The 91,374-nt window shown below is 43.1% G+C and carries 67 protein-coding genes, 6 tRNA genes, 1 other RNA gene and 3 pseudogenes; 44 read left to right on the top strand and 33 right to left on the bottom strand.

Annotated features, from left to right (window positions below; all coding sequences use genetic code 11):
* Positions 1 to 636, top strand: a pseudogene (locus tag CEX98_RS09145) (transposase); the annotation flags it as partial.
* A 417-nt stretch (positions 637 to 1,053) separates the two neighbouring features.
* Here the strand turns inward: CEX98_RS09145 and CEX98_RS09140 are convergent.
* The 4 genes from CEX98_RS09140 to CEX98_RS09125 all read right to left on the bottom strand — a co-directional run bounded on the left by CEX98_RS09140 (position 1,054) and on the right by CEX98_RS09125 (position 7,467).
* Complete coding sequence (locus tag CEX98_RS09140; RefSeq protein ID WP_099641763.1) at positions 1,054 to 1,998, bottom strand: diguanylate cyclase domain-containing protein; 945 nt, start codon at positions 1,996 to 1,998, stop codon at positions 1,054 to 1,056.
* Position 1,999: 1 nt separating this feature from the next.
* The gene (locus CEX98_RS09135; protein ID WP_099641762.1) at positions 2,000 to 5,704 is read right to left on the bottom strand and encodes a hybrid sensor histidine kinase/response regulator; all 3,705 of its coding nucleotides are present in this window, start codon (positions 5,702 to 5,704) and stop codon (positions 2,000 to 2,002) included.
* A gap of 68 nt (positions 5,705 to 5,772) precedes the next feature.
* The gene (locus tag CEX98_RS09130; RefSeq protein ID WP_099641761.1) at positions 5,773 to 7,173 is read right to left on the bottom strand and encodes a PhoH family protein; all 1,401 of its coding nucleotides are present in this window, start codon (positions 7,171 to 7,173) and stop codon (positions 5,773 to 5,775) included.
* Positions 7,174 to 7,314: 141 nt separating this feature from the next.
* Positions 7,315 to 7,467, bottom strand: a complete 153-nt coding sequence (locus CEX98_RS09125; protein WP_242441669.1) for a hypothetical protein — start codon at positions 7,465 to 7,467, stop codon at positions 7,315 to 7,317.
* On the opposite strand from CEX98_RS09125, the gene rapA reads away from it, so the two are divergent.
* The 5 genes from rapA (at position 7,466) to yacG (ending at position 13,829) form a co-directional block, all read left to right on the top strand.
* Positions 7,466 to 10,363 (top strand): RNA polymerase-associated protein RapA, encoded by a 2,898-nt coding sequence (gene rapA / locus CEX98_RS09120; protein ID WP_099641760.1) that lies wholly within the window; start codon positions 7,466 to 7,468, stop codon positions 10,361 to 10,363. The two genes, CEX98_RS09125 and rapA, sit on opposite strands and share 2 nt — an antisense overlap.
* Positions 10,364 to 10,469: 106 nt before the next feature.
* A complete protein-coding gene (rluA, locus tag CEX98_RS09115; RefSeq protein ID WP_172439743.1) occupies positions 10,470 to 11,123 on the top strand; it encodes a bifunctional tRNA pseudouridine(32) synthase/23S rRNA pseudouridine(746) synthase RluA in 654 nt (217 codons plus the stop codon).
* Between the two features lie 489 nt (positions 11,124 to 11,612).
* Positions 11,613 to 11,795: non-coding RNA, 6S RNA (gene ssrS / locus CEX98_RS09110), on the top strand.
* 270 nt (positions 11,796 to 12,065) lie between these two features.
* On the top strand, positions 12,066 to 13,424 hold the full coding sequence (locus CEX98_RS09105) for an L-cystine transporter (protein ID WP_099641758.1): 1,359 nt from the start codon (positions 12,066 to 12,068) through the stop codon (positions 13,422 to 13,424).
* 162 nt (positions 13,425 to 13,586) lie between these two features.
* Positions 13,587 to 13,829 (top strand): DNA gyrase inhibitor YacG, encoded by a 243-nt coding sequence (gene yacG, locus CEX98_RS09100; RefSeq protein ID WP_099641757.1) that lies wholly within the window; start codon positions 13,587 to 13,589, stop codon positions 13,827 to 13,829.
* Positions 13,830 to 14,140: 311 nt separating this feature from the next.
* Here yacG and CEX98_RS09095 read toward each other — a convergent pair whose 3' ends face one another.
* Together CEX98_RS09095 and CEX98_RS09090 are read right to left on the bottom strand one after the other, a co-directional pair.
* The gene (locus CEX98_RS09095) at positions 14,141 to 14,449 is read right to left on the bottom strand and encodes a helix-turn-helix domain-containing protein (RefSeq protein ID WP_099641756.1); all 309 of its coding nucleotides are present in this window, start codon (positions 14,447 to 14,449) and stop codon (positions 14,141 to 14,143) included.
* Between the two features lie 391 nt (positions 14,450 to 14,840).
* The gene (locus tag CEX98_RS09090) at positions 14,841 to 15,302 is read right to left on the bottom strand and encodes a Spy/CpxP family protein refolding chaperone (protein ID WP_099641755.1); all 462 of its coding nucleotides are present in this window, start codon (positions 15,300 to 15,302) and stop codon (positions 14,841 to 14,843) included.
* A gap of 370 nt (positions 15,303 to 15,672) precedes the next feature.
* Between CEX98_RS09090 and CEX98_RS09085 the strand changes: the two genes are divergently transcribed.
* Genes CEX98_RS09085 through CEX98_RS09075 form a run of 3 tightly spaced genes read left to right on the top strand, consistent with a single transcriptional unit; the run spans position 15,673 to position 18,692 of the window.
* On the top strand, positions 15,673 to 16,359 hold the full coding sequence (locus CEX98_RS09085) for a response regulator (RefSeq protein ID WP_099641754.1): 687 nt from the start codon (positions 15,673 to 15,675) through the stop codon (positions 16,357 to 16,359).
* A 3-nt stretch (positions 16,360 to 16,362) separates the two neighbouring features.
* Complete coding sequence (locus tag CEX98_RS09080) at positions 16,363 to 17,727, top strand: ATP-binding protein (protein ID WP_099641753.1); 1,365 nt, start codon at positions 16,363 to 16,365, stop codon at positions 17,725 to 17,727.
* A gap of 2 nt (positions 17,728 to 17,729) precedes the next feature.
* On the top strand, positions 17,730 to 18,692 hold the full coding sequence (locus tag CEX98_RS09075; RefSeq protein WP_099641752.1) for an alpha/beta fold hydrolase: 963 nt from the start codon (positions 17,730 to 17,732) through the stop codon (positions 18,690 to 18,692).
* Here CEX98_RS09075 and CEX98_RS09070 read toward each other — a convergent pair.
* Positions 18,644 to 19,495, bottom strand: coding sequence for a cation diffusion facilitator family transporter (locus CEX98_RS09070; protein WP_277948918.1), 852 nt, complete (start codon positions 19,493 to 19,495; stop codon positions 18,644 to 18,646). The two genes, CEX98_RS09075 and CEX98_RS09070, sit on opposite strands and share 49 nt — an antisense overlap.
* A gap of 366 nt (positions 19,496 to 19,861) precedes the next feature.
* Here CEX98_RS09070 and trmL point away from each other — a divergent pair, with 366 nt between their 5' ends.
* A complete protein-coding gene (trmL, locus tag CEX98_RS09065) occupies positions 19,862 to 20,326 on the top strand; it encodes a tRNA (uridine(34)/cytosine(34)/5-carboxymethylaminomethyluridine(34)-2'-O)-methyltransferase TrmL (protein ID WP_099641751.1) in 465 nt (154 codons plus the stop codon).
* Between the two features lie 298 nt (positions 20,327 to 20,624).
* Here trmL and CEX98_RS09055 read toward each other — a convergent pair whose 3' ends face one another.
* Entirely contained in the window at positions 20,625 to 21,218 is a 594-nt protein-coding gene (locus CEX98_RS09055) for a CBS domain-containing protein (protein WP_099641749.1), read from the bottom strand.
* Between the two features lie 46 nt (positions 21,219 to 21,264).
* Positions 21,265 to 21,540, bottom strand: a complete 276-nt coding sequence (locus tag CEX98_RS09050; RefSeq protein WP_099641748.1) for a hypothetical protein — start codon at positions 21,538 to 21,540, stop codon at positions 21,265 to 21,267.
* A 460-nt stretch (positions 21,541 to 22,000) separates the two neighbouring features.
* On the opposite strand from CEX98_RS09050, the gene cysZ reads away from it, so the two are divergent.
* Both cysZ and CEX98_RS09040 read left to right on the top strand, forming a co-directional pair.
* Positions 22,001 to 22,726 (top strand): sulfate transporter CysZ, encoded by a 726-nt coding sequence (gene cysZ / locus CEX98_RS09045; RefSeq protein ID WP_099641747.1) that lies wholly within the window; start codon positions 22,001 to 22,003, stop codon positions 22,724 to 22,726.
* Between the two features lie 81 nt (positions 22,727 to 22,807).
* The gene (locus CEX98_RS09040; RefSeq protein ID WP_099641746.1) at positions 22,808 to 24,031 is read left to right on the top strand and encodes a glycerophosphodiester phosphodiesterase family protein; all 1,224 of its coding nucleotides are present in this window, start codon (positions 22,808 to 22,810) and stop codon (positions 24,029 to 24,031) included.
* A 148-nt stretch (positions 24,032 to 24,179) separates the two neighbouring features.
* Here the strand turns inward: CEX98_RS09040 and CEX98_RS09035 are convergent.
* From CEX98_RS09035 to CEX98_RS09010, 6 genes are all read right to left on the bottom strand, one after another.
* A tRNA-Phe gene (locus CEX98_RS09035) sits at positions 24,180 to 24,255 on the bottom strand.
* Between the two features lie 72 nt (positions 24,256 to 24,327).
* Positions 24,328 to 24,403: transfer RNA gene (locus CEX98_RS09030), tRNA-Thr, on the bottom strand.
* A 12-nt stretch (positions 24,404 to 24,415) separates the two neighbouring features.
* Positions 24,416 to 24,491, bottom strand: a tRNA-Phe gene (locus tag CEX98_RS09025).
* A gap of 63 nt (positions 24,492 to 24,554) precedes the next feature.
* Positions 24,555 to 24,630 (bottom strand) — tRNA-Thr (locus CEX98_RS09020).
* Positions 24,631 to 24,694: 64 nt separating this feature from the next.
* Positions 24,695 to 24,770: transfer RNA gene (locus CEX98_RS09015), tRNA-Phe, on the bottom strand.
* 295 nt (positions 24,771 to 25,065) lie between these two features.
* On the bottom strand, positions 25,066 to 26,262 hold the full coding sequence (locus CEX98_RS09010) for a serine hydrolase domain-containing protein (RefSeq protein WP_099641745.1): 1,197 nt from the start codon (positions 26,260 to 26,262) through the stop codon (positions 25,066 to 25,068).
* Between the two features lie 267 nt (positions 26,263 to 26,529).
* On the opposite strand from CEX98_RS09010, the gene CEX98_RS09005 reads away from it, so the two are divergent.
* The 6 genes from CEX98_RS09005 to CEX98_RS08980 all read left to right on the top strand — a co-directional run bounded on the left by CEX98_RS09005 (position 26,530) and on the right by CEX98_RS08980 (position 35,978).
* Positions 26,530 to 29,397 carry a hybrid sensor histidine kinase/response regulator gene (locus CEX98_RS09005; protein WP_099641744.1) on the top strand — a complete coding sequence of 956 codons (2,868 nt, stop codon included), beginning with the start codon at positions 26,530 to 26,532 and terminating at the stop codon, positions 29,395 to 29,397.
* A gap of 582 nt (positions 29,398 to 29,979) precedes the next feature.
* Positions 29,980 to 31,416 (top strand): peptide MFS transporter, encoded by a 1,437-nt coding sequence (locus tag CEX98_RS09000; protein ID WP_099641743.1) that lies wholly within the window; start codon positions 29,980 to 29,982, stop codon positions 31,414 to 31,416.
* A 419-nt stretch (positions 31,417 to 31,835) separates the two neighbouring features.
* Positions 31,836 to 32,882: a 4-hydroxyphenylpyruvate dioxygenase gene (gene hppD / locus CEX98_RS08995; protein WP_099641742.1), complete on the top strand. Its 1,047-nt coding sequence runs from the start codon at positions 31,836 to 31,838 to the stop codon at positions 32,880 to 32,882.
* Positions 32,883 to 33,014: 132 nt separating this feature from the next.
* On the top strand, positions 33,015 to 34,328 hold the full coding sequence (gene fahA / locus CEX98_RS08990) for a fumarylacetoacetase (protein ID WP_099641741.1): 1,314 nt from the start codon (positions 33,015 to 33,017) through the stop codon (positions 34,326 to 34,328).
* 143 nt (positions 34,329 to 34,471) lie between these two features.
* The gene (locus CEX98_RS08985; protein ID WP_099641740.1) at positions 34,472 to 35,545 is read left to right on the top strand and encodes a peptidoglycan DD-metalloendopeptidase family protein; all 1,074 of its coding nucleotides are present in this window, start codon (positions 34,472 to 34,474) and stop codon (positions 35,543 to 35,545) included.
* 37 nt (positions 35,546 to 35,582) lie between these two features.
* Complete coding sequence (locus tag CEX98_RS08980) at positions 35,583 to 35,978, top strand: bactofilin family protein (RefSeq protein ID WP_099641739.1); 396 nt, start codon at positions 35,583 to 35,585, stop codon at positions 35,976 to 35,978.
* Here CEX98_RS08980 and CEX98_RS08975 read toward each other — a convergent pair.
* Positions 35,975 to 36,445, bottom strand: coding sequence for a hotdog fold domain-containing protein (locus CEX98_RS08975; RefSeq protein WP_099641767.1), 471 nt, complete (start codon positions 36,443 to 36,445; stop codon positions 35,975 to 35,977). The genes CEX98_RS08980 and CEX98_RS08975 overlap by 4 nt on opposite strands.
* 163 nt (positions 36,446 to 36,608) lie before the next feature.
* Here CEX98_RS08975 and CEX98_RS08970 point away from each other — a divergent pair, with 163 nt between their 5' ends.
* The 5 genes from CEX98_RS08970 (at position 36,609) to efpL (ending at position 43,359) form a co-directional block, all read left to right on the top strand.
* A complete protein-coding gene (locus CEX98_RS08970; RefSeq protein ID WP_099641738.1) occupies positions 36,609 to 37,787 on the top strand; it encodes a multidrug effflux MFS transporter in 1,179 nt (392 codons plus the stop codon).
* Positions 37,788 to 38,028: 241 nt separating this feature from the next.
* Positions 38,029 to 39,867 (top strand): S8 family serine peptidase, encoded by a 1,839-nt coding sequence (locus CEX98_RS08965; RefSeq protein WP_099641737.1) that lies wholly within the window; start codon positions 38,029 to 38,031, stop codon positions 39,865 to 39,867.
* Between the two features lie 168 nt (positions 39,868 to 40,035).
* Entirely contained in the window at positions 40,036 to 40,908 is an 873-nt protein-coding gene (yghU, locus tag CEX98_RS08960) for a glutathione-dependent disulfide-bond oxidoreductase (RefSeq protein WP_099641736.1), read from the top strand.
* A gap of 476 nt (positions 40,909 to 41,384) precedes the next feature.
* Positions 41,385 to 42,695: a tetratricopeptide repeat protein gene (locus CEX98_RS08950; RefSeq protein WP_242441668.1), complete on the top strand. Its 1,311-nt coding sequence runs from the start codon at positions 41,385 to 41,387 to the stop codon at positions 42,693 to 42,695.
* A 94-nt stretch (positions 42,696 to 42,789) separates the two neighbouring features.
* Positions 42,790 to 43,359: an elongation factor P-like protein EfpL gene (gene efpL, locus CEX98_RS08945; protein ID WP_099641735.1), complete on the top strand. Its 570-nt coding sequence runs from the start codon at positions 42,790 to 42,792 to the stop codon at positions 43,357 to 43,359.
* An 89-nt stretch (positions 43,360 to 43,448) separates the two neighbouring features.
* Here the strand turns inward: efpL and CEX98_RS08940 are convergent.
* The 5 genes and pseudogenes from CEX98_RS08940 to sixA form a co-directional block, all read right to left on the bottom strand.
* Positions 43,449 to 44,287: pseudogene (locus CEX98_RS08940) on the bottom strand (DNA ligase).
* A 153-nt stretch (positions 44,288 to 44,440) separates the two neighbouring features.
* A complete protein-coding gene (locus CEX98_RS08935; RefSeq protein ID WP_099641734.1) occupies positions 44,441 to 45,094 on the bottom strand; it encodes an HAD family hydrolase in 654 nt (217 codons plus the stop codon).
* Between the two features lie 18 nt (positions 45,095 to 45,112).
* A complete protein-coding gene (locus CEX98_RS08930) occupies positions 45,113 to 45,409 on the bottom strand; it encodes a hypothetical protein (protein ID WP_099641733.1) in 297 nt (98 codons plus the stop codon).
* A gap of 338 nt (positions 45,410 to 45,747) precedes the next feature.
* Positions 45,748 to 48,042, bottom strand: a complete 2,295-nt coding sequence (locus CEX98_RS08925) for a TonB-dependent receptor (RefSeq protein ID WP_099641766.1) — start codon at positions 48,040 to 48,042, stop codon at positions 45,748 to 45,750.
* Between the two features lie 545 nt (positions 48,043 to 48,587).
* Complete coding sequence (gene sixA / locus CEX98_RS08920) at positions 48,588 to 49,049, bottom strand: phosphohistidine phosphatase SixA (RefSeq protein ID WP_099641732.1); 462 nt, start codon at positions 49,047 to 49,049, stop codon at positions 48,588 to 48,590.
* A gap of 278 nt (positions 49,050 to 49,327) precedes the next feature.
* Between sixA and CEX98_RS08915 the strand changes: the two are divergent.
* Positions 49,328 to 51,996: pseudogene (locus tag CEX98_RS08915) on the top strand (insulinase family protein).
* Positions 51,997 to 52,233: 237 nt separating this feature from the next.
* Complete coding sequence (locus tag CEX98_RS08910; protein ID WP_099641765.1) at positions 52,234 to 54,471, top strand: putative bifunctional diguanylate cyclase/phosphodiesterase; 2,238 nt, start codon at positions 52,234 to 52,236, stop codon at positions 54,469 to 54,471.
* 22 nt (positions 54,472 to 54,493) lie between these two features.
* On the opposite strand, the gene CEX98_RS08905 is transcribed toward CEX98_RS08910, so the two are convergent.
* The gene (locus CEX98_RS08905; protein WP_099641731.1) at positions 54,494 to 54,685 is read right to left on the bottom strand and encodes a hypothetical protein; all 192 of its coding nucleotides are present in this window, start codon (positions 54,683 to 54,685) and stop codon (positions 54,494 to 54,496) included.
* Between the two features lie 604 nt (positions 54,686 to 55,289).
* Here CEX98_RS08905 and CEX98_RS08900 point away from each other — a divergent pair.
* Both CEX98_RS08900 and CEX98_RS08895 read left to right on the top strand, forming a co-directional pair.
* On the top strand, positions 55,290 to 55,685 hold the full coding sequence (locus tag CEX98_RS08900) for an MmcQ/YjbR family DNA-binding protein (RefSeq protein ID WP_099641730.1): 396 nt from the start codon (positions 55,290 to 55,292) through the stop codon (positions 55,683 to 55,685).
* Positions 55,686 to 55,819: 134 nt separating this feature from the next.
* Entirely contained in the window at positions 55,820 to 56,833 is a 1,014-nt protein-coding gene (locus tag CEX98_RS08895; RefSeq protein WP_099641729.1) for an ATP-dependent 6-phosphofructokinase, read from the top strand.
* A 65-nt stretch (positions 56,834 to 56,898) separates the two neighbouring features.
* Here CEX98_RS08895 and nhaD read toward each other — a convergent pair whose 3' ends face one another.
* A complete protein-coding gene (gene nhaD / locus CEX98_RS08890; RefSeq protein WP_172439744.1) occupies positions 56,899 to 58,299 on the bottom strand; it encodes a sodium:proton antiporter NhaD in 1,401 nt (466 codons plus the stop codon).
* A 196-nt stretch (positions 58,300 to 58,495) separates the two neighbouring features.
* Between nhaD and CEX98_RS08885 the strand changes: the two genes are divergently transcribed.
* Positions 58,496 to 59,182 (top strand): 2OG-Fe(II) oxygenase, encoded by a 687-nt coding sequence (locus CEX98_RS08885; protein WP_099641727.1) that lies wholly within the window; start codon positions 58,496 to 58,498, stop codon positions 59,180 to 59,182.
* A 27-nt stretch (positions 59,183 to 59,209) separates the two neighbouring features.
* On the opposite strand, the gene CEX98_RS08880 is transcribed toward CEX98_RS08885, so the two are convergent.
* Entirely contained in the window at positions 59,210 to 60,157 is a 948-nt protein-coding gene (locus CEX98_RS08880) for a DUF368 domain-containing protein (protein ID WP_099641726.1), read from the bottom strand.
* Positions 60,158 to 60,483: 326 nt separating this feature from the next.
* Here CEX98_RS08880 and CEX98_RS08875 point away from each other — a divergent pair, with 326 nt between their 5' ends.
* Positions 60,484 to 61,323 carry a DUF3530 family protein gene (locus CEX98_RS08875; RefSeq protein ID WP_099641725.1) on the top strand — a complete coding sequence of 280 codons (840 nt, stop codon included), beginning with the start codon at positions 60,484 to 60,486 and terminating at the stop codon, positions 61,321 to 61,323.
* On the opposite strand, the gene djlA is transcribed toward CEX98_RS08875, so the two are convergent.
* From djlA to CEX98_RS08860, 3 genes are read right to left on the bottom strand one after another with little or no spacing between them, the layout of a single operon-like run.
* Complete coding sequence (gene djlA / locus CEX98_RS08870) at positions 61,320 to 62,156, bottom strand: co-chaperone DjlA (RefSeq protein ID WP_099641724.1); 837 nt, start codon at positions 62,154 to 62,156, stop codon at positions 61,320 to 61,322. The genes CEX98_RS08875 and djlA overlap by 4 nt on opposite strands.
* Positions 62,146 to 62,838: an N-acetylmuramate alpha-1-phosphate uridylyltransferase MurU gene (gene murU / locus CEX98_RS08865; RefSeq protein ID WP_099641723.1), complete on the bottom strand. Its 693-nt coding sequence runs from the start codon at positions 62,836 to 62,838 to the stop codon at positions 62,146 to 62,148. The genes djlA and murU overlap by 11 nt, the downstream gene beginning before the upstream one ends.
* A 7-nt stretch (positions 62,839 to 62,845) precedes the next feature.
* On the bottom strand, positions 62,846 to 63,841 hold the full coding sequence (locus tag CEX98_RS08860) for an aminoglycoside phosphotransferase family protein (protein ID WP_099641722.1): 996 nt from the start codon (positions 63,839 to 63,841) through the stop codon (positions 62,846 to 62,848).
* Positions 63,842 to 63,953: 112 nt separating this feature from the next.
* Between CEX98_RS08860 and lptD the strand changes: the two genes are divergently transcribed.
* The 7 genes from lptD to CEX98_RS08825 all read left to right on the top strand — a co-directional run bounded on the left by lptD (position 63,954) and on the right by CEX98_RS08825 (position 73,068).
* Positions 63,954 to 66,200 (top strand): LPS assembly protein LptD, encoded by a 2,247-nt coding sequence (gene lptD, locus CEX98_RS08855; RefSeq protein WP_099641721.1) that lies wholly within the window; start codon positions 63,954 to 63,956, stop codon positions 66,198 to 66,200.
* Between the two features lie 15 nt (positions 66,201 to 66,215).
* Positions 66,216 to 67,508 (top strand): peptidylprolyl isomerase SurA, encoded by a 1,293-nt coding sequence (surA, locus tag CEX98_RS08850; RefSeq protein ID WP_099641720.1) that lies wholly within the window; start codon positions 66,216 to 66,218, stop codon positions 67,506 to 67,508.
* A gap of 5 nt (positions 67,509 to 67,513) precedes the next feature.
* Positions 67,514 to 68,506, top strand: coding sequence for a 4-hydroxythreonine-4-phosphate dehydrogenase PdxA (gene pdxA, locus CEX98_RS08845; RefSeq protein ID WP_099641719.1), 993 nt, complete (start codon positions 67,514 to 67,516; stop codon positions 68,504 to 68,506).
* Positions 68,503 to 69,309 carry a 16S rRNA (adenine(1518)-N(6)/adenine(1519)-N(6))-dimethyltransferase RsmA gene (rsmA, locus tag CEX98_RS08840; protein WP_099641718.1) on the top strand — a complete coding sequence of 269 codons (807 nt, stop codon included), beginning with the start codon at positions 68,503 to 68,505 and terminating at the stop codon, positions 69,307 to 69,309. The genes pdxA and rsmA overlap by 4 nt, the downstream gene beginning before the upstream one ends.
* The gene (gene apaG, locus CEX98_RS08835; protein ID WP_099641717.1) at positions 69,293 to 69,682 is read left to right on the top strand and encodes a Co2+/Mg2+ efflux protein ApaG; all 390 of its coding nucleotides are present in this window, start codon (positions 69,293 to 69,295) and stop codon (positions 69,680 to 69,682) included. Before rsmA ends, apaG begins: the two co-directional genes overlap by 17 nt.
* A 314-nt stretch (positions 69,683 to 69,996) precedes the next feature.
* Positions 69,997 to 70,800: a symmetrical bis(5'-nucleosyl)-tetraphosphatase gene (locus CEX98_RS08830; RefSeq protein ID WP_099641716.1), complete on the top strand. Its 804-nt coding sequence runs from the start codon at positions 69,997 to 69,999 to the stop codon at positions 70,798 to 70,800.
* A gap of 252 nt (positions 70,801 to 71,052) precedes the next feature.
* Positions 71,053 to 73,068, top strand: a complete 2,016-nt coding sequence (locus tag CEX98_RS08825) for a methyl-accepting chemotaxis protein (RefSeq protein WP_099641715.1) — start codon at positions 71,053 to 71,055, stop codon at positions 73,066 to 73,068.
* A gap of 240 nt (positions 73,069 to 73,308) precedes the next feature.
* On the opposite strand, the gene tkt is transcribed toward CEX98_RS08825, so the two are convergent.
* The gene (gene tkt / locus CEX98_RS08820) at positions 73,309 to 75,303 is read right to left on the bottom strand and encodes a transketolase (protein WP_099641714.1); all 1,995 of its coding nucleotides are present in this window, start codon (positions 75,301 to 75,303) and stop codon (positions 73,309 to 73,311) included.
* Between the two features lie 261 nt (positions 75,304 to 75,564).
* Between tkt and metK the strand changes: the two genes are divergently transcribed.
* The gene (gene metK, locus CEX98_RS08815; RefSeq protein WP_099641713.1) at positions 75,565 to 76,716 is read left to right on the top strand and encodes a methionine adenosyltransferase; all 1,152 of its coding nucleotides are present in this window, start codon (positions 75,565 to 75,567) and stop codon (positions 76,714 to 76,716) included.
* Between the two features lie 62 nt (positions 76,717 to 76,778).
* On the opposite strand, the gene CEX98_RS08810 is transcribed toward metK, so the two are convergent.
* Complete coding sequence (locus tag CEX98_RS08810; protein WP_099641712.1) at positions 76,779 to 77,624, bottom strand: HDOD domain-containing protein; 846 nt, start codon at positions 77,622 to 77,624, stop codon at positions 76,779 to 76,781.
* A gap of 148 nt (positions 77,625 to 77,772) precedes the next feature.
* Between CEX98_RS08810 and CEX98_RS08805 the strand changes: the two genes are divergently transcribed.
* Positions 77,773 to 78,432, top strand: coding sequence for a hypothetical protein (locus CEX98_RS08805; RefSeq protein WP_099641711.1), 660 nt, complete (start codon positions 77,773 to 77,775; stop codon positions 78,430 to 78,432).
* On the opposite strand, the gene CEX98_RS08800 is transcribed toward CEX98_RS08805, so the two are convergent.
* A complete protein-coding gene (locus CEX98_RS08800) occupies positions 78,415 to 79,146 on the bottom strand; it encodes an SIR2 family NAD-dependent protein deacylase (protein WP_099641710.1) in 732 nt (243 codons plus the stop codon). The genes CEX98_RS08805 and CEX98_RS08800 overlap by 18 nt on opposite strands.
* A gap of 19 nt (positions 79,147 to 79,165) precedes the next feature.
* Positions 79,166 to 79,660 carry a winged helix-turn-helix domain-containing protein gene (locus CEX98_RS08795; protein WP_099641709.1) on the bottom strand — a complete coding sequence of 165 codons (495 nt, stop codon included), beginning with the start codon at positions 79,658 to 79,660 and terminating at the stop codon, positions 79,166 to 79,168.
* A 759-nt stretch (positions 79,661 to 80,419) separates the two neighbouring features.
* Here CEX98_RS08795 and CEX98_RS08785 point away from each other — a divergent pair.
* On the top strand, positions 80,420 to 81,016 hold the full coding sequence (locus tag CEX98_RS08785; protein WP_242441667.1) for a porin family protein: 597 nt from the start codon (positions 80,420 to 80,422) through the stop codon (positions 81,014 to 81,016).
* 70 nt (positions 81,017 to 81,086) lie between these two features.
* On the opposite strand, the gene uvrB is transcribed toward CEX98_RS08785, so the two are convergent.
* Together uvrB and CEX98_RS08775 are read right to left on the bottom strand one after the other, a co-directional pair.
* On the bottom strand, positions 81,087 to 83,090 hold the full coding sequence (gene uvrB / locus CEX98_RS08780) for an excinuclease ABC subunit UvrB (RefSeq protein WP_099641707.1): 2,004 nt from the start codon (positions 83,088 to 83,090) through the stop codon (positions 81,087 to 81,089).
* Complete coding sequence (locus CEX98_RS08775; RefSeq protein ID WP_099641706.1) at positions 83,090 to 84,466, bottom strand: MATE family efflux transporter; 1,377 nt, start codon at positions 84,464 to 84,466, stop codon at positions 83,090 to 83,092. Before CEX98_RS08775 ends, uvrB begins: the two co-directional genes overlap by 1 nt.
* A 1,169-nt stretch (positions 84,467 to 85,635) precedes the next feature.
* Between CEX98_RS08775 and CEX98_RS08770 the strand changes: the two genes are divergently transcribed.
* The 5 genes from CEX98_RS08770 to rsxC form a co-directional block, all read left to right on the top strand.
* Positions 85,636 to 85,712: transfer RNA gene (locus CEX98_RS08770), tRNA-Asn, on the top strand.
* 185 nt (positions 85,713 to 85,897) lie between these two features.
* Entirely contained in the window at positions 85,898 to 87,841 is a 1,944-nt protein-coding gene (locus CEX98_RS08765; RefSeq protein WP_099641705.1) for an EAL domain-containing protein, read from the top strand.
* Between the two features lie 491 nt (positions 87,842 to 88,332).
* On the top strand, positions 88,333 to 88,914 hold the full coding sequence (gene rsxA, locus CEX98_RS08760; protein WP_099641704.1) for an electron transport complex subunit RsxA: 582 nt from the start codon (positions 88,333 to 88,335) through the stop codon (positions 88,912 to 88,914).
* A gap of 2 nt (positions 88,915 to 88,916) precedes the next feature.
* Complete coding sequence (gene rsxB, locus CEX98_RS08755) at positions 88,917 to 89,471, top strand: electron transport complex subunit RsxB (protein ID WP_099641703.1); 555 nt, start codon at positions 88,917 to 88,919, stop codon at positions 89,469 to 89,471.
* A 9-nt stretch (positions 89,472 to 89,480) separates the two neighbouring features.
* A partial coding sequence (rsxC, locus tag CEX98_RS08750) for an electron transport complex subunit RsxC (RefSeq protein ID WP_172439742.1) occupies positions 89,481 to 91,374 on the top strand: 1,894 nt, incomplete at its 3' end.

Genomic DNA, 91,374 nt, shown 5'->3' with positions numbered 1-91,374 from the left:
CTGATCGAGTCAGAGCATGTGATTTTAGCCGAGCAAGTTGCCAAGTACCGTGAAAGATTGGCTGATATTAGCTGGTTTATGCGGGTTCTCAATGAGGATATCGCCCGTAGAGCAAATAAAGAAGATGGCTGTACAGGTCGCTTTTGGGAAGGTCGATTCAAATCTCAAGCACTCCTTGATGAAGCAGCTCTGGCCGCCTGCCTTACCTATGTAGACCTAAACCCCATTCGAGCCAAAGTCGCTACAACACCAGCAACTTCAGACTACACCAGCATCAAAAAGCGGATCGACTATGCCAAACTCGGGCAGCAACCCAAGTCTCTACTATGCTTTGCTGGCAGCCCACAAAAAGATATGCCAAAAGGACTCCCCTTTGAACTCAGCTATTATATTGAACTTGTTGAGCTCACAGGCCGATGTATTCGTGCTGACAAGCCTGGGTATATTGACGACATGCAACCCATTCTTACTCGATTAAATATAGAGCCAGAGAACTGGTTCAAACTTACCACGCAGTTTTCACGGGTATTTCACGGCGCGGTGGGTAAGAAACGCGCTATCACCGTTCATTGTAAAACACTTAAAAAGCGCCGACGTACCAACCTAACCAACTGCGAACGTTTGCTAGGTTTATGATACTACCCAAAATAGTATTCAGATTTATAGAAACCACAGCACTGCGACCGTCGCAAAGGCATACTTTAGTGTAAAACCCCTAATAACAGAGGAATAGCATTCTTTTGGACACTTTTATCCTTGCAGTTTAAAGTGCTCGTACATACCAAAACGCTTTATTTTGACACTTTCAATGGTAAAAAAGGGATTAATACTATTTAGCATCAAATGACTGAGTTGGCTGTCCTTATAACACACATAACAACCCAACAAGACGTTAGTTACCCGCTATTTTATCAGTACATTCAAGTCACTGTTGTTGTGGGTGTTGTTGTGGGTGTCAATGTAAATTCACTCTGTTGTTGTGGATGTGGATGTGGATGTGGATGTGGATGTGGATGTAAATTCACCGTTGTGTATGTCAATGTAAATTCACCTTCATATTTCTTTAATATATATAGTACTCTGCTGCTTTTGTGCCAAAGCTAAGGCGTTATCTGCCATTTTTATCAGTTCACCCACTTCGCTTTTATGTTGGGTGTCTGCTTGAACATAAACATCATGAACACAGTGGGTGTCAATGTAAACATGAACAGCGCCCACACTTACGCTAACATGCGCACAAATAGGTGAGGCGATATGGGGGATTTTTAAGGTATTGACCTCATCGTGCAAGGTTTGTGCGATTTCTTTTACCATGTCGATATTGTATTGAGTAAGCACCAGAGCAAAGCGAGTGCCATCAAAGCGCCCAATAAATAACGAGTAACGTGCAGCGGCTTGTTCCAACGCTTTAGCAACCTTAAACAAGCAGTTATCTCCATGCATGTAACCATAATGCTCGTTGAAAGTTTTGAAGTAATCGACCTCGACTAACATTAGAGTAAACGCCTGCTGCTCCACGGTTGCCGAGTGCAGTGAAGATTTCATGACTTCATCTAATCGCCTGCGATTGGGCAATTCCGTCAGGCCATCGAGGGATACTAGCTTTTCGAGTAGGTCATTTTTCTTCTTAATTGCGAGGTGGTTTTTTATCCTCGCTTTTAATATCAGGGGGTTAAATGGCTTAGTGATGTAATCCACTGCGCCAAGTTCCAATCCTCTGGCTTCATCTTTAAAGCTCACACTACCCGAGATCACTACGACTGGGATGCCATAGGTATTTTCATCCTTTTTTAACTGCTCTAATACATAAAAACCGCTGCCCTCAGCCATCAGAACATCAATAATAATTAGGTCGACACTACCTGCTTTAATTTCATCGATGCTGCGCTCTGTATTTACGCAATGTGATAATCTGTGCTCGTCACTTAAGGTATTGATCAAGACCATTTTGTTTATTGGATCATCATCAATAATAAAAATGTGCTCAGCTTGCTGCATCCTATGACGCTACCTTTCTTAGCTCAATAAAAGACACGACTTGTAACAGTGTATTTTCTAGCCTACTTAAGTCCGTGCGATTAGTGATTGTTGTGATTGTTTTGCTTTGCGTTTCAAGATCCTTTGCAGCTTTTGCAAGCCGCTTAAAACCCAGTCCGGCAGCAGCACCCTTAATACCATGTGCTAGCTCAAATAGTTCCGAGCCTTGCTCAATACGAGAGACCTGTTCTAGGTAATCATGGCAAAGCTTAGCAAATTTATCTAACATTGTTTGCAAAAACGTTTCATTTTGCATCATTTGTGATAAAGCAAACTCATAATCGAAAAATGCATCTTCTATGCTATCCGACTTGCAGATATTTTCCGCGAGCGCCTTACATGCCTGAGCGCTATTAATAGGTTTTACCAAATAATCATTCATGCCAACGGCAGCCGCTTTCGCCCGTTCTTCTTTACTCGCATTTGCAGTCAGGGCGATAATAGGTAGCTGTGCTTCTGACCACATTTCTCTTATTTGAGCAGTAGCTTGATAGCCATCAATTATCGGCATATGAATATCCATTAAAATAATATCCGGTTGTAGCTGTGAGCAGATTTTTTGGATCTCTTCAGCACTTTGTAGCCCGACCGTAGAAATACCATTTTGCTTGAGCATGTTTTCGGTAATATCCAAATTCAAGCTATTATCATCCACCACCAAGCAAAGCGCTCCTGCTACTTGCATACAAACGCTATCAACCGTTTGTGTCATATGAGCAAACTCAGCAAGCCAAGTATAAGCAGATTGATAAAACACACTTTGATTCAGCGCAATGTGATTACTTTGCTCTGGAAACTCGCCCTCACAGTGCAACAGCAATGCGTCTTTACTTGGTAAAGAAAACCGCCCATTTACCGCTGCTTCAGGTGGGATCACGACGATGGACTTATCTAATTGCGTATTACTGTGTTGAAGTTGCTCAATAGATAACGGCTCTACGAGGCCTACGAAGTAATTAGGCAAACTATGTTCGTCACAAGCTAAGCAATACACCTCTTTATGACTGTCAACAACGGGACAGGCACCTTTATCAAGCATAAGCTCAAAGAAAAAACAGCTCCCTTGATTAGGCGTAGAGTCCACCGCAATATCCCCACCCAGTAAGGCAACTTCTTGCTTTACTATCGCTAAACCTAAACCAATACCTTCATGTCGACGCGTGAAGCTCTCATCCCCTTGCGTAAAGGCGTCAAAAAGGTGTTCAACTTCTTGTGGCTTAATCCCAACTCCGGTATCCCATACTGCAAATTTTAGCGTTTGCTTTGCTGCTCTATCGGCTTTGACACTAACCTTCAACCCGACTTTACCTTGATTAGTGTATTTCACCGCGTTTCCAAGCAAGTTAACCAGTATTTGCTTGATTTTGTCTTCGTCGCTATATAAATACGGCCATACCTGAGGATCGATAGATAATTCAAACTCGAGCTCCTTCTGTAGGCACAGAGGTCGAATAAGGGAGTCTATTGTGGTAAACACATGGCAAGTTTGAAAGGTCTCGTATTGAATGGTCCCTTGATGGCTTTCTACCTTGGCAAACTCCAAAATACTGTTCAACATGGTCAGTAATTCATTCGCGGCACCAGAAAGTTGCTGAAGCTTTTTGCTTTGCAATCGAGTGAGTGTCTCACTCTTTATCATATCAGCTAGGCCTAAAATAGCATTGATAGGAGTTCTGATCTCATGGCTAATATTGGCAATAAATCGGCTTTTAGCGAGAGTTGCCCGCTCAGCGTCTTGCTTAGCCAATAACAGACCAGTGATATTTTGAATATGGATCACATAGTATTTTGGTCGTTTGTCTTTATCCCATACCAAAGAAATACTGAGCTGTAACCAGCGGTGTTTACCAGATTGTGAAATCGTGTGTTCTACTACTTTCTTTTGCTGTTGCAGCAGCCCTGCAAGCACTTGCTCTAATTCTTGCCAGTTTTGTTCATCGAACAGCCGTGCTAATTGCTTTTCACCAGTATTTTTATCGAGTGATAGATAACGCTTAGCCGCTTTATTCATCTCTAAGATTTTACCACCAATCGCAGCTAAGATAACGCCATTAGGCGCAAACTCTGTGGCGGCTCTGAAATTTTCCTCTGAATCTCTTAAGGCATTATAAGCTTCTTGTGCGGCGGTAATATCACGGGCAACCCCTAAACAGCCAATCAGCTTTCCTGTTTCGGATTTTAGCGGTGTAATAGTCAAAAAATAGGTCTGTGCCCCAAGCACAAAGTTAGTCGCTACCTGCTCTTGCAAACTTTCCATTTGCGCTTCTTGCTCGAGCAATATCGTCAACCCAGATGTCACTTCTGGCTGTGTTTTTGCCACCAGCTCAGACTTATCAACGCCTAAAAATGTCTCAAAAGCGCGGTTGCAACCAATAAAAGAGCCATCTATATTTTTAAAATAAATGATGTCAGGCACCGAATCTAACACCGCATTCAGAAGGGCAGCTTGCCTTTCTTTTGCCTCAAAACTCTGTTTTAGCGCTTGTTGTTTACGCTTAATTTCATCGTCTAATTCGCGGTTATGCTGTTTCAGTGCATGCATTAAACGCGACTTTTGCTCTACAACTTGTTTGATTTGTATAAACCAAGGCTGCCACTCAGCCGGTATGGGATAGTCTAGCGTTGCTTGCGGCGTATGCTCTTGTAATGAAAGATAGTTTACAAAATGCTTTAACGGCTTAACGAATATCTGACCGCTCAACCACACAATGGTAGTAAAAGTGAAAAGGATAAAAAACAGCAACAAGGCGACTTCAAGAAGTACCTCTCGCTGCAGTGGTGCAGCAAATTGCTCATAGCTTTCATGATAATTTAAGCTGATCGGCTCTTTGGCGGGTTCAGCTATAAAGTGTAGGCCATATTGCCAAGGGGCTGCAGAATTAGCAACACCAGCACTATCATAGTCATAACGCTCACCGGCGATAATTTCATCGCTTTGGTTTTTAAATTCCATGGTGCCGTCTAGCGAACCAATGTTTTGCAGCCAGCGGTCAATAATGTTGCTATCATAGATCATCAAAATGTGTGTATTGTCTAGCGTCGATAACTTCTTACCCAGCGCAAACATACGCTTATCAAAAAACTCCACTGGTGGACCAACAACAATATTACCAAGGCTGAAGTCTGGCTCAAACTGCCCTTGCACAATCTGTGAGATGAAATGACTACTCGAAGCATCTCTACGTTTGATAAAAGCAAAACCATCATCCTCTATATAAGCCACTGCATATAATCCGCCTTGGAGTGCAAGTGCGGCATCAAAAGCGGTATTGAGTGATAACACGGTTTGCCAGCGCTTGGTTGCAAACAGAGCTTCATTAACTTGACCACGACCGACAATTTCGCCCCCATTATTCGGTAGCGCATGGTAATAATGCTCAGGATGCTGTTCGATGTCTTCCAACCATTCAGGCGGCTTTTGGAATGAAATAGGCTGCGCCAAATTAACAGCGATACTATCTAGTACAACGTGCGCGGCATAAAACTCTTGCTTTAGCTGTTGCGAAACGTATTTATACTGACCTTGGCGAACTTCGTACTGACGTTCAAGTTTAATTTGGTATAAGTGGTAGGCTAAAATAAGAACCAGTAGGATGGGGATGATCACCGCAACTAAAATGCCCTTTCGGTAACTTTTTAGTGGTAAGAATTCTTTTGTCGCATCCATCTACTGGCTCATTCCCATTTGCACACTGTGTAGGCAAAAGAGTAACGAGCCAGTCGGCTCAAGGCAAGTTATAAATTTTCTTCAGCAAAACTTGCCAAGCGGCTTCGTACCACACCGTTTAAGTTGATGGTTGCGCTTCCCTCAAAATCTTTGAAGCGCTCGACGATATAGGTCAACCCCGAAGTTACAGGGGTTAAGTAATTGCTATCTATCTGCGCCAGGTTTCCTGTGCAAATAAGTTTAGTTCCCTCGCCGCAACGAGTAATGATGGTTTTTAATTGAGAAGCCGTTAAGTTTTGACTTTCGTCCAAAATGACCACGGCATTTTGAATGCTACGACCACGCATAAAGTTCACTGACTTAAACTGAATATTTGCCTTCTCCATAATGTAATTTCGGCTTGTGACAGGGCTTTCGTCATGTTTATGGAGCACTTCTAAGGTATCTGTAATGGCGGCAAGCCAAGGGGCCATTTTCTCTTCTTCCGTGCCAGGTAAAAATCCTATACTTTCAGCTATTTCCGGGGTATTTCTAGTTACAATCACCTTATCATATATGCCTTTTTCAATGATCATTTCAAGGGCACTTGCAAGCGCTAATAGGGTTTTCCCGCAACCTGCCGGGCCGGTAAGGATCACCAGCTCAATGTCGGTATCAAGTAATGCATCCAGCGCCATGCCTTGATTAATGTTTTTCGGTTTAACTCCCCATGCCTGACGGTGCATCAAACGTTCCACACCCAAGTCTTTTAACCGTATATGCTCTGAGTCATAGCCTACCACTCGCGCTGCAAAGTGGTTGGTATCATCAATGAGATATTCATTACAAAAAACATCAGGGACGAGTGACTTTGGCACATCATGAACAGTATAGCGCCCCTCTTGTTGGGTTTGACACTCTCCAACATTTTGCCAGAAGTCACCTTCAACCTTTTTAAAACCACTGGTTAATAAGGCGATATCATCAATCAGCTGATCAGTGCGGTAATCTTCTACATATTTGAGCCCTGCCCCTTTGGCTTTGAGCCGCATGTTAATGTCTTTAGTAACCAGAACCACCTTTTTATCACTGTATTGCGTTTGCAGATGCACCGCACAATTGATAATACGATGGTCATTTTCATTGCCAGGTAGTCCTGAAATAGAATCTGGGAATAAGTGGTCATTGACAATGATCAGCTTACCGGAACTGGGTGTTCTATGACTTTCGATCTTTAGTGTTGGTAGCGCTACCCCCTCTAGCATTTGCTCTGGCGTTGCATCGCGGAGTACATCATCTAAACCACGGATTGCAATTCTCGCGTCTCGACTCACGTCACTCTTTCGATCTTTGATGTGGTCAAGTTCTTCAAGGACAGTCATGGGAACGACAACATCATGTTCTTGGAAGGAAAGGTAAGCGAGTGGTTCATGGAGAAGTACGTTGGTGTCGAGCACGTACACTTTATGGTCTTTATCTTGTTTTACCATAGCGCATTCCTGTTGTTTACAGATTATTATGCTATACCCAATACACAGCGAAGTGACAATTTGTGCTTTGGGTATAGTTCAAGTTTAGTCTATTTGTCACAAAAGTCGCTTTTATGACAAAAGAAAATACAACTTGCATATTCATAAAAAACAACTAGATGGCAATAGGCTTACCGAACCGTAGAACAGCGTCAGTGCTTGATAAATAAAGCCCTGCATCGCGGTTTCGTATTGAACAAACGAGCGCGAATAGGTAACATAGCCGCCTTTTTTCTGCATAGACGAGATAACCATGAATTTTTCCTTAGGTCAGCGCTGGATCAGCGATACGGAATCAGATTTAGGATTGGGTACAATAGTGGCACTTGAGGGGCGTCAGGTGACTATTTTATTTCCCGCTAGCGGAGAAAACCGTGTTTACTCAGTACAGGAAGCACCTGTAACTCGAGTCGTATTCAACCCAGGCGATGTGATCCGCCATGTTGAAGAATGGGAACTACGTGTTGACAGCGTGGAAGAGCAAAATGGACTATTTTGCTATCATGGTACTCGAGTTGATAATGAAGAAGAAACTTCATTTAAAGAGACCTTTCTTGATCACTTTCTCAAGTTTAATAAACCGCAAGACCGTCTATTTGCAGGCCAGATCGATCGTTTTGACCGCTACACACTGCGTTATCAAACTTGGCAGCACCAGTTTGATAAAGAACAGTCTCACTTAAAGGGCTTGATTGGTCAGCGTGCCAGTCTTATTCCTCACCAGCTTTACATTGCCGATGAGGTCGGTAAGCGTTTTGCTCCTCGCGTACTCCTATCCGATGAAGTGGGATTAGGTAAAACCATTGAAGCGGGCATGATCTTGCACCAGCAAATCTTGTCTGGCCGTGCGAATCGTGTACTCATAGTGGTTCCAGAAAACCTGCAGCACCAATGGCTTGTAGAGATGCTACGCCGCTTTAACCTGCACTTTTCGATTTTTGACGAAGAGCGTTGTAGCGAAGCTTATGCTGATGCACCTAATGTATTCGAAACCGAGCAATTGGTATTGGTAAGTCTAGAATTTATCACCAAAAAACGCCGTTGGTTTGAGCAAGCAACTTTGGCAGATTGGGATCTATTGATTGTTGATGAAGCGCATCATCTAACAGTAACTAAGGAAAAACCAAGTACAGAATACCAACGTATTGCTGAACTTTCTCAAGACATTCCTGGACTTATCTTGCTGACTGCAACACCTGACCAACTCGGGCATCGTAGTCACTTTGCTCGTCTGCAACTATTAGACCCAGACCGATTCTATGATTACGACGCATTTGTAGAAGAGGAAAGTCACTATAAAGAAGTCGCAGAAGCCGCAAACAACCTACTACAAGACAAAAAGCTGGACGAAAAAGAGCAGCAAACACTGTGTGAACTACTCAAAGAGACAGATATTTCTGCATTACTGAGCAAAGCACAAAATGGTGACGGCGATGCTAAAACAGAAATTCTGTCTATGCTACTAGACCGTCATGGTACAGGCCGTATTTTATTTAGAAATAGCCGTAGCGGTATTGACGGCTACCCAAGCCGTTTATTGCATCAATATCCGGTTCCACTTCCTAAGCAGTACAAAACCGCGATGTCGGTAATGGGAAATATTAGCGGTATCCAAAGTCCTGAGTTCAGTGCTATGCGTGCTCTATTCCCTGAAAAAATCTTCCAAGAGTTTGAAGGCGAAGGAAGCGGCTGGGCTCAGTTTGACCCACGCGTGGAATGGCTGATTGCCAAACTTAAAGAATTAAAGCACGAAAAAGTCCTGCTTATTTGCGCCAAAGCAGAAACTGCAATTAGCCTTGAACAAGTGTTACGTGAACGCGAGGCAATTAAAGCTGCAGTGTTCCACGAAGGCATGTCTATCATTGAGCGCGACCGTGCGGCTGCCTTCTTTGCCGATGAATATGATAGCGCTCAAGTTCTACTTTGCTCAGAAATTGGCTCTGAAGGTCGTAACTTCCAGTTTTCGCATCATTTGGTATTGTTTGATTTACCGCTTAACCCAGATCTGTTAGAGCAGCGTATTGGTCGTCTTGACCGCATTGGTCAAAAGCATGACATCAATATTCATGTTCCTTACTTTGAAAATACAGCGCAAGAAGTGCTACTTCGTTGGTATCACGAAGGCTTGGACGCATTCGAAACCACCAGCACCACAGGACAAATGCTGTATAAGTCGTTCTCTGACGAGTTATTAGCACTGATTGCAGAGCACAACTGCGACGAAGATGAGCTAGACCCTTTATTAGCGCAAGCGGCGAAAGAAAACGCACAACTACGCACAAAAATGGAGCAAGGTCGAGATCGTCTGCTAGAGCTGCACTCTAGCGGTCAAGGTAAAACAGACAATATCGTAGCGGACCTTGAAGCTATCGATAACGACGTTATTTTGCCTGGATTTATGATCAACGTATTCGATACATTTGGTGTTAATCAAGAGGACAAAGGCGAAAATACCATTATTTTGAAGCCGACTGAGCATATGCTCAATCCTTCTTTCCCGTGCCTAAAAGAAGATGGGATAACGGTAACCTTTGACCGCAATACCGCGTTGTCTCAGGAAGATGCTCATTTCATTAGCTGGGATCACCCAATGGTTAGCGGCGTGATGGATATGATCTGCAACGATGACTTTGGTTGTGCCTCTGTCGCACTGCTTAAAAACAATAAATTACCTGTGGGTACTTTCTTTGTTGAGTTAATCTTTGTGGCAGAGTCTTCCGCGCCTAAATCACTGCAGTTAGGCCGTTTTTTACCACCAACGCCTATTCGTGTGCTAATGGACAAAGCAGGCAATGACTTAGCGCAAAATGTCGCGTTTGATGCATTTAATCAACAACTTTCAGCTGTTGGCAGACAAACAGGTAGTAAACTAGTTAATGCACTGCAAAGCGCTATCCACCCACTTATTACGCAAGCCAGCGATATTGCCCAAACTCAGCTTGAAAGCATTCAAGCAAATGCTTTGGACAAAATGCAAAAGCAATTAGGTGATGAGCAGGGCCGTCTACAAGCACTGAAAACTATCAACCCGAATATTCGCGATGAAGAAATTCAGGTTTTTGATAAGCAAAGAGAAGCGCTAACTACGCACATTGAAAAAGCACAACTTAAGCTGGACGCTATCCGCCTGATCGTGGTGGCTAACCAGTAAAAAGTACAAGAGAGCTGCGGCTCTCTTCTTTTATCTGCTACCTCTCTGTTGGTAACTCAGATATAATACCCCGTTTCGTGAATAGATAGTCTTGCTGAGGCAATTAGTGTTACTAAATTACGCTCCCCCCCTTTCTCCCTACCTTGATATTTTATATCAAGATGAAGATATGTTGGTGATCAACAAGCCAAGCGGTTTGCTCACCGTGCCAGGTAAAGATCCGAAGCATTGGGACAGCGCCATTGCCCGCGTTAACTTTGTTTACCCCACAGCAAAAATAGTACACCGCCTAGATATGGCCACGTCGGGCGTACTTTGCTTGGCAATGCACAAGACAGCCCACCGCCACCTTAGCATCCAATTTCAAGACCGCTTAACACACAAGCATTACATCGCCAGAGTTTATGGCAAGTTACAGCAGCAAACTGGATCTGTTGACTTACCTTTAGTCTGTGATTGGCCTAATCGCCCAAAGCAAATGGTTTGCCACGAAACAGGAAAGCCTTCATTGACTCACTTCGAAGTGCTGGAATACGAAGCGAAGGCAACACGGGTTAAGCTGACACCCATCACAGGGCGCTCTCATCAACTTAGAGTACATATGCTCGCACTTGGGCACGTTATTCTTGGTGATAGGTTGTACGCAAACAAAGAGGCATTAGCGGCAGCATCACGCCTTCAATTACATGCTGAGATGCTACAAATTTCACACCCCACCACCGGTAAGATGATGACCTTTACCGCCCCCGTCCCTTTCTGAAAGACATAAACCCAGATCCACCAACGCATATCCAACCCTCAAGCTGGAGAGGCTAATTTAAGCTTTTAGCTGACACCCAGCAATTTATTTAGCTGACACAGCTTTTAGCTGACACCCATCACAATTTGTTTAGCTGACACCCACCACAATTTGTTTAGCTGACACCCACCGCAATTTGTTTAGCTGACACCCACCACAATTTATTTAGCTGACACCCACCACAAGCGTCACTTACCAACTCAGTATATTTGCTCTCATTTAGGCAGGTTTAATTGTGATGATAGGTTTTACTCAAGCTGGAGAGGCATACATAGGCTGCAACATGCCATCTGCAATTTCATATTGAAATACAGCAAATGCTGACTTGTTAATTAACGCTAAGATTAACGCTTGGTCAGTCACTAAACAAAGCGGGTAAAAACCATGCGGTTGATACAAAAATTGCAATACTATGGTTTCGTGATCGGCAGATGTTTTATATACTGTAATTGTTCCCTAGCTCGTAGGACAGCTGATTAAGTCCCTGAGCCGATAAATTTCGTTTAGGATGGCAGTTTGCTTACTATTGAGCATGCTCGGCATGTACCGAGAAGCCTACGGTAGGCTGTTGCTCTCCGCCTTGAACCTCAGGGTTCAAGGGCTGACATCGGCATCCGCGAAGCCGGGGAACAACCTTCCTCTATTTCATTTAGCCGTTACCTAAACTAAATTTTCTCTGATCCAATACGTCATGTTCTAATGCCTGTTCAGACAGTTCAGCCCGAGCAGAAGTCAGTTAGTGCACACTCACCACAAGATAGTAGCGTTTAAAAGAGCTAACCGAAAAACTTTCACCTGTTTTGATAACCTTTTGTTCTATTCCATAGTGAAAGAATATTTTAGCAAAAGCGCCAAAACCTCTATAGTAGCGCGTTATTTTTTAATGTTTCGAAAGGTATTCTGATGTCTTTTGCTGTTATCGCCGCATTGGTGGTTTTTGTTGCCATACTTTTCGGTCTATATCGCTTTCAACAGCGCGCTGAAACCCTATCAAGAACGGTATTACTCGGCCTAGTTGCCGGTAGTTTGTTTGGGCTCGCACTGCAATTTGTTTTCTCCGCTGATCAGGCCACCAAACAAACGGTGCTTGACTGGGTGTCCATCGTTGGTAGCGGCTACGTTAACCTCCTCAAAATGGTTATCATGCCTTTGGTATTAGTGTCGATGATTGCTGCAGTTGTTAAACTCGACAATCAGGGCTCTCTTGGCAAAATCTCCTTTGTCACCATCGCAATTTTGGTTTTTACCACCGCAATTGCCGCGCTTATTGGTATTTTTATCACTCAAGCATTTGGACTCAGCGCTGAAGGCTTGGTTGAAGGTGCTCGTGAAACAGCAAGAATTGCAATACTTGAGGAAAGAGCAACAACGGTTGCCGACTTAACTATCCCACAAATGCTATTGAGCTTTGTTCCAACTAATCCATTTGCAGATTTAACCGGTGAGCGCTCTACTTCTATTATTGCCGTTGTGATATTCGGCGTGCTTACCGGAATTGCTGCTCGCAGAGCCATTATGGAAGAGTCAGATCTTAGTGGCCCGATAAAGCATGCGGTAGAGGGTGCGCAAGCAGTGGTACTTCGACTTGTACGCATGATCATCGCACTTACACCATACGGGGTAGCTGGCTTGATGGCAAAAGTAATCGCCACATCAAGCATGGCTGATATCATCAGCTTACTCGGCTTTATTCTCGCCTCTTATATCGCGATTTTACTGATGTTCGTAGTGCATGGTTTGTTAGTGACGGTGGTTGGTGAGAATCCAAAGCATTTCTTCCAAAAAATTTGGCCGGTGTTAACCTTTGCCTTTACCTCTCGTAGCTCAGCGGCAACCATTCCACTTAATGTCGAAGCACAGATCCACAAGCTCAATGTGCCCCCTGCTATTGCAAACCTTTCCGCTTCGTTTGGTGCAACAATCGGACAAAATGGCTGTGCCGGTATTTATCCGGCAATGCTAGCCGTAATGGTTGCCCCAACAGTAGGGATCGACCCATTTGCCATCGACTTTATCATCTCTTTGGTTGCTATGGTTGCAATTAGCTCGTTTGGTATTGCTGGTGTGGGCGGTGGTGCCACCTTTGCAGCCCTCGTTGTGCTACCAGCAATGGGATTACCCGTGACAATTGCGGCGCTGCTGATCTCTATCGAGCCTTTAATCGATATGGCTAGAACAGCACTTAATGTATCTGGCTCAATGACCGCAGGCACAGTGACTAGCCGCTTGTTAAAGCAAAAGCATATGGATGGAGCGGCATAATCATGTCTGTTCAGAAGTAGTATAACTACTTCTGAACTACTCAGGCATAAGCTTAGCAGTTTCTTTCAGATTGCAACGCAAAGCGGTACTACACTTGGTTCACAAACTGGATAAATACCATTAGACTTACCCCCATCAAGAAGTAGTGAGTAGTAATACGTTATGACAACCATAGTGAAATGCCCAACTTGTCAGAAAAGCGTTGAATGGTCTGAGAAAAGTGAGTTTCGTCCGTTTTGTTCCAAACGCTGCCAGCTTATTGACTTGGGGGATTGGTCAGATGAATCTAATAAAATTTCCACGCCGATGAAAAGTGGCGAATTGACTCAGCAGGATACCGAAAGCTTGATTGAAGACATCGAGGCGATGTTGGCTAAAAACGACGATAGCTTTTTTAAAGAATAAACACATAAAAAGGCCTGTCAGCGGCCTTTTTGCTTCATATGCAGCACTTTATACCATTTAGCCTTAATACTTGCTCAATTTGAAGGAGTAAATTAGGCGCTAACTGGTTAAAAGCTTCTTAATTAAGAACAACTAAATAGCAAAAATTTTTGCCTTCCCCAAATGCATATAGGCACCTTGACAGTAGCAAGACGCAAGCGCGGTGCTTCTAACGCTATTTCTCTGCTTTAAAATTAATCATCTACTTAACAAGATTGGTATTATTTTATCTATTCCCGTTAAGACAGCCAACACAACACGGCCAAAATAAGCTAGTTATGCTCTTCGTTATCTGCTTTTTCAGGCAAAGGTTTTGAACGTTTGCTTCCTTGTTCATAAGTTTTGGCAATATGCCCTGCGCCATCCAAAATATCACTTAATTGGATTCGGCAAATTTCAGATAACTTAATTAACGTCCCTAACCGAAACGAACTGGTTCCGTTAAGGTAATCATCTAATGTGGTGAGACCTATTCCAAGCTTTTGGCTAATCGTTTTTTTGGTATAGCCTTTGCGTTTTTTGAGCTCTTTTAACAGCTCACGGATCCTAAGTGTCACCTCGTATTCTTCAGGTGTCTGCATGTCTCCCTCGGTGATACCTAGTAACAAACAGCCAATAACAAAGAATACGCATCGTTACTCTAAAAAAGGTAAAAGTCATTGGAAAGTTTGTGCGCAAAAATTAATGGTTACTTAAATTTAAACACGATTCAAAGAGTTGTCAGCAGACTTGCCAGATGTCCTCTTAATCGAAAAGTACCACAACCTAAACATGTTATCAACATGTAACTCAAATAGCGACAAATTATCAGCTTTGATTGCCGCTAACGAGGCGTGAAAAGTGACTTCTCAGAACTGAGTATGAGCTCTGTTGTGGACACTGGGAAAGAAAAACAGCAAAAAATAGCTCTCACCTATACAGGCAAGAGCTTGGTCTCAAAAGTGTGATACTTGGAAAGTTAACGGCGTACTGTTACTCGGCTTTTTTCGTACGTTTGTGCTTGCGGTGCGACTTCAGCGCTTTGAGCTTTTCACGTTGTTCCTCACTAAGTACATGGATCACCTTATGACGAGTTTCCATAGCTAACAGTGCCCAAGCTTGTTGTTTATCCTGTCCCTGCTCCAGTAGAAGCTGTGCTTGTGCTTTATCAAACACTTCCGCTTCCATCAGTGCTTTCATTTCCTGACGATAAGCAGTGCGTGTCTCTTTACTTTGTGCTTTTAGTGCTTGCTTTGCAGCTTTGTGATCCGCATAAATCGTTTTTAGCTGCACCTGCTGTGCGTCTGTCAGCTCCAGTAACTTTTGCCCCTTCTCTGACAGTAGCAATCTTGCCGAATGCTCTAGCTTCCCTCCCATAGAACCAGCACTTGCAGTAAAACTTAAAGTAGACACGCCAAGTACAGTAACTAACGCTAAGGTTGATAGTAATTTCATAATTTTGGCTCCTTGTTCGCCATTGCTTTGTCGTTATCAAATCTAGCAACCAGTAAGAAAAGGAACGTCAGACCGAGGTAAAGTTTTGTCAGGGCTTTGCAAAAAAAAGCAAAGGCAATTTACATAACACAATAAAGTAAGGTGTAATAAGCTTGAGACAACCTCTTTTAATACCAAATGTATTAAGTAAATGAGCGATTTGAAGCACAAAAATTGCGTTAGTAGCTAGGCAAAAATTTTGCTATTTAGTTGCTTTACATGAGAAGTTTTTAACGACGCTAATATGCTATTTCATCCTTCAAATTGATTAGAGAATTAATTCAATTGGTATAAGCTAAACTTCAATCACAGCGCTGGACCAAGTATGACTATGAAACACTCCATTTTACTGATCGATGACGATCAAGATTTATGTAGCCTATTAAATGAGTATTTTAGTGCTGAAGGCTTTGCTGTCGCGATGGAGCATTCAGGTCCAGAAGGCCTACAACGAGCGGTAAAACAGAATTTTGATCTGATCCTATTAGATGTCATGCTGCCAGACATGGATGGCTTTGAAGTACTTAAGGCATTACGCGTGCACAAAATGACGCCAGTTATCATGCTTACCGCCAAAGGAGATGACTTTGACCGAATTTTTGGCTTAGAGCTGGGCGCAGATGATTATATTCCCAAACCATTCAATCACAGAGAGCTCCTTGCACGCGTCAAAGCCATTACTCGCCGAGTAGATCACTACAAACAACATAGTCCAGACGATACCTATACCATCCACCACCTTAGCCTTGATGTGGGTGCTAGAAGTGCATCGGTTAATGGTGAAATACTGGCGTTAACCGGAACAGAATACGAAGTGCTCCATTTGCTAGTAAGATCGGCAGGTGAAGTGGTAGATAAGCAAACGATTTCACGCCAAGTACTTGGCAGAGCGCTCGTCCCTTATGATCGCTCCATCGATATGCACGTTTCTAACGTCAGGAAAAAGATTGCTGCTCTTAGTGAGCACACCTATATTAAGACCATACGTGGCTCAGGCTATATCTTTCTGAAGGCCTAAATAATGAAGCGGTACTTATTAGTTAAAGTCTTTGTCTGGTTTTGGGTAACCATTATCGCCACCATTTTATTGCTACTCGGGATTAGCATGCTTCAACCGGATGTGGTAGAAACTCACCGTATCTCTAAACCTATGCTACAAAATCTGCGGCATCTGGAGCTCGCCATCACTGAAGCGGGTAAACACCCAGACTTTACACTCAATGATGTAGCCAAGCTGCGAAAAAGAAAAGCCCGAAATATCTATTTAAGTCACCGCGATCCAGAAAGAAGCTTTGCCGCCAACCCAAGGATAACGGCACTAAACCTAGACTTACTGAGCTTTACCGAAGACACTAAACCGCTGGCGATTTTTACGCCTGAGTACAAAGCATTTGGACCACTAGAAGTGACGCTAGATAACGAGCGTTATCGACTGTACCTTATTTTTCAAAACCATACGCCCAGTGCACTTATCAAGCTGAGAACCTTGCCACTTTGGATAAAGATTGCGGTTGTGCTCGGTGCCAGCCTATTACTATGCTTTTGGTTTACTAGAGATTTACTCACCCCCATTAAAGCATTACAAAAAACGGCTGCACGCTTATCGAAAGGGGAACTGGCAAGCCGTGCAGAGATAAATGAAAAACGCCAAGACGAATTGGGCCAACTAGGCCATGATTTTAATTTAATGGCCGACAGGCTTGAGTCTTTGGTCAATAACCAAAAGCGCCTACTTGCTGATATCTCCCATGAACTACGCTCACCGCTCACGCGTTTACAAATGGCAACCGGTTTAGCCGCAGGGTATGCCACCAAAGAGAGCCAAAGTTACATTGAGCGAATTGAGCGTGAAGCACAGCTGGTAGAAAACATGCTCAGCGATATTTTGCATCTGTCTAAATTAGAGGCTGACCAAGTTCCGATAGAAAAGCAGTCTATCCAGCTAAGTGAACTGCTCGATCCAATAATAGAAGACGCCCATTTTGAAGCGGAACAATTGGGCAAACGCCTGACAGCATCACCGTTACCTGACGTAACCTTGTATGGCGATCCTATGCTGCTCAATCGTGCCTTCGAAAACATTATTCGTAATGCGATAAAATATGCCAAATGCAATATCAGTGTTGATGTTAGCCAAAGTGATGAACAGCTTGTTTGTACAATAAATGATGACGGAAAAGGTGTAAGTGCCGACATGTTAGACAAGCTCTGCATTCCCTTTTTTAGGGTTTCAAGCGCGCGAACCCCTGAGCAAAACCAAAAAGGGGGATTTGGTCTAGGGTTAGCGATTGCGCAGCACGCGTTAAAAGTACATGACGCCCATATCGAATTTAGTAATAATGTTGGCCTAGAAGTCAGTATTCGTATTCCATTACTCAATAGGTAGTCATGTTTTATAGCCAAAGCCAGCAATTAGAGTCTCACCTACATGCAATTGACGAGCACTGGCAAGCCTGCCAACGAGGTTTCTTTGACACCCCCCATGGCCGACTATTTTACACTTATCATATACCTGAACAGGCGAAGTTTAGCCTGGTATTGGTGAATGGTCGCATTGAGTCCGCGCATAAATACAGAGAGTTATTGTGGGAATTAGCACAAAACCACATCGCCGTATTTACCTATGATCACCCAGGGCAAGGATATTCTTCACGCCTTTTGCGCGACAAACAAATTGGCTATGTAAGACGCTTTGAAGATTACACCGTCACCTTGCATTGCTTTATGGAGCAAGTGGTCAACCGGCATAACTCCTTGCCATTATTTATGCTTGCCCACTCCATGGGTGGCGCCATTACCTGCGACTACTTAGCACTATTTAAACCCAGTCACATTAAAGGTGCTTATTTGTCTGCCCCTATGCTTGGGATCAACACAGCCCCCTACCCCGCGTGGTTTGCAGAAGCGCTCGCGGGACTGGCATGCTTAGTTGGGTTTGGTAAGCAGTATGCAATCGGTCAGCAGCACTATCAAAGTAAACCATTTTACGATAACGATCTGACTGATTGCCCAATTCGATATGCGCTGTTTAGAGGCTTATACGACCAATATCCTGAACTGCAACTTGGTGGGGTGAGTTTTGCCTGGCTTTATACAGCATTGCAAAAATGCCGAGCATTCAAAGGCCTCGAGCTTGATACGCCACTGCGTATTGCCACCGCCAGCCAAGACAGTATTGTAGATAATCAAGCGCAAAAGTTATTTACCAAGCAACAACCCAACGCAACTCGAGCTGAATTTTTAGGTAAGCATGAGTTGCTTTGCGAGCAAGATACTACGCGCAAAGCCGTCCTTGAGGACTTTTATACATTTACCGCCGAGCTACTGACAGCCAAAGAAACCGGATCTTGATGGATCAATACATCCATTTCACAATCAAATTCCGCTTTTATGCTAGCAACCACTTCATCGGCCACTTGGTGAGCGCGCATCAGTGGCATATCATCATCAAGTTCTAAGTGCAGCTGAATAAACTTGATTTTACCACCTTGTCTTGTACGTAAATCATGAACGCCATAAACGTCTTCATGACTCGATGCGATAAGAATGATCTGTGCCTTTTCTTCGTCTGGTAGCTCTTTGTCCATCAGGTGGGCGGCACTTTCTTTTGCAATATCCCAGCTGTTGTAAAGTAAATACATTGCCACGGCAATACCAAAGATAGGATCGGCATAGCCAACGCCATAAAAGTTAAGTAACACGGCAACAAGCACAGCCAAGTTTAGCAAGATGTCGCCTTTATAGTGCAAGGAGTCTGCTTTTATTGCTATCGACTGAGTGCGTTTAACCACTTGATATTGCACAGCAACCACCAAAAGTGTACACACAATCGCAAATAGACTAACCCAAACACCAAAAAGTGAGTGTGGGATTTGGGTGGGATTAATGATCCGCTCTACTCCATGAAAAGCCAGTAAACTCGCAGAGCCAGCAATAAACGCCGCCTGACCAAGCCCAGCGAGCGCTTCTGCTTTGCCGTGACCAAAACGGTGATCATCGTCAGCAGGGCGTAGCGCATAACTCAACACAAAAAAGTTCATTAATGAAGCACTGATGTCTAGCAGTGAGTCTGTTAACGAGCCAAGCATCGCGGCACTGCCTGAAGACAGCCAAGCCCAACACTTTGCCGCAATCATCAGCCCCACCATAACGATGGTAAATATACTCGAAAACCTAACCCAAAACTCGTAGCTACGATCCACTGGCACCCCTTACAAATTTAACTCTTTATTATACAACTCACGAACTGCCAAAGCATCGCGATATGGTTATATTACAGGGTAATGGTTTGAAATGAAAAACAGATTACGACTGTCTATTTTTTTGCAACAGTGCTCAATCCAAGTATTTTGTGCTTTCTTAATGCTCCCATCCTGATGTACGAGCAAAAGCGATGACTTATACCCTGTTGCTAGCACCAGCACACAACCACCTTATCTTCACGTTTATCAACCATGAACACGTGCAAATGTTGCTGAGGATGGGCTATACTGCCGTGCAAATTTTTATTGAGGCTTATCATGTTAGATATCGTTTTATACCAACCCGAGATCCCACCTAATACTGGTAATATTATTCGCCTGTGTGCCAATACTGGATATTCGCTACACCTAATTGAGCCGTTGGGATTTGAGTGGGACGATAAACGAGTCAGACGTGCAGGTCTAGATTATCACGAATTTAGTGAAGTAGAACGACACCCTAACTTTGAAGCTTATCTAGCTAAGCACAACCCCAAAAGAGTATTTGCCTGTACAACAAAAGGCACCAAATATCACCACGAAGTTGCCTACCAAGCAGGCGACTGTTTACTTTTTGGTCCTGAAACTCGAGGCTTGCCAGAAGACATTATTTTCTCGTTACCAGAGCCTCAGCGCGTCCGTATTCCAATGCGCCCTGACAGCCGTAGTATGAATCTATCTAATGCTGTCTCGGTATTTGTCTATGAGTCTTGGCGACAACTTGATTTTGCCGGCGCAAAATAACTAGCGAAAGCTCAAAAGTGTAATATCACGCTAGCCAGAAGTTATTTCTTACTACGGGTTAAATTTGTGCGTCAACCGCTGCACATTAAATGCTGTAGTAAGGGATAACAGCTGCAAGAGAACAGCTTGCTCTGCCGAGGTCAGGTTAAAATAAGACACTTTTAACGCAGTTAGTGCCTGATTTACTCCCGCAAAATGAGCAAACTTTAAGACAAAATGACATGAAATCAGGAGCATGAAAAAGGCGCCTTACGACGCCTTGGTAACTTTAATTTACATTAACTATAGGGATTCTTTTCTAAATTTCTGCGTGGTGCAAAATAGTACCAACAATATCGCTAAACTTGTTCGCAGGTTTAATTGAGTTGACTGCCCGTCCACAGGCTTTCATCATGTCAATCAGATCAAAGTAACCAACAGGATGTTGAGTCACTTCATCAATCACGAGTAAAAATTCAAAGCCACCCTCTTCCATGGTTTTTAATACGTTGCCGACGACGGTTTGGCTGGTTTGTTTTAGCGTAATTTGACGAAGCTCAGAAAGGGGGATCATCACATCATTAACGTTTAAATCGCGTCTGGTGCAACCGCGTTTTTCAGCGATGCTCAATACATAGCGACTACCAATTCTGGCATTTGAGATCATCCCCACCAGTTGCTCTTTACTATCTACTACAAAACTTGCTCTGCGATGCGTTTTATCTAATACCAGTACGGCCTCATCTATGCTGCTATTCTCATCAATATGTTGCATTGGTGCGAGATGCAAGTTGTGCATCAAGCAGTGCGCTGGCGCTTGTTCTAAATTATCTGTACTGCAAGCAGGAAAGTTATTTTCAGCGAGTTCATAAGTCGCAACAGGTTGAGTTTTCAAAACTGTATAAGTATTCATAGATCACCTCTATCTTCAAAATTAATTAAGCACGTAAATAACTAAATTAATTGTTTAAAGGTGGTGCTCTAATTGACTCACATAAGGTATTGGAATAAAAATAGGTTGGCTGTGATTGTTCAAAGGCAAAACAACTCGTAACCGTAAAACGGTGCGTTATTGAAACGACACAATCATCTAGATCTGGGGTTAAGTTAGAATTGTCGAGGTCGACAACAATTGGGGCGACCGCAAGCGTTGTATCACATTGAGCAGCATCGGCCGTTGACACTGTCAACAGACTCAACATACAAAATGTAATCATCCAACGTACTAGCCGCATAGTATTCTCAATTCTACTGCCTTACTTTGAGTGTATGGGCAGTTTCTTGCGTTTACAAGTATTATTTCTAGTCTACTTTCTAAGCCATTCAATCTATTAAGGTTAATTTTTGTTCTCCGGGCTTCCCACAAAACTGTTGAGATGAATTGTTACTATTATCTTGTGAGCTGTGTTTAGTTTAGCGTTATACTAGGGCTAACATTTTTGGTATGTGCTTTAAATTACAGAATTTAATCATACCAATTTGCTTAATTAAGTGGTCGATTTTGAGGTAAGAAAATCTTATCGATGGCACCGGGTTTGCAGGCTGTTTTAGCCAAAATCGCTTCATCTATAGGCGAGATAAGCACTTCGCTATTTGTTGTGCTAAGTATTGCGTTGTAAACACGGTTAAGATCAGGTTTCCCCTCAATGTTGAGCAAGTATTAAGTCAAATTAGTATTACAACACGAGGTGTACGGTGCAACTATCAAGCGGTATTGAGTACTTTATTGCAGGCTTTTCTTTGATCACTCAAAAAGGACTAAAACGCTTTGTCTTTATTCCACTTACGATCAATATCTTACTATTTGGTGCCTCCCTATTTTTTCTTTTTGATTGGCTTACTCAAGGTTTTAATTACCTCAATGAACTCTTACCGAGTTGGCTCAGCTGGCTTGAGTGGTTAATGTGGCCAATCGCTATCTTAGTGATTCTTTTCAGTTATAGTATGGTTTTTACCGTAATAACGAATTTTATTGCTGCGCCTTTCAATGGGTTGCTATCAGAAAAAGTGGAGCTTTACTTAACTAATCAGCCTATCAATAACGACAAACTGCTCGATACCCTAAAAGATGTGCCGCGCATGCTCGGGCGCGAATGGACAAAACTATGCTATTACCTGCCAAGAGCCATTGGATTTTTTATTTTACTATGGATACTTCCCATTGTTGGACAAGTGCTATGGGTGATGTTTACCTGCTGGATGTACAGCGTGCAATATAATGACTATCCGTTTGATAACCATAAAGTTCACTTTAAGCGAATGAAAGATGACTTAAAGAGCAAACAAGGCCTCTCCTATGGATTTGGCTTCGCGGTGTTTGTACTCACCTCCATTCCATTTATTAATCTAATTGTGATGCCTGTTGCGGTGTGTGGAGCAACCAAGCTGTGGGTAGAAAATTTCCGTCAACACTATCGTTAAACACATTGAGGTATGACATCGGACTGTAAAAAATGCATGCTTTACTTACGCCTTTTACGCTTAAGTTAGAATAAGGCCGGTATGCGCGAAATAATATGGATTACATGGTTGGCAGTTGTGTTAACAGGCTGCCAAACAACTCAACAGTTCGATGTAGGTACTAGACCTCAGTTTTTAGTTTCTCAGCTTTCAGCTGGTGAGCTTAAAACCAAGTTAGAAAGCTGCCTAGATAAACCAGTCAAGCGTACGCAATTCTCTATTGGTCATCGTGGTGCGCCACTGTTTTACCCTGAACATACCAAAGAGTCCTATCTTGCGGCTGCAAAAATGGGCGCAGGCACGCTAGAGTGCGATGTTACCTTTACCAAAGATAAAAAACTCGTTTGCCGCCATGCACAGTGCGACCTTCATGCAACAACCGATATCTTGTTACAGCCAAAGCTTGCAAGCAAGTGCCGACAACCCTTCACGCCAGCGGATCCAGACTCTGGCATACCTGCATCTGCCCAATGCTGTACCTCAGACATTACTTTAGCAGAGTTCAAGCAGTTAAAAGGAAAAATGGATGGTGTGAATAATCAAGCAACCACAGTGGCGGAATTTGTTAAAGGCACTCCCAATTGGCGTACAGACCTTTATGCCAGCTCCGGGACCTTGATGACCCACAGTGAAAGCATCGCTTTATTCAAACAGCTGGCTGTAAACATGACTCCTGAACTAAAAGCACCAGAGGTGCCTATGCCCTTTAATGGATTAAGCCAAAGTCAGCTAGCACAAAAAATGTTGGACGAATATTCCGAGCACAATGTTCTACCCTCTCAAGTTTTTCCACAGTCCTTTTCTTATCAAGATATTCAGTACTGGATAAAGCATGCGCCAGAGTTTGCGAACAATGCGGTATTTCTTGATGGTAGAGAAGCCAGTGAACGTTTTGATATTAACAGCCCCAGTACTTGGCAACCGTCAATGGACGATTTAGTACAGGATCAGGTAAAAATCATCGCGCCTCCTATTTGGATGCTGATCACATCCGACAAAAACGGCGATATCGTACCATCACAATACGCGCTGGCAGCAAAACGCGCGGGATTAAAGATCATTGCTTGGTCTTTAGAGCGTTCTGGTCCTTTAGCGAATGGTGGCGGTTGGTATTATCAATCTGTCAACAACGCGATTAAAAATGATGGCGATATTCTTAAGGTTTTAGACATACTTGCAAAACAAGTTGGCGTAGTTGCAGTGTTTAGCGATTGGCCTACCACCACCAGCTTTTACGCCAGCTGCATGGGAATTAACAGCAATTAGCTTAATTAAGCGAATTGCTGTTAAGACTAAATGGAAAAGTGAAAGACTCATCGGTGTTGTAGCTTAGTGCAGGTATAGACCGCATTAAGCTAACGTTTACAAATAGTAGAAAGCAAAAAGCCTCGCGATTGCGAGGCTTTTTAAATTATGGTGCCCAGAGGCGGAATCGAACCACCGACACGAGGATTTTCAATCCTCTGCTCTACCGACTGAGCTATCTGGGCAAATCTTTTTTATATCTAGAAAACGCTTTTTACTGAGCTAACTAGAAATTGTTGGCTTTCGCCTAAATAAAGTGGTGCCGACTATCCGAGTCGAACGGATGACCTACTGATTACAAGTCAGTTGCTCTACCAACTGAGCTAAGTCGGCACACTAAATTAGTGGTGCCCAGAGGCGGAATCGAACCACCGACACGAGGATTTTCAATCCTCTGCTCTACCGACTGAGCTATCTGGGCAAATCTTTTATTATCTAAATAAAATAAACTATCTAGAAAAAACAGGCTTACGCCTAAATTAAATGGTGCCGACTATCCGAGTCGAACGGATGACCTACTGATTACAAGTCAGTTGCTCTACCAACTGAGCTAAGTCGGCACACTTATTCGTGTACCATACAGTTACTGCATGCACCACATTGCAATTGCAATGATTTTAATTCTGGTGCCCAGAGGCGGAATCGAACCACCGACACGAGGATTTTCAATCCTCTGCTCTACCGACTGAGCTATCTGGGCGTGCGGCGTATTAAACGGGTTTTGCGGTTCTAAGTCAACCCTTTTTTTAAATACATTTATCGTTTGAACAGATTTCAGACAAAGCGGTTAAAATACCGCTTTTTCGATGAAAAAACGTGCTACACAGGATATTTTCCCGCTTTTACTCTACTTTACCTCAGCTTTACCCTGCCCGTTGCTAGATTCTCTTGGTAGGTAAATAGTAGATAAAAGGAGACGCTTTATCTAAAAGCACCAAAATATTTCACTACTCACCCTAAGTGTTATAGCAAGACACAATAGATACCTTATAAGGCTAACGCGCCTCAAATCGTTTTAACATGACCTCCATTGCCTTCTCCACTGCTAGCTTAGCGTTCTTTGTATCGCAGTTTGTTACCGCAAGCACCGCGAGGTTTTTCTCAGGGAGTATTAAGTTGTCTAGATAGAAGGTACCTGTAAACCCATTGTGATGAAAACGGCTGTGCTCAGGAGAGAGGATCCAACCAAGCCCGTATTTTGGCGTAACAGGAGTCAAAAGTTGCTGATATGAACTGGCGCTAATGAGGTTTGTTTCACCTCTTGCGCCAGCTAGGTAAGCACGTAAATAGCGTGATAGATCCCCCAACGTTGCGCTTACTAGGCCTGCGGGCCCAACCACCGCAGGTAAATCCACTTTATCGGCAGGCGAAATAGGATGCCACTTTCCCTGTCGCATTTGGTGTCCATTAGGTTGATTCTGAGCATTAACCTTATTTGCGGGGCCAAATAATGCCTTCCCCATTCCTAGCGGTGTAAATATCTCAGTTGCGACTAAAGTCTCCCACGACATCCCAGAGACACGCTCCAACATATGACCAGCAACTACAAAACCTGCATTACTATATAGATAAGTGCCGACGGGCACTTCGCGGTGAGTGCGGAGCAGCTCTTTAGTCCACGCATAACGCTGCGCTATAATACTTCGCCTATCTCGATGCCATTTTCCGGTATACATCGAGTCTAAATCTCGTGTTAGCCCTGCTGTCATAGAGAGCAGTTCACTTAACGTAGTCGACTCAAATTCTGGATTGATTTTCCCAGACAACTCTGAAAAGACGTCGATCACACGGCTATCAAAGCGAATAAGGCCTTGCTCTACCAATTTGGCTGCCAGCGTTGCTGTCATTGTTTTGGTGAATGACCCAATTGACCAGTAATCAAGTTTAGTTACAACAGTCGTGCCCGTACTTATTCTCAAACCCGACACATCAAGTTCAACAAGTTTATCACCCTGTACAATAAAACCACCGAGAGCGGGGACATTGAATTCACGACGGATAAATTCGAGCTGCTGATGTAACTGCAGATCGCCAGACTTTCCATAAGAAGTTGCGGTTTTAACCACCTTAGCTTGCTTGCTTTCTATAGCGCTAGCCACTTTAGAGCCGTTGCTGTTGCAAGCAGATCCCAACAACAAAACCAGCACCAACAACAACTTTGCGATCACGAGTACATAGTTACGCACAAACATAAGCAATCCTTGTAGATATTTGGCTTGTCTCATATTACTTTATTAAAACGTTACTTAATAATTAAATATTATTTAACCCATACAAATTCATCGCCTAACAACAAGAAGAGATAAAATGCATAATGCAATGATTATTCTAAAATTTTAAATAATCACTTGCGTTTTTACTGCTTTAGGCTCTTGGTTAAAAAACGAGAGGTAAAAACTTGCTTAAGGTGATAGGATTGCACCAAGTGATATGTATAAATAATTCTTGCGGGACGAAGCATGCCAAATAGCGCAAACACCAATGCAAATGGACAGGTACTTTTTTTATTTATAGCAATACTCATTGTTGGATTATGTAGCGCCGCAGGTACTTACCTGCTTCCAAAACAACCCTCAGCTCCTACTACGCCAACAGTTGACCTAAAACAACAAGCAAATACCATCGCATCACCGTTGGCCAAAGTGGTTACTCAGCATGGCTTTGATAGTGCCAAACAGCTGGTATCGGCATTACTTACTGCCAATCAACACTTAGGCGCATATCTATATATCAATACTGGTATGGGACAACCTAACTTAGTACTGCAACAAAGTTTAGGGGAACAGATAGGTGCTTTAAATCGCGAAGAAACTTACAACAAAGGTCAGATGCATGTGTATCACATGCCCCTTGCACTGGACGGACAAAATGTAGGTGAGCTTATTCTCACTTACACGCCACCAATAGAATCAACGGCAACCGGAAGCGCCTCCCTTGCCTATGGGTTACTGGCCATTGCCTTGTTCAGTGGCATAATCACACTGTTACTTGTTCAACGAAAGCTATCTGGCGCCTCGTCTAATGATACCCAAGCGCTTATTGATGAGATAAATCATGTTACGACAGATAAAAACTACAAGTCTACGCTAGGAACTTACTATGGCGGCGGGTTAGCCGAAGTTGCTCAAGCAATTAATGCGCTGTTACAGCAAGTACAGTCTTCGATTGAATCTGATCAAGCAACCCAAAATGAATTAAAGCAGCTACAAGAGAGCTTAGAGACTGAGGTTCAGGCTCGTACATTAGCACTAGAAAAAGCCATTCTAAATGCAGAGCGAGCTAGCGACGCCAAGACTACTTTCTTGGCCACCATGAGCCACGAAATTCGTACTCCCATGAACGGAGTCATCGGCACTATCGACTTATTGCGCCAAACTGAACTCGATGGCGCTCAGCACCGCCTAACAACCATTATCAGAGACTCCGCGTTTTCTTTACTGGGTATTCTCGATGATATTCTCGACTTTTCAAAAATTGAAGCCGGTAAATTACGCATAGACAACAGTCCATTCTCAGTTGCTGAAACGACCGAAGAAGTAGCTCGCGTACTGTCATCGGTGGCAAAAAAGCGCAAACTAGACCTACAACTGTTTATCGCCCCCGATATTCCAACCAACTTAGTTGGCGATACGGTCCGGGTTAGACAGGTTCTTTATAATTTATGTAGTAACGCCATAAAATTTACCACGACCGATGAATCTACCCAAGGCTATGTGAAAATCTCGGTGGAAGTGTCTCAAAACACCTCTGAGCACTACACCCTGCGCTTTACCGTCACTGATAACGGTAAAGGCATGACAAAAGCCCAATTACGAGAGATCTTTAATCCATTTATTCAGGCCGAAGGTTCCATCACTCGTGAGTTCGGTGGTACTGGTCTTGGTCTATCTATTTGTAAAAGTCTTATTGAGCTGATGCTTGGAAGTATCCATGTCAATTCAGATATTGGTATGGGAAGCGAGTTTGTTGTTGAGCTCCCCTTTAGTGTTGATGGCAAAGTCAATCACGCCAACAAACAGCAGCTACATGGTCGCAGTGTCGCCTTAATTACCGCTAATAAAGAAAGACAAAATATTCTCAACCGTTATCTCTCATTTATGGGAGCGAATGTGATGGTAATAGATGATGCTGAAATCACAGATCATCAACATGAGGATAAGCTCATTTGGGTGCTAGATGGCCTAGATGGCATGGACAAAGTGAACGAGGAGCTAAGAACGGTTGTTTATTCACTAGAAAAGAATGAGCAACAAGTGGTTGTATTAAGTAAAATGGACGAAGCAGCACTCAACCATAAACATATTTTCTACCTCAATGCCTCGCCACTTTGTAAGTCTAGCTTTATGACCTCCATTTTAGTTGCTGCGGGGCTGCATAAACCAAGAGAAATAAAACCAGCTCGTACCATCAATGACTTTTTAAGTGTCGATGAAGCAAGAGCAACGAATAAATTAGTGCTACTCGTAGAAGATAACGTCCTAAATCAGCAAGTGTTAACCGATCAACTTCACCTATTAGGGTATGGCGTTGAAGTTGCCGAAAATGGCGAAGAAGGCTTCGAACTTTGGAAGAAAGAGCATTTCCCCATTGTATTAACAGATCTACACATGCCGAAGATGTCAGGCTACGACATGGTAAAAAACATTAGAGATTATGTTGAAGCCGCAACAGACAATATTACACAGCCCTATATCATTGCAGTTACCGCCAATGCCCTAAAGGGAGAGCGAGAGCGCTGCGAAACCGCTGGGATGAATGATTATATCACCAAACCGGTAGAGCTAAATGTACTAGAAGCAACCCTTATTAAATGTATTGAGCAATTACCTAACTCAGAACAGCCAAAAATTAGTAGTGGCAAGCCTGCCACACAGGCCGATACCCAACAACTAGAAGTCACGTCGCCAGCGTCGGTTGACGTTGAACCAACGGCTGAAGAAACGGTGACAGCTGAAGCACCGCCTAATGCGGAGCCTAGCCCTGCAATTAATATGGAAATGCTCAACAAATATGTAAACCATGATGATGCTAAGCGTAATCGCTTCTTCAGAATGTATTTAGAACAAAGTAGTCAATTGACTCGCGATGTTAATGGCGCGGTGATCACCATGAGCCAAGAAGAAATCATCGAGGCCTGTCATCAACTTAAATCCATCTCTAAAACCATTGGTGCCGAGCAAGTTGCCGCGACAGCCACAGAGTTTGAAACCTTGTGTAAAGAGGGGTCGCTTACAAGTGATCAGCTCATCCACATGCGCGATAAACTGGAGCAAGACTTCTTAGCCGCTACAGAGTTTATTCAACAGTATTTAAGCCAAGAGGCATAGATAAACATGCTCCTATCTTGCAATACAAGATAGGAGCTACATCACACAATGACAACCTAGCGCCACACAGCAAGATTAAACTTGCGTTTTTGAACAACAACAGTAATACCCATTGAATTGCTCCCAGTCCGCATTAATACCTGCTCTATTTGAAAGGTGGAATTTATATACTCACCATACTCGGTAATGATCCTGACCTGAATCACTGACCGCATTTTATTCGCTTTCTGACTACAAACTCTTCCCCTATCAATTCTCACTGAGTATACTGACGCACTTTTTTAAATTAGTTAGTCGTTACATACAGCAAACGCTAATTGACATAGGTACTGGCCACCCGTTCAAAAAAAGTACAGGCAAGCCAAACTTAGTAAAGAACCATGAATTATTGCATGGTTGATTTGCTAGCAAGGCTGCAGCAATCTGCATTGAAAAGTGTTCTATTTTCTGTGAACTCGTTTTTATCAAGAGATCCACAGTGCATTGCTCATTATTCAGTGCTGATTGAAATCATCCGATGCCTATTGGCATCCAATATAAAAATGGCCAGACACAACACTTTGATTAGATTAGGAAGTACATATGAATTCAGTTCCGAAGGCCGGAGAATTTTTGGGTCACCCTAAAGGCCTCTTCTTATTATTTGGTACCGAAATGTGGGAGCGATTTGGCTACTACGGTATGCGTGCCATTTTAGTTCTTTATCTTGTTGCCCAAGTGCAAAATGGTGGCTTCGGTTGGAATAATGCCGACGCACTAAGCCTTTACGGTACATTTACGATGGCCGTATACCTTACACCACTGTTTGGTGGTTGGCTCGCTGATAACGTATTAGGTCAACGCAAGGCCATTATCATTGGTGGTATCTTAATGGCTGCGGGCCACTTTATTATGGGTATTCCCCATGGCATTGTTGCCGGACAAGAAGAAAACGTTTTTTATCTTGGCTTAACGCTTCTTTGCTTAGGTAACGGCTTATTCAAACCAAACATTTCAACGATGGTAGGTGACTTGTACCAAGAAGGCGATAAGCGTCGTGACGGTGCATTTACCATCTTCTACATGGGGATCAACTTAGGTGGTGCGTTAGGTCCATTAATCGCAGGTTATGTTGCGTCTGTGATCAACTGGCAAGCAGGCTTTATTGCAGCCGGTATTGGTATGGTGATCTCAGTTGTTATGCAGCTTATCCTTAGCCAAAAATACCTTGGTGATATCGGTAAAGTGCCAGCGGCAAAGCTTTCTCAGCAAATGTCTGATTCAGCAACCAAAGCGCCATTAACGAAACAAGAAAAAGATCGTATCCGTGTTATTTTCACGATGAGTGTATTCTCTATTATCTTCTGGATGGGCTTTGAGCAGGCTGGTGGCCTGATGAACCTTTTCGCTAACGACTATACCAATCGTATGCTGATGGGTTTTGAGATCCCAGCTTCTTGGTTCCAGTCTCTAAACTCTATTTTCATCATTGTATTTGCCCCCCTAGTTGCGATGATCTGGTTAAAACTAGACAACAAAGAACCTAACTCACCGGTTAAGTTTGCCATCGGTCTGGTATTTTTAGCCTTAGGTTTCTTGACCATGATGTTAGCACTTGCGACTGAAGGCGGAAAATCTGGCGACACGCTTCAGATCAGTATGATTTGGTTGGTGCTTTTCTATATGTTCCACACCTTAGGTGAACTTTGTCTTTCACCTATCGGTTTATCTATGGTGAGTAAACTTGCACCACTACGTCTAGCGTCACTGCTAATGGGTATTTGGTTCCTATGTACAGCGGTTGCGAATAAACTTGCTGGATTGGTAGGTTCGTTCATCGGTGAAGGCCAAGAAGCGATGGAAAATGCGATGAGCATCTTTATCGGCTTAGGTGGCGTTGCGCTGATATCTGCAGTACTTATGTACTTACTAAGCAATAAATTGGTTGACTGGATGCATGGTGCAGAAGGCAATCATGAGCCGCATACACAAGAGCATTACTTAGCTGAAGAGCTAGAAGTCTCTGCTGAGAAGCAATAATATTAACGGTAAACCACGCTGTTGCAGCGTGGTTTACCGCATTCAGTCGATACTTTTGTAAAGATTTTAATACACAAAAAGCAATTGGCAATCCAAATAGCACAATTTAACCTAGCCTCTCATTGCTACCTCAGTTTCAGTGCAAAAATAAAAAACCTATTATAAATCATAAAGATAAAGATGATTTAACCTGGTTTTTCGATAAAAACCCCCACGAGTATCAAGTCAAAATTTAGACAAAAATAAAATTCGTCACGCCTGTGTCAATTTTGTGTCTTTTCCATGGCAATTGTGCAACTAAATTTACAAAGCAGTACCTTGCTATTTACTGCCTTTGGCTTCCCCTTTAGTGCAATTTGATTAATCATCCAGTCATAAATTCTAACAAGTCACCCAGTGCTTAATACGGGAGTAAAACAATGAGTGAAGTAAATAATCCACTAGGCCTAGTCGGCATCGAGTTTACAGAATACGCAACGCCAGACGCTGATTACATGGACAAGGTTTTCACTGACTTTGGATTCTCAAAGCTAAAGAAATTTAAAGACAAAGATATCGTGTACTACAACCAACACGATATTCACTTTTTACTGAACAACGAACGTGATGGTTTCTCTGCCGAGTTTGCAAAGAGCCATGGGCCTGCAATTTGTTCTATGGGCTGGCGCGTAGAAAATGCGCAAAAGGCGTTTGAAACAGCAGTTGAGCGTGGTGCAAAGCCAGCTACTGACTCAACTCACAAAGATTTACCGTACCCAGCGATTTACGGTATTGGTGATAGCCTAATTTACTTTATCGAAAACTTCGGCGACAAAGGCTCAATCTACGAGCAAGACTTTGTTGACCTAGAAGAACAAAAAATTGTTGAAGACAAAGGCTTCAAGCGCATCGACCACCTTACCAACAACGTATACAAAGGCACGATGGAAACTTGGGCTAACTTCTATAAAGACGTATTCGGCTTTACTGAAGTTCGCTACTTTGACATCAAAGGCCAAAAGACTGCGTTGCTTTCATACGCGCTTAAGTCGCCTTGTGGCACCTTCTCAATTCCAATTAACGAAGGTAAAGACGACAACAACAACCAGATCGATGAGTACCTAGACGAGTACAATGGTCCAGGTGTACAGCATTTAGCTTTCTTAACTGACGACTTAGTTGGTTCTTTAGATAAGCTAGACAAGAGCACGATTGCAACGCTTGATATCGTAGATCACTACTATGACACTATTTTTGACCGTGTGCCTTGGGTTAAAGAAGACAAAGAAAAAATCAAGCAACACCAAATCCTAGTTGATAGCCAAAGCGAAGACTGCTACTTACTACAGATCTTCACTAAGAACCTATTTGGCCCAATCTTCATCGAGATGATCCAACGTGTTGATGATGGCGGTTTTGGTGAAGGTAACTTCCAAGCATTGTTCGAGTCGATTGAACGCGACCAAGAGCGTCGTGGTGTGATCTAAACACCAACATCGAGTTAATAAAAAAGCAGCTAGCGATAGCTGCTTTTTGTGGTTTATCAAATTGCTATTACGACTTGAGTTTTTCACTTTTGACCATAACTCAAGTTGAAAGCCAAAATTAAAGGAAAGGCAATGTCTCAAATAAATGAAACACACGACATTCAACTAACTAGTTGGGTAACTAGTGCAAACGCTGCTGAAACTGACTTCCCTATTCAAAACTTACCATTTGCGGTATTTCGTCGTAAAAACAGTAATGAAGAATTTCGAGGTGGTGTAGCTATTGGCGATCAAGTACTAGACCTTGGTGCCGTTGCAGATGCAAAACTATTCTCAGGCGAGGCACAAGAAGCGGTAGAAGCGGCCAATGCCCCTGCATTAAACGAATTTATGGGCATGGGTAAACCGTATTGGTCAGCACTTCGACTTGCTCTTTCTCGTGCTTTACGCTCAGGTTCTGAACTGCAATCGAGCCTCGAAGGTGCATTAGTGGCACAAGGCGATGTTGAATACGCTTTACCTTGTCACATTGGCGATTACACCGATTTTTATACTTCAATTTACCACGCGACTGCGGTAGGTAGCTTGTTCCGTCCTGATAATCCATTACTACCAAACTATAAGTGGGTTCCTATTGGTTATCATGGCCGTGCATCATCAATTGACGTGTCAGGACAAGCTTTCCCTCGTCCTAAAGGCCAAACAAAAGCCCCTGACGCGGATACGCCGTCATTTGGCCCTTGTAAACGCCTAGACTACGAGCTTGAACTCGGGATCTACCTAGGTAAAGGTAATGAGCTCGGTGACTCTATCGCGATTAAAGACGCAGAAGATCACGTATTTGGTTTTTGCTTATTCAATGACTGGTCAGCACGTGACCTACAAGCATGGGAGTATCAACCATTAGGCCCGTTCCTTGCGAAGAACTTTGCATCAACGGTTTCTCCTTGGGTAGTGACTACTGAGGCGCTTGCGCCATATCGCACCAACTGGCACCGTGATGAAAACGACCCGCAACCACTTGATTACCTAGAGTCGGCTCAGAACCGTGAATCAGGTGCCATTGATATCCGTATGGATGTATTACTAGAAACAGAGAAAATGCGTAGCGAAAATGCCAAGCCAAGCAAACTGTCTGAATCCAGCTTCAAACATAGCTACTGGACTGTTGCACAAATGGTTACACACCATACGGTAAACGGCTGTAACTTTGTACCTGGTGACATGTTAGGCTCAGGTACTCAGTCAGGTCCAGAGCACGAAGAAGCCGGTTCATTATTAGAGCTATCTCGCGGCGGTAAAGAAACCATCACTCTGGCAAACGGTGAAGAACGTAAGTTCTTAGAAGATGGCGATAAAGTGATTATGCGTGGCTGGTGTGAAGCACAAGGTTACAAGCGTATTGGATTTGGCTCTGTAGAAGGCACCGTACTTCCAGCCAAATAATCGCAATTATCTGTGCATTAATCGCAAATTTATTTACTTTTAAATCAAGGGCATGATGAATTCATGCCCTTTTTTTGGTTCTAAAAACTGGAAATTTGACTAAAAATTGTTAGAGTGTAGCGCTAGTTGAAGTCCGAGGTTAAATGTTGCAAGTTCTCAAGCGCCTATACGTAAAGCTGTTTAAGCCTACCCAATTAATTGTTCGCCAAGACGCGACCGTCAAGATGCTGAAATTACCATCTTGGGTGCAAGCGTGTGTGCTGTTAATTTTTGTGGCCGTTGCGCTATGGATTGCAAATGCAGTAATTCAACTGCAAGAAAACACCATTAAGCTTAATAAAGAGCAGCAAAATTTAGCTCAGTTGCAAGCAAAGTGGCAGAGCGAAAAGGCACAGCTAAAGGCTACCCTAGCCCAACAGCAAAGCACCCTTGAGCAGTTATCACAACAACACACGGTACTAGAGTCACTCATTGACTCAACTGAGTTGCAAGCGCAGCAAAGCGAAACTAACGAGCAAGCCGCAACAGCCAACAATAAAACCTCTCAGACAAACAATGGTGAATTTGCACCTCAAGCGAATCGGCTATTGATCCAACAGCGAACATTAAGTGAAACATTGGGCCAAACATACGAGTCTGAAATCGTGCAGATGAAAGCATCTATTGATAACGCCGGGTTGCAACTATCAGACTCAGCAGAGGCGCAAGGCGGTCCTTACTTTCAGGCCGACTTAGCCCTAGTAGAGGCTAGCTTTATCAAGGCTATCGACCAGTACACAACATATGCTCAATTATCAACTATGATTGGACAAGTACCAGACACCTTACCAGTTGCCCAAGAAAAGTATTATGTTTCAAGTGCATTTGGGTTTCGAAAAGACCCTATCACCGGTCGCAGAGCCTACCACAAAGGTATCGACTTGGCGGGTTGGCACAAAACGCAAATCATTGCCCCAGCAGCGGGGGTGGTAAAAAGAGCGGGGAAAAATGGTGGCTATGGCAACTTTATCGAAATAGCGCATGCCAATGATATCACGACGCGTTTTGGCCATCTTCATACTATTAAGGTAAAAAAAGGCCAGCAAATCAATAAAGGTGATGTGATTGCCTTAATGGGCAGCACAGGCAGAAGTACATCAACCCACTTGCACTATGAAGTGATTCAAGGTAAAAAACACCTAAACCCAATAAAAATCGCTCGCGCTTTCAATAAGTAACATTTCATTGCATTTGCGCTGCGGTAGCGAGGCACCCGTGTTTAACTCATTTAAAAGTCAGCGTAATAACATTCCTGCAATTATTGCACAAAGTACCAAAGTCAACGGAGACATAGAGTGTGAAGGCGAGCTTCAACTTGATGGTACAGTGCATGGTAACCTCAAAATAGAAAAGCTCATCATCGGCTCAACAGGCTTAGTAGTCGGTAATATTAAGGCGACTGACCTGACAGTACTTGGAAAGGTAGAGGGCGATATCGATGCAAGCCAAGTAACACTGCTACCAAACGCACAGGTCTTTGGCAACATAGAACATGAAACACTGACCATCGAAGCAGGTGCCCATGTTGATGGCAAACTTACTCACCGCAATGAAAGAGCCAATAACGTCACGTCAATTGACTCCTCAGCTGAGCAAACCAAAAGTAGTTAAGGTTTTTTTGCACTGATATACATATTAATATCGGCGTGAAATACCTTCTCACCTACATTATTAAACACCTCGACAGGAACGACTAGTTCCTCTTTGTCCTGCCAAGTTCGAGGGTATTCAATTTTAGCCACGGCATGTAAGTCTGTTTCGGCCTTTGCGAGATACTGCACTGACATGCCTTTAGGGATCCAGCGGTGGGTTTTATGATTGATGGTCGCATCCGTCATCACCCCAGCGCACAACTCCGCGAGATTACACTGCGCGATAGCATGGACAGTACCAATATGGTTATGAATTGCTTTGCGGTTTTTGATACTCGCTCTACATACTCCTGGCTGTAACTGAGTGATCTTAGGTTTAATGGTGCCAAAATATGGCGCCTTACGGCATACCGCTTTACTAAACATCCATTTGCCAAAGGGCAACCAACTCATCCTTTTATAAATTTTTAAAAGTGGTGCAGACATAGATTTCATCACTAATTATTTTGCTTAAAATTAACACATCTGACCAGTTAATCAACCTCCGAAGATCGAACCGAAATAAAATATCTTAAAAATTCGCTAAATCGGCGCTTTGTCCTGTCTTTTCAAATTCTCCGCAATACAATAGCGACCAAAAGGAGACACCATGACTGAACCAACCCCAAAAGCCTTGATTTTTATTCTCGCTTTACTCGTGATTTTTTGCCCTTTGGGTATCGACCTCTATTTGCCTGCTTTTGTGGAGATGCAAAATAGTCTGCAGGTGTCAGAAAGTCACATTCAACAAACCGTCAGTATTTATATGTTGGCTGTAGGTCTTGGACAGCTGATAGCAGGTCCGCTTGCGGATAAATACGGAAGAAAACCCATCGCACTTATTGGGATTGGTTTATTTGCGGTGGGTGCTGTCATGGCAAGCTTAGTATCAACATGGTCGTTAATGATGGTAGCGCGTGTTTTACAGGGCTTAGGGGCATGTGCCACATTTGTTAGTGCATTTGCCATTGTCAGAGACAGTTTTGGTCACAAAGGCAGTGGACAAATGATCACCTACCTCAATGGTATTGTGTGCTTTATTCCCGCACTGGCTCCCATACTTGGTGCTTGGTTAACGTTAGAATTTGGCTGGCAAAGTAACTTTAGCTTTTTATCTGGGTTTGCTTTGGTTGGATTGCTGCTCGTCACCTTACTGTATAAAGAAACTCGCCCAGAGGACACCCATTACAGTGGCCACATTCTCGACCTGAGACGTTTTACACCTATGCTAAGCAGTGGCACCTTTGTATATAATGCGATCCTCACCATGCTAGGTATGGCCGCCATGCTCGTATTCGTGATCTCAGCTCCAGGGTGGATCATGGCAAAAATGGGTGGCAGCGTGTCTGACTTTACCTTTTGGTTTACTGGCAATGCAATACTAAGCATTGCAGCAAGCTTTATTGCTCCGCATTTCATCAAGCGTAATAGTCAAAAGTCCCTCACCTTTGGCTTAAGCGTTTTCAGTGTGAGCGGTTTTCTTCTGTTGGCGCTGCCACAAACCGAAATAGCGCACTTTGTATTGCCTATGTATATGGCATCAATCGGCTTTGCATTTACGATAGGTGCAGCAGCGGGAAAAGCGCTTAGTGGATTTGCCAAGCAAGCAGGTACGGCTTCAGCATTGATAGGAGTATTACAAATGAGTGGCGCTGGGCTCCTTGCAACTATAAGCCAGCCATTGGCACTGGATGCGCCCATTCAACTTGCTTTACACCTTTTACTTGCGCTTCCTTTCCTATTGCTACTGGCGACTAAACACCGCCACCAGCTCCATAGCGCCACTTAATAGCAATTGATATAAAAGCTATTATCAGTACAGTTCCCCTTATAATAACTATAATGTATGGTTAGACGTCTCGTCATAACCATACATTATATCAAAGTAATTAAATATTCTTATCAATTCCATAAAACTGCATAATTTACCCTTTACGAGTTCCTGTTATTGGTTATATGCTAACCACCGTTAAGAAGTTGTTATAATTAATTAACAACAATATTCACGCAATGTAACCGAGAAAATAATAATGAAATTAAACAAGTTAACTGGGGCACTACTTATCGCTGGCGCTTGCGCTATGACACAGGCACAAGCATCTGACGATAGATACATTATTCAGGTCGATAATTCGAAAAAAGGCGTTGTAAAAGCACTCGCGAAAAAACTAGGTGCAGAGCTACACGTTGATGGAGAAGGTTTTTTTGCTGCAACTTTCAGTGGTAAAGATCTAAGCCAAGTAAAGGGACTATTAAATAACCCACACATCAAACTGATTGAAGCTGATCAAAAGCGTTATCCAATGAGTATCTACAATGATGATGCTGGTAACCCGATGCAGCAGCAACTAACGCCTTATGCTGTATACCAATCACAGGCTGATCAACTTACTTTTGATGCAAATGCGGGTATGAAAGTCTGTGTTATTGATTCGGGTCTCGACCAATCCAACCCTGACTTTATCTGGGGTAATATCACAGGTGACAATGACAGCGGCACAGGCAACTGGTATGAAAACGGCGGTCCACACGGCACCCACGTAGCTGGTACTATCGGTGCTGCTGACAACAATCTAGGCGTTATTGGTATGGCACCTGGCGTACCAATGCATATCATTAAAGTATTTAACGCAGAAGGTTGGGGTTACTCTTCTGATCTGGCCCACGCAGCAAACTTATGTTCGCAAGCGGGTGCAAACATTATCAATATGAGTTTGGGCGGCGGCGGCTCAAATAATACAGAATCAAATGCATTCGAAAACTTCCGTAATGCAGGTGGTCTTGTCGTTGCAGCCGCAGGTAACGATGGCAATGATGTCCGCTCATACCCTGCAGGATACCCATCGGTTATGATGATCGGTGCTAACGATGCCGACAATCAAATTGCAGACTTCTCTCAGTATCCAAGCTGTACTTCTGGTCGCGGTAAACGCGCTACTAACGACGAACACATTTGCGTAGAAGTCACTGCTGGTGGTGTTGATACCCTGTCGACTTATCCAGCCGATATGGCAACAGCGTCGAGTATGACTGCTGACGGTGTAGCGTTTGCAAGTTCAGCAATGGAAAACAGCGGCGATGCTTCTGGCTCACTTTACTTTATGGGCACAGCTGAAGCTACTGATGGCGCAGCAGGTGGTAAGGTATGTTTAATCGACCGTGGTAATATTTCATTCCACGACAAAGTAGCAAACTGTGAGGCGTCAGGCGGGATCGGCGCGATTATCATCAATAATGAAGCAGGTATGCTCTATGGCACGCTTGGCGATACTAACAGCACGTCAATTCCAGCTGTAGGTGCTGCATTTGAAGATCGCAGCGCACTGATGGCTGCAACAACAGCAAATATCAGCATTGGCACTAGCGACTACGGTTTAATGAGCGGTACATCTATGGCAACACCTGCAGTTGCTGGCCTTGCTGCACTCGTTTGGTCTAACCACCCAGAGTGTACTGGTGAAGAAATCCGTAGCGCTTTAAAAGCGACAGCGGCAGATGCTGGTGCGGCGGGTAAAGATGTGTATTTTGGTTACGGTATTGTAAAAGCAGCAGACGCAAGTGCTTACTTAACTGCTAACGGTTGTGCTGGCGGTGGTACAGGTTCAGGTGACGGTGATAACACGGCAAGCGTTGAGCTTTCAGCTTCAGGCTATAAGCAAAAAGGCAGCAGCTATGTAGACCTAAGCTGGAACGGTGCGAGTACGTCTCAGGTCGATATTTATCGCAATGGTAGTAAAATTGTCACAACTAGCAACGATAATAGCCACACAGACAGCATCAGTGTTAAAGGTGGCGGTACTTACGGCTATCAAGTATGTGAGCAAGGCAGTACAGCAGCCTGTTCAACGACTCAAACTGTGGTGTTTTAACTCCCAACCAATTCAATAATGCCGGTCTTTTGATCGGCATTTTTTTATCCCGCCAAACTTATCACATGTTGTATTTCATCAAAGCGGTTCACAAAATTGGCTTGTTCATTTCCATTTCACTTCAAGCCTCTATAATGAAATAGGACAGTCACAGAAGGAGTTAATGAAATGAGTACATCGGGTTATACCCCACCTAAAGTATGGCAATGGCCGTGGCAAAGTGGCGATGGCAGTAAATTCGCAAACATTAACCGCCCGACCGCAGGCGCAAGATTCGAAAAGTCCCTACCGCAAGGCAAACACCCCCTACAACTCTACTCCCTAGCCACCCCCAACGGTGTGAAAGTGACAGTTTTACTAGAAGAATTGCTTGCTGCTGGCATAAAAGATGCCGAATACGATGCTTTTTTAATTGATATTATGGAAGGCGAGCAATTTAGCTCTGGGTTTGTTGCACTAAACCCGAACTCAAAGATCCCAGCTCTACTCGATACCAGCACTAATGAGCCAACCAAAGTATTTGAGTCAGGCTCAATCTTGCTTTATTTGGCTGAAAAGTTCCAAAAATTCATTCCTCAGGATCCCACAAAACGCACGGAGTGCCTCAATTGGTTATTTTGGCAAATGGGTGCAGCTCCCTTGCTAGGGGGTGGGTTTGGCCATTTCTATGCCTATGCACCTGAACATTACGAATACCCCATTAACCGCTACACTATGGAAGTGAAACGTCAGTTAGACTTGCTCAATCAACACTTAGCCACCAGACAATATATCTGTGGTGATGAATACACCATCGCAGACATAGCTATCTGGCCTTGGTATGGAGTACTCGCGCAAGGCCACCTATATGATGCCGCTGAGTTCTTAGACGTTAACGGCTATGAACACGTGATCCGCTGGGCAGGACTCATCGCCTCAAGAGAGGCAGTAAAACGCGGAAAAATGGTTAATCGGACGTGGGGCGAACCTCATGAGCAGCTGCATGAAAGACACGATGCCAGCGACTTTGATACTAAAACCCAAGACAAACTAAATCAGTAACCTCGCCTTCTTTAAACAGGCCTAAGCGTTACCTTTCAGGTTTGACTAACCACCACTTGGTCAAACCTGACTACCTTGCCAACAAAAACACTGCCAACCAGTTATTGCTGTACTAAACCGAAATGAGCCAGCATTTTATTGCGACCTGCCGAAGTGTACGAAATGATGTTCGACAGATTAGAAGCTCTTGAACTTATAGCCGTTGTTAAAGGACGTGGATCTGAAGTAGGTATTCCGGTCAATATTGATGACCTATAAAATCCCCCCTACCTTGACTGGTGTAATATTCATTTTCACCATCAAAATTCAGCGCCATCAAAACAAAATCTTAACAATTCAGTGGTGTAGATTTCACCAGAACCCTGTATTATAAACCAGTTAGAAGTTGGGGACAGGTGTGACTGTATTCCAACCAAGTAAAGACCAACAAAAATCACTGTGCTTATGGAACTTTGTGCGCTGAATGGAATGACACTATGATCAAGAAAACTGCCATCATCATTGCAATACTGGCTGCTGTCAGTGGCTGTAAATCATTAGTTTATAAAGGCAATAAACTTTACGAAGCCGGCATGTACCGTCAAGCTGCGGAGTATTACTCACAAGCCCTTGCTGAGGACCCTGAAGATTTAGAGGCAAAACAAGGTTTAACGCTTGCGCGAGATAAACTAATAGATAAAGGCCTTATTGATGTTCGCATGTTACGCCTAGCGAATAACTACACGGCCGCCGCAACTCGACTTGAGGAAATTGTCAAAAACCAGGCTGAGTGGCAAATGAAACCCACAGGTGCAATGGCAAATACGCAAAGGGAAGAGTTAGACTATGCAAGGCGGTGGCTCCTAGATGAAGCCCAGTCACTCTCCAATACTCCCTACCCAGATAAGTTCAAGCTGTTTGAATATAACTATCGCCATTTGATTGGGAATGCCCAACTTGCCAGTGCCATGAGCACCCACTATGATGCTTTGCAAACACAAGCTCAGCAAAAATGTACAGAGCTCGCAAGTCAGGTAAAAGGCCAGCGCTTTTATCTCAAAAGCTTCACTGAAAAATATTGCTTGGCATGGCAAACCCCGAAGCGTCTGCGCGTAGATGCACAAGACAAAAGCCGCTATTACGCGATGAATATTCGTGATAGAGCAGATATTAGCTTACGCTATGGAAATTCGATTAGAGGGCAATATAGCGCATTTATTTCAGGCCTGAACGCGGCTTTTAATAACAGTCTATGGTTTGATAGCGAAGGGAGCAAGCAGCTTTCATTGGCACTATTCACTGATGCAGATTATTACCGTACCAGTAATCAATATATTCAACGTAAGCACTATCAACAAGAAGTTGAAAGGCCAGATCCCAGTGATGCTGATAAAACACATAGTGTTGAGGTAACAAGAGAATTTACTTACCCGGTAACCATTTACGACGAAAAATTTGATATTAACGTCAGTTACGAGGCAAGCTTAGCTCATCGCTACATAAAGGGGAATGCCAGTGATAGTAAGCATAACAAAACGCGCGCACACCAAGCTGATTTTGAACAGCTGGATATTGAACCGCTCTATCCTGAGTTTTTAAATCTCGCAGAGATCACAGAAAAGCAATTTACTGCGTTAACCGACAAGTTTGCGGACGACCTCACCTTAACATGGAAACAAAATTATTGTGGTCAAGCGCTTGGCACAGATAAAGGCGAGAACATTTTGCGCTGCGCAAGCTCGAGCCAAGTCATGATTATATTAACCGTTGGTTTGACCAGCACTTTGGGATTAAATACGCAGAGATGAAAGTGTTATATGGTATTTGAGGCACTTTGCAGCTCGCCAAAATGCCGAAAAATGATTATATTGTGCCAACTTTATTTGTATTAGGAATCAAGCTATGCCAAAGGCAAGTGAAATAAAAAAACATGCCGCGATCGAGTACAATGGTCGTGTAATGATTGTTCGTGATATTGAGCGTTCAGTACCACAAGGCCGCGCTGGTGGAAGCCTATATCGTATGCGTATGTACGATGTCGTGGATAACTCTAAAGTCGATGAAACCTTCAAAGCGGAAGAGATGCTAACTTTAGCAGACCTTAATCGCCGTCCTGCAATGCTCTCATACGTTGATGGTGATGAATACGTATTTATGGACGAAGAAGACTACACACCTTATCATCTAAATAAAGACTCGATTGCAGAGCAGCTGCTATTTATTGATGAATCAACTAAAGGCTTGTCTGTCGTTGTTGTACAGGGTATGCCCGTTTCTATCGACCTGCCTTCAAGTGTAGAGCTGGTGATTGAAGACACCTCACCTTCAATTAAAGGCGCGTCAGCAAGTGCTAGAACTAAGCCTGCAACATTAACAACAGGCTTGGTCGTTCAAGTTCCTGAGCACATTTCAAGCGGTGATAAAATTAAGATTAATACCGCTGAATCTAAGTTTATGGGCCGTGCAGAATAACCCTATACTTTTAAGATAGTGAGCACTGCTCGCTATCTTAAACCACTTTGCTCTACTCACTACATTGCTACCGCGCAGTCGCTTCATCTTTACAGTTTAGGTCTAACCCTTAAAAAGCGAGCAAAACGAGGTTTTCCATACTTGGTATATCCTTGATAGCGATAGGTAATTTGACTGCCAATCGGGGGGGAGAAAGTCTTTGTTCGTCACTAAAGCCGGAGCCAACCCTAAACTCATTGCCCTCCTCGTCTCTTACTAATAACGAGCCCATCATTCCTTGATACTTTCCTTTGCCGGGTAAATGCTTCACTACAATCGCTTCATCATCTAAATAGGGTTTGTATTTAAGAATATTCGTCGTTCGGCCACTTTCATGTTTGGCTTCTTTTGCATGCAGTATCACGCCCTCCCCTCCGCGCGCCAGCACGGATTGATAAAACTCATCTAGCTTATCGTAGGAAGTAAAAACATGCTGCTTAACTGGCTTTATGTGAGCCAAGCCATTGCCTGTTAGTAACCTAAGGTAAAACTCATAACGTTTAGCAAAGCTGATGGTGTCATTTGGAGCATCAAACACGTAGTAAGTCACTTGTCGCCAATGCTCGTCGTTAGGTGCATGGCGCCTGACAACACCGCTCACAAATGCAAAATTGTTATAACCGGCCCATAGCTCGCCATCTAGCCAGACATTTGGTAGTCGCTCGGTAAACCAAGCTGGCGCATTAATAACATGGCCGCCTCGTGTGATCAGTTGAGTACCGTCCCAAATAGCACGTACACCATCAAACTTCTCACTCACCAGATATTGGGTAATATCTTCTTGTCCTTCAAACACAGAGGCAAGTTGAACCTTGTGCTCGAATTGGCTGGCACATAAATGCGGGCAAAACAGAAAAGATAGCAGTAAAAAAATAGATAGATATCGCATAGCATGGTCCTTTGCATTGGATACTAAACCTAAGATTCGAACAAAGACTGGCTTACAGCAACCTTAGAGCATTTAACACTAAAACAAAATTAACATATTTAATACCTAAAGGTTACACAAAAATTGGCATTTGTAAAATCAAACAAAGGGCTATTAATTCTGCCCCAATAGCCAAGTATATGTGCTCTCTAGATCTGTAAAAGTTTGATCTGCAATGTTTAAATCTTGCTTTTTGGAGTGCGTATTGGGCACGGCAAGCGCTGTTAATCCAGCAGCTTTAGCCGACGTTAACCCTGTGAATGTATCTTCGATTGCTACTGCGTTGTGTGGTGCTACCTCAAGTGCATTTAGCGCCTGCAAATAAGGCTCTGGATGGGGCTTTGGCTTTGTCACATCATCTTTGCACACGATAACACTGAACAGTGCATATAGCTTATAGTGCTTCAACACAGGAATAGCTTCCGCTCTACTGCTACCAGTTACCAACGCGATTGGACATTGCTTAGCAGTTTGCTCAACCACCTCTGAAGCAAAGTGCATTAGGCGGGGAAATACAGAAGCAGCACTAGCAACAAAGATTTGATTTTTCTGCTCACATAAAGCACTTGGTGAGCTAGTTAGCTGATGCCGTTGTTTAAGGATCCGGGCAGCCTCAAGCGTCGGCACACCTGAAAACTCGTCACAAAATTCATGTTCGGTGTAATCAATATGGAAAGGAGCTAATACTTCCATCCAGCTTTGGTAGTGGAGTGCTTCTGAATCAACTAAAGTTCCATCAAAATCAAATAAAACTGCTTGAAAACGCATTCGCACCCCTTCATTTTGTTATTTTAGTCCAGCAGGCGGCTCTGCAGTGGCTTCTTCACCGGTCTCCACTTCTACAAGTGTATAACCACGAGGTTGTCTTAATACTTTTAAGACTGGTTTATCAAATGCCGATTTTAGTCTCTCTGCGTCCGCTTGTAGCTCTTCAATGGTGCGACCAAATGGTGCAGCCCCAGTTTCAGACCAATTTGTTACCTTGCCATTAAGGTTATACTCTACCTCATGGATTTGATATAAAGCTGCTTCTTCTTTCGTTGCTTCACAATATATCACTCGATAATTCCAAAAACCTGACATAACCACTCCTATCATAAAAATTTCATTAACTTGAAGCCAAAATAACCATGACTAAAAACACGATGTTATGCCAATTAGCTTAATTAAGTGCTCTCTGAGACGAGAAAACCTTATCGATAACTCTGCTGCCGCATCCTACTCACGCCAAGACGTCAAAACGGCAAAAACTTTGCTATTTAGATGCTCTAAATAAGAAATTTTTAACGCTGTTGGCGCCGATTTACTCTCTCAAATTGAGCAAGTATTAAGATAAAATGGTATTGCTTCAAGTCTAAGCTCATTAAAAAGCCCGCTTGATGCGGGCTTTCGTTACGCTATTATAGTCACTGTAGCGTGAATTAGAAGAATTTCACTTTAAATTCAGCACCAATGAAGCGTTCTTGATTTAACATACCAGTGTTGTTGTTGAAGTCTACACCACCAATCACAACTTGTTCATCGAATAAGTTACGAACAAATGCTGATACTTCATACTCGTTGTCACCAGAGAACCACATGTAGCCTGTGCGTAAACCGGTTTCGAATAATGCTTCACCTTCAAATTCTACCGACTTGTATAGGAAAAAGTCGATTTCACTACGGTAAGACATATCACCGTATACGAAGAATTCACCACCTTCTAACTCTTTGGTGTAACGAAGTGTCGCATTGGCAATCCACTCTGGAGCATGAGGCAAGCTATTGCCATCTAAGATTGCACGCGGTTCAGGGCCAAACGGGCCTTCAACCATATAAGTTGGGTCAGTAACAGTACACTGCGCACAAACAGCAACAGCTAGGTCATTATCGTCAAGCTCGGTGTTGTTATAGCTCAGATTGAATGTCGCATTCAGCTCATCTGTTAACACCCACTCAGTGTCTAGTTCAAATCCATAACCCGTAGTCTTATCGGCATTGATTAGACGGTTGAAGTTAGAACCACCACCAACAGCTGTCAGTTGCTGATCATCCATTTGATAATAGAACACAGTTGCATTTACACGGCCTTGGCCATCTAATACGTCTGACTTGATACCAGCTTCGATTGAGTTACTCGTTTCTGACTTAGCAACTGTCGCCTCATCGCCGAATAAAATACGGCCTTGAACACTTGGTGCACGGAAACCATTTGCAATGCGACCAAACAGGTTAACATCGTCAGTTAACTTGTAAGTTGCACTTAAGTCCCAGCTGACGTGACTATCGCTTGGATTTGCCCACACTTCTTTAAAGTCTGCTGCACCGTTAGGACTTTGCGTACGCTTAGCGTAAAAGTCTTTTTCATCATCAGAATAACGTAAGCCAGCTGTTACTTTTAAATCATCAGATACTGAGTAATCGAATGAACCAAAGATAGCCCATGCAGAAGTATCTTGATCTTGGAATGCGTAACCATTTTGCACGCCATACTGCGCATACGCAGAATCATAACCATTAGTATTGAAGCTATAGCTTTCAATATTTAGGTCTTCTTCAAATAAGAAAACACCTACTTGATAGTTGTAATCGCCAGAGAAGTTGCTTGATAAGCGCAACTCTTGTGTATACTGATTATGCTCAGGAATAACATCCGCAGTTTCTGAAGTGAATATGATCAAACCCGGGCCTGATACGCCATCATCATTTGGACCGTAACCGCCATCCACGTCTGCACGTGAATAAATTTCGGCACTTTCCCATGCGGTTATCGAGGTCACCGTATGCTCAGATAGATCCCACTCAAGTTTTAGACTCAAGCCCTGAGTTTCAACTTGTTGTGTCGAGCGAGATGCCGCGTCGTGGTAAACAACATCGTTATCGTATAGCGGATTGATGTTGTTTGAGCCTTGCTCGATTAAGTTTGCACGGAATGCAATAGGACGCCCATCTAAATCACGATAGTGATAGTTTAACAGGCCTGTGAAGTCGTCGCCTTCATATAAGAATTGTAAACGAACTGCTTGTTCGCTGTAACCACCTAAAGAATCTGCTTTTTCGAAACCTGGTGCTTTTACATCGATATAATCTTCTTGCTCTTGCCATAGTGCAGAAATACGTGTCGATAAACGATCAGTTACCGAGCCTCCTACAGCCCCTTCAAAGTCAGTAGCGCCGCGGCTTCCATAAGAGAGTGCAGCATAACCATCAAACTCTTGGCTTGGTTTTACGGTATCAAACTTAACTAGGCCGGCAGGTGTATTACGACCGAATAGTGTTCCCTGTGGACCACGTAGCACTTCGATACGTGAAATATCAAATACAGGGAAACCTTTTAGAATAGGGTTTTCTTGCACAACTTCGTCAACCACCAATGATACTGGTTGTGAAGCGTTTAGATCGAAATCTGTGTTACCTAAACCACGTACATAAAAACGTGGGAAAGTACGACCAAACGAAGACTCTACCGATAAACTTGGGATCTTCGCGTTCATAAAGCGAATGTCCATACCCGCAGAGCTATAAGCATTCAAGTTATCACCTTGTAGCGCTGAAACAGACACAGGCACTTCCTGAGCGTTTTCAACACGTTTACGTGCGGTGATTTGAATAACTTCTAGTTGATTCTTGTTGGCTTGCTCTTCCTCAGCAAGTGCAGAAAATGAAGTACCTGCCACAGCAGAGAACAACGTAGCATTGATAAGGGTAGCTAACGTAGATCTTTTCATTGCTTTCATGTTGGTTTTCGACCTTTTAGTGCACTCTTTGTTCAACGGTTTAATATTTGGGCGCCGTTTCACTTTGGCGTGAACGTTCAATTTTTCGCGATTAATAGACATATCGCGGACCTTACTGTCGAGAGTGCTAGACAACTTTGTAAGGCTGAACGAGACGGCGCTAATTATAGCAGGTAATTTATACTTTGCTTGTTAAACCGAACTAAAAAATCAATTTTTTTGCAACTTTCAGCGACGTTAGCTGACAGTTTACAACATTTAGCAACAAAAAAGATAAAAAAGCGGACAATTGTCCTTTAAACTTATATGCATATCAGTTCTAAAAAACCAATTTTACCCATAACAAATCCACGGTAGAGGGTCGAAACTCCACAGTGAAATAAACTCATGCATTTGCGCCCAAACAAATGCATCAGTTAAAAGGGTATTCATGATTGCAATGTCAAAGCTATGACATTGGCGTAATGATAAAGTTCAATGAAAATTAAAAAGAGGACATTAGACCGATTACTGTGAACTTTAATCGATCTAGTTAATTGAAAGGTTTACGGTAATTGCATTGCGGTGAGTTCAGCTCGCCCTGTTGCTTCATTATATTCAATAACCGCCACCGCAGCGGTTGAAAAAATAGGCATAGTGTCAGGGCATAAACGGTCAACCAAATAGCTGACAATTGGCATATGTGCAACCATTATCCACGTCTGATGTTCTGGATGCATGGAAATTAAGGTTTCAAGATAATCAATCGCAGTGCTTGCAGAGCCACTAGGCACGATATCGGGACACGTTTCTATAAACTGTGGAGATTGTAATGCGAGGACTTGCTCCGCCGTCTGCTGTGCTCTGACAAATGGGCTAACCAGGGCGGCATCGATGCGAAAGTATTGCTTCAACCACTCTCCCATCGCTTTGGCCTGATCCACACCTTGCTCTGTAAGCGCTCGACTTGCGTCATCAGCCTGAACAGGTTGAGCTTCACCATGGCGCATTATCAAGATAGTCTTCATACTGTTCAACACCTTATAATTTGTATCACTCTAAATGAGTTAGTCACCAAGCTCTAGTAATGGGCCTGTGGGTTATCTTTAATACCTTTTTGGTCCATGGTGTGCTTGATCCACTTTCGCGTTGATTACTTTAATTAAGCAGCTTGATATTATTTTCTTTCAAACCGGTAGCTATCTCACTGGTTTGTTCGCTATATTAAAACAAATGAAGGATTAACATGAAATGAAATTCTACTTACCTTCATCTATCTTTTAACTAACTTATCGGCAGCAGCATATTGAAACTGAGTAATAATGATAATCGGCAGTACCAATACTTAACACTGGACAATGGTCTTAGAGTCTTGTTGATCAATGATGAATCAACAGCAAAGTGCGCCGTATCATTAACCGTCAATGTCGGTCACTTTGACGATCCTGATGACCGTCAAGGAATGGCTCACTTTCTAGAACATATGTTGTTCTTGGGCACAGTTGAACATCCTGATTCAGGCGGCTTTTCTCAATTTATTAGTCAGTATGGCGGGCAAAGCAATGCCTGGACGGGTACTGAGCACTCAAGCTACTACTTTGATTGTGACGCTGAGAAGCTAGATGAAGCATTAGACCGATTTAGCCAGTTTTTTGTCTCACCACTACTCAGTGAGAGCGACACAGAAAAAGAACGCGAAGCCATTGATGCAGAATTCAAAATGAAAATAAAAGATGATGGCCGCCGCATTTATCAAGTGCATAAAGAGACCATCAATCCTCAGCATCCTTTTTCTAAGTTTTCAGTTGGTACTCGAGATACACTGGCAGATCGGGGGAAAAATATCGCGTCGGAATTACGCAGCTTTTTTAATACCCACTACCAAGCCCAGTGGATGACCTTAGTTATTGCTGCGCCACAACCACTGGCGACACTCCACAAGTATTGCTTACCCTTTGCCAATATCAAAGGCACACAAAAGAAAAAGGTCGCTATTCAAGCGCCTATGTATCGGGAAAACGATCTACAGCTGGAATTACAAATTAAGCCTCGAAAGCATATGCAAAAGCTTATCGTCAGCTTTGCTATGCCGAACCCCGAAGACTTGTATCGCCACAAAAGTGTGAGCTTTCTGGCACATCTTTTGGGATATGAGGGCAAAGGCTCACTGTATTCAATCCTTAAATCACAAGGATGGATAAACGCTCTTTCCGCAGGCGGCGGGATCACAGGCAGTAATTTTCGTGATTTTAATATTAGTTTTGCCCTAACCGATGAAGGCATTGAATATTACGAAGACATCGTCGAGATGTTATTTGAATACTTGGCCCTGATCAAACAAAACACAGCTGCACTTCCTCGGCTATATCAAGATAAAAGCACACTGCTAGACATCGCGTTTGATAACCAAGAAGTAGGACGTATACTGGATTGGGTTAACTCTATTAGCGTCAATATGCACCACTATGCACAAGAAGACTTTCTTTACGGTGACTACCGCATGGATGGTTTTTCGGTTGAGCAGCACGAAAAGCTATTAATGCACCTTTGCCCAACCAATATGCGCTTGGTGTTAATACACCCTAATGTAACGGTAGATAAAAAGGCCAAATGGTACAACACACCGTATAGTGTAGCGCCCATTGCGAAAGACTGGATAGAGTCTCTGTACAATGTGCATATGCCACTACCGCAGATGTCATTGCCTTCAATTAACCCTTATCTCAGTGCAAAGAATCCACTGCATGAAGTTGAATCAGAACAAGACACCCCGATCCGGTTGGCGGATCAGCCAGGATTCGAGTTTTGGTTTAAACAGGATCTAACGTTCCGGGTTACCAAAGGCCACTTTTATCTAGAAATAGACTCGGCTCCTTCGGTCACCTGCCATAAACATATGGCCCTATCACGATTATTTGCCGATCTCTTTATGGATGCGGTGGCCGAGCGCTTTTACAGTGCCGAACTGGCGGGGCTCAGCTACCATATTAACTCCCATCAAGGTGGGTTAACTCTGCATACGGCTGGCCTCACAGGGAACCAAATTACCTTGGTATTAGAGCTTGTGGAAGCACTGCTCAATCAACCTATTCATGCCGCACGTTTTGCCGAATATAAAAAGCAATTGATCCGACACTGGAAAAACCACAATAAAAATAAACCCGTTAGCGAACTGTTCAGCCGCCTCGTGCGCACCTTATGCCATGGAATCCAAGTCCCGAAGATTTAGCTGTGGCGCTGAAAAGCGCGAGCTTTAATGAGTTTCAGTTATTCCGAAAGCAATTTTTTTCAGCCATTCATGTTAAAGCATTTATGCACGGTAACTGGCAACGAAAGCACGCTGAAAAGTTAAAAACATCGGTGCATGGATTATTTTCAAGCAGTGAAATCTTGGATGATTTAAAACGCCCGCTTAATGAAATAACCACAGTTGAAACTCAGCAAGTTCAACGTGAAGGAAGCGATCATGCCTTTATAGAATATTTTCAATCACGAACGGATTCAGTAAAAGAAAAAGTCACCATGATGGCGGTCAACAACCTTATTAATCAAGACTATTTTGAGCAGCTGCGTACTAAAGAACAACTTGGCTATTTGGTGGGCGCAGGCTACGCACCATTTAATACCCGTGCAGGGATCGCTTTTTATATTCAGTCACCTAATTTTGACAGTGAACATCTACTGAAACGTCACTATGAGTTTTTAAGTGCCTTCTCCGCGCAATTGCACCAACTTGATGAGACTGACTGGCAGCGCTCGAAAGAGAGCCTGCTGTTACAGATCTCCGAACAAGACAAAAACCTAAGACTAAGAGCGCAGCGACTTTGGATCTCTATCACCAATGATTTTCATCAATTTGATATGCAACAACGACTAATTGATGCCTTAGCGAAATTAGAGCGTCAAGATATACTCCTCTATATCGATGAAATGCTTAAACCTGATGCACCAAGATTGCTCTTGCGGTGCAACTAACGGGGAAGTTAACTCCAACTGCAACTTTCCTCATTTAACCACTCAATAATAGGCGCTGCAAACACCGCAAAAAGCGCCTACTTTTTCTTTTTATCATAATGAATTTCATCCAAAACTTTGTTTCTCTATTGTTAAAAACCTGAATTAAGCTGAATTTTCCCTTAATCAACGTTTTCCTTTTGACTACGACACAGGCTTGATTTAGATTAGAGATCGCAGTTTTGAGTTATGCACTTTATGAGCCTAAAAATAAAAACAATAACTATTAATACACTTCTATTAGCACTAATGCCGCACTTAGCCTGTGCCGGTGATGCTGGTGTATTAACAAGTGCTCAGCTCGCTTGGCTAGTGCCTTGTATCATCGCATTGCTCAGTGTTCCCTATCTTATTTGGTCTAACCATCAACTCAAAAAGTCAACGCAGCAACTTAAGCACTCAGAACAACGCTTTAAAAGTACCATCGAAGGAAGCGGCGATACCCTGTGGGACTGGAATATTCAATCTGGCGATATCGTTCGTATCAATGATAAATATGGTATGAATTCGGCGAAGCCCGGGAATATTATTCCAAACCAGCATCGGATCCATCCTCAAGATTTATTAATTGTCGAAAAGTTAATGAAGCAACATTTCGCAGAAAAGACTCCTTTTTTTGAAGCGAGTTATCGGATCAAAGATGAGCTCGGTCAATATCACTGGGTGTTAGACCGTGGCAAGATTATTGAAAAAGATGCAAATCTCAACCCGTTAAGAATGACAGGAACGGTTCGTGATATTAGCCACTTTAAAAGCACAGAAGAAAGGTTGAACCTGTTTGCCAAGTGCGTCGAATCGCTGACAGATGCCATTGCGATTTATGACAAGAACTATAACTTAGTGGACCTAAACCCAAGCTATCTTAAGCTCTTTGGTGGTCAACGCGAGCATTATTTAAATAAACAATTTACCCTACCCGGCTATGACAATAAGTTTGTTGCGCAAGTAAAGTCTCAACTCAAACAAACAGAACATTGGCAAGAGGAACTCAAACTGCGTAATGCCGCAGATGTGCTGCTACCAATTGAAATTACTATTGATGAAATCAAGAACAACCATGGCCAAATTAGTAACTATGTGGTGGTTTATTCGGACCTAACTGAACGGAAAAAGGCAGAATCACAACTGCACAATTTATCCAATCGCGATCGCACGACAGGCTTACCTAACCGAAACCTATTTTTCACCAACTTGCAAAAGCTGTCACAACAAGGGGCACACCATGCTTTGCTGGTATTCGATTTGGATAACTTTAAAAAGATCAACGACTCGCTAGGGCACCAGCTTGGAGACACCTTGTTGGCAAAGCTAGCGATGCGTCTGAATAAACTGGCTCGACAGCAAGATACGTTTTATCGCTTAGGTGGAGATGAGTTTGCACTTGTTATTACTGGCACTAACGATATTCACACCATTACACGCACTGCAAAACAGTTTTTAGCCGCTATTGCGACTCCGTTTAAAATTGCTAATCATGAGTTAGTGATCACCTCTTCGGTGGGCATTGTATTGTGCCCAGAAGATGGTAAATCACCAGAAAGTTTGCTTAAAAATGCCGATACTGCCATGTATCACGCGAAGCAAAAAGGTAACCACTATTTATTCTTTAACGACTCAATGAATGAGCAGGCAGTAAAGCGACTACAAATTGAAAACCTGATGCGCTATGGTCTTAAAGAAGACCACTTCGTGGTTTACTACCAGCCGAAAATGAATATCAAAACGGGTGAGCTTGTGGGCATGGAAGCATTAGTTCGTTTTATTACGCCAAAGAAAGGCGTGATCAGCCCAGGTGTATTTATTCCCATTGCAGAAGAAACGGGTCAAATTATTGAGATCGGTGAAGTGGTACTCGACAAGGCTTGCCATGACGTCAAGCGCTGGATTGATAAGGGGCTGTTCAATGGTCGAGTCGCCGTTAACTTATCCGCAAAACAGTTCAGTTTGCCCGACCTGACGACACGTATCGACATTATCTTGCAAAAAAATCAACTTCCTTCGTATTTTCTTGAACTAGAAATCACTGAAGGCACGGTAATGGATGATCCAAAAGAAGCAATTTCAATAATGCGCTCGTTAAGTGCAAGAGGAATACACTTAGCCATGGATGACTTTGGCACCGGTTACTCGTCTTTGGCTTACCTTAAGCAATTTCCGCTTAACACCCTAAAAGTAGATAAAGCATTTATCGATGATATGGGCAATGAACGTGGTAAAAATATGGTCGATTCTATTGTTACGATCGCGCACAACTTGGATCTTCATGTGGTTGCTGAGGGCGTCGAAAATGAAGTACAGCTCAATATCTTAGAACAATTAAACTGCCAAACTGTGCAGGGTTACTACTATTCAAAACCGCTCTCAAGTACTGAGTTCGAGCAATTTTTAAAACAACATATTCCGAACGAAAAACCGAACTTACAGCTGGTTCAGTAACACCACCACATTCCCAAAACAGCTACGCACGCCACATCACTAAACTTGCACAACGACGCATCCACGCTCTTCGGTAATGCACGCGAAATAGAATAAGCGCTAAAGGCCCCATCACTAGGGCTAAACTTAACCAGCGCTTTCTTGGCATTCCAGTCCATAAAGTTTGCAGGTACAAAGCGACAACACTCACAACTGAAATAATAATAAAAGCCACTGATACTCCTAAAGTTTTTATCTAACAGGGAAAACCGTTGCGCACTGATTGGTGCAGAAACATGGCATTTCGATACTGTTTACTAAAGCGGTCAGGGAGTCTACACAACGTTTATAATTTAATCAATAACGAAATTATTGTTGCATATTTTTGTATTATTTAATTAAATAACGGACTGTTTAGAGGTATAGCATCACCTGAGTGATGCTATGTCATAGATTTTCCTAATTTAGGAAACAGCGGCAAGTGGGAAATTTTTAACGGTCAACTACCAATGATTTCCTAGCTTAGTCCATTTAGGTTATGAGTGTACTTTTAGCACAATTTGTAAGGCCAACTTAGTCCTTAGCTGGAATTTAAAAGTTAGCTTTTCTAATATTGTAGGCGATTGAAATTTTGGTGCTTTTAAACACTGTATTTATTTTAATCGTTGACTGTGAGTTAAACCGATATAAAACGCTCGGTTATTCAATAATTGTCTGCGTTATAACGCCATAGTATAGACTTTCTGATAGTTTTTACTGATAGACGATTACAGTATTATCACAAGAGCTGCTAAACTTACTCTCATGTAGTATTAACTGTTACTTCAAGGACACGGGCTATGGATCAGAAAAGCGTACATGAATATTTGCAGGCCAAGCCTGCAACCTTTATCACTAAACCTTTTGCACAAGACGTCGATGTGTACAAAGTTCAGCATAAAATGTTTGCCACTCTAACTGAGGGGAAAGAGGGGCAAGTTGATGAAAATGGTGAACCTGTTTGGTGGTTGAATGTAAAGTGCGACCCTGACGAAGCACTCTTGTTAAGAGACAAGTACTCGTCTGTTGTACCTGGTTATCATATGAATAAGCGCCTTTGGAACACTGTTATCTTGGATGGCACTATTCCAGAAGACGAAATAAAGAAGATGATCGATGATTCTTATCAAATCGTCGTTGATAACCTACCAACAGCACAACGTGAAGAGCTTGCAAAAAAGGTCTCACAGCAATAAAAAAAACGGCATTTGGATGTACTAAATGCCGTTTTCTTTTCGTTATTATCTGCCTTTTTAATCCCGATCAACTTGTCACAACGAAGCTCTGATAGTATACAAAAAGAAACGATACAAAAAATTAGAGTGGCAACATGACCAAAAGGATAGCTGTGCTGACCAGTGGCGGTGATGCGCCGGGGATGAACTCCGCAATTAGAGCCATCACGTTAAGCGCTATTAAATCGGGGTTTCAATGCTTTGGCTTTTTTCACGGCTACAATGGCCTAATAGAGCAAGAATATACCGAGCTAGATACGCACACAGTGACTGATATCACCCAACTAGGTGGGACGATATTAAAAAGTGCCCGTTGCCCTGCTATGCTAGAACCTGCTGGTGTATTACAAGCTGTCAATGCCCTCAGAAAGCTCCATATCGATGTGCTTATTGTTATTGGTGGAGATGGCTCATTTCGAGGTATGCAGGCCCTCTCTGAGCACTGGGAAGGTCAATTAATCGGCTTACCGGGGACAATTGACAATGATTTGGCGGGTTGCGACAACACCATTGGCTTTTCAACTGCGGTAAATACCGCGACATCTGCGATAGATAAAATTCGTGATACCGCCAATGCTTTCGAACGCGTTTTTATTACGGAAGTCATGGGGCGGCATAACGGCCACATTGCCTACCATGTCGGTATCGCAACAGGTGCAGAGGCCATTATTTCATTTGAAAATTGTAATCCTAAAAATGCCCCTGAGATACTACAACACCTAAAAAAAGCCATAGAGCAACAACAGCAAAAACATGGTAGCTTTTTAATTGTGTTGGCTGAAAACCTGTGGCCTGGTGGCGCACAAGCGCTTAAAGATAAGATCAACAAAACAAGCGCAACTAACTGTGCATTATGTGTATTAGGTCATATACAGCGAGGTGGCGCACCATCAGTTGAAGATAGAATATTAGCCACTGAGCTAGGTGTTGCCGCGGTTGAAGCGGTAAGACATGACAAAGAGCTAATCCACGCAGACCTTTGCCCAATTATGATTGGTAAAATAAACGGCATGCTGAGCCATACAGCCATCGAGCAGGTATTAGGCTTAGACAAACCAGTTTCACCCCAGTGGGTGCAGCGCTATCAGCATTTTCTTGCAGAGTCCTGAATACTCAAGCACCAATAGACCTATTGAGAATGAATAGTACAACCACTATTCATTCTCAATAAAGTTTATCCAAATACACTAAATGCCGACTTATTCAACCACAAATGACATAAAATGCTGGCGATGTAACCGAGTAAAATAACCGGTGCCCACTTTAAATGGCCCATAAAGGTGTAATAGCCTCGAGCTTGTCCCATTAAGGCTACACCGGCGGCCGAGCCAATCGATAACAAACTGCCACCAACACCCGCTGTTAGTGTTATCAACAACCAATGACCATGTGACATTTCAGGTTGCATCGATAAAACAGCAAACATGACGGGGATATTATCAATCACCGCAGAAATGATCCCTAAAAAGACGTTGGCATAGGTAGCTGACCAAGTACCATATAATAGCCCCGACATTAAGTTCAAGTAACCCAGAAAACCAAGTCCTCCAACACACATTACAATGCCATAGAAAAACAATAAGGTGTCCCACTCAGCTCGGGAAACCTTACTAAACACATCAAAAGGGACAACACTACCTAATTTTTCAAGACGTGCTTTATCTCCTTCCCTTTCAGCCATAGCCCGCTTTCTGGCCAATGACCCTGGTAGTGTCATACGAAGAAAGTAACCAAAGAATTGTAGATATCCAAGCCCCATCATCATCCCCAGAACCGGTGGCAGATGGAGTAAACTATGAGCAAGTACTGCCGTTGCCACCGTTAATAAAAACAGGGTTAAAATTCTCAGTGCGCCACGCTTTAGCTCCACACGCTCGTATACAGCACTGGGCTTTCTATTTGCGACAAAATAGCTCATCACCAAAGCAGGTACAATGTAGTTTACCAATGATGGAACAAACAGCGCCAAAAACTCGCTAAAGTGAACCATACCCGCCTGCCACACCATCAAAGTGGTAATATCCCCAAAAGGACTAAATGCGCCACCAGCATTTGCCGCAATAACAATATTGATACAACTTAAGTTAATAAATTCTTTATCACCATCGGCCACTTTCATCACCACAGCACACATTAAGAGCGCCGTTGTCAAATTATCTGCAATCGGTGAGATAAAAAAGGACAAGAATCCAGTGATCCAAAATAGATTCTTATAACTGAAACCTTTTTGGATCATCCATGCTCTTAGCGCATCAAATAAGCGTCGCTCTTCCAGCGCATTGATATACGTCATCGCGACCAGTAAAAACAGCATCAACTCTGCAAACTCAAGTAAATTATGTCTAAATGCATACTCAGTGATATCTGGCTGCCCTTGGTTCACATAGAATGCACCTATCATTAGCCAAATTAAGCCAGCAGCCACCAAGACAGGCTTTGACTTTCGCATATGGAGCTTTTCTTCAAGCATAACCAGAGTATATGCCAATACAAAAATGGCGATACACACAAAACCAAGCGTCGAGCTGGTAAGATCTAAGATGCCTTGTGCGGCCAAGGCTGGAGATGGAGTCATAGCAATGACCCATGCGCAACAGAATAGCAGTAATCCATTGATTTTCATTTTCTTGCCTATCGATGAGTGCAGAGGGATGGCTTTTCAGCCACACACACTTTAGCATAGACAAAAAACAATCAGCATTGGACAGAAGTCTAAGACAGTCCCCCCCATCATTTTTTCATGAGGGCCAACACATCAACGGTAGGTATTTATGCTTCAACTTTCGCAGCAGCAACAATCTGTTTTACAGCAAAAATTGAGCGAAACCGGTTTTGCGCGGATTGAAAATATTCTCGAAGATTCAACAGCACAAGCACTTCATCAATCTCTATGTGAACTAGACTATAAACTTGCTATTTTTCACAATAGCGTATCCAAGTCTGTCAAAGACAGTGATATCCTAGCCCTTACTCCACAAGAACAACAAGTGTTACTTGAAGATCTTCATAGCTATGCCTCTCGCGGAATAGGCTTTATGTATGGCCGTCATTCGGTTGATGCAGGCAGCCCTGAAATACTGCAATCTCTGTATAACAACCTAAATAGTGACGCTGTACAATCTTGCTTTAGCCATATTTCTGGACAACAAATTATTCACACCTCGGCCCAAGCTACTCGGTTTATCGGTGGTCAGTACCTTACGCGCCACAATGATGTGGTCGAGGCTGAAGGCAGGGTTTACGCATACGTGTTAAGTTTAAGCAAAAATTGGCATCCTGACTGGGGGGGATTGCTACAGTTTTTCGAGCGAGATGGTACGCCAACACAAAGTTATGCACCTAAGTTCAATTCTTTAGTCGTTTTTGATGTTAGGAAGATTCACTCAGTGACTTACGTTACACCGTTTGCAAAAGCACCACGCCTATCAGTAACCGGCTGGTTTAGAACGATTACGTAAGCATAGCCAGATAGGCTCACTTTGAGCCTATCTATGACGATTATATCGCTCGCTTATCTTTTCAATGGTTAAGATCAAGGCTAAACCAGCAAGCGCTAGTAATATACACACGAGTGTATTTGGGTCTTGTCCGTACAGGCTGCTGTATTGCTGAGGTAAAATATTAGCTTGAGTCAATGGTTTCTCAATACCACTGGAGTTAACGTAAGTAGTCAAAACCTGTTTCCAAGGCCATAGCAGGTTGAGCGATCCAAGTAAAAAACCCGCTAATAATGAAAACGTGAGTTGTTGATAATGTGTGAGCAACCAACTCAGTAAACGGGAAAAAGACATAAGACCCACAACGCAGCCCAGTAAAAATAACCCGACATAAGCAACGTTAAGTTGATTTACCGCAGTTAACACGTGCCCATACATTCCTAGCAGCAATAAAATAAAGCTCCCCGAGATCCCCGGTAAGATCATCGCACAAATCGCGATCGCGCCCGAAAAAAAGAACATCCAGTGAGAGGCTTGTGCTTCAGCGGGGGCAAGGGAAGTAATAGCAAAAGCAATCACAGCTCCAATCAAGCAGGCAAACACATTTTGACCTCGCCAATTGGCAACTTGCTTAGCCACATAAATGAAAGAAGCGACAATCAATCCAAAGAAAAACGACCACACTAATATCTGGTGCGTATCAAGTAAGTAAGTGATCACCTTAGCCAAAGAGGCTGCGCTAATTAATAGGCCAGAGAATACGGCGAGTAAAAAGCTACCATCAATGTAGTTCCACGTTGCTTTAACGCCACGATGACGTAGAGTGCTTAAGGCTTGTAGATTGACGCTTTTAATCGCATTTAAAAAACGCGCATAAATTCCAGTAATAAACGCGATAGTACCACCGGAAACACCTGGTACGACATCCGCCGCACCCATGCCCGCCCCTTTTAAAAACATCAAGAGATAGTCTCGTTTGCTATCTTTATACTGCACAAATTTCTCCTTTCATAGCAATTTGCTTAATTAAGTGGTCTATTTTGAGGCGAGAAAACCTTACCAATACTCCGCTACCACACCCTCACACTAGGGGACCGAAGTCCATATCGGCATGGCAACCCCCTCTAGTTTAGCTGTTATAAATTAACGATTTTTGGCGCAGTCAGCGTCTGATTTGCTCCCTCAAATTGAGCAAATATTAAGACAAAATGGTATCACTTTTTCGGCTTCGCAGTTTACCCTAAAACAACTAATAAACGCGACTGCTAAAGCTTTTGCTAAAGAAGCCGATACGTAACTATGAAAAGTAACCCGCTGATATCATGATAAGACAGACGCTTTTTTTATTCTTCATTGGTTTATCAATAACTTGTTTTGGTGCCGAACATATTAATCCAGCGCCCTTAACATCGCTTTATCAGCAAGATGCCAATCGCTTTTACGAGCCTTCAGCGCTCTTGAAGTTAGAGAGTGAAAATGAGCCTTTTTATGTTTTTTATCAAGAGTATATGGCATCTGCTCGCGAAGGCGTCGTCATATTACTGCCTGATATGCAAACCCCACCCCTCAATAACAGCGGTATTAGCTTTTTAGCCAAACGCTTAAGTGATGACGGTTACGACACCTACACCATTACACCGCCAGATCTATCTTATGCACCCAGTATACTCGAGCAAGACCTAGCGATACCCGGTCCAGAGCAGCAAAGACCCATTGAAGTGATACCGGGAACAAATCTTGATGAATATAAGATGGCATTGATCAGTCGTTTCGAAGTCTTATACAACACCTTATCTATGACCCAAACAGAAAAGTTAGTCGTCGTCGCATTCGGTAATAGTGCGGGCTTATTCGCAGAGCACTTGGCTACGTTACCCAATCTTCGTATTGACGCCTATACGGTGGTGAGCCCACAACTGCCAAGTGCAATCAGGCAAAAGCACTTAGCTTCCAACCTTTCTTTGATCAGTCCCGCGTTACTTGATATCTATTACAGCTATGACAATCCGCTTGTCGTCGACAATACAGCTGATAGAGCAAGGTGGGCAAGAAAAAATAGTAAACTGGATTACCGGCAGCGTGAATTGTTTGGAGAAAAAACCGACCCGCTCCAACATCAGCGTTTGCGAAAAGAGCTGCTCGGCTTTTTACGGATCCTTTAATTTTTCTTCAAGTATTCATAAGCTGACTGAATATCTTGGCTTTTACGCTTAGCCACTTCCATCATGTGTTTAGGTAAGCCTTGCGACACCAGCTTATCAGGATGATGTTGTGACATCAGCTTACGGTAGGCTTTTTTGATGTCTCGTTCATTGGCCCCTTCATTAAGCCCTAAAACAGCTAACGCCTTGGCACGATTTAACCCTGCTGGTTGAGGCGTTTGTTGATGTCCTTGGTGATGCTGCTGCGATCTCCCCGAGGCCTGAGAGCGACGAAACTCAAATTCAGCCTGATAACGCTTAAGCAAAAACAGAAAATGCGTTTCTGCAAACCCTAAATACTTACTTACTTGCTTCAGTAAAGTTTTTTCCGCATCCGATACGTGACCATCACAAAAAGCCATTTGAATCTGGATCTCTAAAAACAGTTGTCTCAGATCGTACCGTCTGGCAAAAGCCTCTTTAAAATCGGTCACCGCTTCTTTTATCGAAAATTCACTGCTTTTTCCTGCGGTGAACGCATGTTGGGCCTCTTTACGATCATCACCTTGTAGCCCCATCTCGTCCATAAAAGCCGATGCCGCTTGAATATGGATTTCACTAACACGACCGTTGGACTTAGCAATGTGCCCCATCACAGAAAAGCAACTTGAAAAGAATAATGCTTGTCGCTCGTGTAATTCTTCACCTTTCATAAAACCTTGGAAGCCACCGACTTTATCAAAATCCTGACGTAGGCTTTTATCGAATAGATGGCCGAGGTAAAACCCCAAAATAGCACCGAGCCAACGACCAAATAAAAAGCCAAACATAGTGCCTAAAAGTTTACCCCACATCGCTATATCCTAACTTTGTATTCATTGCTTCTAGCCGTTCAGGGGTGCCAATGTCATCCCATTGTCCAAGATAAAGTTCTGTAGACACCTTGTGCTTTGCTAAGCCGTTACGTAGTAAAGGCCCTAATTTAACAAATCCAGCGTCAAGCTCGGCAAAAAAGTGCTTATGGTAGAGTCCAATTCCTGAAAAGGTGTATTTTTCTTGATTGAGTGGCTGGTGTGCTAAATGAAAATCACCGTCTAGGTTATGGCTAGGATTTTCCACTAATACAATATGCGCTTCACAATGTCCTTCAGTTGCTTTTCCAAGCTGCAATTGCTGTAAACTAGTGACATCATAATCGGTAAAGATATCACCATTAACCACTACAAAACACTCTCCGTCTTGACACAGTAACGGTAGTGCCTGAATGATGCCACCAGCGGTTTCGAGCCCCCCTTCAGGTTCTTCACTGTAGGTGATCTGCACACCAAAACCGCTACCATCTCCAAAGTAGTCTTTAATAACCTGACCTTGCCAAGCTAGATTGATCACTATATCGGTGATCCCAGCAACCTTGAGGCGTTCGATATGATGTTCAATCAATGGCTTACCGGCCACTTTCAACATCGGCTTGGGCTGCTTTGCCGTTAGTGGCATCATACGCTTGCCACGCCCTGCTGATAAAATTATCGCTTTCATTTTACTTCTATTTTGCGCTAAGTTTTGCTTTTACTTGAGGCATTATGTCATTCTTTAGCCAGCTTGCAAGCCACTGAAATTCATCGTACTTGTCAGCTACTTCTACAATGTAAGTTAAGGTTGGCAGGATATTATTTACATATCCCCCTTTACCATCTCGTTGCAACAAGCGTGTAAATATACCCGCGGCCTTTAAGTGCCGTTGCAAGCCAGTAAAATCAAAAAGGCGTTGATAGGCACAGAAGTCTATGTTGGCTAATAGTCCCGCACTTTTCAAACTGTCAAAACTATATTCCAGCAAAGCATCAAACTCTGATTTTGCTAATCGCGTATAACAGTCCCTTAGCAATGACACCGCGTCGTATGTCACAGGGCCTTGCACTGCATCTTGATAATCAATTAAGTACCATTGAGACTGCTTTCGTATCACATTACGACTGTGAAAATCTCGGTGCATGGTGACTTGTGGCTGTGCAAGCATCGCATCAACGAGTCTGATTTTTACATTTTGCCATTGCACCTGCTGATATTCAGTCAGGTTCAGTCCCAGCCACTGCGTTACTAACCATTGGTAAAAAATATCCAATTCCATCTCAATGAACTCAGCATCATATGGCTTCATCCACTTACTGTTTGGCGTTTTAGCGATGAGAGGGATTAAGTCAATAAGTGCTCGGTAATCGGCTAATTTGGAGGGCAGCTCTACTCTATCAGCAAGATGTTCAGAGCCTAAGTCCTGCAATAGTACAAAACCCTGCTTTTTATCCTCGGCGATAATGTTAGGCACCTTTAACCCTTGGGCGGCAAAAACTTTATTCAATTCGATAAAAGGTGTGTTATCTAATTTATCAACCGGACTTTCCATTACAACCCAGGATGCTGTATTCATTTGCACACGGTAATAACGACGAAAGCTGGCATCCGAGGTAATTGCCTCACAGGTAAAGTCGTCATTTTGTAACGCTTGGCGGATAAATTCGACACGTTGGTTTTGGCTATGCATGGGATTACTGTTACACCTTCTACTTGTAAATAGTTAAATGCTACTGTATTTCAGACAGTTTTCATTTATTATGATGAGCTTATTACTAAATGCTCAGCTAATAGGTTATTAAATGCGCAAAATTTTGGGCTTAGCTGTATTGTCCGCTATTCACTCTACCGCTTTTGCTAATACGAACATTGTCGCTGCACAATGTAAAGACTATATGCAGCCAGAAAGCTGGAAGCCAATAGCCTCGCTGCCCAAACATGCCATTGATATAGTTGCTGATGACTTAGAGCTACAAGGCACAGATAGTGCGGAGTTCTCAGGCAATGTTGTCATCAATACCGAAACCATGAGCTTGGCGGCAAGACGCGCACTGATCGACAAAAAAGAAGGCCTGCTCAGTGCGTCAGGCCCACTAACCTACCGAGACCAATTTACCAAAGTTCACAGTAATGGGCTATTCGCAGACTTGAATGCTAACACCGTTAGCTTGCTTGGTGCTGAATATGAGCTTACCGAACAACTAGGCCGTGGTGGTGCGGAGAAGCTGCACGCCTCGGGTAATCAGATCTCACTCGATAACTCGAGTTTTACCACTTGCCCAAGTGATGATCCATTTTGGAAAATAGAAGCGAGTAGTATCGTACTATCTCGTGAAGATGGCTGGGGTGAAACTTATAATACAGTGTTCAAAATTATGGACACACCGATTATCTATCTGCCCTACTTCACTTTCCCAATCGATAATCGACGTAAATCTGGGTTATTGACCCCAACGGTTTCTAGTTCGAATAAATTCGGTTTGGAACTGATTACTCCTTATTACCTGAACCTTGCGCCAAACTATGACGCCACATTAACGCCACGTTATATGGCGAATAAAGGCTTTCAGCTGATCACTGAGTTTAGATATTTAACTGAGCAACACCAAGGCAAAGTCGGTATTGAATATCTGAATAAAGATGATTCGGAGCCTCAGCTTGACGATCGTTATTTAGTTCATTGGCAACAAAGAAGCTACCTCAGCGATAAATGGCGTGCCTTTGTCGATATTACCAATGTTAGTGATGATAATTATCTGACCGATTTGACCTCTGAATATGCCAACGAAACCGATACGCAACTATACCGTACTGGTAGCGTAAGCTATTTAGGCGAAGACTGGCTAGTTGACTTTAAACTGCAAGACTTTGAAGTCCTCGGTGACCACAGAGAATCATATACAACGCTCCCGCAAATTAGTTTCCGCACCCGTGATAGCTACGAGTTAGCGAGTGTCGATTGGGATTTTGAAGGTGAATTTGCGTACTTTCAAAACGATACCTTGGCGATTACAGAAGCCTCAAGATTACATTTAGAGCCTAGAGTCTCGTTTTCTCGCAGCGACTATGCTTGGTCATTTACCTCAGAAGCCCGCTTGCTGCATACTCGATATGAGCAAACCATCGAAGCTCCTGACACTGAATATGCTGAGTCAGTGACACGCACATTACCCAGCGTGCGCGTCCATGGGCAATTAAACTTTGAGCGTGGTACTGAGTTTTTCTTTGATCAAGGCGTACAAACCCTTGAACCGCAAATTCAATACCTCTATACACCACATAGAGAGCAAAGCCAAATCGGATGGTACGATACCGCAAAATTACAAGATGACTTTGTCGGTCTATTTAGAGCTCGTCGTTACTCAGGCTATGACCGTATTGCAGAAGCGAACCAGTTTACCATTGGTGCGACTACACGCATCTTTGACAGCAATAACGTTGAACGATTTAACTTCAGTGCAGGACAAATCATTTACTTAGAATCATCTGTAAAGCCTTCTGAACAGTTATTTACTGATGATACTAACTATAATTCACTGTTCGCAGCCGAATCCATGTTACATTGGCACAAGCGTTGGTATCTTTCTAGCGGTATTCAGTACGATGTCGACAGTAAAGAATTAGTACAGTCCCACTTTACCTTAGACTATAAAGGAGACGATAAGCAGTTGGTACAATTGAACCATCGTTATGTTAATGATGTCTCAGACTATGAAATTGACCAAGTCGGTTTATTCACAAGTTTACCAATTGACGATAACTGGCAGTTTGTAGCAAGCTACCACCGAGATATGACCGCTAACAGAAGTGTGGAATCCTTTGTTGGTATTCAATATCAGTCCTGTTGCTGGGCAATTCAGGTGACTGCAAACCGTCAAATTGAAACAAACTTAAACCAAACACTAACCCACGATGAAGCGGTGTTTGATTCTGGCTTTAGCCTGAAATTTGTTCTTTCAGGACTAGGAAGCCAAAGCAGTGGTGATGCAAGTAAACTCCTTCAACAGGGAATTTTTGGTTACCGTAGACCGTATTTTTTGAATAAATAGAATTTAGAAAGCCGTATGAATTTAAAAAAGTTGTTATTAGTCGCCTCGCTAAGCGCTGGCCTTTTCACCCAAGCTCATGCTGAGCGTGTAAAACTAGACACTGTGGTTGCCACAGTCAACGATGGCGTCATCTTACAAAGCGAAGTCGACCAAATTATTAACCGAGTAAAAGAGCAAGCTGAGCAACAAGGTACTGAGCTACCAAGTGATAGAACATTGCGTTTGCAAGCCATAGATAAGCTGATTGAACAGTCGCTGATGCTGCAATTGGGCGAGCGTATGGGTATGCAGATATCAGACGCTCAACTAGACCAAACCATTGCCAATATCGCACAAGATCAAGGTGGAACAATTGCAGACCTACGTCGTTCAGTAGAAGCGAGCGGCGAGAGCTTCCAAGCCTACCGCGAGGAAATCCGCAAAGAAATCACCACTAATCAAGTTCGCCGTGCCAACGTAGATCGCCGCATTTATATTAGCCCTCAAGAAGTCACTAACTTACAAAAAATTCTGAGCGAGCAAACTGGCAACTCTGAAGAGTACGATATTGGTCACATCCTCATTAAAATCCCAACGAAAGCTTCACCTGAAGAAATCGAAGACGCTCGTGAACGTGCCGATAACGTAATCAAATTCTTAAATGAAGGCAAAGAATTCAAACGTATCGCTATCGCCTCTTCGAGTGGCTCTAAGGCGCTTGATGGTGGTCAATTAGGATGGATGGGTATTAACGAAATGCCAACGCTTTTTGCCGAAGCGATAAAAGGCGCGAAAAAAGACGATATTGTCGGTCCACTACGTTCAGGTGCGGGTTTCCACATTCTTAAAGTACAAGATATCCGAGGCCGTGAAGTTGTAGAAACAGTTGAAGTACGTTCACGTCATATTTTGATCAAACCGTCTATCATTCTTAGCGAAGAAAAAGCACGCTCAATGCTTGCAGGTTTTGTCAAAGACTTACGAGCTGGTGAAGCCGACTTTGCAGCATTAGCCAAAGAACACTCTGAAGATCCTGGTTCAGCACTAAAAGGTGGTGAATACGATTGGACAGATCCAACAACGTATGTGCCTGCGTTTAGAGACAACTTGCTAGCACTCGAAAAAAATGAGATCAGTGAGCCATTTAGAAGTACCTTTGGCTGGCACATCGTACAACTGCTTGATAAGCGCGTGGCAGACAAAACAGAACAAGCAAAGTTAAACCGAGCTCACCGTCTGTTATTTAACCGTAAATTTAAAGAAGAAAGCTTTAAATGGATTAAAGAAATGCGCGATCAGGCGCACATTGAAATAATGGAAACGGAATAACGGTTATGACACTCAGAATCGCAATTACACCGGGTGAGCCGGCAGGTATTGGCCCAGATCTCGTGATCAAACTGGCTCAGCATGCTTGGCCTGCTCAGTTAGTTGCGGTGGCTGATAAGCACATAATAGAAAAACGGGCCAAAGAGCTTGGTGAACAGATAAAATTATTACCGTTTGATAGCAGTGCAGCGCCAGAAGCTGCACCTGCGGGCGCCATTTATTACTTACAAGTGGATAAAGGTGCAGAGGTTGTTGCAGGTCAATTAGATGAAGCCAATGGCCATTATGTGCTAGAAACACTGCGTATTGCCTCTGAGAAAAATATGGATGGCACTTTTGCGGCGGTGGTAACTGGCCCTGTTCATAAAGGTATAATCAACCAAGCCGGTATTTCATTCAGTGGTCATACGGAATACTTTGCTCAGCAGTCGGATACAGCAGATGTAGTCATGCTGTTGGCAACTGAAGGACTGCGTGTTGCATTAGTAACCACTCACATTCCTTTAGCCTATGTTGCAAAGGCAATTACGCCTGAGCGCTTAAGCAAAGTGATCCATATTCTACATCATGACCTACAAACCAAGTTTGGTATTGAACAGCCAAAAGTATTGGTTTGCGGATTAAACCCCCACGCAGGCGAAGGCGGACATCTTGGTCGTGAAGAGATAGAAACAATCGAACCTACATTAGCAATGCTTAACAAACAAGGCATGAATTTAGTTGGGCCATTACCTGCAGATACGCTTTTTCAGGCTAAATATTTAGATAATGCCGATGCTGTGCTCGCAATGTATCACGATCAGGGCTTACCTGTGTTAAAATATAAAGGTTTTGGAAACTCAGTGAACATTACCTTGGGATTACCTTTTGTTCGTACATCAGTTGATCACGGTACCGCGCTTGATTTAGCGGGCTCTGGTGATGTTGAAGTGGGTAGTTTTGAATTAGCGATCCGCGAAGCAATTAAGCTCGCAACCAAAAAAGCACAGAATGCATGACAGATAAAGTACATCTCGGACACAGAGCACGTAAACGCTTTGGTCAAAACTTCTTAAATGACAACAATATTATCGACAAGATAGTAACTGCAATTGACCCTAAACCTGGTGATAACCTTGTTGAGATTGGTCCTGGTTTAGGTGCTATTACAGAACCCGTTTGTGATTTAAGCGGCCACTTAACCGTAGTAGAGCTAGATAAAGATCTTGCCGAGCGCTTGATCCATCACCCTTTTTTAGGACCAAAGTTAACGGTTCATCAAGGCGATGCGATGAAGTTTGATTTTTCTTCTTTGATCAATGAAGGAGACAAACTGAAGATTTTTGGTAACTTGCCTTACAACGTTTCGACACCTTTGTTATTCCACCTGTTTGAATTTGCCGATCAGGTTGAGCACATGCACTTCATGTTGCAAAAAGAAGTTGTAAATCGCATGGTAGCGGGCCCAGGAAGCAAAGCTTTTGGTCGCCTTAGCGTCATGACTCAGTACTACTGTCACGCCATACCTGTGATTGAAGTGCCGCCACATTGCTTTAAGCCAGCACCAAAAGTGGACTCTGCAGTGGTGCGATTGATCCCGAAAGACTCATCACAACGTACAGCTAAAAGCACTAAACTGTTAAACACCGTCTGCCTAGAGGCGTTTAACCAACGCCGTAAAACGCTAAGAAACAGCTTATCTAACTTATTGAGCGAAGAGCAGCTGCGAGAATTAGGTATCGATCCGACACTACGAGCTGAAAACTTGTCGCTTAACCAGTTTATTGAAATTGCAAATTGGATATATGACAACTCAAACTAATATTGGCTCACCGATCAAAGTATCCGTAGAGACCTTTTACGTTGAAGCGCAATCACAGCCTGAAAAAGACAAATATGTGTTTGCCTACACCATCACCATTAAAAATCATAGTTTATGTAATGCCAAGCTAGAAAGTCGTTACTGGCTCATTACCGATGCCAACGGTAAAGAGACAGAGGTAGAAGGCGAAGGTGTTGTTGGCGAGCAGCCCACCATTCGTCCTGGTGAAAGCTACCAATATACCAGTGGTGCAGTGTTAGATACCCCTGTTGGCACCATGGAGGGATATTATCTCATGCGTAATGAGTTTGGGACCGAGTTTAAAACGCCTATCAATGTGTTTAGGCTATCTTGCCCAAATATCTTACATTGAGATAAGTGCTACCTCGTAGGTGCGGGTTTATCCCCCGCACGTTCGATACAGCCAAGCTATAACTCGTAACTACTCGCAGACGCGGGTTTACCCCGCGAGCTTGAAATAGCCAAAAGCTACGGCTATTTCAAAAATAACCAACCTACGAAAACCAATTCGTAGGAGCGGGTTTACCTCGCGATCTTGAAATAGCCAAAAGCTACGGCTATCTCAAAAATAACCAACCTACGATAACCTCTTCGTAGGAGCGGGTTTACCTCGCGATCTTGAAATAAAATTTGTAACACCCACAAAAAGCGCACATAAGGTTATAAATGGCTAAATACGCAATTGGAGACTTACAAGGTTGCTTCACCCCTCTCATGGGACTGTTAGATCAAGTCAATTTTAACCCTAGCCAAGACCATTTGTATTTTGTTGGAGACATTATTGCCAGAGGCCCTGATTCACTGGCTTGCCTAGCGTTTCTCTACCAACATGCAGACTCTGTCAGTGTCACTTTGGGTAATCATGACTTACATTTTTTAGCCTGTCTCGCATTGGGAAAAGCCCCCAATCCCAAGGATAAGCTCGACACCCTATTTGCCAGCCCTAAATGTCAAACATATGCAGATTTCCTCCAAGCCCAACCACTCGCTATCTGGCTCGAAACGCAAAAAACGTTTATCTCCCATGCCGGTATACATCCACATTGGGATGTTAAGCAAGCACTGCAATACGCACGCTTTGCCGAAACCATTTATCAGTCTGAAAACGCACCTGAATTTTACGCAAATATGTATGGCGCCCACCCTGGGCTTGAACTCAATAACCTCAGCGAAAAAGACAAATTTAAAGCCATTGTCAATGTCTTTACTCGCATGCGCTTTTTAGATCAAAACGCTGAGCTCGACCTTAATAACAAATCAGGCTTAAAAGACGCAGGCAACCTAATCCCTTGGTTCGAATTCATCCCCTCCAATAGTGATGCGACCTTCCTTTTTGGCCACTGGGCCGCATTAGAAGGGCAAACGAATAAAAACAACATCATTGCATTAGATACTGGCTGCGTATGGGGCGGCAGGATGACCATGATGAATATTGATACCGGTGAAAAATATCAGCAAAATCAAACCTAGGCTCCTTAAGAGGGAATTACTTCAAGTTCTTGGGAGCATCACGCGCCAGTAAGTACTTGCTTTAAATTTTATTATGCTGAGCTACACTAACAGAAAAGTTAGGTTGATAGTTTTATATCCATTTAGCTGCTATTTTTTGTAATCCGACCTTTTTTACTGAAATTTTTTGTCACATCTGCTATAAAATACTTAACTTATCCGCAATAAATCCGATAAGTATCCGTATTGCTTTGTAAATTTTGTAGGAAAGCTATGAATTTGACTGTTAGCCAACGTATTTGGGGTGGTTTTGTTACCATCACCTTGTTGCTTCTTCTTATCGGGGGCAATTCTCTTATGAGAATTGCAAACATTGACAACTCAACTCAACAGGTAAATAGCTTATCTTTACCTGCGCTCTCTAAAAGTTCTGAACTGAAGGTCGAGTTCACTTTGATGAGTAAAATGGCTCAAGGCAGCTTTTATGCTCGCACCGAAGCCGAACTTGCGACACTCAGAAAGCTATTTTCTGAACGTCAAAAGATCTTTGACAAAACCTACTCTGAATTACAGCAAGTTGTTGCTTCAAACAGCAAGCTTTCATCAAGCAGCGGTGATGTTGGTAAGAGCTATGATGCGTTTGTAAAAGCGATGAACAGCCTAGTCAACGAAAAATCATCAGAGCTTTCGCTGCGAGATAAACTCAAAGAGCAGCTCTCTGATCTCGACATGGCAGCAGAAGATGCCACTATGGTGACGGTTGATATCATTGACTTAGACGGCCTAGCCGACAACGATCAACGCGCTTTCCAAGCCGCAAACAACTTAGAGAATAACTTCTCTTCTGTCGTTACTAGTGCCAACGATATCGTGACTGTTGAAGACATAAATACGTTAGAAATTGTGCGCAATGAGCAGAACTATCTTGTTGAAGAGCTTGGTCGCAATATTGAGCTGATCCGCGGTCCCGTTTCAGCGCTTGATAGTGACTTATTTTCAGATCTTGAAGGCTATTACACCGATCTGAAAAATACAGTAACTGGCAATAACAGCATTGCTGAAAACCAAAAAAGATTGATCTTGGCGTTAGCAGAAACGCGTAAAGAGCTGTCTGAGGCCGAGAAAACCACACAAGCCGCACTATCTCAGCTTGATGATTTATTATCAGAAGCAAGTCAAGTCGCGTTCAACTTGCAACAAGGTGTGCGTACGGATGTTGGCACTGCTAACCTTTGGACTTGGATTGGTATGGTAGTTGCGACCTTGATGGCCGTTGGCGTTGCATACATTACGGTAAGCCGTATTACCAAACCGCTGGCTGAAGTTAACCGCGTTTTAAACATAGTTGCAAGCGGCGACATGACACAGCGTTTAGACGACAGTGCAAAAGACGAGTTTGGCGAGCTATCTAGAAGCTGTAATACGCTGATTTCTAGCTTACGTGAACTTATCACAGGGATTATTTCTCGCTCGACCCAGCTGGCTGCAGCATCTGAAGAAACATCGACTATTACCACAGAATCGAGCCAAGCGATTAAAAATCAACAAGCCCAAGTCGAACAGGCTGCAACTGCCACCACAGAGATGAGCAGCACTTCTCATGGAGTAAGCAATAGCGCACATCAAGCCTTGCAAGAAATCAAAAATGCAGACAAGGAAGCGGAACGCGTTAAAGGTATTTCACACGAAAACAAGCATACGATTGAGCAGCTTGCCAGAGAAGTAGAAGAAGCTTCTCGCGTGATCAATAAACTACACCAAGACAGCGCCTCGATTGGCGGTATACTTGATGTTATCCGTGGTATCGCCGAACAAACTAACCTTTTAGCTTTGAATGCAGCTATCGAAGCGGCTCGTGCGGGTGAACAAGGTCGTGGTTTTGCCGTGGTCGCTGATGAAGTTCGTTCACTAGCGAGTAAGACACAAGAATCAACGCAAGAAATTCAAGCAATGATTGAGTCTTTGCAAGCAGGTGCAGAAGAAGCGGTTGGTGCCATGTCAAAAGGTAAACAACAGGCCGAGTCTTGTGTGACTCAAAGTGACCTTGCTAATGAAGCGCTAAACTCTATTACCACTGCTGTTTCTCAAGCACATGATGTTAGTGAAGAAATAGCCAATGCCGCGAATGAGCAGCAGCAAGTGGCACAAGAGATAAGTGAGCGTCTTGAGTCAATCGTTACGATTGCCGAACAAACCGCTGAAGGGGCAACGCAAACCTCAATCTCGAGTTCAGAAGTTGCAAAACTTGCCGAAGAACTACGTCTATCGGTGGATCAATTTAAAGTTTAATATCACTTAGCTTAATTAAGTGATCAATTCTGAGGCGAGCAAACCTGGCCGATAACTAGGCAAAAGTTTTGCTCTTTAGAATTTGCTATTTAGTTGTTCTACATGAGAGATTTTTAACACAGTTTGCGTCTGGTTTACTCCCTCAAATTGAGCAAGTATTAAGACTGAATGGCATATCCAGCAAGAAATTTTGAACATAAAAAACCCATGCAGAGCATGGGTTTTTCTTTTCTTACTCGCTTACGCAAATAGTGCGTTAGCCTTTTCAACGATATTCTCTACCGTAAAACCAAACAACTTAAATAGCTCACCTGCTGGTGCTGACTCACCGAAGGTTGTCATGCCAACAATAGCGCCATTTAAGCCAACATACTTATACCAGAAGTCCTCAATGCCTGCTTCAATCGCAACACGACGTGTCACGGAGCTTGGTAGTACGCTTTCTTTGTACTGTTCAGACTGTGCATCAAAGATGTCTGTTGATGGCATAGAAACAACGCGAACTTTTTTCCCTTCTGAGCGTAGTTTATCTGCAGACTCAACCGCAAGTTGGACTTCAGAGCCCGTAGCAATCAGAATGATTTCAGGCTCACCGTCACAAGATAGTACATAACCCCCCTGCTTAATTGCAGCTACTTGCTGTGCAGTACGAGGCTGCTGTTCAAGGCCTTGACGTGTAAACACCAAAGCTGATGGGCCGTCAGTACGCTCCACGGCTTGTTGCCAAGCAACTGCTGACTCTACCTGGTCACATGGACGCCAGCTCGCAAGGTTAGGTGTCGTGCGTAGACTTGCCATTTGTTCTACTGGTTGGTGAGTTGGACCATCTTCACCAAGACCAATTGAGTCATGAGTATACACAAAGATGCTTCTTTGCTTCATTAACGCAGCCATACGTACCGCATTACGCGCGTATTCCATAAACATTAAGAATGTCGCACCATAAGGAATAAAGCCTTTGTGTAGTGCAATTCCGTTCATGATCGCAGACATGCCAAATTCGCGCACACCATAGAAGATATAGTTACCTGATGCATCTTCCGCTGTAAGTCCTTTAGACTGCTCCCAAAGCGTTAAGTTTGAACCCGCCAAGTCCGCAGAGCCACCCATAAATTCAGGTAGAATTGGGCCGTAGGCGTTCAGAGTATTTTGCGATGCTTTACGCGTAGCAGGGTTCGCAGGATTTGCCTGTAACTCAGCAATGTATGCTTCTGTTTTTTCCGACCAATCCGCAGGTAGTTCACCCTTCATTCGACGTTCAAACTCAGCCGCAAGCTCTGGGTAATGCATCTGATATTCAGTGAACTTAATTAGCCATTCACTTTGTTGGTTTTGACCACGTGATGTTGCATCCCATTTTGCATAGATGTCTTCAGGGATTTCAAATGCACCGTGCTCCCAACCAAGGAACTCACGAGCGGCTTTGATTTCGTCATCACCAAGCGGTGCACCGTGACAATCGTGGCTGCCAGATTTGTTTGGTGAGCCGTAGCCAATTACTGTTTTACAACAGATAAGCGTTGGCTTGTCAGATTCTGCTTGTGCCGCTTCAATAGCTGCCTTGATCGCATCACTATCATGTCCATCCACATTCGCAATTACATGCCAGCCATATGACTCAAAACGCTTTGGTGTATCGTCGCTAAACCACCCTTCCACTTCACCATCAATTGAGATGCCGTTGTCATCCCAAAATGCAATCAGTTTGCCAAGTCCTAGCGTACCCGCCAAAGAACATGCTTCGTGCGAAATACCTTCCATTAAACAACCATCACCTAAGAAGGCGTAAGTAAAGTGATTAACAATGTCATAGTCTTCACGGTTAAACTGTGCAGCTAATGCTTTTTCGGCAATCGCCATACCCACAGCATTAGTAATACCCTGACCTAACGGACCGGTAGTGGTTTCAATACCTGGTGCATAACCATACTCTGGGTGACCTGGTGTTTTTGAATGTAGCTGACGGAAATTTTTAATCTCATCGATTGATAAGTCATAGCCAGACAAATGCAACAGTGAATAAATCAGCATTGAACCATGACCGTTCGATAATACGAAGCGGTCTCTGTCAAACCACTCAGGGTTACTTGGGTTATGCTTTAAAAAATCGCGCCAAAGTACTTCTGCGATATCCGCCATGCCCATAGGGGCTCCTGGGTGGCCAGACTTGGCCTTTTGTACTGCGTCCATAGAAAGAACGCGAATTGCATTAGCAAGTTCTTTGCGAGATGGCATGAATTCTCCTACCTTTAAATGTGTTTCGCGGGGGATTGAAGCCCATTCTTACTTATTTATATGGCTAACTGCAACGGCAAAGGCTATAAAAAATTGGGTACAGACTGACTTTTTCTGACCATTAAAAAAGATTGAACAATTTTGGACGTCTAGGCGTAAAATAACTAGTCAATGGGTAGGTTTTTTGGTTAGAATACGCCCCTTAATTTTTCGCGCTGTTCCTGCTGTTTGTGAAGCGCAATATTTGTGAGCATAAATACAATGGCTAAACATTTATTTACTTCTGAATCTGTTTCTGAAGGTCATCCGGATAAAATCGCCGATCAGATCTCTGATGCGGTTCTAGATGCCATCCTTGAACAAGATCCAAAGGCACGTGTTGCGTGTGAAACTTACGTTAAGACCGGTATGGTAATGGTTGGTGGTGAAATCACGACTAGTGCTTGGGTTGATATCGAGGAATTGACTCGTAAAACCGTGCGTGAAATTGGTTACACGCATTCGGACATGGGTTTTGACGCAGATTCATGTGCAATTCTAAATACCATTGGTAAGCAATCACCAGATATCAACCAAGGTGTTGATCGCACTCGTCCAGAAGAGCAAGGTGCTGGTGACCAAGGTTTGATGTTTGGTTACGCATGTAACGAAACAGACGTACTTATGCCTGCACCTATCACTTATTCGCACCGTCTTGTTCAGCGTCAAGCGCAAGTTCGTAAAGACGGTACGTTACCTTGGTTACGCCCTGACGCTAAGTCTCAGGTAACATTTGCGTACGAAAATGGTAAAGCGGTAGGTATCGATGCAGTAGTATTATCTACTCAACACTGTGACTCTGTATCACAAGATGACCTTGTTGAAGCCGTGATGGAAACGATTATTAAGCCAACGCTACCTGCAGAGCTTATCACTGAAGCAACTAAGTTCTTCATCAACCCAACGGGTCGTTTCGTTATCGGTGGCCCTATGGGCGACTGTGGCCTTACAGGTCGTAAAATCATCGTTGATACATACGGCGGTATGGCTCGTCACGGTGGTGGTGCATTCTCTGGTAAAGATCCATCAAAAGTTGACCGTTCAGCAGCTTACGCAGCGCGTTATGTTGCAAAGAACATTGTTGCAGCAGGTCTTGCTGACAAGTGTGAAATTCAGGTTTCTTACGCTATCGGTGTTGCTGAGCCAACTTCTATCAGTGTAGAAACATTTGGCACAGGTAAGCTTGAAGAGTCACGTTTAATCGAACTGATCCGTGAACACTTCGACCTACGCCCTTACGGTTTAATCACTATGCTAGACCTAGAGCGTCCTATTTATCAGCCTACTGCTGCTTACGGTCACTTCGGCCGTGAAGAATTCCCTTGGGAAGCAACAGATAAAGCTGACGCACTTCGTGCAGCTGCAGGCTTATAATTTCCTGTAAAAGTAATAAAAAAGGCGCTTAAGCGCCTTTTTTATTCACTTCAAATAGTCTCCTAGCCAATAAATACCTCATCAACATCATCCTTTAGGTTTTGATATTCATCCTCATGAATATTTAATTCAATCATTACCTTATCCTTGAATAAATGCCAATCAGCAGCACTGCGAAAATGTTTTGCCTCGAAACATAGATTCTCTGCCAGTTTTAATGCTGCAAAGGTTTGTGCAAGTTGGGGATCTTTGACTTCCTCCAGATAACTGACATCATGATGACGCAATATAATCTGGCATATTTCTTTAGGTAAATGCCAAGAAGTCGCCAAAAAATAACCGACTACGGTATGGGGGACTGGGTACTTTTGCTGTTCATAATAGATTAGAGTTTGCTCAGGCCTTTCAACTGATAGCTTTATGACCTCAGCATAGTCTGAATATTTAACCGCCATAGCAGGGATCCCTGCATCATGAAACAACCCGAGTAACTGTAAATTTTCTATCGGTAACGATGACTTTAAGTAATGCCCCACTACCATGGCCGCTTTTGAAATATCAGCTGCATTATCCCAAAATTGTTCAAGGGGAATACAACATTTTGATTGTTCAAATGCGCTTTTTAATAGATACCCCGTCACTAATTGCGTGATACAAGTTACCCCTAAAAACATGACCGCTTGTTTGATGTCTGTAATGGTGCGAGCAAGGCCATAGGCTGGTGAATTAATCACTTTCAATACTGCAGCGGACGCACCGACATCGGCGGCAATGATAGCGGCTACTGTAAATAACTCAGGCTCTGGTTGTGATAACTCGTTTTGCAGTGCTTGTAGTATTTCAGGTTTGGCAGGTAAATTAAAACCACCGCGTAAATCGTTCAGCACTTTATCGTCTATATCGATCATTGGACTACCTCAAAATGGCTACTCCAAAGTTTAGTTCATCAAAAGATATTTGCAGTATTGAAGTGTAATCGTGATTGAAATGCGGATTGGGATTAGATGGGCTATGATATTGGATAAACATAAAACGAGAAATGATAGACTCATAACTATGTCCAAAAATAGCCTAACGTCTTTTCTACTGGCATTGAAAAGCGCCAATGTAGAGAAAATAAAAGCTGCCTATTCAAGTAGTAGCGAAGAAGAACAAATTGAAGCGCTAAAATTTCTGTTCCAAAGTGCAAAGAGTGCTGATCCGCTTTATGGGCACTATCAGGATATTACAACCCTCTGCCTGCAAGCTGGCAACTTTCCATCTGCAATGATTAGTGCCATCAATTCCATTGAAAAGTTCGCTTTCTTTTCGACCCCCCTGTTCCAGACAGCGCAAATCACCAATCAAAATTCTCAAGGGAATAATGTGCTACATGTTCTTTTAGCTACGCTATCAGCTGAAGAGCAAGGCCTAAATTACCTAAGAACTCTGCTTCATTTTGAGAGTAAGGCACAGTTACAAGAGGCATTTAGTCATCGAAATAACAAACAGCTAACGCCTATTGAGTGCTACCTTGCGTTCAACCCTCATACCGCCCCGCTCGCCTTACAAGAGCTGAGTGCATTATTAGGGTTAATTGAGGTAGAACGCCAACATATTGCTACCGAAGTCATGAATGCTAACACCATAGAATCACATTTAGCACAGCATCACCGATTAACTGACTACAAACAGTTTTTATTGGCGACTTACTATCAATCACAAGTTAGTGGCTAAGCTCGCGATATACTCACTGGCAGTGACCGGGTGATAAGTCACGTTATCATATAGAATATGCGCAGGGCTTGGGTCCACCACATCAATAGGAATGCCTTTATGCCTTGCAATTTCTAGCGCCATTTGGGTGATATTAACACTGAACGAAGTCCCCATGAATACCATGCGTTCGGCTTCATACATTCGTGATTGCGCTTCACTAATTCTATAGAGTTCGGTGTAATATTCATCAAATAACAACACGTAAGGCTTTAAAGATTGCCCTTTCTTAGGCCCGCTTTGTGGGATCTTAAATAGTGACAAAAGTGAGTCAGTCAAGTTCGCTTCATCAACATCATCCCATGGCGCCTCAAAACATCTCGTAGCCTCGCCTTGTGTATGAAACGGTGTTACCTGATCAACTCGACCATGGATCGCAATAAAGCGCTTATTGCCAGCCTTTCCATCTAGGCCGTCGATATTTTGGGTAATGACATTTTTGTCACTTAGCCACTGGTGCACTTGATTTGGTCCGTGATTACGGTAACTTACGAAGCGATGGTAGTACCACTTTAAGAACTCATCGGGACGAGATTTGTACATCGCGCGCGTCGCCATTTCCTGTGGCGTGTAATTCTTAGAGCCAATGGTCCAAAACCCATCCTCCCCACGAAATGTTGGGATCCCGCTTTCCGCGCTCACTCCCGCTCCGGTAATATATAAAACCTGCGTCATCGAAGCTATCGCCTGAATTTTACGTTAGTGTAAAATAGAGAACCAACCCTAGTAACAGCAGCGCACTCGCAACCCCGTAGAGGGGGAGCTTGGCTGTCCGCTCAGTTTCAGGCACCTCAGCCACCTTAGCAGATTCTGAACTTGACTCTACAGGTGATACTGGAGGTGAAGTGTCCGATGGCGCAGTAAGCGGTGCTGAACTCGGTTCAATGCTCGTATCCACTTCTGTACAGGGAATTTGCCATTGATATCCCTTGCGTGAAAAGGTCTTAATTGCATCATCTCCAAACAAGGCACGTAAATGACCAATATTCTGAAATACGACCTGATCTGTGACTTTCCTATCCGGCCATACTTTTTCTAATATGTCTTCTTTACTATGAATGGTTTGCGGCGCTGATAAAAACAGTGCCAAAATTTGAGCAGGTTTTTGTTTTAAATTTAGCTTTCTATCGTCTTTATAGAGCTTAAGCTCTTTGCTATCAAACAAAAAATCCTTAAAAGCGAATTTCATTTCCCTAGTTCCCAACTTGGTCTTAATAACAGTAATATTTATTGTTTTATTTGAATTTACTACAACATAGTATTGCATTTATAGCGGAACAGACGGCTAAAATATAGAGCAATGTTACATCGATTTACAATCTATTGATAAAATTGGCTTTTAGTATAAAGTGATCAAGTAAAAGATCACCACCTAATCCTTAGAATAAATCGAATAGACTCAAAACCTAAGCGTATAAAAGCTGCATACTTTTATTCTTTTGATCTTCGTTATGCTCAGTTTTTTTACTCTGTGCGGTGTTAATTAAAACTTCATTACTTAGTTATGGCGGCTGAAGTACCTTACTTGCTGTTCACCTTTATCATCGTGCTTGATGTTAGCTTACATAGCTTGAGCACAAGCACAAAAACTAGGTTCCTCAAGCTTTTCAAGGTTGCGCTTGTAGCTCATTTGCTTGGTTATATTATTCTTCTCAGCAAACAACTTTTGCTCGAAGGATGGTCCGATATCCTTCGTTTATTGCAAGTTACATTATCATTCATCATTTATGGTGCATGCTTGTTACTGCAATACTATCTATTATAACAATAATGAATGATCCACAACTTCTTGACTCGCAAAAGAGTGTCTGAAGCAAGCCGCATTGTTCATTTTTGTAAAACAAAAATAGGAAGTTCAGACGCCTTCTTACATTTTATCACAGCCCCCCAACAGACCTTCACAAGCCCCCTGAATATACTAAAACTAAGTTAACCACAACGGACATTAATGATGAAAATTAACGCGCTCTTATCTATTGCACTACTTACAACAAGTTTATCTTCGTTTGCTGAACAAAAAGATGAAACTCATCGCATCGGTTTAGACATTTCAGGCGGTGGTGCTTCGTACAAAAGCTCAAGTAAAGATGGTGACGGTGTTGGACAAGCTTATCTTTATTACAACTATCACTTCACCCCTATACTAGCGCTAGAAGTTGGCTACAACAGCGGCGAAGATCTTGATGACTGGAAATGTGAAGACGAAAACGACCGAAAGTTTACTTGTACTCAAAATAACAAAACACTCTTTGGCATGGGTGCCAATAACCTAGATTTTGATAACTTTGTTGTTGCTGCAAAAGGTTACTATCAAATTTCTGATAATAGCTATTTCTACGGTAAATTAGGCGCCAACTATTACGATTATGAAATCACACGCGGCAGTACTAAGTTGGTTACTGATGATGGCATTGGTTTCGTTGCCGAAGCGGGCTGGCAGTACGACTGGGATAACGGTATAGCCGTTAATCTTGGCTACAAATACCTTGATATGGGTGATTTAGATACTTCAAGCTTAGGACTTGGCATTAGCTACCGATTCTAAAGTAATCCTCCCAACCAATAAAAAAGCATGTGAGACCACATGCTTTTTTGTTCTCTACAACAGCGACTTACTACGCTTTAATCAAGCGCTTTTGTAGGATCTGAACTTGATCTCTTGCTTGTGCTGCTTTTTCAAACTCGAGTTCTTTGGCAAATTTCATCATCTCCGCTTCGAGTCGATCTATTTCTTTAGCGATCTCTTTCGCATCCATGGCTGGCATACCTGGTTTAAACTTAGCGTCAATATCAACAGCTTTATCATCAGCAACCTCCTCGCCAAGATCCATCACATCAGTGATCTTCTTATTCAATGCCGTCGGAGTAATGCCGTTAGCCTCATTGTAAGCTTCTTGCTTTTCTCTACGCCTTTGGGTTTCATCAATGGCTTGGCGCATTGAGTTTGTCACTCTGTCGCCATATAGAATAGCTTTACCGTGTAAATGACGTGCTGCTCGCCCTATGGTTTGGATCAATGAACGAGTTGAACGTAGAAAGCCTTCTTTGTCGGCATCTAGAATGGCCACTAGAGAAACTTCAGGCATATCGAGACCTTCTCTTAATAAGTTGATCCCAACCAGTACATCGAATACCCCTTTTCTAAGATCGCGAATAATCTCCATGCGCTCCACAGTGTCTATATCCGAATGCAGATAACGAACCTTCACGTTATGATCGTTAAGGTAATCCGTTAGATCTTCAGCCATTCTCTTGGTAAGCGTTGTCACCAGAACTCGCTCATTCACCTCAACTCGTTTGTAGATCTCAGATAGCAGATCGTCGACTTGAGTTGCAACAGGTCGTACTTCAACTTCAGGATCTAATAGCCCAGTTGGACGGATCACTTGTTCTGCAACATCACCAGAGGACTTATTTAGCTCATAATCACCCGGCGTTGCCGACACGTAGATTGTTTGCGGCGATATAGCTTCAAACTCTTCGAACTTTAATGGTCTATTGTCCAGTGCCGATGGCAACCTAAACCCGTATTCGACTAGGTTTTCTTTACGACTACGGTCGCCCTTATACATTGCCCCAACTTGCGAAACCGTCACATGGGATTCATCGATGATCATCAATGCATCATCAGGTAAGTAATCTAACAAGGTCGGAGGTGGCTCGCCAGGCGCTCTTCCAGATAAATAGCGACTGTAGTTTTCAATACCAGAGCAATAACCCAGCTCAGACATCATTTCAATATCATATTGTGTCCGCTGTGCGATCCGTTGCTCCTCAACCAAGCGGTTTTTATCTAGGAGCTGAGCACGGCGCTCTTTTAGTTCGACCTTAATGCGCTCGATGGCATCAAGGATTTTTTCTCTTGGCGTCACATAGTGCGTTTTTGGATAAATAGTGGCGCGTACTAAGTGCTTTTCAACCGCGCCAGTCAAAGGATCAAAAAGGCTGATCCGCTCGATTTCATCATCAAACATCTCTACACGAACCGCAATGGTCTCTGATTCCGCCGGAAAGATATCAATAACTTCGCCACGAACACGATAAGTACCACGACTAAAATCCATATCATTACGTGTATACTGTAGCTCGGCTAGCCGCCTTAACATATCCCGCTGATCAATGGTTTCACCCACTTTAAGTAACAGCATCATTTTCATGTAAGAATCAGGATCGCCAAGACCATAAATGGCTGACACAGAGGCTACAATGATGGTATCTCTGCGCTCAAGTAAAGCTTTGGTTGCCGAAAGTCGCATTTGCTCAATATGATCATTAATAGAAGCATCTTTCTCAATAAAAGTATCACTCGCGACGACATAAGCTTCTGGTTGGTAATAGTCATAGTAAGAAACAAAATACTCCACCGCATTGTGTGGGAAAAACTCCTTCATTTCTCCATATAACTGCGCTGCCAGCGTTTTGTTATGGGCCATGATTATCGTTGGGCGGTTAAGATTATTGATAATATTAGCCATAGTGAAGGTTTTACCCGTACCAGTAGCGCCCAGCAAGGTCTGATGCGCAAGACCTGATTCTAACCCCTCACAAAGCTGCGCAATGGCTGTTGGTTGATCACCATTGGGCTGAAACTCAGAAACTAACTGAAACTTGTCTTCCATTACGCCTCCTGTTGAACCTCGCTTTGTGCAATCTCTTCGATCGCTTTTTTAAACCAGTTGTAAGCGATAATCGCTGTAAATAGATTGCCCAACGCCGCGCCCGCAAATAAGCCCGGTAATCCGGCAAGTTTTGACCCTAAAAAGGCTATCGGCACATAAAAAACAAATAACCTAATAACACTCAGCATGAGTGCATTCATGGGCTTGTGCAAAGCATTAAACGATGAATTAGTTAAAATGATCACCCCTTGCAGGCCATATCCTAGAGGCATGATATAGATAAACAGTTGAATAGTTTCAACCACAGCGGGCTCTTTGCCAAAAGTGTGGCTGATATAATAAGCACTGAATACCAACAAGATATAAACGACAAATTGAAAACCGAGAACGAATTTAAGGGTTTGTGTATAAGCATCTCGGACCCGCTGGTAATGTTTCGCTCCAAAGTTTTGGCTGATAAAAGGAGGTAATGTCATAGAAAGCGCTAAAACAACAAGACTAGCAATCGACTCAATTCGACTTCCCACCCCAAAGGCAGCAACAGCTTCTGGTCCGTAGCTTGCGATCAATGCGGTCATCACCGCCATCGCCAGCGGTGTAAGCATATTTGCCCCAGCCGCAGGTAAACCAATTTTTAGGATCTTTTTCGCGGCAGTTGAAAAACTAGTATATCTTGCGGATAAAGATACAAGACGCTTTTTTACCACTAGGAGATATAAGATAACGCTTACCCCTAAACTCCATGACAATACACTCGCCACTGCAGCCCCTTTAACGCCCATCGCCTCAATCGGTCCAAAGCCAAAAATTAAAATAGGGTCTAATACCGCATTGACTAACCCGCCGAGCCCCATTACCAAACTCGGGGTTTTTGTATCACCGCTTGCACGAAGCACGGAATTACCAATCATCGGGGTGATCAATAATATTGAGCCAATAAACCATACCGACATATAGTCGTGAATAAATGGCATCACTACCTCACTTGCCCCCAGTAAGACGAAGATCTCATCGACAAATGTAAACCCCAATAAGGAAAGCAAAGAGACAAAGCACGCCGAAATAATAATCGCCACCGCGGCATCAAATTTAGCTTCATCGAGTAAATTACTACCAAGCGCTTTTGCTATCACCGCTGAGGTACCAATACCAAGGCCAATTGCCAGGCTAATCACTGTAAAGGTTACGGGGAAGGTAAAACTGATCGCCGCTAGCGGCTCAGTACCGAGCATACTGATGAAGAAAGTATCAACCAAATTAAACATCATCAACGTGATCATCCCAAATATCATGGGGATCGTCATTCGCTTTAAAGTCGCCCCAATATCACCATGTAGGATATCGTTACCATTGGAATTTGACTTAGCTTGAGTCATAACAACCTATTTCTGATACTTTAAGCGGCTCATTGTAAGCTATTCAGCGAGTTGACGCTACGCAGGAAACGTCAACAATACATTTTGAGCTTCAAACAGCTATAGTTAACCGCTAAAACCTAGAATTACACAACAGGAGCAAAGTTTATCCTTGAAAATAAAGATTCAGTAAGTTTTGACAAAAAAGTTACAATAGCACGAGCAAACTAGCATGTTTTTTGCACAACCATAATGGTGAAAAGTTCATAAAACCTTCACACTGAGCAACAAATAAACAAAAATACCATACTAAATCTAAGTTACTGATAATAAAGATATAAAATATTTTTCAAAATTTACTTGAAACGGCTGTAGCGCCCAGATTTCATAGTCTTGCAATACTTCTCAAATAATAATAAACAATGTTATCCACAGATTCCGTGGATAAGTCGCGCTAAGCCAATAGAATAAAGGTTTCCAGCTTAGCTAAAAATTGATCCATCACTGAATTTCAGCGATCATTATCAACAGCACCACTGGATCAATTTAGATCTCTATACTAACCTTGTTTCTACACAAACAAGCTAGGTTTAAAATAACAATAACAATAACAACGCAACCCCATGTTTTAAAACAAATTCTCACTAACCATTTGATTTTTACCACGTTGATTTAGTGCTACTAATAGCAATATTTCTATCTTCTGTTCTTATTTTCTATCCCGTCAACTTCAACGATAGTGATCTCGATTTAAAGCAAACTAAGCTAATGAAAAGATCTCGTCTAAACGTTAGAAAATGAGCAGTTAAGGGCATTATTCAAGCAAAACGTTCAAAAAATACATTAAAGTCAGAAAGGAACTGGATGGATAAACAGTAAATACTGTATATGTTAATTTTTTAAAACTTGTCTCAAAGTCTTCGTGCTCAAGATTCGGACTAAACGCTTTCTCATATTAAGCTTGTAGTGGCCACCACCTTCATTATTAACTATATGCTTTACGACATCGCGCACAAAAACGCAGGTGTTCACCGCAGCTATTTTGTACAAGTGATGAGCAACACAGTTAAAAATGACGTGAAATAGCGCATTAATTCATCGCTTAGCAGAGTTTTTTACGTTTCTGTGATTTTAGTGGTTGACACCTTGCAATGTCGTCATTAATATTTCGCCCCGTTGAGAGACACGCTTCCCCCTTAGCTCAGTTGGTTAGAGCGACGGACTGTTAATCCGCAGGTCCCCCGTTCGAGTCGGGGAGGGGGAGCCAATTCTAAGAAATTATTAGACTTTTTTAACCAATTACACTACGCTACATGCTACATTCTTAGTGCACTTGCTCATACAAACAAAATACTCTGCAAACCGTCGTATAACAAAATAAATCGATGAATTTGATAAAGAATTTGGCATTGCACCCGATACTATGGAATAACCCTCTTTAAGAAGCGTACTATGGCTGGTTTTAGAAAACTTATCATACTCCAAGTCACCTCTTGGCTATTATTCTCTTTGATTGGTAGCTTTTTTTTCGCAACAAGTTTTGACTCTGCTATAAATAAAGCACAACAAAGTGCACATACTATGGTGACAGAGTACATAAAAGACAAAAAACTAACCGAAGTTTCTCCTGAACATATTCGCCAAGCTTTAAATAGTGGCGATGTTTTCTCAACGTTTATCGTACGAGATTTTGATGGTAATACGGTTTTACAAGTTAATACCCCCACTAACCTCCCCTTTATCGCAGATTTAATTGAATCAAACATCAATGCTATCCGGCCACAGTTTGCGGTTAATGATACAAAAGACATCAAAATTGAGTTTTTAATCAATGCACAGAGCCAAGCACAGTTACTGCAACAAGCCCTACTGTTGCTTATCATCATTTCTGCTTTGGTCGCATTTATCCCCGTATTTTTCATGCAAGGTGTATATAAAAAACTTAACCGTAATGTCAGCATGACGGTAGCGAGCGCCGTTGACTCATATATCACACAAAATCAGGTAACAGATAACATTGAGTTTGACTTTAATGACGGAAAAGTAGCTGAGCTCGGCCAAGACTTGACCCCTTCATTCAAACGGTTAGCGAGTTTTTTAAAGTCAAAGCAAGAAGACATCAAGAACGCGGCTCACTCTATCAAGCAAGAAGCCTACAAAGATGTAGTAACTGACCTTGGTAACCGTAATATGTTCGTTGAATACTACGAACAATACATTGAATCTTCGGCTAAAAAATCATTTGGCTCGTTAGCCATGATCCGCTGCTCTGAACTCCAAGTGATTAACCAAACCCGTGGCTATCAAAAAGGCGATGAATACATTAAGTCGGTATCGGATATTATTAAGCATGTCACCGGCACGTATGCAGGCAGCCAAGTATTTAGGCTTAATAGCTCTGACTTTGCAGTGATCCTGCCAAATGTTCCAAGTAAAGAAGCTGAAGAGTTTGGTGAAACTCTGCAATCTCGTTTTACTCAGTTCCAACAAAATCAAGAATTATCCTCGGTGGCAAACACTGGCATAGTGCCTTACGAAAATGGCAAACCACTCGGTGAGCTACTATCAGTTGTTGATAATGCAATGAGTATGGCACAGAGCAAACAAGCGAATGCTTGGCACCTTCAGCGCGAGTCTGATTTAGTAAATAATGTCAGTGCCGGATTTGGCAATCAGAATTGGCGCCGTGTGATCAGAGACGTGATCAACAGCAAACGCGTCAGCTTGATGATGCAAAACATCATGCCAATTGGCAAAAATTCAAAAGCCTATGCGGAGATCCAGTCTCGTTTTAAAACCGAAGAAGGGCAAATGCTACCAACCGCTTCCTTCCTTGCGATGGCGGAAAAGCTGGAGATGGCAATCGAAATCGATCAGCTGATCATAGATACCTCACTGGAGCTGATCAAAACACGTAACTTCAATGAAAAGTACTTTGGTATTAACGTGACAGCCTCTAGTGCGCACAACGATCAATTTGTGATCTGGCTAGAGCGACGCCTGTTAAAAGAAACTAATTTAGCAGCAAAGCTCGTCTTTGAAGTCAGTGAGTTTGGTCTACAACAGAATATCAAAGCGAGTAAGCGCTTTATTGATATGATACATCGTGCAGGCGCTCGTATTACCGTTGAACGTTTTGGAGTCGGCCTAACCTCATTCAAATTCTTTAGAGATTTAAAGCCGGATTACATCAAAATGGACGCAAGCTATACGCGCGGCCTTGAAGAAGACAAAAACAACCAGTACTTTATGCGTCTTATGGTTGACTTGGCCCACCGAATTGGTGTCAATGTGTTCGCTGAAGGTATTGAGAGCCAAGAAGAAAAACATATTGTCGAGACCTTATGTCTAGATGGTGTTCAGGGCTATTACATCGAAAAACCAAAAGAAATTTAATTTTTACTCTTTAATATCGTCTTGAGGGCAATATTTGCCCTCTCCTTCCGCACTATCATTTGCCACAGCAGTTGCAATCTGTGTTACTATTAGCAAGAATTATCATTTAAGTTTGTCCGTGCATTCTGTTGAATAAAACGAGATGAGTTTATACCAATTCGTTTAATTAAGTGCTCTATTTGAGGCAAGGAAATTTTGTCGGTAACAAGGCAAAAATTTTGCTCTTTAGTTGTTCTAAATAAGAAATTTTTAACGACGCTGATAAGGTATTTTACCCTTCAAATTGATTGGACCATTAATTCAATTGATATTAGTTATATGTCAGCTTTAATTGATAAAATTCAGGCAGAACCGTGCCGTTGCTTAACTTCTACTAAACACTAAGTTTAGTAAGTCGTAACGCGCATCGAGTAAGTTCTTTTATACAATTAACTATCACACCAACTTACTTGGCAAAGCTAAAGTAAAGTGAATAAGTTATAGAGGCAAGAATGACCGAATACATTATGTTGCTCATTGGCACAGTGCTGGTGAATAACTTCGTTTTAGTACAGTTTTTAGGGTTATGTCCCTTTATGGGCGTGTCTGGAAAATTAGATACCGCTGTTGGGATGTCTTTGGCGACAACCTTTGTGCTGACCCTTGCCTCGGTCACTAGCTATTTAGTAAACCAGTATATTTTGCTGCCGCTTGATCTCACTTTTTTAAGAACCATGAGCTTTATTTTAGTGATAGCGGTAGTGGTGCAATTTACCGAGATGGTAGTGCGTAAAACCAGCCCCACCTTGTACCGGTTGCTTGGTATTTTCTTACCCTTGATCACAACCAACTGTGCAGTATTAGGGGTTGCACTGCTCAATATCAAAAAAGATCACACCTTCTTAGAGTCTGCGGTGTATGGCTTTGGCGCTGCAGTCGGTTTTTCTATGGTGTTAGTCCTATTTGCAGCACTACGAGAGCGATTAGCAGTAGCCGATGTACCGGGCCCCTTTAAAGGCGCATCGATTGCAATGATCACCGCAGGACTTATGTCACTGGCATTTATGGGATTCTCTGGATTAGTTAAGTTTTAAGTATGACGTTAATGTATGCATTACTTGCGCTGGGCGCACTCGCACTCGTATTTGGTGTTGTGCTGGGATATGCCGCAGTCAAATATCGGGTTGAAAGCAATCCGATTGTGGAACAGATTGATGCTATCTTGCCACAAACTCAATGTGGTCAGTGTGGCTACCCAGGCTGCCGTCCATACGCCGAGGCAATAGCCAACGGCGATGAAGTAAATAAGTGCCCTCCTGGTGGCGAAGCAACAGTGAAAAAGCTCGCAGACTTAATGGGCGTTGAAGCAAAACCTCTTGCAGGTGGTGAAGAAGCTGATCCAGTCAAAAAAGTGGCTTACATCCGTGAAGATGAATGTATTGGCTGTACCAAATGCATTCAAGCTTGTCCTGTTGATGCAATTGTTGGTGCAACAAGACAAATGCACACCGTGTTAATTGACGAGTGCACAGGCTGTGATCTGTGTGTAGAGCCCTGCCCGGTTGATTGTATTGATATGATCCCGGTTGCACAGACCAAGCAAACGTGGAAGTGGCAGCTAGACGCCATTCCTGTGACGCAGATTGATTAAGAGGTTTAAGTGGAAACATTACTTGAACAAATAGAAAGTGGAAAACTGTGGCAGTTCCCAGGTGGCATTCATCCACCAGAGCAAAAGACCCAATCAAACCAACAAGCCATTGCACGCTTACCGCTGCCAGATAAACTAATACTGCCGCTAAAGCAGCACATTGGTGCCAATGGTAGTCTGTTAGTTAACACTGGCGATCATGTCCTTAAAGGGCAAGCTTTAACCGCTCCTGGAACAAATTGGTCCTTACCTGTACATGCTCCAACGTCAGGGACTATTGAAGCCATAAAACCAATGCCATCTGCGCACCCGTCAGCGTTGCCAGAGCTAAGCATTGTGCTGCGCCCTGATGGCGAAGATAAGTGGACAAGCTTACATCCTGTTAGCGATATTTCAGCGCTAGATAACCAGCAGGTTATCGATATTATCCACCAAGCAGGTATTGCAGGAATGGGCGGTGCGGGATTCCCAACCTATGTCAAAGCTGACAGCCCAAAACCGATAGAGTTTTTGGTCGTTAATGGTATTGAATGCGAACCTTATATTACCGCTGATGATCGCTTGATGCGTGAACACGCCAAAGAAATCATCGCAGGCGTCGAGGTGCTACAAAGCATATTGAAGCCACAAAAAGTACTGTTTGGGATTGAAGATAATAAGCCTGAGGCCATTGCGGCAGTCACCGCTGCGGCTCAGCATAATCCAGATATCCTAGTCCGTAGTGTGCCAACTAAATACCCCTCTGGTGGTGAAAAGCAACTGGTCAAACTACTAACCTCTAAAGAAGTGCCAAGCACTGGGATCCCGGCGGATATCGGCGTATTGGTGCAAAATGTCGGAACACTATTCGCAATTTGGCAAGCCATTTTTGAAGGAAAGCCACTTATCGAACGTGTAGTAACTGTGACCGGTAACACGATCACTCAGCCGAGCAATGTTTGGGCCTTACTCGGCACGGAAATCAAACACCTGCTAGACTCGCAAGGGTTTTCACCGGTAGAGGCGCAGCGCGTAGTCATGGGCGGTCCAATGATGGGCTTTACCTTGCCATCGGTTAGGATCCCAGTGGTCAAAACCACCAACTGTATACTCGCGCCAGATAATCAAGAACTTGCCATACCGGGAGAAGAAAAGGCATGTATTCGCTGCAGTGCTTGTGCTGATGCCTGCCCGCAAAGCTTATTACCTCAGCAGTTACAATGGTTTGCTAAAGGCAAAGAATACCAAAAGCTAGAAGAATATAACCTCTTTGACTGTATAGAATGTGGTGCTTGCTCTTATGTTTGCCCAAGTGAAATCCCCTTGGTGCAATACTATCGAGTGGCCAAAGCCGACATTCGTGAACAAAAACTTGAACAAGTTAAAGCGGAGCGTGCTAAAGAGCGTTTTGAAGCCAGAAAAGCACGCTTAGAACGTGAACAAGAGGAACGTCAGAATAAGCACAAGCGTCGCTCTGCAGTTGCTGCACCTAAAGCCGCAGATAAAGACAAAGTACAAGAAGCACTCTCTCGCGTTAAAGACAAACAATCAGATAAATCGGCCGTTCAAGCCGCCATTGCTCGCGCCAAGGCCAAACGTGGTGAGAACGGCGAATTAGAGCCGGATAACAGTGCCATTGCTGAAGAGCGTGCTAAACGCAAAGCACAGGCGCGTAAATACAAAGAAGAGAAAACCGATCAAACAGCAAGCTCAGATAAAAAAGATGCCGTAGCCGCCGCCATTGCTCGCGCTAAGGCGAAAAAAGCTGCGGCCCAAGCTGCACCTGAATCTGAGCCAGCCGCAGCAGATGATAAAAAGGCAGCCGTAGCTGCTGCAATTGCCCGTGCTAAAGCCAAAAAAGCAGCAGCAGAGGACGTCCCTGAATCTGAAGCTAATGCATCGCCAAGCGATAAAAAAGCCGCCG

The sequence above is a fragment of the Pseudoalteromonas piscicida genome (assembly GCF_002744175.1).
Classification (GTDB): Bacteria; Pseudomonadota; Gammaproteobacteria; order Enterobacterales; family Alteromonadaceae; genus Pseudoalteromonas; species Pseudoalteromonas piscicida_B.
The sequence above is the reverse complement of the archived record's forward strand: the minus strand, read 5'-3'. Positions and strand labels throughout refer to the sequence as shown.

Bases quoted from the DNA above. Each gene is read 5' to 3' on its own strand.
- CEX98_RS09005 (WP_099641744.1), top strand. From the start codon at position 26,530: ATGCCAAATAGCGCAAACACCAATGCAAATGGACAGGTACTTTTTTTA.
- trmL (WP_099641751.1), top strand. From the start codon at position 19,862: ATGTTAGATATCGTTTTATACCAACCCGAGATCCCACCTAATACTGGT.
- CEX98_RS09000 (WP_099641743.1), top strand. From the start codon at position 29,980: ATGAATTCAGTTCCGAAGGCCGGAGAATTTTTGGGTCACCCTAAAGGC.
- CEX98_RS08935 (WP_099641734.1), bottom strand. From the start codon at position 45,094: ATGCGTTTTCAAGCAGTTTTATTTGATTTTGATGGAACTTTAGTTGAT.
- CEX98_RS08895 (WP_099641729.1), top strand. From the start codon at position 55,820: ATGACCAAAAGGATAGCTGTGCTGACCAGTGGCGGTGATGCGCCGGGG.
- hppD (WP_099641742.1), top strand. From the start codon at position 31,836: ATGAGTGAAGTAAATAATCCACTAGGCCTAGTCGGCATCGAGTTTACA.
- CEX98_RS08900 (WP_099641730.1), top strand. From the start codon at position 55,290: ATGGATCAGAAAAGCGTACATGAATATTTGCAGGCCAAGCCTGCAACC.
- CEX98_RS08800 (WP_099641710.1), bottom strand. From the start codon at position 79,146: ATGACGCAGGTTTTATATATTACCGGAGCGGGAGTGAGCGCGGAAAGC.
- rapA (WP_099641760.1), top strand. From the start codon at position 7,466: ATGAATTTTTCCTTAGGTCAGCGCTGGATCAGCGATACGGAATCAGAT.
- CEX98_RS08985 (WP_099641740.1), top strand. From the start codon at position 34,472: ATGTTGCAAGTTCTCAAGCGCCTATACGTAAAGCTGTTTAAGCCTACC.
- yacG (WP_099641757.1), top strand. From the start codon at position 13,587: ATGACAACCATAGTGAAATGCCCAACTTGTCAGAAAAGCGTTGAATGG.
- CEX98_RS09130 (WP_099641761.1), bottom strand. From the start codon at position 7,173: ATGGTAAAACAAGATAAAGACCATAAAGTGTACGTGCTCGACACCAAC.
- CEX98_RS08950 (WP_242441668.1), top strand. From the start codon at position 41,385: ATGATCAAGAAAACTGCCATCATCATTGCAATACTGGCTGCTGTCAGT.
- CEX98_RS09055 (WP_099641749.1), bottom strand. From the start codon at position 21,218: ATGAATACTTATACAGTTTTGAAAACTCAACCTGTTGCGACTTATGAA.
- surA (WP_099641720.1), top strand. From the start codon at position 66,216: ATGAATTTAAAAAAGTTGTTATTAGTCGCCTCGCTAAGCGCTGGCCTT.
- CEX98_RS09125 (WP_242441669.1), bottom strand. From the start codon at position 7,467: ATGGTTATCTCGTCTATGCAGAAAAAAGGCGGCTATGTTACCTATTCG.
- CEX98_RS08805 (WP_099641711.1), top strand. From the start codon at position 77,773: ATGTCCAAAAATAGCCTAACGTCTTTTCTACTGGCATTGAAAAGCGCC.
- uvrB (WP_099641707.1), bottom strand. From the start codon at position 83,090: ATGGAAGACAAGTTTCAGTTAGTTTCTGAGTTTCAGCCCAATGGTGAT.
- CEX98_RS08975 (WP_099641767.1), bottom strand. From the start codon at position 36,445: ATGTCTGCACCACTTTTAAAAATTTATAAAAGGATGAGTTGGTTGCCC.
- CEX98_RS09105 (WP_099641758.1), top strand. From the start codon at position 12,066: ATGTCTTTTGCTGTTATCGCCGCATTGGTGGTTTTTGTTGCCATACTT.
- pdxA (WP_099641719.1), top strand. From the start codon at position 67,514: ATGACACTCAGAATCGCAATTACACCGGGTGAGCCGGCAGGTATTGGC.
- rsxB (WP_099641703.1), top strand. From the start codon at position 88,917: ATGACGTTAATGTATGCATTACTTGCGCTGGGCGCACTCGCACTCGTA.
- CEX98_RS09140 (WP_099641763.1), bottom strand. From the start codon at position 1,998: ATGCAGCAAGCTGAGCACATTTTTATTATTGATGATGATCCAATAAAC.
- sixA (WP_099641732.1), bottom strand. From the start codon at position 49,049: ATGAAGACTATCTTGATAATGCGCCATGGTGAAGCTCAACCTGTTCAG.
- murU (WP_099641723.1), bottom strand. From the start codon at position 62,838: ATGAAAGCGATAATTTTATCAGCAGGGCGTGGCAAGCGTATGATGCCA.
- tkt (WP_099641714.1), bottom strand. From the start codon at position 75,303: ATGCCATCTCGCAAAGAACTTGCTAATGCAATTCGCGTTCTTTCTATG.
- CEX98_RS08810 (WP_099641712.1), bottom strand. From the start codon at position 77,624: ATGATCGATATAGACGATAAAGTGCTGAACGATTTACGCGGTGGTTTT.
- CEX98_RS08765 (WP_099641705.1), top strand. From the start codon at position 85,898: ATGGCTGGTTTTAGAAAACTTATCATACTCCAAGTCACCTCTTGGCTA.
- CEX98_RS09010 (WP_099641745.1), bottom strand. From the start codon at position 26,262: ATGTTTGTGCGTAACTATGTACTCGTGATCGCAAAGTTGTTGTTGGTG.
- CEX98_RS08925 (WP_099641766.1), bottom strand. From the start codon at position 48,042: ATGAAAGCAATGAAAAGATCTACGTTAGCTACCCTTATCAATGCTACG.
- CEX98_RS09095 (WP_099641756.1), bottom strand. From the start codon at position 14,449: ATGCAGACACCTGAAGAATACGAGGTGACACTTAGGATCCGTGAGCTG.
- metK (WP_099641713.1), top strand. From the start codon at position 75,565: ATGGCTAAACATTTATTTACTTCTGAATCTGTTTCTGAAGGTCATCCG.
- CEX98_RS08930 (WP_099641733.1), bottom strand. From the start codon at position 45,409: ATGTCAGGTTTTTGGAATTATCGAGTGATATATTGTGAAGCAACGAAA.
- rsxA (WP_099641704.1), top strand. From the start codon at position 88,333: ATGACCGAATACATTATGTTGCTCATTGGCACAGTGCTGGTGAATAAC.
- CEX98_RS09085 (WP_099641754.1), top strand. From the start codon at position 15,673: ATGAAACACTCCATTTTACTGATCGATGACGATCAAGATTTATGTAGC.
- CEX98_RS09135 (WP_099641762.1), bottom strand. From the start codon at position 5,704: ATGGATGCGACAAAAGAATTCTTACCACTAAAAAGTTACCGAAAGGGC.
- nhaD (WP_172439744.1), bottom strand. From the start codon at position 58,299: ATGACTCCATCTCCAGCCTTGGCCGCACAAGGCATCTTAGATCTTACC.
- CEX98_RS08785 (WP_242441667.1), top strand. From the start codon at position 80,420: ATGATGAAAATTAACGCGCTCTTATCTATTGCACTACTTACAACAAGT.
- rsmA (WP_099641718.1), top strand. From the start codon at position 68,503: ATGACAGATAAAGTACATCTCGGACACAGAGCACGTAAACGCTTTGGT.
- CEX98_RS09080 (WP_099641753.1), top strand. From the start codon at position 16,363: ATGAAGCGGTACTTATTAGTTAAAGTCTTTGTCTGGTTTTGGGTAACC.
- efpL (WP_099641735.1), top strand. From the start codon at position 42,790: ATGCCAAAGGCAAGTGAAATAAAAAAACATGCCGCGATCGAGTACAAT.
- CEX98_RS08875 (WP_099641725.1), top strand. From the start codon at position 60,484: ATGATAAGACAGACGCTTTTTTTATTCTTCATTGGTTTATCAATAACT.
- CEX98_RS09075 (WP_099641752.1), top strand. From the start codon at position 17,730: ATGTTTTATAGCCAAAGCCAGCAATTAGAGTCTCACCTACATGCAATT.
- CEX98_RS09090 (WP_099641755.1), bottom strand. From the start codon at position 15,302: ATGAAATTACTATCAACCTTAGCGTTAGTTACTGTACTTGGCGTGTCT.
- CEX98_RS08965 (WP_099641737.1), top strand. From the start codon at position 38,029: ATGAAATTAAACAAGTTAACTGGGGCACTACTTATCGCTGGCGCTTGC.
- yghU (WP_099641736.1), top strand. From the start codon at position 40,036: ATGAGTACATCGGGTTATACCCCACCTAAAGTATGGCAATGGCCGTGG.
- CEX98_RS08795 (WP_099641709.1), bottom strand. From the start codon at position 79,660: ATGAAATTCGCTTTTAAGGATTTTTTGTTTGATAGCAAAGAGCTTAAG.
- CEX98_RS08830 (WP_099641716.1), top strand. From the start codon at position 69,997: ATGGCTAAATACGCAATTGGAGACTTACAAGGTTGCTTCACCCCTCTC.
- CEX98_RS08910 (WP_099641765.1), top strand. From the start codon at position 52,234: ATGAGCCTAAAAATAAAAACAATAACTATTAATACACTTCTATTAGCA.
- djlA (WP_099641724.1), bottom strand. From the start codon at position 62,156: ATGTGGGGTAAACTTTTAGGCACTATGTTTGGCTTTTTATTTGGTCGT.
- fahA (WP_099641741.1), top strand. From the start codon at position 33,015: ATGTCTCAAATAAATGAAACACACGACATTCAACTAACTAGTTGGGTA.
- apaG (WP_099641717.1), top strand. From the start codon at position 69,293: ATGACAACTCAAACTAATATTGGCTCACCGATCAAAGTATCCGTAGAG.
- CEX98_RS09050 (WP_099641748.1), bottom strand. From the start codon at position 21,540: ATGCGGCTAGTACGTTGGATGATTACATTTTGTATGTTGAGTCTGTTG.
- CEX98_RS08860 (WP_099641722.1), bottom strand. From the start codon at position 63,841: ATGCATAGCCAAAACCAACGTGTCGAATTTATCCGCCAAGCGTTACAA.
- CEX98_RS08970 (WP_099641738.1), top strand. From the start codon at position 36,609: ATGACTGAACCAACCCCAAAAGCCTTGATTTTTATTCTCGCTTTACTC.
- CEX98_RS08825 (WP_099641715.1), top strand. From the start codon at position 71,053: ATGAATTTGACTGTTAGCCAACGTATTTGGGGTGGTTTTGTTACCATC.
- CEX98_RS08885 (WP_099641727.1), top strand. From the start codon at position 58,496: ATGCTTCAACTTTCGCAGCAGCAACAATCTGTTTTACAGCAAAAATTG.
- CEX98_RS09040 (WP_099641746.1), top strand. From the start codon at position 22,808: ATGCGCGAAATAATATGGATTACATGGTTGGCAGTTGTGTTAACAGGC.
- lptD (WP_099641721.1), top strand. From the start codon at position 63,954: ATGCGCAAAATTTTGGGCTTAGCTGTATTGTCCGCTATTCACTCTACC.
- CEX98_RS08775 (WP_099641706.1), bottom strand. From the start codon at position 84,466: ATGACTCAAGCTAAGTCAAATTCCAATGGTAACGATATCCTACATGGT.